Origin of the sequence: Alteripontixanthobacter muriae (assembly GCF_013336795.1) — a bacterium.
Taxonomy (GTDB): Bacteria; Pseudomonadota; Alphaproteobacteria; order Sphingomonadales; family Sphingomonadaceae; genus Pseudopontixanthobacter; species Pseudopontixanthobacter muriae.
Window position 1 is genome coordinate 1 of record NZ_JAAFZT010000003.1, and the last position, 114,511, is coordinate 114,511.

General features: G+C 60.7%; 106 protein-coding genes and 5 tRNA genes (1 of these 111 cut by a window edge). 68 read left to right on the forward strand and 43 right to left on the reverse strand.

The annotated features are described in order from the left end of the window. Window positions 1-326 precede the first annotated feature (326 nt). On the reverse strand, window positions 327-464 hold the full coding sequence (locus tag G7A66_RS13885) for a hypothetical protein (RefSeq protein ID WP_206674992.1): 138 nt from the start codon (window positions 462-464) through the stop codon (window positions 327-329). Window positions 465-1,165: 701 nt separating this feature from the next. Beyond that, window positions 1,166-1,242, reverse strand: a tRNA-Pro gene (locus tag G7A66_RS00190). A 180-nt stretch (window positions 1,243-1,422) separates the two neighbouring features. On the opposite strand from G7A66_RS00190, the gene G7A66_RS00195 reads away from it, so the two are divergent. From G7A66_RS00195 to G7A66_RS00210, 4 genes are all read left to right on the forward strand, one after another. Further along, the gene (locus G7A66_RS00195) at window positions 1,423-2,391 is read left to right on the forward strand and encodes a thymidylate synthase (protein WP_174293696.1); all 969 of its coding nucleotides are present in this window, start codon (window positions 1,423-1,425) and stop codon (window positions 2,389-2,391) included. Window positions 2,392-2,489: 98 nt separating this feature from the next. Further along, window positions 2,490-3,788 carry a 3-methyl-2-oxobutanoate dehydrogenase (2-methylpropanoyl-transferring) subunit alpha gene (locus G7A66_RS00200; protein WP_174293697.1) on the forward strand — a complete coding sequence of 433 codons (1,299 nt, stop codon included), beginning with the start codon at window positions 2,490-2,492 and terminating at the stop codon, window positions 3,786-3,788. A gap of 83 nt (window positions 3,789-3,871) precedes the next feature. Further along, entirely contained in the window at window positions 3,872-4,870 is a 999-nt protein-coding gene (locus G7A66_RS00205) for an alpha-ketoacid dehydrogenase subunit beta (RefSeq protein ID WP_232366556.1), read from the forward strand. Window positions 4,871-4,874: 4 nt separating this feature from the next. After that, window positions 4,875-6,239, forward strand: a complete 1,365-nt coding sequence (locus G7A66_RS00210) for a dihydrolipoamide acetyltransferase family protein (protein ID WP_174293699.1) — start codon at window positions 4,875-4,877, stop codon at window positions 6,237-6,239. Between the two features lie 3 nt (window positions 6,240-6,242). Here G7A66_RS00210 and G7A66_RS00215 read toward each other — a convergent pair whose 3' ends face one another. After that, entirely contained in the window at window positions 6,243-6,692 is a 450-nt protein-coding gene (locus G7A66_RS00215; RefSeq protein WP_174293700.1) for a hypothetical protein, read from the reverse strand. Between the two features lie 187 nt (window positions 6,693-6,879). Between G7A66_RS00215 and G7A66_RS00220 the strand changes: the two genes are divergently transcribed. Next, window positions 6,880-6,956: transfer RNA gene (locus G7A66_RS00220), tRNA-Asp, on the forward strand. Between the two features lie 179 nt (window positions 6,957-7,135). Here G7A66_RS00220 and G7A66_RS00225 read toward each other — a convergent pair. From G7A66_RS00225 to G7A66_RS00240, 4 genes are all read right to left on the reverse strand, one after another. Next, window positions 7,136-7,360 (reverse strand): DUF2842 domain-containing protein, encoded by a 225-nt coding sequence (locus tag G7A66_RS00225; protein ID WP_174293701.1) that lies wholly within the window; start codon window positions 7,358-7,360, stop codon window positions 7,136-7,138. Beyond that, on the reverse strand, window positions 7,360-7,932 hold the full coding sequence (locus G7A66_RS00230) for a 5-formyltetrahydrofolate cyclo-ligase (protein WP_174293702.1): 573 nt from the start codon (window positions 7,930-7,932) through the stop codon (window positions 7,360-7,362). Before G7A66_RS00230 ends, G7A66_RS00225 begins: the two co-directional genes overlap by 1 nt. Before the next feature lie 257 nt (window positions 7,933-8,189). Continuing rightward, window positions 8,190-8,747: a cell division protein ZapA gene (zapA, locus tag G7A66_RS00235; RefSeq protein ID WP_174293703.1), complete on the reverse strand. Its 558-nt coding sequence runs from the start codon at window positions 8,745-8,747 to the stop codon at window positions 8,190-8,192. Next, complete coding sequence (locus tag G7A66_RS00240) at window positions 8,744-8,974, reverse strand: hypothetical protein (RefSeq protein WP_174293704.1); 231 nt, start codon at window positions 8,972-8,974, stop codon at window positions 8,744-8,746. The genes zapA and G7A66_RS00240 overlap by 4 nt, the downstream gene beginning before the upstream one ends. A gap of 210 nt (window positions 8,975-9,184) precedes the next feature. Here G7A66_RS00240 and tkt point away from each other — a divergent pair, with 210 nt between their 5' ends. The 4 genes from tkt to G7A66_RS00260 are packed head-to-tail and all read left to right on the forward strand — an operon-like array spanning window position 9,185 to window position 14,356. Next, a complete protein-coding gene (gene tkt, locus G7A66_RS00245; protein ID WP_174293705.1) occupies window positions 9,185-11,170 on the forward strand; it encodes a transketolase in 1,986 nt (661 codons plus the stop codon). Window positions 11,171-11,192: 22 nt separating this feature from the next. Next, the gene (gap, locus tag G7A66_RS00250; RefSeq protein WP_174293706.1) at window positions 11,193-12,200 is read left to right on the forward strand and encodes a type I glyceraldehyde-3-phosphate dehydrogenase; all 1,008 of its coding nucleotides are present in this window, start codon (window positions 11,193-11,195) and stop codon (window positions 12,198-12,200) included. A gap of 5 nt (window positions 12,201-12,205) precedes the next feature. Then, window positions 12,206-13,417, forward strand: coding sequence for a phosphoglycerate kinase (locus G7A66_RS00255; protein WP_174293707.1), 1,212 nt, complete (start codon window positions 12,206-12,208; stop codon window positions 13,415-13,417). A 30-nt stretch (window positions 13,418-13,447) separates the two neighbouring features. Next, window positions 13,448-14,356 (forward strand): fructose bisphosphate aldolase, encoded by a 909-nt coding sequence (locus tag G7A66_RS00260; RefSeq protein WP_174293708.1) that lies wholly within the window; start codon window positions 13,448-13,450, stop codon window positions 14,354-14,356. 16 nt (window positions 14,357-14,372) lie between these two features. On the opposite strand, the gene G7A66_RS00265 is transcribed toward G7A66_RS00260, so the two are convergent. Further along, complete coding sequence (locus G7A66_RS00265) at window positions 14,373-14,777, reverse strand: hypothetical protein (protein ID WP_174293709.1); 405 nt, start codon at window positions 14,775-14,777, stop codon at window positions 14,373-14,375. 92 nt (window positions 14,778-14,869) lie between these two features. Between G7A66_RS00265 and thiE the strand changes: the two genes are divergently transcribed. The 10 genes from thiE to G7A66_RS00315 all read left to right on the forward strand — a co-directional run bounded on the left by thiE (window position 14,870) and on the right by G7A66_RS00315 (window position 24,395). Beyond that, complete coding sequence (gene thiE, locus G7A66_RS00270; protein WP_174293710.1) at window positions 14,870-15,526, forward strand: thiamine phosphate synthase; 657 nt, start codon at window positions 14,870-14,872, stop codon at window positions 15,524-15,526. Between the two features lie 135 nt (window positions 15,527-15,661). Next, window positions 15,662-16,381: a M23 family metallopeptidase gene (locus tag G7A66_RS00275; protein ID WP_174293824.1), complete on the forward strand. Its 720-nt coding sequence runs from the start codon at window positions 15,662-15,664 to the stop codon at window positions 16,379-16,381. 145 nt (window positions 16,382-16,526) lie between these two features. Next, window positions 16,527-17,090 carry an elongation factor P gene (efp, locus tag G7A66_RS00280; protein ID WP_174293711.1) on the forward strand — a complete coding sequence of 188 codons (564 nt, stop codon included), beginning with the start codon at window positions 16,527-16,529 and terminating at the stop codon, window positions 17,088-17,090. Between the two features lie 5 nt (window positions 17,091-17,095). Continuing rightward, complete coding sequence (locus G7A66_RS00285) at window positions 17,096-17,950, forward strand: inositol monophosphatase family protein (protein WP_174293712.1); 855 nt, start codon at window positions 17,096-17,098, stop codon at window positions 17,948-17,950. Window positions 17,951-17,992: 42 nt separating this feature from the next. Continuing rightward, window positions 17,993-18,077 (forward strand) — tRNA-Leu (locus tag G7A66_RS00290). 9 nt (window positions 18,078-18,086) lie between these two features. After that, on the forward strand, window positions 18,087-19,223 hold the full coding sequence (locus tag G7A66_RS00295) for an 8-amino-7-oxononanoate synthase (RefSeq protein WP_174293713.1): 1,137 nt from the start codon (window positions 18,087-18,089) through the stop codon (window positions 19,221-19,223). Next, entirely contained in the window at window positions 19,220-19,834 is a 615-nt protein-coding gene (gene bioD, locus G7A66_RS00300; protein WP_174293714.1) for a dethiobiotin synthase, read from the forward strand. Before G7A66_RS00295 ends, bioD begins: the two co-directional genes overlap by 4 nt. Next, complete coding sequence (locus G7A66_RS00305) at window positions 19,831-21,090, forward strand: adenosylmethionine--8-amino-7-oxononanoate transaminase (RefSeq protein ID WP_232366550.1); 1,260 nt, start codon at window positions 19,831-19,833, stop codon at window positions 21,088-21,090. Before bioD ends, G7A66_RS00305 begins: the two co-directional genes overlap by 4 nt. A gap of 87 nt (window positions 21,091-21,177) precedes the next feature. Continuing rightward, window positions 21,178-22,977, forward strand: a complete 1,800-nt coding sequence (locus tag G7A66_RS00310) for an SLC13 family permease (RefSeq protein ID WP_174293715.1) — start codon at window positions 21,178-21,180, stop codon at window positions 22,975-22,977. A gap of 80 nt (window positions 22,978-23,057) precedes the next feature. Further along, the gene (locus tag G7A66_RS00315) at window positions 23,058-24,395 is read left to right on the forward strand and encodes an amidohydrolase (RefSeq protein ID WP_174293716.1); all 1,338 of its coding nucleotides are present in this window, start codon (window positions 23,058-23,060) and stop codon (window positions 24,393-24,395) included. A gap of 9 nt (window positions 24,396-24,404) precedes the next feature. On the opposite strand, the gene G7A66_RS00320 is transcribed toward G7A66_RS00315, so the two are convergent. Both G7A66_RS00320 and G7A66_RS00325 read right to left on the reverse strand, forming a co-directional pair. Beyond that, window positions 24,405-24,920 carry a hypothetical protein gene (locus G7A66_RS00320; protein ID WP_174293717.1) on the reverse strand — a complete coding sequence of 172 codons (516 nt, stop codon included), beginning with the start codon at window positions 24,918-24,920 and terminating at the stop codon, window positions 24,405-24,407. An 86-nt stretch (window positions 24,921-25,006) separates the two neighbouring features. Further along, the gene (locus G7A66_RS00325; RefSeq protein WP_174293718.1) at window positions 25,007-25,183 is read right to left on the reverse strand and encodes a hypothetical protein; all 177 of its coding nucleotides are present in this window, start codon (window positions 25,181-25,183) and stop codon (window positions 25,007-25,009) included. Window positions 25,184-25,450: 267 nt separating this feature from the next. Here G7A66_RS00325 and G7A66_RS00330 point away from each other — a divergent pair, with 267 nt between their 5' ends. From G7A66_RS00330 to G7A66_RS00345, 4 genes are read left to right on the forward strand one after another with little or no spacing between them, the layout of a single operon-like run. Then, window positions 25,451-26,836: a TIGR03013 family XrtA/PEP-CTERM system glycosyltransferase gene (locus tag G7A66_RS00330; protein WP_174293719.1), complete on the forward strand. Its 1,386-nt coding sequence runs from the start codon at window positions 25,451-25,453 to the stop codon at window positions 26,834-26,836. Beyond that, window positions 26,837-28,993 carry an XrtA/PEP-CTERM system histidine kinase PrsK gene (prsK, locus tag G7A66_RS00335; protein ID WP_232366551.1) on the forward strand — a complete coding sequence of 719 codons (2,157 nt, stop codon included), beginning with the start codon at window positions 26,837-26,839 and terminating at the stop codon, window positions 28,991-28,993. After that, window positions 28,993-30,372, forward strand: coding sequence for a PEP-CTERM-box response regulator transcription factor (gene prsR / locus G7A66_RS00340; RefSeq protein WP_174293720.1), 1,380 nt, complete (start codon window positions 28,993-28,995; stop codon window positions 30,370-30,372). The genes prsK and prsR overlap by 1 nt, the downstream gene beginning before the upstream one ends. A gap of 31 nt (window positions 30,373-30,403) precedes the next feature. Then, on the forward strand, window positions 30,404-31,369 hold the full coding sequence (locus tag G7A66_RS00345; protein WP_174293721.1) for a bile acid:sodium symporter family protein: 966 nt from the start codon (window positions 30,404-30,406) through the stop codon (window positions 31,367-31,369). On the opposite strand, the gene G7A66_RS00350 is transcribed toward G7A66_RS00345, so the two are convergent. Next, window positions 31,326-32,426 carry a DUF475 domain-containing protein gene (locus tag G7A66_RS00350; protein WP_174293722.1) on the reverse strand — a complete coding sequence of 367 codons (1,101 nt, stop codon included), beginning with the start codon at window positions 32,424-32,426 and terminating at the stop codon, window positions 31,326-31,328. The genes G7A66_RS00345 and G7A66_RS00350 overlap by 44 nt on opposite strands. A gap of 79 nt (window positions 32,427-32,505) precedes the next feature. Continuing rightward, a complete protein-coding gene (gene panB, locus G7A66_RS00355; RefSeq protein WP_174293723.1) occupies window positions 32,506-33,375 on the reverse strand; it encodes a 3-methyl-2-oxobutanoate hydroxymethyltransferase in 870 nt (289 codons plus the stop codon). Window positions 33,376-33,498: 123 nt separating this feature from the next. Here panB and G7A66_RS00360 point away from each other — a divergent pair, with 123 nt between their 5' ends. Further along, window positions 33,499-34,938 carry a sodium-dependent transporter gene (locus G7A66_RS00360; protein ID WP_174293827.1) on the forward strand — a complete coding sequence of 480 codons (1,440 nt, stop codon included), beginning with the start codon at window positions 33,499-33,501 and terminating at the stop codon, window positions 34,936-34,938. A 108-nt stretch (window positions 34,939-35,046) separates the two neighbouring features. Next, the gene (locus G7A66_RS00365) at window positions 35,047-36,627 is read left to right on the forward strand and encodes an amino acid permease (RefSeq protein WP_174293724.1); all 1,581 of its coding nucleotides are present in this window, start codon (window positions 35,047-35,049) and stop codon (window positions 36,625-36,627) included. Between the two features lie 66 nt (window positions 36,628-36,693). Here G7A66_RS00365 and G7A66_RS00370 read toward each other — a convergent pair whose 3' ends face one another. Beyond that, a complete protein-coding gene (locus G7A66_RS00370; protein ID WP_174293725.1) occupies window positions 36,694-37,179 on the reverse strand; it encodes a pyridoxamine 5'-phosphate oxidase family protein in 486 nt (161 codons plus the stop codon). Window positions 37,180-37,368: 189 nt separating this feature from the next. On the opposite strand from G7A66_RS00370, the gene G7A66_RS00375 reads away from it, so the two are divergent. From G7A66_RS00375 to G7A66_RS00400, 6 genes are all read left to right on the forward strand, one after another. Beyond that, window positions 37,369-38,229 carry a hypothetical protein gene (locus G7A66_RS00375; protein ID WP_174293726.1) on the forward strand — a complete coding sequence of 287 codons (861 nt, stop codon included), beginning with the start codon at window positions 37,369-37,371 and terminating at the stop codon, window positions 38,227-38,229. Beyond that, window positions 38,120-39,745, forward strand: a complete 1,626-nt coding sequence (locus G7A66_RS00380; protein WP_232366558.1) for a DNA polymerase Y family protein — start codon at window positions 38,120-38,122, stop codon at window positions 39,743-39,745. Before G7A66_RS00375 ends, G7A66_RS00380 begins: the two co-directional genes overlap by 110 nt. A 93-nt stretch (window positions 39,746-39,838) precedes the next feature. Continuing rightward, window positions 39,839-41,083: a putative DNA modification/repair radical SAM protein gene (locus G7A66_RS00385; protein ID WP_174293727.1), complete on the forward strand. Its 1,245-nt coding sequence runs from the start codon at window positions 39,839-39,841 to the stop codon at window positions 41,081-41,083. Further along, on the forward strand, window positions 41,080-42,528 hold the full coding sequence (locus G7A66_RS00390; protein WP_174293728.1) for a UdgX family uracil-DNA binding protein: 1,449 nt from the start codon (window positions 41,080-41,082) through the stop codon (window positions 42,526-42,528). The genes G7A66_RS00385 and G7A66_RS00390 overlap by 4 nt, the downstream gene beginning before the upstream one ends. A gap of 15 nt (window positions 42,529-42,543) precedes the next feature. After that, the gene (locus G7A66_RS00395; RefSeq protein ID WP_174293729.1) at window positions 42,544-46,080 is read left to right on the forward strand and encodes an error-prone DNA polymerase; all 3,537 of its coding nucleotides are present in this window, start codon (window positions 42,544-42,546) and stop codon (window positions 46,078-46,080) included. Next, entirely contained in the window at window positions 46,077-46,817 is a 741-nt protein-coding gene (locus tag G7A66_RS00400; protein WP_232366552.1) for an extensin-like domain-containing protein, read from the forward strand. Before G7A66_RS00395 ends, G7A66_RS00400 begins: the two co-directional genes overlap by 4 nt. On the opposite strand, the gene phoB is transcribed toward G7A66_RS00400, so the two are convergent. From phoB to recJ, 8 genes are all read right to left on the reverse strand, one after another. Continuing rightward, window positions 46,814-47,500: a phosphate regulon transcriptional regulator PhoB gene (gene phoB / locus G7A66_RS00405; RefSeq protein WP_174293730.1), complete on the reverse strand. Its 687-nt coding sequence runs from the start codon at window positions 47,498-47,500 to the stop codon at window positions 46,814-46,816. The genes G7A66_RS00400 and phoB overlap by 4 nt on opposite strands. A 77-nt stretch (window positions 47,501-47,577) precedes the next feature. Then, a complete protein-coding gene (phoU, locus tag G7A66_RS00410) occupies window positions 47,578-48,246 on the reverse strand; it encodes a phosphate signaling complex protein PhoU (protein WP_174293731.1) in 669 nt (222 codons plus the stop codon). Beyond that, window positions 48,246-48,992, reverse strand: a complete 747-nt coding sequence (gene pstB / locus G7A66_RS00415; protein WP_216859253.1) for a phosphate ABC transporter ATP-binding protein PstB — start codon at window positions 48,990-48,992, stop codon at window positions 48,246-48,248. Before pstB ends, phoU begins: the two co-directional genes overlap by 1 nt. A 38-nt stretch (window positions 48,993-49,030) precedes the next feature. Continuing rightward, complete coding sequence (pstA, locus tag G7A66_RS00420; RefSeq protein WP_174293733.1) at window positions 49,031-50,281, reverse strand: phosphate ABC transporter permease PstA; 1,251 nt, start codon at window positions 50,279-50,281, stop codon at window positions 49,031-49,033. A gap of 4 nt (window positions 50,282-50,285) precedes the next feature. Continuing rightward, complete coding sequence (gene pstC / locus G7A66_RS00425; protein ID WP_174293734.1) at window positions 50,286-51,671, reverse strand: phosphate ABC transporter permease subunit PstC; 1,386 nt, start codon at window positions 51,669-51,671, stop codon at window positions 50,286-50,288. Window positions 51,672-51,757: 86 nt separating this feature from the next. Continuing rightward, window positions 51,758-52,960 (reverse strand): ATP-binding protein, encoded by a 1,203-nt coding sequence (locus G7A66_RS00430; RefSeq protein ID WP_174293735.1) that lies wholly within the window; start codon window positions 52,958-52,960, stop codon window positions 51,758-51,760. 139 nt (window positions 52,961-53,099) lie between these two features. Beyond that, window positions 53,100-53,174 (reverse strand) — tRNA-Glu (locus G7A66_RS00435). Window positions 53,175-53,311: 137 nt separating this feature from the next. Continuing rightward, the gene (gene recJ, locus G7A66_RS00440; protein WP_174293736.1) at window positions 53,312-55,096 is read right to left on the reverse strand and encodes a single-stranded-DNA-specific exonuclease RecJ; all 1,785 of its coding nucleotides are present in this window, start codon (window positions 55,094-55,096) and stop codon (window positions 53,312-53,314) included. Window positions 55,097-55,174: 78 nt separating this feature from the next. Between recJ and G7A66_RS00445 the strand changes: the two genes are divergently transcribed. After that, the gene (locus G7A66_RS00445; protein ID WP_174293737.1) at window positions 55,175-55,696 is read left to right on the forward strand and encodes a flavodoxin family protein; all 522 of its coding nucleotides are present in this window, start codon (window positions 55,175-55,177) and stop codon (window positions 55,694-55,696) included. 191 nt (window positions 55,697-55,887) lie between these two features. Here the strand turns inward: G7A66_RS00445 and G7A66_RS00450 are convergent, their stop codons facing one another. The 4 genes from G7A66_RS00450 to G7A66_RS00465 all read right to left on the reverse strand — a co-directional run bounded on the left by G7A66_RS00450 (window position 55,888) and on the right by G7A66_RS00465 (window position 59,613). Beyond that, window positions 55,888-56,859 carry an NAD(P)H-dependent flavin oxidoreductase gene (locus G7A66_RS00450; RefSeq protein ID WP_174293738.1) on the reverse strand — a complete coding sequence of 324 codons (972 nt, stop codon included), beginning with the start codon at window positions 56,857-56,859 and terminating at the stop codon, window positions 55,888-55,890. Window positions 56,860-56,960: 101 nt separating this feature from the next. Then, entirely contained in the window at window positions 56,961-58,022 is a 1,062-nt protein-coding gene (locus G7A66_RS00455; protein ID WP_174293739.1) for an amidohydrolase family protein, read from the reverse strand. Window positions 58,023-58,120: 98 nt separating this feature from the next. Beyond that, window positions 58,121-58,525, reverse strand: coding sequence for a GFA family protein (locus tag G7A66_RS00460; RefSeq protein WP_174293740.1), 405 nt, complete (start codon window positions 58,523-58,525; stop codon window positions 58,121-58,123). Between the two features lie 77 nt (window positions 58,526-58,602). Beyond that, complete coding sequence (locus G7A66_RS00465; protein ID WP_174293741.1) at window positions 58,603-59,613, reverse strand: 2-hydroxyacid dehydrogenase; 1,011 nt, start codon at window positions 59,611-59,613, stop codon at window positions 58,603-58,605. A 98-nt stretch (window positions 59,614-59,711) separates the two neighbouring features. Between G7A66_RS00465 and G7A66_RS00470 the strand changes: the two genes are divergently transcribed. After that, window positions 59,712-60,203 (forward strand): SH3 domain-containing protein, encoded by a 492-nt coding sequence (locus tag G7A66_RS00470; RefSeq protein WP_174293742.1) that lies wholly within the window; start codon window positions 59,712-59,714, stop codon window positions 60,201-60,203. Window positions 60,204-60,250: 47 nt separating this feature from the next. On the opposite strand, the gene G7A66_RS00475 is transcribed toward G7A66_RS00470, so the two are convergent. Beyond that, window positions 60,251-61,447, reverse strand: a complete 1,197-nt coding sequence (locus G7A66_RS00475; protein ID WP_174293743.1) for a thiolase family protein — start codon at window positions 61,445-61,447, stop codon at window positions 60,251-60,253. Between the two features lie 102 nt (window positions 61,448-61,549). Here G7A66_RS00475 and G7A66_RS00480 point away from each other — a divergent pair, with 102 nt between their 5' ends. From G7A66_RS00480 to G7A66_RS00575, 20 genes are all read left to right on the forward strand, one after another. Beyond that, complete coding sequence (locus G7A66_RS00480; protein ID WP_174293744.1) at window positions 61,550-62,959, forward strand: coniferyl aldehyde dehydrogenase; 1,410 nt, start codon at window positions 61,550-61,552, stop codon at window positions 62,957-62,959. A gap of 176 nt (window positions 62,960-63,135) precedes the next feature. Then, window positions 63,136-63,510, forward strand: coding sequence for an NADH-quinone oxidoreductase subunit A (locus G7A66_RS00485; protein ID WP_170002580.1), 375 nt, complete (start codon window positions 63,136-63,138; stop codon window positions 63,508-63,510). Further along, entirely contained in the window at window positions 63,501-64,112 is a 612-nt protein-coding gene (locus G7A66_RS00490) for a NuoB/complex I 20 kDa subunit family protein (RefSeq protein ID WP_174293745.1), read from the forward strand. Before G7A66_RS00485 ends, G7A66_RS00490 begins: the two co-directional genes overlap by 10 nt. 15 nt (window positions 64,113-64,127) lie before the next feature. After that, on the forward strand, window positions 64,128-64,997 hold the full coding sequence (locus G7A66_RS00495; RefSeq protein WP_174293746.1) for an NADH-quinone oxidoreductase subunit C: 870 nt from the start codon (window positions 64,128-64,130) through the stop codon (window positions 64,995-64,997). After that, a complete protein-coding gene (locus G7A66_RS00500) occupies window positions 64,994-66,208 on the forward strand; it encodes an NADH-quinone oxidoreductase subunit D (protein ID WP_174293747.1) in 1,215 nt (404 codons plus the stop codon). The genes G7A66_RS00495 and G7A66_RS00500 overlap by 4 nt, the downstream gene beginning before the upstream one ends. Further along, window positions 66,208-66,879: a complex I 24 kDa subunit family protein gene (locus G7A66_RS00505; RefSeq protein WP_174293748.1), complete on the forward strand. Its 672-nt coding sequence runs from the start codon at window positions 66,208-66,210 to the stop codon at window positions 66,877-66,879. Before G7A66_RS00500 ends, G7A66_RS00505 begins: the two co-directional genes overlap by 1 nt. Beyond that, the gene (locus G7A66_RS00510; RefSeq protein WP_174293749.1) at window positions 66,876-67,019 is read left to right on the forward strand and encodes a hypothetical protein; all 144 of its coding nucleotides are present in this window, start codon (window positions 66,876-66,878) and stop codon (window positions 67,017-67,019) included. Before G7A66_RS00505 ends, G7A66_RS00510 begins: the two co-directional genes overlap by 4 nt. Further along, complete coding sequence (nuoF, locus tag G7A66_RS00515; protein WP_174293750.1) at window positions 67,019-68,311, forward strand: NADH-quinone oxidoreductase subunit NuoF; 1,293 nt, start codon at window positions 67,019-67,021, stop codon at window positions 68,309-68,311. The genes G7A66_RS00510 and nuoF overlap by 1 nt, the downstream gene beginning before the upstream one ends. Window positions 68,312-68,404: 93 nt before the next feature. Then, on the forward strand, window positions 68,405-70,411 hold the full coding sequence (gene nuoG, locus G7A66_RS00520; protein WP_174293751.1) for an NADH-quinone oxidoreductase subunit NuoG: 2,007 nt from the start codon (window positions 68,405-68,407) through the stop codon (window positions 70,409-70,411). Continuing rightward, on the forward strand, window positions 70,408-71,595 hold the full coding sequence (gene nuoH / locus G7A66_RS00525) for an NADH-quinone oxidoreductase subunit NuoH (RefSeq protein ID WP_174293752.1): 1,188 nt from the start codon (window positions 70,408-70,410) through the stop codon (window positions 71,593-71,595). The genes nuoG and nuoH overlap by 4 nt, the downstream gene beginning before the upstream one ends. After that, entirely contained in the window at window positions 71,589-72,077 is a 489-nt protein-coding gene (gene nuoI / locus G7A66_RS00530) for an NADH-quinone oxidoreductase subunit NuoI (protein WP_174293830.1), read from the forward strand. Before nuoH ends, nuoI begins: the two co-directional genes overlap by 7 nt. A 39-nt stretch (window positions 72,078-72,116) precedes the next feature. Further along, window positions 72,117-72,743, forward strand: a complete 627-nt coding sequence (locus tag G7A66_RS00535) for an NADH-quinone oxidoreductase subunit J (RefSeq protein WP_174293753.1) — start codon at window positions 72,117-72,119, stop codon at window positions 72,741-72,743. Then, a complete protein-coding gene (nuoK, locus tag G7A66_RS00540; RefSeq protein WP_174293754.1) occupies window positions 72,740-73,045 on the forward strand; it encodes an NADH-quinone oxidoreductase subunit NuoK in 306 nt (101 codons plus the stop codon). Before G7A66_RS00535 ends, nuoK begins: the two co-directional genes overlap by 4 nt. A 4-nt stretch (window positions 73,046-73,049) precedes the next feature. Next, window positions 73,050-75,113: an NADH-quinone oxidoreductase subunit L gene (gene nuoL / locus G7A66_RS00545; RefSeq protein ID WP_174293755.1), complete on the forward strand. Its 2,064-nt coding sequence runs from the start codon at window positions 73,050-73,052 to the stop codon at window positions 75,111-75,113. Then, window positions 75,113-76,717, forward strand: a complete 1,605-nt coding sequence (locus G7A66_RS00550) for an NADH-quinone oxidoreductase subunit M (RefSeq protein WP_174293831.1) — start codon at window positions 75,113-75,115, stop codon at window positions 76,715-76,717. The genes nuoL and G7A66_RS00550 overlap by 1 nt, the downstream gene beginning before the upstream one ends. Further along, window positions 76,717-78,180 (forward strand): NADH-quinone oxidoreductase subunit NuoN, encoded by a 1,464-nt coding sequence (nuoN, locus tag G7A66_RS00555; RefSeq protein ID WP_174293756.1) that lies wholly within the window; start codon window positions 76,717-76,719, stop codon window positions 78,178-78,180. Before G7A66_RS00550 ends, nuoN begins: the two co-directional genes overlap by 1 nt. Window positions 78,181-78,202: 22 nt before the next feature. Then, the gene (locus G7A66_RS00560; RefSeq protein ID WP_174293757.1) at window positions 78,203-78,916 is read left to right on the forward strand and encodes a biotin--[acetyl-CoA-carboxylase] ligase; all 714 of its coding nucleotides are present in this window, start codon (window positions 78,203-78,205) and stop codon (window positions 78,914-78,916) included. An 8-nt stretch (window positions 78,917-78,924) separates the two neighbouring features. Continuing rightward, window positions 78,925-79,701: a type III pantothenate kinase gene (locus tag G7A66_RS00565; RefSeq protein ID WP_174293758.1), complete on the forward strand. Its 777-nt coding sequence runs from the start codon at window positions 78,925-78,927 to the stop codon at window positions 79,699-79,701. After that, window positions 79,698-81,344: a ribonuclease J gene (locus G7A66_RS00570; RefSeq protein WP_332310453.1), complete on the forward strand. Its 1,647-nt coding sequence runs from the start codon at window positions 79,698-79,700 to the stop codon at window positions 81,342-81,344. Before G7A66_RS00565 ends, G7A66_RS00570 begins: the two co-directional genes overlap by 4 nt. Before the next feature lie 9 nt (window positions 81,345-81,353). Continuing rightward, window positions 81,354-81,641 (forward strand): DUF1467 family protein, encoded by a 288-nt coding sequence (locus G7A66_RS00575; RefSeq protein WP_174293759.1) that lies wholly within the window; start codon window positions 81,354-81,356, stop codon window positions 81,639-81,641. Between the two features lie 5 nt (window positions 81,642-81,646). Here the strand turns inward: G7A66_RS00575 and G7A66_RS00580 are convergent, their stop codons facing one another. Continuing rightward, entirely contained in the window at window positions 81,647-84,259 is a 2,613-nt protein-coding gene (locus G7A66_RS00580; protein WP_174293760.1) for a coiled-coil domain-containing protein, read from the reverse strand. Between the two features lie 73 nt (window positions 84,260-84,332). On the opposite strand from G7A66_RS00580, the gene G7A66_RS00585 reads away from it, so the two are divergent. The 4 genes from G7A66_RS00585 to G7A66_RS00600 all read left to right on the forward strand — a co-directional run bounded on the left by G7A66_RS00585 (window position 84,333) and on the right by G7A66_RS00600 (window position 88,289). Then, window positions 84,333-84,647 carry an Hpt domain-containing protein gene (locus G7A66_RS00585; RefSeq protein ID WP_206674995.1) on the forward strand — a complete coding sequence of 105 codons (315 nt, stop codon included), beginning with the start codon at window positions 84,333-84,335 and terminating at the stop codon, window positions 84,645-84,647. A 68-nt stretch (window positions 84,648-84,715) separates the two neighbouring features. Continuing rightward, entirely contained in the window at window positions 84,716-85,909 is a 1,194-nt protein-coding gene (locus G7A66_RS00590; protein ID WP_174293762.1) for a hypothetical protein, read from the forward strand. 38 nt (window positions 85,910-85,947) lie between these two features. Beyond that, complete coding sequence (locus G7A66_RS00595; RefSeq protein WP_206674996.1) at window positions 85,948-86,895, forward strand: hypothetical protein; 948 nt, start codon at window positions 85,948-85,950, stop codon at window positions 86,893-86,895. 2 nt (window positions 86,896-86,897) lie between these two features. Next, window positions 86,898-88,289, forward strand: coding sequence for a sensor histidine kinase (locus G7A66_RS00600; RefSeq protein ID WP_174293764.1), 1,392 nt, complete (start codon window positions 86,898-86,900; stop codon window positions 88,287-88,289). A 23-nt stretch (window positions 88,290-88,312) separates the two neighbouring features. Here the strand turns inward: G7A66_RS00600 and G7A66_RS00605 are convergent, their stop codons facing one another. Genes G7A66_RS00605 through gltX form a run of 3 tightly spaced genes read right to left on the reverse strand, consistent with a single transcriptional unit; the run spans window position 88,313 to window position 91,261 of the window. Continuing rightward, the gene (locus G7A66_RS00605) at window positions 88,313-88,513 is read right to left on the reverse strand and encodes a hypothetical protein (RefSeq protein ID WP_174293765.1); all 201 of its coding nucleotides are present in this window, start codon (window positions 88,511-88,513) and stop codon (window positions 88,313-88,315) included. Between the two features lie 12 nt (window positions 88,514-88,525). Then, complete coding sequence (locus G7A66_RS00610; protein WP_174293766.1) at window positions 88,526-89,812, reverse strand: citrate synthase; 1,287 nt, start codon at window positions 89,810-89,812, stop codon at window positions 88,526-88,528. A gap of 21 nt (window positions 89,813-89,833) precedes the next feature. Beyond that, window positions 89,834-91,261, reverse strand: coding sequence for a glutamate--tRNA ligase (gltX, locus tag G7A66_RS00615; protein WP_174293767.1), 1,428 nt, complete (start codon window positions 91,259-91,261; stop codon window positions 89,834-89,836). Between the two features lie 45 nt (window positions 91,262-91,306). Between gltX and G7A66_RS00620 the strand changes: the two genes are divergently transcribed. Further along, entirely contained in the window at window positions 91,307-93,049 is a 1,743-nt protein-coding gene (locus G7A66_RS00620; protein WP_174293768.1) for a ComEC/Rec2 family competence protein, read from the forward strand. Continuing rightward, a complete protein-coding gene (locus tag G7A66_RS00625; protein WP_174293769.1) occupies window positions 93,040-93,468 on the forward strand; it encodes a hypothetical protein in 429 nt (142 codons plus the stop codon). Before G7A66_RS00620 ends, G7A66_RS00625 begins: the two co-directional genes overlap by 10 nt. A 19-nt stretch (window positions 93,469-93,487) precedes the next feature. Here the strand turns inward: G7A66_RS00625 and lexA are convergent, their stop codons facing one another. From lexA to G7A66_RS00670, 9 genes are all read right to left on the reverse strand, one after another. Further along, on the reverse strand, window positions 93,488-94,174 hold the full coding sequence (gene lexA / locus G7A66_RS00630; protein WP_174293770.1) for a transcriptional repressor LexA: 687 nt from the start codon (window positions 94,172-94,174) through the stop codon (window positions 93,488-93,490). Between the two features lie 87 nt (window positions 94,175-94,261). Then, window positions 94,262-95,449, reverse strand: a complete 1,188-nt coding sequence (locus G7A66_RS00635) for a molybdopterin molybdotransferase MoeA (RefSeq protein WP_174293771.1) — start codon at window positions 95,447-95,449, stop codon at window positions 94,262-94,264. After that, window positions 95,446-95,916, reverse strand: coding sequence for a cyclic pyranopterin monophosphate synthase MoaC (moaC, locus tag G7A66_RS00640; protein ID WP_174293772.1), 471 nt, complete (start codon window positions 95,914-95,916; stop codon window positions 95,446-95,448). Before moaC ends, G7A66_RS00635 begins: the two co-directional genes overlap by 4 nt. Next, window positions 95,913-96,701, reverse strand: coding sequence for an indole-3-glycerol phosphate synthase TrpC (gene trpC / locus G7A66_RS00645; RefSeq protein WP_174293773.1), 789 nt, complete (start codon window positions 96,699-96,701; stop codon window positions 95,913-95,915). The genes moaC and trpC overlap by 4 nt, the downstream gene beginning before the upstream one ends. Further along, window positions 96,698-97,690: an anthranilate phosphoribosyltransferase gene (trpD, locus tag G7A66_RS00650; protein ID WP_174293774.1), complete on the reverse strand. Its 993-nt coding sequence runs from the start codon at window positions 97,688-97,690 to the stop codon at window positions 96,698-96,700. Before trpD ends, trpC begins: the two co-directional genes overlap by 4 nt. Beyond that, window positions 97,687-98,271 carry an anthranilate synthase component II gene (locus G7A66_RS00655; RefSeq protein WP_174293775.1) on the reverse strand — a complete coding sequence of 195 codons (585 nt, stop codon included), beginning with the start codon at window positions 98,269-98,271 and terminating at the stop codon, window positions 97,687-97,689. Before G7A66_RS00655 ends, trpD begins: the two co-directional genes overlap by 4 nt. Then, complete coding sequence (locus G7A66_RS00660; RefSeq protein ID WP_332310454.1) at window positions 98,268-99,116, reverse strand: phosphodiester glycosidase family protein; 849 nt, start codon at window positions 99,114-99,116, stop codon at window positions 98,268-98,270. The genes G7A66_RS00655 and G7A66_RS00660 overlap by 4 nt, the downstream gene beginning before the upstream one ends. Then, window positions 99,113-100,621, reverse strand: coding sequence for an anthranilate synthase component I (trpE, locus tag G7A66_RS00665; protein WP_174293776.1), 1,509 nt, complete (start codon window positions 100,619-100,621; stop codon window positions 99,113-99,115). Before trpE ends, G7A66_RS00660 begins: the two co-directional genes overlap by 4 nt. Window positions 100,622-100,624: 3 nt before the next feature. Continuing rightward, entirely contained in the window at window positions 100,625-102,562 is a 1,938-nt protein-coding gene (locus G7A66_RS00670) for a peptidyl-prolyl cis-trans isomerase (protein WP_174293777.1), read from the reverse strand. 224 nt (window positions 102,563-102,786) lie between these two features. On the opposite strand from G7A66_RS00670, the gene tpiA reads away from it, so the two are divergent. From tpiA to G7A66_RS00705, 7 genes are all read left to right on the forward strand, one after another. Next, window positions 102,787-103,551 (forward strand): triose-phosphate isomerase, encoded by a 765-nt coding sequence (gene tpiA / locus G7A66_RS00675; RefSeq protein WP_174293778.1) that lies wholly within the window; start codon window positions 102,787-102,789, stop codon window positions 103,549-103,551. Between the two features lie 102 nt (window positions 103,552-103,653). Further along, window positions 103,654-104,034: a preprotein translocase subunit SecG gene (gene secG, locus G7A66_RS00680; protein WP_174293834.1), complete on the forward strand. Its 381-nt coding sequence runs from the start codon at window positions 103,654-103,656 to the stop codon at window positions 104,032-104,034. Window positions 104,035-104,165: 131 nt separating this feature from the next. Further along, window positions 104,166-105,797, forward strand: a complete 1,632-nt coding sequence (locus G7A66_RS00685; RefSeq protein ID WP_174293779.1) for a CTP synthase — start codon at window positions 104,166-104,168, stop codon at window positions 105,795-105,797. Window positions 105,798-106,262: 465 nt separating this feature from the next. Next, the gene (gene grxC, locus G7A66_RS00690; RefSeq protein WP_206675003.1) at window positions 106,263-106,493 is read left to right on the forward strand and encodes a glutaredoxin 3; all 231 of its coding nucleotides are present in this window, start codon (window positions 106,263-106,265) and stop codon (window positions 106,491-106,493) included. Window positions 106,494-106,501: 8 nt separating this feature from the next. Beyond that, window positions 106,502-107,317, forward strand: a complete 816-nt coding sequence (locus tag G7A66_RS00695) for a carbon-nitrogen hydrolase family protein (RefSeq protein ID WP_174293781.1) — start codon at window positions 106,502-106,504, stop codon at window positions 107,315-107,317. A gap of 6 nt (window positions 107,318-107,323) precedes the next feature. Next, on the forward strand, window positions 107,324-107,815 hold the full coding sequence (locus G7A66_RS00700) for a DUF1178 family protein (RefSeq protein WP_174293782.1): 492 nt from the start codon (window positions 107,324-107,326) through the stop codon (window positions 107,813-107,815). Window positions 107,816-107,854: 39 nt separating this feature from the next. Next, window positions 107,855-107,931 (forward strand) — tRNA-Arg (locus G7A66_RS00705). Window positions 107,932-108,344: 413 nt separating this feature from the next. On the opposite strand, the gene G7A66_RS00710 is transcribed toward G7A66_RS00705, so the two are convergent. Further along, entirely contained in the window at window positions 108,345-109,943 is a 1,599-nt protein-coding gene (locus tag G7A66_RS00710) for an isocitrate lyase (RefSeq protein WP_174293783.1), read from the reverse strand. A 151-nt stretch (window positions 109,944-110,094) separates the two neighbouring features. On the opposite strand from G7A66_RS00710, the gene G7A66_RS00715 reads away from it, so the two are divergent. Further along, window positions 110,095-111,492 (forward strand): helix-turn-helix domain-containing protein, encoded by a 1,398-nt coding sequence (locus tag G7A66_RS00715; RefSeq protein ID WP_174293784.1) that lies wholly within the window; start codon window positions 110,095-110,097, stop codon window positions 111,490-111,492. On the opposite strand, the gene G7A66_RS00720 is transcribed toward G7A66_RS00715, so the two are convergent. The 3 genes from G7A66_RS00720 to hppD form a co-directional block, all read right to left on the reverse strand. Beyond that, complete coding sequence (locus G7A66_RS00720; RefSeq protein WP_174293785.1) at window positions 111,493-112,368, reverse strand: mechanosensitive ion channel family protein; 876 nt, start codon at window positions 112,366-112,368, stop codon at window positions 111,493-111,495. Window positions 112,369-112,532: 164 nt separating this feature from the next. Further along, window positions 112,533-113,075, reverse strand: a complete 543-nt coding sequence (locus tag G7A66_RS00725) for a VOC family protein (RefSeq protein WP_174293835.1) — start codon at window positions 113,073-113,075, stop codon at window positions 112,533-112,535. Window positions 113,076-113,083: 8 nt separating this feature from the next. Beyond that, window positions 113,084-114,214, reverse strand: coding sequence for a 4-hydroxyphenylpyruvate dioxygenase (gene hppD / locus G7A66_RS00730; RefSeq protein WP_174293786.1), 1,131 nt, complete (start codon window positions 114,212-114,214; stop codon window positions 113,084-113,086). Window positions 114,215-114,386: 172 nt separating this feature from the next. On the opposite strand from hppD, the gene G7A66_RS00735 reads away from it, so the two are divergent. After that, window positions 114,387-114,511: the beginning of an FtsB family cell division protein gene (locus G7A66_RS00735; protein WP_174293787.1), read on the forward strand. The gene runs 199 nt beyond the window's last position; only the first 125 of its 324 coding nucleotides appear in the window; its start codon is at window positions 114,387-114,389; the stop codon falls past the right edge of the window.

Sequence of the window (114,511 nt, forward strand, 5' to 3'; positions counted from 1 at the left end):
GGCGGGTCGCCACCCGCTTCGACCGCAACATCAAGACCTTTATGGCCACAATCGCTATCGCAGCCATCGTCACCTGGTGGCTCTAATGAGTCCGGACCCTAGTACCTTTGTATAATAGACTAACATACAAATGTTATGACATGCCCCTAATTAAATAAACGGGTTATCTAAGGTCCGAAGTGCAACCTAAATATGACGCAGACCTGAGCCGGGGGGAGTAGCAGATAAATGGATAATCAAGATAATTCATGCGCTTATCGTTCTGTAGGTAAAGCTATTAGGCTGAACGAGCCTAAACAACACTTTCATTCCGGCGCATTAGGTCATCAGAATGACGGGAACAAACCGGCAAAGAAAACCAGCATCTTGCGTTTGGCGCGAAGAAAGATTTCAAGACGAACCTGGATGCGCCAAGTTTGGCATCCGATGTGCTGGCGTATTGGCACCCGAAGAATGTTTCTCATCGGATTGCCAGTCTCACTTCCTATTTGGGCGCTCCTGCTAATCTTGAGCCTTTTAGTCGCGGTCGTGCATGCAGCATTACGTCCGATTCGGCGCTTTTGGTCTATGTCGCCGATTAGACCAGACGCTTACGGGCGGATTTATCATTGACCGATGTAAATACAAAAGGTTTGAACAAGACTCTTGTGCGCCGTTGCTAGCTGGCGCCGCGTTGCTAAGCGCAGGACTGCTTTAGGACTAAGGACGGTGCTCCTTACGGCTCTGAAATGCTCCCACGCGCACCGTAATATTTTCTAAGCTATTGAAAGATTGTAGCATTATCGTGCAAGTCGGTGCAAACTTGCGGACTTTTAATCAGTAGGTCGCTGTTGCAGCTACAAGCTATCCAGCGCGCCACCGACCACTTTTCATAACAGCAACGACGGCTGGCAATCCGCGGGAACCCAGTGATGCTTGCGTGGTTTTTTATATCGGGCTGGCACTGCCTCACTGGCTTACCCCTGAGTCAAAGAACGTGCCGCCCGCTACTCCCAGCCCGATACGTCTTCGCCCGCCACCAGTGGACGGTGCCATGCTGCTGCGTCGGCAGCAATGTTCATTCCGGATTCGCGCATTCAGCCGTGCTTCGGACTGTATAGAAAAGTGTATAGAATGAGCGCTGGCTCTACGCTTAACCTGCTGAAATTTAAAGGAAAAGGTAATTTGGTCGGGGAGAGAGGATTCGAACCTCCGGCCCCTGCCTCCCGAAGACAGTGCTCTACCAGGCTGAGCTACTCCCCGACCGATGCCAAACCCGCATTGTAGCGGGCGCGAGGCAGACGCGGGCCTATAGGAGGGCATCCGTTCAGTGGCAAGTGAACTTTTTGCCTGATCACGACCGCTTTGCCTTGCCGGTTTGCCGCTCCGTTCTCGCTCGGAAGGGCTATGCAAGCGAAGGCTCGGAAGGCTAGAGGTTCGCGCATGGACCGGACCACTTCCCCAACCGAACCAGCTTCTGCAGATTGCGTCCGGGATCATCCCGAAATGCAGTATCTCGCCCTGATGCGCCGAATCTGGACGCAGGGCACACGGCAGGTCGACCGCACCGGCGTTGGAACCCGCTCGATATTCGGCCACTCGCTACGTTTCGATCTGGCGGGCGGCGCCATGCCGCTGCTGACGACCAAGCGCGTCTTCTGGAAAACCGCCACGCGAGAGATGCTATGGTTCCTCACGGGTGAGACAAACATCCGCCCCCTGTGCGAACAGGGAGTCCAGATCTGGACCGATTGGCCGCTGGCGCGGTTCCGCGCGGAGACCGGATCGGACATCTCGCGCGAAGCCTTCGCTCAGCGGATCGTCGAGGACGCTGATTTCGCGGTGCGATGGGGCGATCTCGGCCCGGTCTATGGCAAGCAATGGGTGGACTGGCCGACTTTCGTTCCCGCAGGCGAAGGCCTTTTTCGCCGGGGCGAAGGTATCGATCAGATTTCGCAGGTGGTGAATTCGCTGCGGGAAAACCCCACCAGTCGCCGGCACATCGTCGAAGGCTGGAACGTGGCAGAGCTCGATCAAATGGCCTTGCCGCCCTGCCACAAGACCTATCAGTTCCAGGTGGCTTACGGGCGCCTCAATTGCGCGTTGTACCAGCGCAGCTGCGACGTGGCCCTTGGGCTGCCGTTCAATCTTTGGGCGGGCGCCCTGCTGCAAAGAATGATCGCGCAGCAGACGGACCTACAGCAGGGGGAGTTCGTCTGGATGGGCGGCGATGTACATTTGTATGAAAATCAAGGGGATTTGGTCGAGGAGCAGCTGACCCGCCTGCCTCAGGGTCAACCGCGCCTTGAAATCATCCGAAAGCCGGAAAGCATTTTCGCCTACCGGATCGACGATTTCGTGGTCCACGATTACAAGCCGTTGGGCAAATTGACGGCACCGGTTGCAGTCTGAGCGAATGTGGCCGAACAGCCGCCTTGACCATCGCAAGCCGGTGAAATAAAATAACAGTTCTTTAGAAGAAAACTGCTGACGCTAATGGGAGAGCGTGAATGGCCGACCGGCCCGATCAGGCACAGCAAGGGCAGAACAAACCCACGCTGCAGTTGCATGTACCCGAACCCAGCTACCGCCCCGGCGATGCCGTCGATTTCGGGCATCTGACAATACCGGAAGCCGGGGCGCAGCCCAGGCCCGACGAAGGGTGCGAAGCTTCCGAGACGAACCCGCTGGCGACGGATCTGATTCGCGTGCTCGGCGACGATAATTTGCCGCACGGCCCTTGGGATCCGAAGCTGGACGCCGACACGCTGCGCGAGATGCTGCACCACATGGCGATGGTTCGCGCCTTCGATGAACGCATGTTCCGCGGTCAGAGGCAGGGCAAGACCAGCTTCTACATGAAATGTACCGGCGAGGAAGCGACCTCGATCTCGGCGGCCATGGCGCTGGCGTCCGATGACATGGTGTTCCCGTCCTATCGTCAGCAGGGCATCCTGATCGCGCGCGGCTATCCGCTGACGGAAATGATCAACCAGATCTATTCCAACAGCGCCGACAAGCTGAAGGGCCGGCAACTGCCCATCATGTATTCCAGTCGCGAGAAGTCGTTCTTCTCGATCAGCGGAAATCTCGCCACGCAGACGCCGCAGGCGGTGGGCTGGGCCATGGCCAGCGCGATCAAGGGCGACAGCCGGATTGCTGCAACCTGGGTCGGCGAAGGGTCGACGGCAGAGGGTGATTTCCACGCCGCCTGCACTTTCGCCGCCGTCTATAACGCGCCGGTCATCCTGAACGTCGTCAACAATCAGTGGGCAATTTCCAGCTTTTCCGGTTTCGCTGGAGGCGAGCGCACCAGTTTCGCCGCTCGGGCCGTGGGTTACGGCATCGCTGGCCTTCGGGTGGACGGAAACGATCCGCTCGCCGTTTACGCCGCAGAGCGCTGGGCTGCCAATCGTGCCCGTTCCAATGCCGGACCGACGCTGATCGAACATTTCACCTATCGCGCCGAGGGGCATTCGACATCAGACGATCCAAGCGGCTATCGCAGCGCGCAGGAGCGTGAGGAATGGCCGCTGGGCGATCCCGTCATGCGGCTGAAGGACCATCTGATCGCGCTCGGCGAATGGGACGAAGACCGGCAAAAGTCGCTGGACGAGGATTGCGCGACCGAAGTGAAGAAAGCGACCAAGGAGGCCGAAAAGAACGGCATCCTCGGTCACGGCCTTCACCACCCTTTCCGCACCATGTTCGAGGATGTGTTCGAGGAGCTGCCCTGGCACCTCAAGGAGCAGAGCGCGCAGGCCATCCGCGAAAGAGAGACGAAGTTCCCTGAAGGATTGTCGGAATGACCGTCGAAACACAGAAGACCGCCGCATCGGAGAAGGCTGCCGGCAAGAAGGGCGTCGGCGCCGACGGCGAACGCCGCCTGAACATGATCGATGCCATCAATGATGCGCTGGACATCATGCTCGACCGCGACCCGAACGTCGTGGTCATGGGCGAGGATGTCGGCTATTTTGGCGGCGTTTTCCGCTGCACGGCGGGCCTGCAGGAAAAGCATGGCAAGACGCGGGTGTTCGATACGCCGATTTCCGAATGCGGGATCATCGGCGTGGCCGTCGGGATGGGCGCATACGGACTGCGCCCGGTCCCGGAGATCCAGTTTGCCGATTACATCTATCCGGGTCTCGACCAGCTGATTTCGGAAGCGGCGCGGCTGCGGTATCGCTCGGCTGCGGAATATATCGCGCCGATGACGGTGCGCTCGCCATTCGGTGGCGGGATTTTCGGTGGGCAGACCCACAGCCAGAGCCCCGAGGCGATCTTCAGCCATGTCTCCGGCCTCAAGACGGTGATCCCCTCCAACCCGTACGATGCAAAGGGTCTGCTGATTGCATCGATCGAAGACAACGACCCGGTCATTTTCTTCGAACCCAAGCGCATCTACAACGGCCCCTTCAATGGCTATTACGACAAGCCGGTCGAACCCTGGAAGAAGCATGCACAAAGCATTGTTCCGGAGGGTCACTACCGCGTAGAATTGGGCAAGGCCCGCAAGGTTACGGAAGGGGACGAACTGACCGTCCTGGCCTATGGCACGATGGTTCATGTCGCCGAAGCGGTCTGCGCCGCGAAGGGCGTGAATGCCGAGATACTGGACCTCAGAACGATCGTTCCGCTCGATATAGAAGCGATCGAAGCGTCGGTGAAGAAGACCGGGCGCTGCCTTATCGTGCATGAAGCTACGCGGACCTCGGGCTTCGGCGCAGAACTTTCGGCTCTGGTTACAGAGCGTTGTTTCTATCATCTCGAAGCCGCGGTCGAACGCGTGACAGGCTTCGACACACCCTATCCGCACAGCCTGGAATGGGCATATTTCCCCGGTCCCGTCCGCATTGGCGAGGCGATCGACAAGATCTTGAGCGAGTAAGACAATGGCCCGTTTCACATTCAATCTTCCCGACATCGGCGAAGGTATCGCCGAAGCCGAAATCGTCGAATGGCACGTCAAGGTCGGCGACACGGTAGAAGAGGACGCGCGCCTTGCCGACGTGATGACCGACAAGGCCACCATCGACCTTGAAAGCCCGGTATCGGGCAAGGTCCTCGAAGTCGCTGGCGAAGCCGGTGACACGATCGCGATCGGGTCGATGCTGGTCGTGATCGAAGTCGAAGGGGAAGTTTCGGGTGAAGATCCGGGCGAGGGCGGTCCGGCAGAAGATGCGGATACATCTGCACAGAAAACATCGCCGACGCCCGCCCCGGCTCCGAAAGACGAAGATGTCGCGGCCCGGATCGAGGTGGAAACCTCCGATGCTTCCGATGCGGACGACGCGACTGCGCGAGGGCAGCGAAGCGACAGGGGGAAGACTGATTCTTCCAAGACAGCTGGCGACCAGGCCAGCTCTCGGAACAAGGTTCCAGGCGAGCCGATCCTCGCCAGCCCTGCTGTCCGCAGGCGTGCGAAGGATCTTGGTGTCGATCTGCAGCAAGTACGCCCGCAGGAAGACGGCCGGGTGCGGCATGCCGATCTGGACGCGTTCCTGTCCTACGGCGGGGGCGGCGGCTTCGCGGCGGCCGGCAAGGCTCGGCAGGACGAGGACATCAAGGTTATTGGACTGCGCAAGCGAATCGCGCAGAACATGGCCGCGTCCAAGCGCAACATTCCGCACTTCTCCTATGTCGAGGAAGTGGACGTCACCGAACTCGAACGCCTCCGCGCACAGCTGAATGACGGCCGGGGCGACAAGCCAAAGTTGACCATGCTGCCGCTGCTGATCACAGCGATCTGCAAGGTGCTGCCCCACTATCCGATGATTAACGCGCGTTACGACGATGAGGCCAATGTAGTCACGCGGCATGGCAGAGTGCATCTCGGCATGGCGGCCCAGACGGACAATGGTCTGATGGTGCCGGTCATCCGCGATGCTCAGGCCAAAAACCTTTGGCAGCTGGCTAACGAGGTTCTGCGCCTAGCCAATGCGGCGCGAGATGGCACGGCGAAATCGGAGGAACTGTCCGGTTCGACCCTGACGCTGACCTCACTCGGGCCGCTCGGCGGAATTGCGACGACTCCGGTGATCAACAGGCCCGAGGTCGCCATTATCGGCCCCAATCGCATCGTCGAACGGCCGATGTTCGTGCCGGATGGCATGGGCGGTGAGAAGATCGAGAAGCGCAAGCTGATGAACATCTCGATCAGCTGCGATCACCGTGTGGTCGACGGCTATGACGCTGCCAGTTTCGTGCAGGATCTGAAACGCGCGATCGAGGCTCCTGCCAACCTGCTGATGAACTGACCTCTAGCGAACGAGTGCGCGGTAGGTGATTTGTCCGCTCGCTCTATTGGGAGCGATGCGCCAGCGAAGATGGGTTATGGTGTCGGGGGAGGGGGCGCGAAACTCCTCCCTTGGAGGTCGCCCTGCATGGTCCAGTCGGCGCCAGTTGCGCCCACCATCAGTGGATATTTCTGTCGCTTCAGTGCTGCTTCTCTGGAAAGCGAGAGCGCCCGGGACCGCGCTCGCGACGGTAAAGCCCCGCTCGGCATTGCGAACCCGCCACGATATTATCAGCACGACGCTGTCACCCTGGCGGAGCATCGAAGCCGGCTCCAGAGCGAGCGAGCCATCGGCTGCGAGATTCTCGACATAGATGCCACGGCTGATCTCCACTTGCCCAGCAGCGACAGGTTGCGCCGTGAGTGCCGCTGCAGCGCCCAGCATCGTTCCGGTCGAAATTACCTTGCAAATCATGTCATCCGCCCCCCGGCTGTTGCTGCGACGGAGTGCACAGAACAGCCGAAGAATTGGTTAACGCGGGGAAGATTGTGTCACTTCGCAGGCGTATCGCAAAATCATCGTTTTTTGCTGTTTTGCTCTGTTGACAGGGTAGGCCACCTCGCCTAGTTGCGCGGCTCCCGAACGGCAATTGCCAGTTCACGCGGGTGTAGCTCAGTTGGTTAGAGCGCCGGCCTGTCACGCCGGAGGTCGCGGGTTCAAGTCCCGTCACTCGCGCCATTTCATTGTGAAATGGCGATAGAATTGTTTCCCGCTCCCTACAGCGGCGGCACCCTCAGACGCTCTCCACAGCAGCTTGCCGATCGCGGAGGTCTACGCGACTTTTCGCTCGCCTGCTGACATGCTGGTATGCGCTCCTGATATGTCGGTGAACTGAAGGGAGTGAACTCCTCGGCGTGTCAAGCTGGCGGTTCACCCCAGCGCCCTGTTTCCATCCAGATCAGGAAATTGCGCAGCGGCAGGAGCCAGATGACGCCGAGAATGAGGTAGACGATAGTCTGCACCCATACCGGCAGCAAAGATATCCAGTCGCTCGCCCAGGCAACCGCGAGAGCGTATATCAGCAGACAGGCGAGCAACGCCAGAATGCCGACCGGCAGGCGCCATGTCGGTTCTCCGCGCATCAGAAGGGGCCGTAAAGGCGGGTAGGGGTGATGATCGCGCGCATGGCCATGTCATGCGCCTCGCCGGGTATATCGTCAACGCGCTGCACGTCCCATGCAAGACCTATGGGAATTATGCCGGGATGATCAGCAAGATAGGCATCGTAGTGGCCGCCGCCCTGGCCGATCCGCTCACCGCGTTCCGTGAAACCGAGGATGGGCACGAGAAGAACGTCCGGCTGAAGAAGCTCCGCCTCCGCTGACGGTTGCATCACTCCGTAAGGTCCGGGTTCGAGATCGCTGCTGCCCAGCGGATCGGTATGGCGGGCGAACTGCATGGGCGCACCTTCCGTGTCAAAACGCGGGAGAGCAATGTCGTGACCGGCTTCCTGAAAGTACTGGGCATAGCGTGTCGCCGGAGCTTCCTCCGGAGCGGCATGGTAAAGACCGACGACGGACCCCTGCGGGACCAAATCCAGCGCTGCACCGGGCGGACGCATGAACAACAGCGCCCCGACCCGCTCGTCCTGGCTGGCTACATGCTCGCGGCGACGCCTGCGAAGGTCTCTACGTAAGTCGGCCTTGCCCTGCATTACGGGATATCGGTTCCTTGCCGCTGTTTACCTGGTGCGCGATGGGCGCGCCGGCATTGAGTTCGGATCGGGTGGAATGACGGAACCACCGTGGGTCGTTTGCCTCGAGATCCTCTGACGCGAAACGTCAGGTGGGCGCCATGTGCACCGAAGCCCCGTGTAGCCACGTTACCTCGGGCAGGGACAGCTCCCTAGGATATGGTTATAGCCTCAGGGATGTTCATTGGCTCGTACCGGGCAGTCCCGTCCATTCCTATCTAGTGTATCGCGTCCGCACTTCCAAGCCTGTCTTCCAGCCCGTCGGCGCATTTCTCGAGCATCTCGGCGAAACGCTCCAGCGCAGGCGCGAGGGCAGGGTCTTCGGGCGAGGTCGAGAGGATCCTGGCAGGAGCGTCGGCCTGATCGGCGATCTGCTGGTTCAATCTTTCCACTTCTGCGGCCAGCTTGGTGCGTTCCTCGGAATTTGCCTTCGCGATGTTTCGCAATTCGCTTAACTCACCAAGCAGGGATTCCTTCTCCGCCTCCACCTTGTTCCGGTATGCGGAAAAGCTGTTCCGCTCTTCCTCGATGCTGGCCAGGGACGAGGCGGCATCGGCGAGCCCCGCAGACTGCTCATGCAATTCGTCGGCCAGCAGAAGCGCGCAAAACAGCAGGTTCTGAGACGCTTGCGGCGCCTTGTTGGCCCCAAGCTGCGCCATCTTCTGATCGATGATGGCGGCCAATTGCTTGACGTGAGCTTCCTCGCCTGCCGCGCAAGTGACGGTATAGAGCCGTCCGCCGATGGAAAGCGTAACCTGACTGCCCGCTGTGCTCATCGCTCCAGCCTTCCGATCAGATCGTCCAGGTCGCGCAAGGTCGCCTCGACGGAGTCGCGAAGGTTTTCATGGCGGATGACGAGATTGGAGGTCGACCGCTCAACCGGTGTCTCGCCTTCGCCATTATCCTGGCCTGTGCCCGGCTGCATGGCGTCGGAAGCCACCGCTATTCGGCCAAGGGCAGCTTCTATCCGGCGGGTTACGGCTTCGATGCGCGAGTCGTCCATGTGTGCAGTCTATGACGAGAAACTTGCGCGCGGCAAAGGCTTGTCGCACTTTGTTGAAAAGTCGAGTTAAGAATCCTCCCGTCGCGGATACCGGCCAGATGTGCCCATGGAGCGTCGCGCTGCGCTTGACCTTGCACGGCCGCTCCGCGAAGGCTTCGCGCGCATCGAATCAGCGCGTTATTCGCGCTACAGCCCAGGAGCCGTCACGGCATGAGTCTCGATCCCGCCCGCCTGCAGCCCATGGCCAACGCCATCCGTGTCCTATCCATGGATGCGGTGCAGGCAGCGAATAGCGGCCATCCGGGCATGCCCATGGGCATGGCCGATGTTGCCACGGTCCTGTGGTCCAAATATCTGAAATTCGATCCTTCCACGCCAGATTGGCCGGATCGCGACCGGTTCATCCTTTCGGCCGGGCACGGGTCGATGCTGATCTACGCGTTGCTGCATCTTTCGGGTTACGCAAACCCGACGATGGACGACATCCGTAACTTCCGGAAGCTGGGGAGCCCCTGTGCGGGCCATCCCGAAAACTTCCTGCTTGATGGGGTCGAATGCACGACCGGCCCCCTTGGGCAGGGCCTCGCCATGGGCGTCGGAATGGCCATGGCGGAGCGGCATCTGAATGCGACTTTTGGGGACGATCTTGTCGATCATCGGACCTGGATGATCGCGGGCGATGGGTGCCTGATGGAAGGCATCAACCACGAGGCGATCGGCCTTGCCGGCCATTTGAAACTGGGCAAGATGATCGTGTTGTGGGACGATAACCGGATCACGATCGACGGAAGCACGGCACTGTCGACCAGCGAGAATATCGCTGCTCGCTACGAAGCCACTGGCTGGCACACGGTCTCCTGCGATGGCCACGACTTCGCCGATATCCAGCGCGCGATAGACGAGGCGATTGCCGACGAACGGCCTTCGCTGGTTGCCTGCTATACCATCATCGGCAAGGGTGCGCCGAACAAGCAGGGTACCTCTGCAACTCATGGCGCGGCGCTCGGCCATGACGAGGTCGCGGCTGTTCGCGAAACGCTGGGCTGGAATTCGGATCCGTTCGAGATTCCGGCGCCGATCCTCGCCGATTGGTCCGAGACCGGCGAGCATAGCAAGAAAGCGCGCGCAGCGTGGCACAGCCGTTTTGACAATTCGGAAACGCGCGATGAATTCATGCGGCGGATGCGCGGCGACTTGCCGGAGAATTTCTCGCTCCAGCATCACATCTCCTCGCTCATAGATGCTCCGCAGAAGGTCGCCACCCGGAAGGCGAGCGAAAATGCACTGGCGCGGATCAATGATCTGCTACCCGAAACCATCGGCGGTTCTGCCGATCTGACCGGATCCAACAACACCAAGGCTGGCGGAATCGAGCCATTCACGGCTGACGATTACAGCGGCCGCTACGTCTATTACGGCATTCGCGAGTTTGGCATGGCTGCCGCGATGAACGGCATGGCGCTGCATGGCGGGATCATCCCCTATGGCGGCACATTCCTGGTGTTCACGGATTACTGCCGGGGTGCGATCCGCTTGTCCGCGCTGCAGGAAGCGCGGGTGATCTATGTCATGACTCATGATTCCATAGGTCTTGGCGAAGACGGGCCGACTCATCAGCCGATCGAGCATCTGCAGAGCCTGCGCGCCATGCCGAATCTGCTGGTCATGCGCCCTGCCGACGCTGTCGAAACAGCGGAGTGCTGGGAAATCGCACTGCGCCAGAAGGACCGGCCCACGGTCCTTGCGCTTAGCCGTCAGGATTTGCCGCAACTGCGGACCGAGCCGAGCGAAGGCAATTGCTGCGAGCGCGGTGCTTATCGCCTGAAAGCTGCGGAGGGTGACCGGAAGGTCATCCTGATCGCCACCGGTTCCGAACTGAACCTGGCTACAGACGTCGCTGCGAAGCTGGAAGAGCAGGGCATCGGTGCGGACGTCATCTCGATGGTTTGCACCGAATTGTTCGACGCACAGCCGAAGGAATACAAGGAAGACATCCTGCCCAATGTCGATCCGGGCAGCATCCTGCGCGTCTCGATCGAAGCGGGAACGACGTTCGGCTGGGAGCGCTACACGATGCTGAACGGGCTGAACATCGGCCTCGACCGTTTCGGAGCATCTGCCCCCATCGACGACCTGATGGAGAAGTTCGGCTTCACTGTCGAAGCGATCGTCCCGCAAATTCTCGAACGAATCTAACCTTTTACCAGGAGTATTATACATGGCGACGAAAGTTGCGATCAACGGTTTCGGACGTATCGGCAGGTTGGTGGCACGCGCCATTCTGGAGCGGGACGATCACGATCTGGAACTCGTGGCCATCAACGATCTGGCTGACGCCGAAGCTAATGCCCTGCTGTTCCAGTATGATTCCACCCACGGCCGCTTCCCCGGTGAAGTGAGCACCGATGGCAAGAGCATCACGGTTAACGGCCGGAAGATCGCAGTCACTTCCGAGCGTGAGCCGGGCAAGCTGCCGCACAAGGACATGGGCATCGATTTGGTCCTGGAATGCACCGGATTTTTCCAGAGCCACGAAGCGGCCCAGCCGCATCTTGACGCGGGCGCCAAGCGGGTGTTGATCTCGGCTCCGGCCAAGAACGTCACGAAGACGATCGTCTATGGCGTTAATCACGAAACGCTGACTGCTGAAGATGTAATCGTTTCCAACGCAAGCTGCACGACCAACTGCCTCGCGCCCGTTGCCAAGGTGATGCAGGATACAGTCGGCATCGAACGCGGCTTCATGACGACGATCCACAGCTATACCAACGACCAGCGTATGCTGGACCAAATGCATTCCGACATGCGCAGGGCGCGTGGCGGGGCTCAGAACATGATCCCGACTACCACCGGTGCGGCTCGCGCGGTTGGCCTGGTCCTGCCTGAACTGAACGGCAAACTGGACGGGTCCAGCGTTCGCGTACCGACTCCGAATGTCAGCCTTATCGACCTGGTGTTCACCCCGTCGCGCGAAACGACGCGCGATGAGCTGAACGAGGCGCTGAAGGCTGCATCTCAGGGCGCGATGAAGGGTGTGCTGGACTATACCGACCAGCCGCTGGTGAGCAGCGACTTCAACCACTATCCGGCAAGCTCAACCGTGGACAGCCTTGAAACGGCGGTGCTCGAAGGCAAGTTGGCGCGGATCGTATCGTGGTACGACAATGAGTGGGGCTTCTCCAACCGGATGATCGATACTGCCGGTGTCATGGCGAGGTTGATCTGATCGCGATGAGCAGCTTCAGGACTCTCGACGATCTGGAAAGCGAACTGGGGAGCGTGGCCGGCAAGGTCGCGCTCCTCAGGGTCGATCTCAATCTGCCGATGCACGAGGGGTCGGTGACCGACGCCACGCGTATTCGCGCCAGTGCGCCGACCATTCTCGAACTCGCCGATGCAGGTGCGAAGGTCCTGTTGCTCGCTCATTTCGGCAGGCCTAAGGGGCAGCGGTCATCGACCCTGTCGGTCAGCATGACCCTCGACGCTGTGGAGGATGTGCTGGGCCGTGAAGTCATGTTCGTGCCCGAAGTCGGCGGCCCTGTCGTGGCGCAATCCGTCGGCATTCTCGGCAATGGCGACATTGCCATGCTGGAAAACACCCGCTTCTGGCCGGGCGAGGAAGCCAACGATCCCGAATTCGCCGCTTTCATAGCGGAGAATGGCGACTTCTACGTCAACGACGCGTTTTCCGCCGCTCATCGCGCTCATGCCAGCACGGAAGGGCTCGCGCATCTGCTTCCGTCTTTTGCCGGTCACGCGATGGAAAGCGAGCTGAAGGCGCTGGAAACCGCGTTGGACAGGCCGGAAAAGCCGGTCGCCGCAGTCGTGGGCGGGGCGAAGGTTTCATCCAAGCTTGCCGTGCTCGAACATCTGGTCGGCAAGGTCGACCACCTGATCATCGGCGGCGGCATGGCGAATACTTTCCTCGCCGCGCGCGGAGTCGATGTCGGTGCATCGCTCTGCGAGCATGATTTGCGGGACACGGCCAATCGCATCATGGATGTCGCCGATCATGCAGGCTGCACGGTGCACCTTCCCTATGATGTCGTCGTCGCGACGGAATTTGCCGCCAACCCGCCGAGCGTGCGCACCTGCAATGTGCATGAGGTGGCCAGGAACGAAATGATCCTCGACATTGGCGCGGCTGCTGCCGAAACATTGGGCGACGTGCTGAAAACCTGCCGCACGCTGGTCTGGAACGGCCCACTGGGTGCTTTCGAAACGGAACCGTTCGACGCTGCCACCGTGGCGCTTGCGCGCACGGCCGCCGCGTTGACGGCGGAGGGATCGCTGGTGTCGGTCGCGGGTGGCGGGGATACGGTCGCAGCGCTGAACCACGCAGGCGCCAGTGATGATTTCACATATATTTCTACAGCGGGCGGGGCCTTCCTCGAATGGATGGAGGGCAAGACCCTTCCCGGCGTGGCTGCCTTGCGCACCTGAACCGAACAACCGTACAAACAGGGTGATGAGATGACCTACGACGAAATGAAGCAGAAAATGGCCGAAGGAAACGGCTTCATCGCAGCGCTCGACCAGAGCGGCGGATCGACGCCCAAGGCTCTGCGTTCCTACGGGGTCAAGGATAAGGAATGGTCCGGCGAGGATGAGATGTACGCGCAGATCCACAAGATGCGCTGCCGCATCATCAATGCTCCAAGCTTTTCCGATGGCCGCGTCATCGGCGCGATCCTGTTCGAGAAGACGATGGAAGGTTGCAGCGAAGACGGTTCTGCAATTCCCGACCTGCTTTCTCGCCGAGGCGTTGTGCCTTTCCTCAAAGTCGACAAGGGCATGCACGATACTGAAAACGGCGTGCAACTCATGAAGCCCATTCCCACGCTCAATGAACAATGCGCGCGTGCAAAGGAACTCGGCGTGTTTGGCACGAAGATGCGAAGCGTGATCCACGAAGCCAACCAGGCGGGCATCGAAGCCATCGTCGCGCAGCAGTTCGATTTCGGCAAGCAGATCCTCGGTGCCGGGCTGATGCCGATACTTGAACCTGAAGTATCGCTGGAGAGCGACAGCCGCCCGCAGGCGGAGAACCTGTTGGTTGCTGCCATTCTGGATGAACTCAACCGCCTCCAGGACGGTCGTCAGGTCATGCTGAAGCTGACGATCCCCAGCGAAGCGAATCTTTACAAGCCTTTTGCAGATCACCCCAAGGTTCTGCGGGTCGTCGCACTTTCAGGTGGCTATTCGCGCGAGGATGCCTGCCGCGAACTGGCGAAGAACGACGGCATGATCGCCAGCTTCAGCCGCGCCTTGCTCGAAGTGCTGCAGGCCGACATGAGCGATGGCGAATTCGATGCGGCGCTTGACCGGGCTATCGAAGAAATCAGCTGCGCCAGTACGGGTCGCGAGATGAAAACTGCCTGAGTGGGGGAAATAATCCTCAGTTCCGTTCGGACAGGGCGAAGGCGAAGCGATAGTCATCTGGCTTCTCTTCGCCTTCGGTAGTCCCCTCGGGAATGACTCCCGACAGGCGGATCGCGAAACCGTCTACGACCTGCGCTTCGCCCAAATTCAAATCGACTGTCTGCTGCCAGTGCGGCCCGACGACGAGTGTCTCAACGATGAGGCGACCCGCCCAGACGCAGTTGGTCTGAAGCGGACAACGGCTATCTTCCAGCACGCGAAGAGGCGTAACCGTCAGAGCGCCAAGATTGAAGCTCTGCTGCAAGGAAACGTATTCTTCGCCCGCATTCGGCTTGTCCAGCGCGGTTTTTACGGCGGGCGCGCACGACATGAGAGCAGAAGCCGCGAGGGCCGCTAAGGTGAAGCGGCTGATATATCTCATCACACTATCCATCCCCTTCTGTAATCTGGTCAGCCGACGCAATCCTGCAGCGTGGCTCTTGGCGTTTTGCTGAGCCCGGAGTAGAGCGCGTCATGGCCGATACTCAAGACATTCCGCGCACCCCCTGTCAGTTATACCTCATCAGCCCGCTCGAAACCGGCGGCGGCTTTCCTGCCCGGCTGGAGAACGCGCTTGCCGCGAGTGGCAACACAGGCCTCGTCACCGCCTTCCAGTTCCGCGTAAAAGGCCTCGACCAGCATGAAGCCGCGCGCCTCGCCGCTCCGCTGCAGGAAATTTGCGCGGCTCATGACGTCGGCTTCATCGTCAATGATGATGTCGCGCTGGCTAAACGGCTGGGGGCCGATGGCGTCCACCTCGGTCAGCAGGACGCTGCCCCGAGGGATGCGCGGGAGGAGCTGGGGCAGGACGTGCAGATCGGCGTAACCTGTCACGACAGCCGCCATCTGGCGATGGAAGCAGGCGAGCAGGGGGCCGATTACGTGGCCTTCGGTGCCTTCTTCCCAAGCGAAACGAAGCGATCGGAACATCGCCCCGAACCCGAGATTCTCGAATGGTGGCAGGGCATGTTCGAGCTGCCATGTGTCGCGATCGGCGGGATCACGCCTGACAATTGTGCTCCGCTGGTGAAGGCCGGCGCCGATTTCCTGGCCGTTTGCGGCGCGGTCTGGTCAGGCGACGAGAAGTCGGCGATCGAGGCATTCGCCCGGGAAATGCGCGGCGCTCAATAATTCATTAGCCCGCACGGCCCTTCTACCTATAGTCTCAGCTGAAGGGACGCGCTGCCGTTTCGGACAGCCACCCGGAAAAAGGCCTCAACCAGCTTGATGACGGTTGAGGGCCAGGGGAAGCGAACGAAGATGGCATTGAACACGGCTGATCGCATATTGACCATCGTCGTCACGGCCACGCTGACATCCGCAGCCTGGATCATCGCCGGTGGCAGCCTGATCGAGAACGCGGGCAGTGAGAGCCAGCTTGCGAGCACCCGCCCGGCTGCTTCCGCCCCCAGTCCTGCCCCGCCGCTGGACACATCGTCCGATCTTCCAAGTTATGGCCTGCAGCGCAGCGGAGCGGTAGCCGCTCCGCTTGGCACGGTGGCAGCGAGTCAGCCGATGGAGATGGAGGGACGCAACCTGATGGTTCCTGTCCTCAACATCCGAAAGGCCGACCTGAGCGACACCTTCACCGATGATCGGGCGGGCGGACGACGTCTGCACGAAGCAATCGACATCATGGCGCCCCAAGGCACTTCGGTCGTGGCAGCCGCGCCCGGAACAATCGAGCGGCTTTTCGTATCGAAGCAGGGCGGCAACACGATCTACGTTCGATCTCCGGACCGCCTGACGATCCATCATTATGCACATCTTGCGGAATATGCTCCGGGGTTGAAGGAGGGGCAGCGGGTCCGCCGCGGGCAGCGCCTCGGTTCTGTCGGCAGCACCGGGAACGCATCGAATGACGCGCCGCATCTGCATTTCTCCATCCTCCGCACGACCGCGGATGCGGAATGGTGGGAACCGTCCAACGCGATCAATCCTTATCCACTGCTGATGGGCGATGCTGGAACGGGTTCCGCCAACTGAGAACGGTTTTTCGATTGCACTTGCAAGTTCCCGCACGTCTTGCCGCCGGGCGCATCCTCGGCTAAGGCCCGCGCCAATCGAAGGGGCCCCTGCCTGCACGACAGGCATCGTGGCCGCTCCATCCTCCAGCAGGCAGGCAGTCCTCATGAAAATCAGCGGCGTAGATATCCGTCCGGGCAACATTCTCGAATATGAAAAGGGCATCTGGAAGGTCGCCAAGATCCAGCATACGCAGCCGGGCAAGGGCGGGGCCTACATGCAGGTCGAGATGAAGAACCTGATCGACGGTCGGAAAACCAACGTTCGCTTCCGCAGCGCCGACACGGTCGAGAAAGTGCGCCTGGATACGAAGGATTTTCAGTATCTTTATGCCGAGGACGAAGCGCTCGTCTTCATGGACAAGGACACGTTCGAACAGATCACCCTGCCGACCGATCTGCTGGGCGATGCCGCGGCATTCCTGGAGGATGGAATGGATGTGACGCTGGAGCTTCATGACGAGAAACCGATCAGCGTGGCCCTTCCCGAGCAGGTCGAAGCGACAATCGTCGAAGCCGATGCAGTGGTGAAGGGCCAGACGGCGTCTTCGAGCTACAAGCCGGCCGTCCTCGAAAACGGCGTTCGGGTCATGGTGCCCCCGCATATCGAAAGCGGCACACGCATCGTGGTCGATGTTTACGAACGCACCTATGTCGGGAAGGTGAGCTAAGTCCCATGGTTGCGATTTCAGGCCTCATTCGCGTCATGGAACGCGCCGCCCGCAAGGCTGGCAATCGCCTGCGCCGCGATTTCGGCGAGGTTGCGCATCTGCAGGTGAGCCGGAAGGGCCCCGCGGATTTCGTATCCAAGGCCGACCAGAATTCGGAACGCACTCTTTACGACGAACTGCTCAACGCCCGGCCCGATTGGGGATTCGAGCTTGAGGAAGGTGGTCGGATCGAAGGCGCGCCGGGCATGCCGCGCTGGATTGTCGACCCGCTCGACGGAACCAGCAATTTCCTTCACGGCATCCCTCATTTCGCGATTTCGATCGCGGCACAGGAGCCGAAGCCGGACGGCAGCGGATGGGGCGATGTCTTCGCGGCCTGCGTCTATCAGCCGGTCACCGACGAAACCTTCTGGGCGGAAAAGTCGCGCGGTGCCTGGCTGCAGGATGCGCGGCTTCGCGTTTCTTCGCGCGGGCGCCTTTCGGATGCGCTGATCGCAACGGGCATGCCGTTTCAGGGGCATGGCGATTTCGACGAGTGGTCGCGGATCTTCGGTGCCATTGGTCCGCAGGTGGCGGGCATCCGGCGCTTCGGTGCGGCCTCGCTCGATCTCGCCTGGCTGGCGGCAGGTCGCTTCGACGGGTTCTGGGAAAGCGATCTGAGTGTCTGGGACACGGCGGCAGGATGCCTGCTGGTGCGCGAGGCCGGTGGTTTCGTCACCGATTATCGCGGACGGTCGCTGCCGATCTGCGATCGCCAGCTTCTCGCTGCCAACGACACCCTGCATTCCAAGCTGCACAAGTCTCTGGCAGGTGCGCTGAAAGGCACTTCGGAGAGAGCAGCGGCGAAAAAGCCCGCTTGAAGCCTGCGCGGCGGGACGCTATCGCACCCGTCGCCGCGAGATGCCCCTGTGGTGGAACTGGTAGACGCGCTCGACTCAAAATCGAGTTTCTTCGGAAGTGCCGGTTCGAGTCCGGCCAGGGGCACCATCCACTTTCATGATTCGACCAGCTAGCGATCCGCTTTCCGGCCTCCGTGACGATCTCGGCAGGCTCGATGCAATCGGACGTCGGCGCCACTTGCGACCTACCGCCGGTCTCGATTTCTCATCCAACGATTATCTGGCGCTTGCCACAGGGCCGCGCCTGCGCGAAGCTGCTCTTGCCGCGCTTAGGGATGGTGCGCCGACCGGTTCAGGCGGGTCTCGCCTTCTTCGCGGCAACCACGCGGCGCACGAGGCGCTTGAAACTGAGGCCGCAGCTTTTTTCGGCAGTGAGGCGGCCTTGTATCTTTCGAGTGGCTACGCGGCGAACATCGCCGTTTTCGCAGCCCTGCCGAAGCCCGGCGACCTGATCGTTCACGACGCCCTTGTCCATGCAAGCGCCCATGACGGAATGCGGCTTGGCAGAGCGGGCCGGGTCAGCGCCAGGCATAATGATGTGCAGGCGTTCGCAGATTGCGTAGCGGCGTATCGGCAGGCAGGGAACCTGGGAACGGTCTGGATCGCCGTGGAAAGCCTTTACAGCATGGATGGCGACCGCGCGCCGCTGGACGATCTGATGCTGCTTGCAGACAGTGCGGGCGGGGTGCTTGTCGTGGACGAAGCTCATGCGACCGGCGTTCACGGGTGCGGCGGCAGGGGGCTTGCCCATCATCTGGACGGGCGTGCCAATGTGGTCACGCTTCGCACCTTTGGAAAGGCGCTCGGCTGCGAGGGGGCGATCATATGTGGCCCACAGATCGTGAAGGATGCACTGGTCAATCGTGCACGTCCGTTTATATTTTCAACTGCGCCATCACCCTTGTCGGCGCAGATTGCAGGTGAGAGCCTCAAAATACTGGTCGAGGAACCGCACCGCAGAGCAGACCTGCACAGGCTGATTGCTCATGCGTCCGAACGGCTCGTTCCGTTGGGCGCGAAAAGCAGCGACTCGCAGATCATCCCGCTGATCATCGGCGATGATGAAGCTGCGATGAGGACGGCGGAACAGCTGCAGGAGGCGGGTTTCGATGTCCGCGGGATTCGTCCGCCCACCGTGCCCGATGGCGAGGCCCGTCTTCGTATTTCGATCACTCTCAACATTACTGCGGCAGATATAGACAGTCTTGCCGGTACGCTGGAGCAAATCGCATGAGGTCGCTGATTGTTGCGGGGACGGATACGGACGTCGGCAAGACGGTATTCGCTGCCGCCCTGGCTGCAGCAACGGATCGTTACTACTGGAAACCGGTGCAGGCAGGGAATGAAGATGGCGGAGATTCTGCCACTGTCGCTTCGCTGGGTGTGCCTTCCAGCCGTATCCTGCCCGAAGCGTACAGCTTGGAAACACCTGCGTCGCCGCATCGTGCAGCGGAGATCGATGGCGTTACAATCGCCCACCGAAATATGGAACTGCCAGAATGTTCCTGCATCGTCGAAACCGCAGGCGGGGTGCTTGTCCCTCTCACACGCGACACGCTCTATATCGACGTCATGGCGCGGTGGGGCGCGCCAGTGGTCCTGGTTGCCCGTACGGCGCTGGGCACCATCAACCATAGCCTGCTTTCACTGGAATCCTTGCGCGCGCGGGGGATTGCGGTGCTCGGCATCGCCTTCATCGGCCCTGCGAATGAGGACAGCGAGCGTACGATCTGCGAAATGGGCGCGGTGCGGCGTCTTGGCAGGCTTCCCATTCTTGACGATCTGACAGCCGACTCGCTCAGCTCTGCTTTCTCCTCAAATTTCAACCTCGATGACTTCGCATGATGGGGACATCGATCTGGCACCCGTTCACACAGCATGGACTGCGTGAACCGATTCCCGAGATCGTGCGGGCGGAAGGAGCGGCACTTTACACGAAAGAAGGTCAGCGGATCATCGATGGCATATCGTCATGGTGGGTGAATACCCATGGCCATTGCCACCCACGCATTGCCGCCGCCATTGCGCAGCAGGCAAGCCAGCTCGATCAGATGATCTTCGCGGGCTGGACGCATGGACCCGCGCAGGAACTGGCGCATGGGTTGCGGCCGATAATGCCGCCTGACCTGACGCGCGTCTTCTTTTCCGACTCCGGTTCGACCGCGGTGGAAGTGGCACTGAAGATGGCGCTTGGTTACTGGCGGTCGCGCAAAGGAGAGGCGCGCCACCGGATCGTGGTGATGGAACATTCCTACCACGGGGACACCATCGGTGCCATGTCGGTCGGCGCCCGCGGCGTGTTCAATCAGGCTTACGAACCGTTGCTTTTCAACACGATTACCATTCCCTTTCCCGCTCCCGGACGTGAGCAGGCCACGTTGGATGCACTGGAAGCTGCCAGCCACGATGCCGCCGCTTTTATCGTCGAACCGCTCATCCTCGGCGCAGGGGGCATGCTCGTCTATCCGCCTGCCGTTCTGGCGGAGATGCGTGAGATTTGCGCCCGGCACGGTGTTCTGTTCATCGCCGACGAGGTGATGACTGGTTGGGGGCGGACGGGAACGCTGCTCGCCTGCGAACAGGCGAATGTCACGCCCGACATTCTCTGCCTTTCCAAAGGGTTGACCGGCGGATCGGTTCCGCTGGCGGTGACCATGGCGATTGAACCTGTCTACCAGGCGCATTATTCCAAAGATCGGGCGGACATGTTTTTCCACTCGTCCAGCTACACGGCCAACCCGATTGCCTGCGCCGCAGCCAACGCTAATCTGGCTATCTGGGCAGAAGAACCGGTCATGCAGCGGATCGATACTCTGGCTCGGAAACAGCAGGCATTCGTCGACAGTCTTCGGTCCGTGCCGACTGTCGAGAACGCCCGTCGCTGCGGCACTATCGCGGCTTTCGACATCAAGGTGCCATTCGGTCAACGGGGCTACATGGCCGGGCTCGCTCCGGCGCTCCTGGCCTACTATCGCGAGCGCGGCTTGCTGCTGCGCCCGCTGGGCAACACGGTTTACGCGATGCCGCCTTATTGCATCGCGACGGCTGACCTTGCTGCACTGCACGAAGGATTGGTACAGTCGGTCGACGAGGCCGTGTGATTTTTTGCCCCAATTCAACGCTAGCAGCGAGCAAATGCCTGCTTCGCTACCCATTCCCGGCGGTACCGAGTCTGCTATAGTCGAACGATGATCGCGCCGCCCTCCTTCCACGCCATCGCAGCAATGCTCGTGACAATCGCCATGTTCGTGGCGTTTGCGCGGGGGCGACTATCCGTCGAGATCATCTCGCTGCTCACCATCGCGGTGATCGCCGTGGGGCTGTATTTCTTCCCTCTGCCGGGCACGCAGCAGACCGATGGCCTGCAACTCGCCTTTTCAGGCTTCGGTCATTATGCGCTGATCACGATCTGCGCCCTGATGATCATGGGGCGCGGCCTGGTGGTTACGGGTGCGCTGGAGCCCGTCGCACGTTTCCTCGAACGATTGTTCAAGTTCAACCTGCAGCTTGGCTTGCTGTTCTCGCTGCTGCTTGCTTTCTTCCTGTCCATGGGCGTCAATGATACGCCGGTGCTGGTTCTTCTGCTGCCGATCTTCGTCCAACTAGCAGCACGGGGAGCCATGCCGGCTTCCAAGACGCTCATCCCCCTCAATGCAGCAGTGCTGATCGGCGGTATGGCGACCACGATCGGAACATCCACGAACATCCTGGTCGTTTCCATCGCGCGCGACCTGGGAGCACCAGCGATGGGAGTGTTCCATTACACGCCGATAGTGATGGTCGCAGCGCTGGTGGCGCTGCCCTATCTCTGGCTCGTGATGCCTCGGCTGCTGGGTGACAATCGGGTCACTAACCCGGCAGAGAAGCGCCGCTTTCACGCACGATTGAGAGTGGGAGAGGACAGCATTCTGAACGGCCGCCAATTGGCCGAGGTCACGCCGCGTCTGCCGGACACACTCAAATTCCACGACGTGCCCGTCGGCGTCCTGAATTCGCAGAGCCAGCTGCGGGTTTCCGGCACACATGAGAATCTGGAGGATGCGCTGCGGACCCTCGACGGCGAGGTTGCGCCCGCGTGGGTTCTCGAGCGCATTCGGATGAAGGCGACTGCGCAGGCCGAGGACATTACGGTGGTCGAAATGGCCGTGACTGCCGACAGCCGGCTGATCACCCGCACACTGCCGAGTTCCGGAATCGCCGATCTGTTCGGCGTTGCGGTGCTGGGTATCCACCGGCCCGACAGGTTGATGGCGGAACACGACCGGTTCAGCGAAGGCGGTGACATCAGGATTGCCGAAGGTGACGTCCTGCTCGTCATGGGCGTGTCGGAAGATCTTGCCGAATTTGCCCGCAATGACAGCCTATTGATCCTGGACGGTGCGCGCGAACTGCCGCGCCGGTCGAAGGCCTTGCTGGCCGGTGCTATCATGGTCGGTTCCGTCGGTGCGGCTTCCATTGGCCTGCTGCCCATCGCGATCTCTGCTTTGGCCGGTGCGATCCTGATGTTCGTGACCGGCTGCGTGAAATTCGACCGGGTCGGGCGGGCGCTGTCGGCGAAGGTCATCGTTCTGGTGGCTGCGAGCATCGCCATTGGCCGGATCGTCTCGGACAGCGGGGCGGCGGATTGGTTAGGGCTGGTCCTGTCATCGGGCCTGCAATATCTCGCACCAGCGGCAGTCTTGGCCGCAATTATGCTGTTCGTGACGCTGCTTACGAATTTCGCCTCCAATGCGACTGCGGCGACAGTCGGCACGCCCATCGCGTTCAGCATCGCAGATACTCTCGGACTGCCTGCAGAACCGCTTATCCTGGCCGTCCTGTTCGGCTGCAACCTTTGTTATGCCACCCCCATCGCCTATCAGACGAACATGCTGATCATGGCGGAAGGCAGCTATGAATTCCGCGATTACATCCGCACGGGCGTACCGCTGGTTCTGCTGATGGTGACGACCTTGTCGATATTGCTGGTGGTGAATTACGGATTGTAGGGCCGGTCAAAACCCTTTTCCGATGCCCGCCAATCTGCCATCCTTCTCTACGAACTGAACGGGTAGTGGGGGGACACTGGATGGTACGCAGATTTGGAGCCATCATCGGAGCCAGCCTGATCGCGATGGCGGCAATGCCGGTTGGCGCACAGGCTGATGATTTGAGCGATGCCGTGCAGGCGGACATGCCGGGCCTGATGGAGCTTTACCGCGACCTCCATGCTCACCCGGAACTCAGTTTCGAGGAAGTAAAGACGGCGGCCAAGCTGGCGGCGCGGATGCGCGAACTCGGTTTCGAAGTGACGGAAAAGGTCGGACGCACAGGCATTGTCGCTGTCATGAAGAATGGCCCCGGCCCCGTAGTGATGCTGCGCGCAGACATGGACGGCCTCCCGGTGGTCGAGCAGACGGGATTGCCTTATGCGTCGAAGGAAACGGCGACGCCCGCTTCTGGCGTCACGACAGGCGTGATGCACGCTTGCGGGCACGATACGCATATGGCTGGCTGGGTCGGCGCAGCGCAGCAACTGGCGGCGCGCAAGGATCAATGGTCGGGCACGCTGGTCATGATCGGCCAGCCGGCCGAGGAAGTCGGGCTGGGTGCCCTGGCGATGCTGGAAGATGGGCTCTACACCCGCTTTCCTAAACCGGACTATGCGCTTTCCTTCCATGATGCAGCACAATTTCCTGCCGGCGTGATCGGTTACTCACCGGGCTTTGCGCTCGCCAATGTCGATAGCGTCGACATCACCGTTCCCGGCGTGGGCGGGCACGGCGCGTATCCGCATACTGCCAAGGATCCGATCGTTCTCGCCAGCGCCATCGTGATGAAACTTCAGACGCTGGTCAGCCGTGAGAGCAGCCCGCTCGATCCGGCGGTGGTGACGGTGGGCAGCTTCCATTCCGGCGCGAAGCACAACATCATTTCCGACGAGGCGAAGCTGCAGCTTACCGTTCGCAGCTACAGCGATGAATCGCGCAAATTGCTGCTCGACGGCATTGCGCGGATTGCCCGGGGGGAGGCGATTGCAGCCGGTATGCCGGAGGACAGAATGCCCACCGCCACTATCGAAGATCCTTACACGCCCGCGACCTATAACGATCCTGACTTCACGGACACTGTCGTTGCGGGATTCCGCGAGCGGTTCGGCGATGACCGGGTGATGCAGGTGCCATCAGTGATGGGCGGCGAAGATTTCGGTCAGTTCCGCCGGGCAGCGCCTGAGGATGTCGAGTCGTTGATCTTCTGGATCGGCGGCGTGCCGCAGGAGCGCATGGAGGCTGCAGCCAGGGGTGAAGCGGAACTCGTCTCCCTGCACAGTCCCTATTGGGCCCCCGATGCGGAAAAAGTGATCGCCACGGGTGCCGAAGCGCTGGCTGCCGCAGCCATGAGATTGATGCCCGCACGCGGCGGCTGAGCTAGAGCATTACCGGATCAGGTCGCGAGAAGCTGCGTCGTTTCCCGAACGGGCGACCGACGCGGCCAACAAACTGTCCTGCCGCCGCTTCATCATCTTGCCTATGAGCCCGATCCGCTGATCGGCGGGCAGGGCACGAAACTGCTCCAGCGTCAGCCCCAGCATCAGCAGTTCTTCTTCGGTCGGGATGAAATCCGGATCGTCACCGAAGGATGCGGAATCGGAGAGGCCGCTCCCGGCAAGCGTCCCGCTTGCCGAAGTCCGATCCATCGGTGCTCCGTATGGTGCACTATCGCTGGCCCAGCCACCGCTGCCCGCCGGCATGCTCTTGAAGAGGGGACTTACGCGGCCATTACCCAGCTTGGCCAGTTGCCTCACCTGCTTGTCCTGCGTCTGCAAAGGACGCGAAGAAGCTTCATCATCCTGCGTAAACAGCGCCAGCAAAAGCGTGACGACCAGTGTTCCCGCAGCGAAATGCCGGAACATCCTGGGATCGACCGACGATCTGCGGATTGCGCGAGCCATTTTGCAGCCCTAACCGCAAATGACTAATCATCTAGCGAACGAAGATGGTTTCGCTAAGCTTTACAGGGCAATCCGCGACAGGCGCGTCAGGAATAGGTGCCTAGCCGGTGATGCAGCGCATTTATGCGCGCAAGTTCCTCGCGGTCGTCGGTCGTTTTCGCATGGCTGGCGAGAGCGGTGCGCAGCAGCTTGAAATCGGCGGTGGAGAACAGCGCGCGGGCGCGGGCCGGTTCGCGCTTGGTGTCTTCGGTCTGTTCGGTCATGAGCGTTGCTCCTGCAATTAAATGTTGCCTTCCTTCTGACACTGCAAGCCGCCGCATGCTAGGAAAAGTTGCGTCAGGCGCGACAAGCACGGCTTCGGAGCGCCTGTCCCAGCTTCTGCGCCTGGACTATCGACGTGAAATCCGAACGGAGGTTAAGGATTTAAAACCCCAGAAAAGCGGCACTTGAGTGCTGTAAGATTTACCGACGCTTCACCTTTCTGTAATAGCGCTGGCGATCGCTGAAAGGATTGCCGCCCGGCCACCAGAATGATCCGCCTCTTCAAACATTACATACCGCACGCGGTCATTCTGCTGGGGCTGTTCGATCTGTGCCTGCTTGCCCTTTCGGGAGAGCTTTCCTGGCTGTTCCGCGCATCGCAGATCGGAATGGATCCAGGCAGCGTCGCCCACCGGATCGGCTCTCTCGTCCTGTTTGCGCTGGTCGTCTGGGTGGCGATGATCGCCGTAGGCGTCTACGGTGCTGAGGCGCTGCGCAGCATGCGTTATGCAGGAGCGCGTTTGCTCGTGGCGGTAAGCCTCGGGATCATCGCTTTGTCTTTCATCGATTTTCTGCTGCCTGGGCACACGTTCTGGCGATCGACACTGGTCTACGCCATGGTGCTGGCGGTGTTGCTGCTGATGCTGAACCGGCTGATCGTCGGCGGGCTATTGGGCACGAACGCGTTTCGCAGACGCGTGATGGTCCTGGGTGACGGGGCGAGGGCGCTGCGGCTGAAGAAGCTGGCCGAAAAGCGCGAGGCCGGTTTCGCCATCGTCTCCTACATCGGCATGAACGAAGGTTCGCCTCTGATCGAGGAGGCGATACCCCGCAGCGCGGTGAATGATCTTGGCCGTTACGTGGAGAACCTCGGAATCAGCGAGGTCGTTCTTGCCCTTCAGGAGCGGCGCAATGCGCTGCCGCTGAAGGACTTGCTGCGCATCAAGACCATGGGCGTGCACGTCAATGACTTCAGCACCTTCCTGGAAAGGGAGACCGGGCGTATCGACCTGGATTCCGTCAATCCGAGCTGGCTCATCTTCTCCGACGGGTTCTCGTCAGGGCGTATGATATCCAGCGCCGCCAAGCGGATGTTCGACATTCTGGCGAGCGGGCTGCTTCTTGCGCTCTCGCTTCCTGTCATCATCATCTTCGCCTTGCTCGTAAGGCTGGACAGCAAGGGACCGGCGTTTTTCCGCCAGACCCGTGTCGGCCTGTATGGTCAGGATTTCGAGTTGCTGAAGCTGCGGTCGATGACCCTGGACGCGGAGGAAAACGGAGCGCGGTGGGCGGATCGCGACGACCCGCGCGTAACCCGTGTCGGCCGGTTCATCCGCAAGTTCCGTATCGACGAATTGCCGCAGGTCTGGACAGTCCTGATGGGCAAGATGAGCTTCGTGGGACCCCGCCCCGAACGGCCCAACTTCGTGCACGATCTCGAAGAACATCTGCCATTCTATGCCGAACGGCACATGGTAAAGCCCGGCATCACGGGCTGGGCGCAGATCAACTATCCCTACGGTGCGTCGGTCGAAGATGCTCGCCAAAAGCTCGAGTTCGACCTTTATTACGCGAAGAACTATACGCCGTTTCTCGATCTACTGATCCTGTTGCAGACCGTCCGCGTGATCCTCTGGCCAGAGGGGGCGCGCTGAATGCAGTCCGGGCAGATCGTTTCGGAAGGTTGGCAAATGGCTGGCTTCGTCATGCATCTTGCCGGTGCGGTCGCCTGCCTGCTGGGTGCAGCATGGCTACTCCGGACGGGACCTCACAGACGCAGCGATCGCGTGCCAACGGCGATCGCTCTTTTCCTCTCGTCCCTCTGGTGCACGATGGCGCTCGCCTTCGGCCCCTTGTCGCAGGCAGCCGCCATAGCCGAAAGCCTTCGCAATCTGGGCTGGTTCGCAGTGCTGTACGCCTTGTTTGCGCTGGATGGGCGGCATCGGAGCATGGCGCAGATCCGGCCCGTTCTCATGGCATTGGCTCTGCTTGAAATACTACAGCCGCTGATGCTCGCCCTGGATGATGCGGCAGGCAGCAGCGATACGACCCGGCTGATAGTCTTTCAGACAAGCACTCTGTTCCGCGTATTGGTGGCAGTCGGGGCGTTAATGCTAATACATAATCTGTACGGAGGCGCTTCGCAGCAGTCCCGTCAGATCGTGCGCTGGGGTGCTGCCGGGCTTGCCCTGTTGTGGGCTTTCGACCTGAATTTCTACACTGTCGGCTACCTTGATGGGCGCGCATCCTATCCCCTCGGCGCGGTTCGGGGCATGGTGATGGCTTTGTGCGTCATACCTTTGATGCTCGGACTGAGGGCCGATGCCGGTTTGCTCCGACTGAAGCCCTCGAGAGTCGTGGCCTTTCAGACGCTCTCGCTGATCGCCATCGGTCTTTATCTGTTGTTCATGGTTGCGATTGCACAGGCCCTGGGCGCCATCGATGGCGGAGTGGGCCGCCTCACCCAGGTGGCGTTCGTGCTCGTGGCAATAGTCGCAGCCTTGCTGTGGCTCCCGTCGCAGCGGCTGAGAAGCTGGTCGCGCGTGCAGATCGCCAAGCACCTTTTTCAGCATCGGTACGATTACCGGGAGGAATGGCTCCGCTTCAACCGCACCGTGGGGCGAGCCAGCGCTGGCGATGATTCATCGACACAAGGGCTCGGGACCCGGATCGCCAAGGCGCTGGCGGATATTACCGACAGTCCGGGAGCCTTGCTGCTGACTCCGGAGGAAGAAAGCGAAACCTGCTTCGATGCTGCATGGAACTGGTCAGGAGCCGACATGTTGCCGTGCGACCTTCCTGCAACGCTCGTCGCGCGACTGGAGCGGGAAAATCACATTCTCGACATCGATGCAGCAAGGATAGGTGGCGAACAGTCGGGTCCTCAGTGGCCGCTACCCCTATGGCTGCTCGAAGAGGATCGCGCTTGGGCGCTGGTGCCGCTCCTGCATTTTGAGCGCCTTGTCGGCATCGTCGTGCTTGCCCGGCCGGTCATCGCCAGAAAAATGGATTGGGAGGATTTCGACCTGCTGAAAATTGCCGGTCAGCAGCTTGCCAGCTACCTTGCCGAACGCGACGGCCAGGAGGCCCTGATGCAAGCCGGGCAGTTCGACGAATTCAACCGTCGCATCGCCTTCGTCATGCATGATATCAAGAATCTCGCCAGCCAGCTATCGTTACTGGCGCGCAACGCGGAGGTGCATGTCGAAAAGCCGGAGTTCCGCGCCGATATGCTCGTGACCCTGCGTAACAGCGCCGACAAGCTGAATGGCTTGCTGGCGCGGCTGGGGCGTTATGGCAGCCAGGGACGTGATGAATGCGCGCCGGTTGATCTTGCTGTCCTGTCGCGCAGAATCGCCGGGCGCTTCAGCGAGGCCGGTCATCGCGTCGCAGTCACGCGAGCGGACACCTGCCAGGTGCTTGCCAGCCCGGAAGGACTTGAACAGGCGCTCATTCATCTGGTGCAGAATGCTGTGGATGCGGGCGGAAAGGATGATCCCGTGACGCTGGACGTAACCACCGAAGGGCTGCACGGCTGCGTCCAGATCGTCGATTCAGGAACAGGTATGAGCCCGCAATTCATTCGCAATGGCCTGTTCAAGCCGTTCATTTCGAAAAAGCAGGGCGGCTTCGGTATCGGCGCCTTCGAAGCTCGCGAACTCGTGCGGGCCATGGACGGTCGGCTCGACGTCGAATCTCGTGAAGATATGGGAACGCGCTTCTTCCTTCGCCTGCCGCTTGCCGCTGCAGCGGAGATGCTGAAGAACGACAGTGACGCCAAGGAATTCGTCGCGAAGCGGGAGACGGCGTGATGACGCAAGCAAAGAACAAGCAGACCAGGCCCAAGCTGCTGGTGATCGAGGACGATCCCGGCCTGCAAGCGCAGCTGAAATGGGCATACGAAGATTTCGACGTCATCATTGCAGGTGACCGCGCCTCAGCGCTGACAGCGTTGCGCGCTGAAGAACCTGCGGTCGTCACGCTGGATCTCGGCCTGCCGCCGGATCCGGACGGAACAAGCGAAGGATTCGCGGTGCTCGACGCAATCATCGAGCTGAAGCCCGACACCAAGGTCATCGTCGCATCCGGGCACGGCGCGCGTGAGAGTGCTCTTGCCGCGATCGAACGTGGCGCATACGATTTCTATGCCAAGCCCGTCGACATCGACGAGCTTGGACTTATCGTGCGGCGCGCCTTCGAGCTTCACAGGATCGAGACCGAGAACCTCCGCCTTTCCGAACGTACCGGCAGGGACCAGACCGTGCTGGGCGGCCTGATTACCGCGGCACCGGAAATGCTGACGGTCGCCCGAACGATCGAGCGGGTTGCGAATACGAGCGTGTCGGTCATGCTACTGGGAGCAAGCGGCACCGGCAAGGAATTGCTCGCGCGCGGCGTTCACGACGCGAGCCCACGCGTGGACGGCGAATTCGTTGCGATCAACTGCGCGGCCATTCCGGAAAATCTGCTCGAGAGCGAACTGTTCGGCCACGAAAAGGGTGCGTTCACGGGAGCGGTCAAGACCACACCTGGCAAGATCGAGCAGGCCGATGGTGGCACATTGTTCCTGGACGAAGTCGGCGATATTCCGCTGCCACTCCAGGTGAAACTTCTGAGATTCTTGCAGGAACGCACCATTGAACGGATCGGCGGCCGCAAGGCTCTGACAGTCGATACGCGCATCGTCTGCGCCACGCATCAGGATCTGGAAGCCATGATCGGCGACGGGCGCTTCCGCGAGGATCTGTTCTACCGCCTAGCAGAAATCGTCATACGCATCCCGGCATTGAAAGAACGCGCAGGCGATCCACCGCTGCTCGCCAAGGCTTTCCTGACACGTTTTGCGGCTGAAATGAACCCGCAGGTCAAAGGCTTCGCTCCGGATGCCCTGGCGGCTATCGAGGGCTGGACTTGGCCCGGCAATGTGCGTGAACTGGAAAACCGGGTGAAACGCGCCGTCATCATGGCGGACGGGCGCCTGATCACGGCTGTCGACCTCGATCTTGCTTCAGATCAGGAGGACGACGAACAACCGCTGAATTTGAAGGCTGCGCGGGAACAGGTCGATCGTCTGGTCATTCGCCGCGCACTGGCACGCAGCGATGGAAACATCTCCGGTACGGCCCGTCTTTTGGGGATCAGCCGTCCCACTCTGTACGACTTGATGAAACAGTACGATCTGACCCCTTGATGGCAGCCCCACCTGCCGCTGCGCAGCCGAAATGATTGCCGGGCTTCTCTCGCGCATCGACTGGATGGTGCGACTGTTGCTGCTTGCCATCCTGTGCGCCAGTTTCATTCCTGTGGAAGGATCTGCGCGCGATATTGCTCAGGGCATCTCGGACGGAGCAATTTTTCTGCTTTTCCTGCTGAATGGCATGCGCCTGTCACGGGCCGACGTTTTGGCGGGATTGGGCAATTGGCGGTTCCTCGGCGCATTGGTCGCATGGTGCTACGGTGCGATGGCGCTTGCCGGCCTGGCTTTGTTTCACCTCGGTGCGGGGATTCTGCCCGGAGTGGTGGCGCTCGGCTTCCTGTACCTAGGGACGTTATCGTCGACCGTGCAGTCGGCGACCGCCTACAGTTCGCTTGCGGGCGGAAATGTCGCCTATTCTGTCGTCGCCGCGGCGCTGCTCAACATCATCGGGGTATTCCTTACCGCACCGCTCTTCTCGTTGCTGGCGGGGCAGCAGGGGTTCGACCTCGGCGGCGCGGCGCTGGTGAAGATCCTGCTGATCCTCATCCTTCCTTTCGTCCTCGGCCAGATCATCCAGTCGCGAACGAAAGACTGGATGGACAGGAACAGCGGTATCGTTGGATGGATGGACCGTTTCGCAATCGCGACCGCTGTTTACGTGGCGTTTTCCGGAGCCGTGACACAGGGCCTTTGGACCCGGGTCGATCCTTCCGCTTGGGTGGTGCTACTCGGCGGCGTGGTCCTGTTCCTCGCCTTCGGTTTCTACGGCGCATGGGTTTTGAGCGCCCGATTGCAGCTTGCCAGGCCGGCCCGGATCGCCTTCCTGTTCGCCGGCGCTCACAAGAGCACCGCCATGGGCGCGCCGCTGGCGATGGTTCTCTTTCCTCCTGCGACCGCCGGATTGCTGATGGTTCCGCTGCTCGCCTATCATCTGCTGCAACTGATCATCAGCGCTCCGCTGGCAAATCGCTTGCGGAGCCGGTCGGACTGATGGCAATCGCCTCGCCTTCTCCGTAGCGGCGATTGTGCCGGATCGACCACCAGAGCGACAGGCCGATGAGAGTGGCGCCAATCAGCCCGGTGATGGTTTCCGGAATATGCCAATGTGCCGATGCGAGCATGATCGCACCGAGCGCGATGATCGCCCAGAAAGCGCCATGCTCCAGAAAGCGGTATTGCGTGAGTGTGCCCGCCTTTACGAGGTGGATCGTCATGCTGCGAACGAACATCGCACCCACGGAAAGCCCGATCGCAATGATGATCATGTTGTTGGTGAGAGCGAATGCCCCGATCACTCCGTCGAACGAGAAGCTGGCATCTAGGACTTCGAGATAGAGGAAGCCACCAAGCCCCGAGCGGGCAGCACCCTCCGCCAGATTCTTGCCGCCATATTGGTCCAGCATCGTGCCGATCCCGTCCACGATGATGTAGGTGACGAGCCCGAGTATGCCGGAGACAAGAAAGGTAAGCGCTTCTTCGTCAGAAAGCATGAGCGAGATGCCGTAAAGCGCCAGTATCAGGATAGCGATCTCGGCTGCCTTCAGATCGGATATCTTCGACAGGAACCGTTCTACCTTGCCGATCCAGTGAACTTCCTTCTCGGCGTCGAAGAAGAAGTTCAGGCCTACCATCGTCAGGAACGCGCCGCCGAACCCGGCAATCCCGACGTGAGCGCCGGATACGATCGCCTCATAAGCGACAGGGTCGTTGAGCGACAGATTAATTGCAGCCACCGGTCCAAGACCTGCTGCGACGGCGACTATTGCAAGCGGGAAGACGATGCGCATCCCGAACACGGCGATCAGGATGCCCCATGTGAGGAAGCGCCTCTGCCATTTCTCGCTCATGTCGCGCAGCACGGTCGCGTTGACCACTGCATTGTCGAAGCTCAAGGAAACTTCGAGGATCGAAAGGACGAACACAATCCACAGGATCTCTGCCGTTCGCGCAACGGAACCCGTGCTGTCGAACCCGTACCAGACCGCCAGGAGAAGGCAGGCAAAGGTGAAGCCGAGCGAAAACTTGTAGTATCGCAGGAGCGTATCCATAAGTGTCGTTTTCCGTGTTTTGCCGCGTTGTGGCGGTAAGGCGGCTTCGCGCTATTCAAAGCAGCCAAGGAACGCAAGGTCAGCGCGGCTGATAGGTCTGGCCGGCACCGGGAAAGCTTCGGCTGCGCACTTCACCGGCATATTCGCGCACGCGTTTCTCGATCAGCGCTGCGATGTCATCATATTTTTTCACGAAACGGGGCACGCGCTCGAACATGCCGAGCATGTCTTCCGTGACCAGCACCTGCCCGTCGCAGCGGGAGGAAGCGCCGATCCCGATGACCGGACAGGACAATGCTTCGGTTACCGCAACGGCGATGCGTTCGACCACTCCCTCCACCACGACCGCGAATGCGCCCGCGTCGTCGAGTGCGCGGGCGTCACCCAGGATCTTTTCCGATTCCGTGTCGCTGCGCCCGCGCGCGGCGTATCCGCCCAGTACGTTCACGGCTTGCGGCGTCAGCCCGACATGACCCATGACCGGGATGCCACGTTCGGAAAGGAAAGCCACGGTTTTCGCCATTGCCTCGCCGCCCTCCAGCTTGACGGCGGCGGCACCGCTTTCCTTGAGCAGGCGTGCCGCACTCTCGAAGGCCTGCTGGGGCGAAGATTCATAAGCGCCGAAGGGCATGTCGACGACGACCACCGAATGATAACTGCCGCGCACCACTGCGGCGGCGTGGTTCGCCATCATGTCCATCGTGACCGGCACGGTTGAAGGCAGGCCGTAGATGACCTGACCGAGCGAATCGCCGACCAGCAAAATGTCGCAATGCTCATCCAGCAATTGAGCCTGACGCGCCGTGTAGGCGGTCAGCATGACGATGGGTTCGTCCACCTTGCCATTTTGCTTGCGCGCACGGATCTTCGGCACGGTTAGCCGCTTCATCGGGCTGGGAGTCGGATTGGCTCGGCTGGTGCTCGTATCGAGCTGGAAGGTCGTGGACATGGCGGCTTTCCTAGCGGCAGGCGAACGATATGGCAAAGCCGCGCACTCGACGTGACGGTCAATCGTTGTAATAGGCGAAATAGACATGCGCGAAATGTGCAGAAGCTTGGGAGGATAATGCGGATGATCGCCACCACCGGTTCAGATGAAGCAGCCAGGCAGCCGGGCACGAATGAGGGCTGGTCGTCGCGTTCGGCTTTCATCCTTGCGGCAGTCGGCTCCGCAGTCGGCCTCGGCAACATGTGGCGGTTCCCTGCCGAAGCCGGTGCGAATGGCGGCGGCGCTTTCGTGCTGTTCTACATCCTGTGTGTCGTTCTGATCGGGCTGCCGGTCCTGCTTTCGGAAACGCTGATTGGTCGGCACGGTCAGGCATCCGCCCCGGAGAGTGTCCGGCGCATGGCTGCCGAATCCGGCAAATCTCGGCATTGGGACGCCTTGGCATCCATCGGCGTGCTTGGTGCGTTTATCGTGCTCAGCTTCTACTGCGTGGTCGGCGGATGGGTGCTGTATTATGTCGGCGCCTTCGCACAGGATCTCGTTACGACCGGGCTGACGGGCGGTGCTTTCCAGGGCCGTCCGGCCGAGGAAGTGGAGGCTCTCTTGCCCGGCCTGTTCGGCAATGGCGGGCTGATGGTGGCGTTGCAGGTCGTGTTTCTGCTCATCACCCTCTATTTCGTGGCAAGAGGCGTCTCCGGCGGCATCGAGTTCGTCGCCACTTGGCTGATGCCCGCTTTCTTCATCCTGTTCCTTGCCATCACCGTCTATGGCGCATTCACCGGCGGGTTTGCCGAGGCAGTCACCTATCTCTTTTCCTTCGAGCCTGAGCGTTTGACCGGGCCGGTGATGCTGGCAGCAGTGGGGCAGGCGTTCTTCTCGCTGTCGCTGGGGGTTGCGGGGATGATCACCTATGGCTCTTATGTCGGCCGTGACGTGAATCTCGCTGGCACTTCGACCATCATTGCTGGCGCGGATACAGCGGTTGCGCTGATCGCCGGGCTTTGCATCTTCCCCATCGTCTTTGCTGCCGGGCTGGAGCCGAATGCGGGGCCGGCGCTGATGTTCCAGTCGCTGCCGCGCGCCTTCCAGGACATGCCTGTAGGTTCGCTCATCGGGCTGCTCTTCTTCGTGATGGTGTTCTTCGCCGCTTTGACCAGCTCGGTGTCTCTGCTCGAAGCACCAACCGCCTGGGTGAAGGACAAGTTTGAAATGTCGCGCGTGGCCGCGACCATGTGCGTCTCGGCAGGCGCATTGTTGCTGGGCGCACTGGCCGCCCTGTCGTTCAACACTCTGGAAGCCTGGCACCCGCTGGACGGCATGTCGCTGTTTGCAGATATGGGCGTGTTCGACATTCTGGATACTGTCACCAGCAAGGTGCTGATGCCCATTGGTGCCATTCTCACCTCGATCTTCGTCGGCTGGATTGCTTCGAGGCGCCTGATCGATGCCGAAAACGGGTTGAACGGCGGACTTCACAAGTTCTGGCTGTTCCTCGTCCGCTGGCTTTGCCCGCTTGCGCTGACGGCAATCCTCCTTGTCGGTATCTTCCCGTCGCTGACGGATTAGAGCGCATGCACTTTTCAGCTTCCCGTCGGCGCTGAACGGGATTATCCCCCGCGCGCCGGCTGGTTGCGCGGGAATGTCCTGCGGCGGGCCTGGGGGGAAATGCATGCGGTGATATTCAATCGTGTGAAGCCGCTCGACGCCATTCTGGATGTCGCTGCGAAGAAGTCACTGGAACGCACGCTTGGCGGCTTCCAGCTCATGTTGTTTGGTATTGGTTGCGTCATCGGCACGGGTATCTTCGTGCTGACGGCCGCGGGCGCGCAAAAGGCGGGGCCGGGGCTGATGCTGGCCTTTGCCATCGCTGGCGCGATCTGCATCGTTGCAGCCCTGTGCTATGCTGAAATTGCCGCGATGATCCCCGTTTCGGGGTCCGCCTACACCTATACCTATGCCACGATGGGCGAACTGCTGGCGTGGACCGTCGGCTGGGCGCTGATCCTCGAATATGCGGTTGCTGCCAGCGCTGTTTCGGTTGGCTGGTCCGGCTATTTCGCGGGTACGATCCTGAACGAATTCCTCGGCATTCAATTGCCGGCCTGGCTATCCGCAGGGCCGCTGATCCTGGGCGGCGCGCCGGGCGGGCTTATCAATCTGCCCGCTCTCGTGATCGCCTTGCTTGTCACTTGGCTGCTGATGGTAGGCACGCGGGAAAGCGCTATCTTCAACACCATCCTGGTTGCAATCAAGGTGGCGGCGCTGACCGTGTTCCTGATCCTGACCCTGCCTTCTGTGGAATTGCAGCGCTTCAACCCGTTCCTGCCTGCTGGCCTGTTCGGCGGGTTCGGCAGCGGTGTCGGCGCGGTTGGCGCAGCGGCGACGATCTTCTTTGCCTATGTCGGCTTCGATGCGGTCTCGACGGCGGCGGAGGAAACGAAGAATCCGCAGCGCAACGTTCCCATTGGCCTTGTCGGGTCGCTGCTGTTCTGTACGGTCTTCTACATCCTCGTGGCCGCAGGTGCGATCGGCACGATCGGCGGGCAGCCCATCATGGGGCCGGGTGGTATCCCGTTCCCTGCAGGGTCCGAAGAGCTGGCACGCCAGTGCGCCCTACCGCAATATGCACAGATGCTGGTCTGCTCCGACGAAGCGCTGGCGCATGTGTTGCGCCAGATAGGCTTCTCGGAAGTGGGGAACATGCTCGGCATTGCGGCTTTCGTCGCTCTGCCGTCGGTCATCCTCGTGCTTCTGTTCGCACAGACGCGCATCTTCTTCGTCATGAGCCGCGACGGCTTGCTGCCGGAGAAGCTGAGCAAGGTGCATCCCAAGTGGAAGACGCCTTACATCGTGACCATGATCACCGGTGCGGTCGTGGCCGTGGGCGCTGCGTTCCTGCCAGTGGGCCAGCTTGCCGACATCTCGAACGGGGGCACACTGTTCGCCTTCATGATGGTGGCTATCGCAGTGATGGTGCTGCGGCGGACCGCGCCTGACGTGAAGCGCAGTTTCCGCACACCTGCTCTCTGGCTGGTAGGCCCGGCGACGATTGCCGGCTGTATCTTCCTGTTCCTCAACCTGCCGTTTCTGGCGATGCTGGTCCTGCCGATCTGGGCGATCATCGGTCTGTTCGTCTATTTCGGTTACAGCCGCAGCCATAGCTTGCTGGGCAAGGGCATCGTCGAAATTCACGAGCACGATACCGCTGCGCTCGAGCCTGACATACCGGGCCTGGCGGATCGCGGCCGGGACTGACGACCGGCGATAAAAAGGGGCCGCTTCCTGGCTGGAAGCGGCCCCTTTCATCTCGGGTTGAATGACTTAGCGCAGGGACGTCTTGGCGTGGTGTTCCGCGCCTTCTTCCCGCACGTCCATGCCAAGCATCATCTTGGTTGTGGTCAGCGCGCCAAGCTTGGTGCTCCAGATTTCCGCTTCACCCAAGTCCATGCGCAGCATGAGCAGGTTGGGATCGTCCTTGCCGCCCTTGTACCAGGCCTCGACCGTGTTGCTCCAGTGCTGTTCCAGCCTCTCGCGGCTGAGTTCCTCGGTCAGAGTGCCTTCGATCCGCGCGAAAATCTCGTGGCCCTTGCCCGCGAAGGTTGCGACGGCACGGCCCATCTTGGCGAGGTCACTGTCCTTGTGCGAGAAGAACCAGATGGAATGTTCCGCATCCCGGTCCAGCTGGGCGGTCATCACCACGGCCGCATCCGGTGCGTCATTGCGTTCGAGAAATACGAAGGGCGAATCCGCGAGTGCATGCCAGAACTTGTTCTTCAGTTCCTCGGGGTCGCCTTGTCCATACTGCATTCGATTACTCCTTTTGCGTTTGTTTATGAACGGGCGGATAGGGCGGATGTTCCGAGTGCATGGAGAGTGAGGGGCAGCCTGATTTGGTCGTTCCGGTGTTGCGGGGGTTGAAGCTGCAAAACTGTGGAAAGGCAGATTGCCAATCCGGAATGAGGGGAACATAATAGGAACAAACGAGTCGATTCCTTTATGAAAAATCCTGCCGAAACCACATCGAACCATCACGCGCTTGCCCGGCTGTGCTCCAGCCTGCCGGGCGATTTCACCCATCTGTCGGCCTTGTCGCCCGATCAAGGGACGGATGCGGACCGGGTCGCCAGACAATGGCGCCCCGGATCGGCCGGCGCCCTGCATAGCGAGATCTTTGCCTGCGGGAACGAAGCTGCAGGGGCGGGAATGGCGCTGTCGCTGGCACTGGATGCCATGCGCGCGGCTGCCCGGGACAGGAGCGGGCCTGCCGCTGCCGCTCCTTCCGATGATCAGCGCGCGATATTGTGGGTGCAGGAACGTGCTGCGGCAAAGCGCGGCGGCTATCCCTATCGCCCGGGAATGCCGCCCGATCTGCAGCGCCGGGTGATCCATGTTCTGGCCGAAAAGCCCAAGGATGCCCTGTTCGCGCTGGAAGAAGGGGTGCGATGCCGCGACCTTGCCTTCGTTGTCGGCGAGATTGTCGGCAATCCGCAGGTGCTGGACTTCACCGCTTCGCGCCGGCTCAGCCTTGCGGCGGAACATCATGGGGTTCCGCTGTGGTTGGTGCGAATCGATGCAAGTCGCGATCTCAGTTCCGCCCGGATGCGCTGGGATGCCCGTTCCGTCCCTTCGCCGCGCCCCCGCTGGAACAGGGATGCTCCCGGTACGCCCGGATGGCATGCGAACCTGTTCCGCGCCCGCACTCACCCCCCTGCAGAATGGATAATGCGCGATGACGGATATCGCCTCGATGTCGAGCCACCGGAACGGCAGCACACCGGCGCCGGAGCAGGGCAGGTCAGCGGACCAGGCTGCGGGCCGGCGGATCCTGTCGATCTGGTGCGCGCGGCTGGCGATTGATCGCTGGCGTCATGCTCAGGGCTGCGCGGAAAGGGAAGGAGCGGATGCCGACCCGCTGGTACTGATTACCGAAACCGCGCACGGCCCGCGCATCGATGCCGCCAATGGTGCAGGCCAGGCCGCCGGTGCACTTCGCGGCATGATGCTGGCCGATGCCCGCACGCTCTGCCCGCATCTGAAAGTGGCGATCAGCGATCCTGCCGGCGATCTCGACTTCCTGGAACGCCTGGCCATCTGGGCGCAGCGCTGGGGGCCGTGGAGCGCGCTCGACCCGCCTGACGGTTTGCTGGTGGATATCAGTGCGGCCAGCCATTTGTTCGGCGGGGAACGGGCCTTGCTGACGGATTTGCAGCAGCGTTTCAAAGCTCGCGGCCTGGCAGTGCGCACCGCCATTGCGCCGACCGCCGGTGCCGCCTGGGGGCTGGCGCATTACGGCCCATGCGATGGGCGGGGCGGTGCCATTCTCGCCGCACAGGACGATGCGCGCGCCATGCTGGCCGACCTTCCCATGGCGGCCCTGCGACTGGATGACGATGTGCTGACCGTCTTGCGCAGACTGGGCCTGAAGCGGCTTGGCGACATGGACGGGATCGGGCGCGACGCGATCATGCGCCGCTTCCGCAACCGGCGTTCGCCGGCCGCCAATCCGCTGATCCGCATGGACCAGCTGCTGGGCGGCGTGCCCGAACCGCTGCTTCCCGTGGTGCCGACCCACATGCCAATGGTGCAGCGCCGCCTCGTCGAACCGATCCGGCACCGCGACCTGCTGGACCAGGTGCTGCGCGACCTGTCGCAGGACATGGCCCGCACCTTGGAAGGCCGGGGCGAGGGGGCACGGCGTCTTGAACTCGGCCTTTGGCGCGTGGACGGGGAGGTGGTGGTCCGCCGCCTCGAAATGGCTGCCGCCACGCGCGAGGCCGATCATATCTGCCGCCTGTTCGCGGCACGGCTCGACGATGTCGATGCAGGGTTCGGCATCGAAACCGTGCGTCTGCGTGTCAGCTGGGCGGAAGGCCTCTCGCTGGAGCAAGGAGATCTGGACAAGGCGGCGGAGGAACACGGTACATCCCTTGCGGCCTGCATCGACCGGCTGACCGTTCGCCTGGGAACGGATGCGGTGCGGCGCCCGGTGCCCCATGCCAGCCATATTCCCGAACGGGCCCAGCGCTGGCAGCCACCCCTTGCCCCGGAATCCCCCAGCCAGGGGCAGCTCGCCTTTCACGCACGCCCGCTGAAAATGCTCGAACGGGCCGAAGCCATTGCGGTGCTCTATGCCACGCCCGACGGATTTCCCCGGCAGTTCCGCTGGCGCGGGCAGGTGCATGAGGTTTGCCGGGTAGAAGGGCCGGAGCGGATCGCGCCGGAATGGTGGCGCGAGAAATCGACGGTACGCCTACGCGATTACTACCGCATCGAGGACCAGGAGGGGCGGCGCTACTGGATTTATCGCCACGGCATTATCGGTGACGGGCGCGGGGGTGTGCCCGACTGGTATCTGCAGGGGTTATGTGCCTGACAGACAGGATAAATAATCCTTGCCTCCTCATGCGGTTGCGATGTTTTCACGAAACAGGTTGGAGAATCGTAGCGTAGAACATATATGGAACACATGGCCCAGCTTTCCGTCATAGAACGTCTCGAAATCCTCGCCGATGCCGCGAAATACGATGCGTCCTGCGCTTCATCGGGCACGGCGAAGAAGAACAGTATCGGCGGCAAGGGCATCGGTTCAACGGAAGGCATGGGCATCTGCCATGCCTATGCGCCGGATGGGCGGTGCATTTCGCTTCTGAAGATCCTGCTGACCAATCACTGCATTTTCGATTGCCATTATTGCATCAACCGCAAGAGTTCGAACGTGCGGCGCGCGAAGTTTACTCCGCAGGAAGTTGCGGATCTGACGATCAGCTTCTACCGCCGCAATTATATCGAGGGGCTGTTCCTCTCTTCGGGCATTGTCAAAAGTTCCGATCACACCATGGAACAGATGATAGAAACGGCCCGTATCCTGCGGGAAGAATACGATTTTCGCGGTTACATCCACCTCAAGACCATCCCCGAAGCGGACCCGCAGCTGACCTACCGCGCAGGGCTTTATGCCGACCGCGTATCCATTAATGTGGAATTGCCGACCGATGCCGGGCTGACCCGCCTCGCGCCCGACAAGAACTCCCGCCAGATTGAAGGCGCGATGGGCGGCGTGAAGGACAGTATCGTCGAGGCGAAGGATGCGCGGAAGCGTTTTCGCCATGCGCCTCGCTTTGCCCCGGCCGGGCAATCGACTCAGATGATTGTCGGGGCGGATGCTGCCAGCGACGCCGATATCGTCGGCAAGGCTAGCCGGCTCTACGACAGCTTTGGCCTGCGCCGGGTGTATTATTCCGCTTTCAGCCCCATTCCCGATGCCAGCGCGGTCCTGCCGCTGAAGCGTCCGCCGCTGATCCGCGAACACCGGCTTTATCAGTCCGACTGGCTGATGCGTTTCTACGGCTACAAGCCCAGCGAAGTCATGCAGGCGACGGGTGATGACGGCAATCTGCCGCTCGATATTGATCCGAAGCTCGCTTGGGCGCTGAAGTTCCGGGAAAGCTTCCCGCTCGACGTCAACCGCGCCTCGCGTGAAATGCTGCTGCGCGTGCCCGGTCTGGGTGTTCGCGCGGTGAACCAGATCATTGCCGCTCGCCGCCATCGCACCCTGCGCCTCGACGACGTCGGCAAGCTGACCGTTTCCGTGACCAAGGTCCGCCCCTTCATCATCACGGCGGATTGGCGGCCCACCACATTGACGGATCGTGCCGACCTTCGCAGCCTGCTTGCACCGAAGCAGGAGCAGCTGGAGCTGTTCGCGGCATGATACCGGCACAGCGCATCAGGGCGGATACACGCTATGTCATACAATTGCCGGAGCCTGACGATTTCGGCTTCTGGCGCGAACGCGCACGCGCGCTGGTGCAATGCGACGTGCCGCCCGACCGCATCGCCTGGGTCGAACCCGGCGGATCGGGCGATTTGTTCGGTCGTGGCGATTTACGCGTGCCGTCCCCTCCGGCAGATGCGCCGCAGATCCGCGTAAGCCGCCGTTTCCTGCAACTGGCGAAGAATGCGGCACTGCATTCCGACCCCGAACGCTTTGCGCTGCTCTACCGGCTGCTGTGGCGACACCAGGCCAATGGCCGGGTCATGGAAGACAAGGCCGACAATGATGTCCGGCGATTGGAAGATCTCGACCGCAGCGTTCGCCGCGACAGCCACAAGATGCATGCCTTCGTCCGCTTCCGGGTGGTGGAGGATGAAGGCGTCGAAGGCTCGGGCGATGAACATTACGTCGCCTGGTTCGAACCCGATCACCACATAGTCAGGGCTAATGCCGGTTTCTTCGTCAGGCGCTTTGCCAATATGAAATGGTCGATCCTGACGCCGCGGCTCAGCCTGCATTGGGATGGCGAGACCATGCGGGAAGGACCGGCGGCAGAGCGCGGCGATGCGCCTTCGGGCGATCCTGCCGAAGATCTGTGGCGCAAATATTATGCGTCCATCTTCAACCCGGCGCGTTTGAAGGTCGGGGCGATGCTGAAGGAAATGCCCCGCAAATATTGGAAGAACATGCCCGAAGCCGCCCTGATACCGGAACTGGTGGCAGGGGCGCAGCAACGGGAAAGCACGATGGTGGATGCAGGAACGCTGGAATTCGAGGAACGACCTGAAACGCTGGCCGCGATAGACAAGGCGATCCACGCCTGCCGGAAATGTCCGATCGGCGAACTCGACAATCATGCCGTCATGGGGGAAGGGCCACAGGATGCTGCCCTGATGATCGTCGGCGAACAGCCGGGCGACCAGGAAGACCAGAGCGGGCGGCCCTTCATCGGGCCGGCCGGACAATTGCTCGATGTGCATCTCGAACGTGCGGGGATTGACCGCGGCAAGGCCTATGTCACCAACACCGTCAAGCATTTCAAATATGTCCAGCGCGGCAAACGCCGGTTGCACCAGTCGCCCAATGCCAAGGAGATCGATACCTGCCGCTGGTGGGTGGAAAGCGAACGCGCGATCGTGCAGCCGAAGCTGCTGCTTGCCATGGGGGCCAGCGCCGCGCGCGGCATGCTGGGCAAGACCGTCAGCATTACCAAAGCACGCGGAACGCCGCAGATGCTGGAAGACGGAAGCGAATTGTGGATTACGGCGCATCCTTCCTATCTTCTGCGCCTTGATGGAGAAGCGCGGGAGAAGCAGGAACGCCTGTTCGATGCCGATCTGGCGGCAGTGGCACAGCGGCTTGCCGAAATGGCCGATAGCTGATCCTGTGAAACGACCATGCCTGACGCTCCGCTCACACCCGGAAAGCGCCGGATCGATTGCGATCCGTCTGGCGTAGAACCACCCCTTCGCGCGCCATTCGTCGAATTGGGGCTGCTGAGCTGTTTCAGTTTCCTGCGCGGGGCATCGGATGCTGTCGATCTGGTCCTGACCGCCCGATCGCTTGGGTATGACGCCATCGGGATTGCCGATGCGAACTCCATGGCGGGCGTGGTTCGCATTCACACGGAGGCAAAAACCCTTAAGCTTAAACCACTTATCGGAAGCAGAATAGAAACTGTCGAAGGTTTTGCGTTCCTGGCTTATCCCAGCGACCGGGCAGCCTATGGGCGTTTATGTACCCTGATCTCAGCAGGCCGAATGCGTACGCTGGAGGGGGAATGGCAGGCGAAAGGCGAATGCGCCATTTCCCTCACCATGCTGGCGGACCATTCCGAAGGTGTGCAATTGATCGCCCTGCCGCCGCCCGATCTGGAGCAGCGTTTCACCATGCCGGCTTGGGCTGGCAATGTAGTGGCACTGGATGGCAGGGCCATCGACCATGACGTCAGCGGTCGGTTCACCGACCTGCTGCCGCATCTTGCCGCTGGCCTGCCGACATTGCGCCATCTTGCCGCCAGCTATCTGTATCAGGCTGACGACATTGCGCGGATCGACCGCCTTGATGCTCTTGCGCGGGCGAACGGCCTTGGTTTGCTGGCGACGAATGACGTGCATTACCACGCCCCTGACCGCCGGCCGCTTCAGGACGTGATGACGGCGATCCGCCACAAGACTACGGTCGCCCGGGCAGGCCATTTGCTGCACGCCAATGCCGAACGGCACCTGAAAAGCCCAGCTGACATGGCGGCGATGTTTGCCCGCTGGCCTCATGCGATCACGGCATCGCGGGCCATCGCCGATGCCTGCATCTTCAGCCTGGACGAATTGCGCTACGAATATCCCGAGGCGATCTATCCCGACAGCATGACGCCCCAGCAATATCTGGTCGAGCAATCATGGGAAGGCGCAAAGTGGCGCTATCCCAATGGCTTGCCGGACAACGTTCGGCAGACGATCGAAAGGGAACTTGCCCTGATCGGCAAGCTCGACCTCGCTTGTTACTTCCTGACCATCAAGGACATCGTCGATTTCGCACGCGGAGTTGACCCCCCGATATTATGCCAGGGGCGAGGAAGCGCCGCCAATTCGGCGGTGTGCTATTGCCTCGGCATCACCTCGGTCGATCCGGCGAAACATGCCCTGCTGTTCGACCGCTTCATATCGGAGGAGCGCAAGGAACCGCCCGATATCGATGTCGATTTCGAACATGAGCGCCGCGAAGAGGTCATCCAGCATATCTATGCGAAATACGGGCGGCACCGGGCAGGGCTGTGCGCCACCGTCATTCATTACCGTCCCCGCATGGCCATTCGCGAGGTGGGCAAGGCCATGGGCCTTTCCGATGACGTCACATCGGCACTGGCGCGTACCGTATGGGGTGGCCACGGGCGCGAGATTGGCGAAAAACATGTCGAGGAAACCGGCCTCGACATCATGGACCCGCATCTAAGGCGGGTTCTCATATTGACCGAACAAATGATTGGAATGCCTCGGCATTTATCCCAGCATGTCGGCGGTTTCATCCTGACGGAAAGCCGTCTTACCGAAACGGTGCCCATCGGCAATGGCGCCATGCCGGATCGCAGTTTCATCGAGTGGGACAAGGACGATATCGAGGCCTTGGGCATCTTGAAGGTCGATGTTCTGGCGCTTGGCATGCTGACCTGCATCCGCAAGTGCCTCGATCTGCTGGAGGAACATCACGACCGGCACCTGGAGCTCGCTACCGTGCCGAGGGAGGATCCGGAAGTCTATGCCATGCTGCGCAAGGGCGACTCGCTCGGTGTGTTCCAGGTGGAGAGCCGGGCGCAGATGAACATGCTGCCGCGCCTGCGCCCGCGTGAATTCTACGATCTGGTGGTTCAGGTGGCCATCGTGCGCCCGGGTCCGATCCAGGGCGACATGGTCCACCCTTACCTCAAACGTCGCCGGGGCGAGGAGAACGTGATTATCCCGGCGCCCAGTCCCGAGCATGGGCCGCCGGATGAGCTGTCCTCGATCCTTGAGCGCACCCTCGGCGTGCCCATTTTCCAGGAACAGGCGATGAAGATCGCTCTGGATGCGGCGAAGTTCAGCAGTCTTGAAGCCAACCGGCTGCGCAAGGCGATGGCCACTTTCCGCAGCCGGGGAATGGTCGATGAATTGCAGGACATGATGGTGGAACGCATGGTGGGTCGCGGCTACGACCGTGAATTCGCGCAGCGCTGCTTCAACCAGATCCGCGGTTTCGGCGAATATGGATTTCCGGAAAGCCATGCCGCCAGTTTTGCGCATCTTGTCTATGTCTCCAGCTGGCTGAAATGCCATTTCCCGGCCGCCTTTTGCTGCGCCCTGCTGAACTCGCAGCCTATGGGCTTCTATGCCCCGGCGCAGATCGTGCGCGATGCGGTGGAGCATGACGTCGCGATCCTGCCGGTGGATGTGAACCGGTCCGAGTGGGATTGCACCCTGGAGCAACGCAGCGTCCCTTCCGGGCCAGGCGGCGAAAATCGGGGGAAGCGGAACGTCGCCGTGCGATTGGGGCTGAGGCAAATCGACGGCTTGCCCGAACATGTGGCCGCGCAGCTGGTGACGGTTCGCGCGGAAACTGGGGTCTATCGCGATGTCGCCGCTTTGCGTGACCGGGCACGGATCAGCCCTGCGCATATCGAGCGTCTGGCATCTGCCGATTGCTTCGGTTCGCTCGACCTGCCGCGGCGCCAGGCGCTGTGGGATGCGCGCAGCCTGCACGGCGGGGTCGATCTGCCCCTGTTCCAATTCGCGGAATCGCGGGACGAGGGGGCGGAGGCATCGCGCACCGCATTGCCCCACATGCCCTTGTCGGAAGAGGTCGTGGCCGATTACCAGACCCAGCGCCTCAGCCTCAAGGCGCATCCCATGGCATTCCTGCGGGCCGGACTGGCCGAGCGAGGCTTCGTGCGCGCGTGCGATTTGCGGGACCGGAAGTTCCGGTCCATGGTACAGGTTGCAGGTGTCGTGCTGATCCGCCAGCGGCCAGGGTCGGCCAAGGGCGTATGCTTCATCACGCTGGAGGATGAGACAGGAGTCATCAATCTCGTGGTGTGGCCCGACCTCAAGGAAAAACAGCGCAAGGTGGTCATGGGGGCGCGGCTGATGGAAGTGCGCGGGCGGGTCGAATATGATGATGAGGTCATTCACGTCATTGCCCAGCACATGACCGACGCGACAGTGCGCCTGCATGAATTGTCGGACGATCTGCTGAACGCTCCCGTTGCCCGGGCCGATCATTGCAACAGCCCGCTATCGGCCAAGCTCAACCCGAGGGACGATCTGCGGTCCGGCAGCGACGATCCCTATCCGGCACCGGCCCCGGAGCCTTTCCAGCCCCCGGCGAACAATCGCGAATGCGGTTTTCATGGCGGGCACCCGCGCGATGCCTGTATCATTCCCAAATCCCGTGATTTTCATTGAAGCCTCGCCACACCATCTCGTGGCGGATCGGGCGATTTGCAGCGGACCGCCGGTTGCTGGCCCTGCTGATCTTCATCGCCATTCTGCTCGCGGCCATGGCGTGGTTGCGCGACAATCCGCAGCATGACCCGTGGGCACCGCTCGACCTCAGGGATCCGGATGGGTTCGCGACCGCCGCTAAATGGAGCAGTCTGAGAGAAGATGTGCAGATATGTCAGCAGGTTCTGGAAAGAAGTGCGATTGAATTCAAAGTTCTGGAGCCTAGCGGCGTGGGGGCTTGCACGCGGCCCGACCGAGTAACTCTCGAGGACTCACCCTTGACGCCTTCCGCGCCCGTTGCCACCTGCGCGGTCAATGCCGCCATGACATCCTGGCTGCAGAAAACGGTCGAGCCGGCAGCGCTGGACATCATGAACTCACCGCTTGCGTCGGTACGTCATCTGGGCACCTATAGCTGCCGAAGGCTGTACGGCCGCAGCGAGGGCCGATGGAGTCAGCACGCCACCGGTAACGCCATTGATATTGCGGGCTTCGTTCTGGAAGACGGAACCGAGATCAGCATCGTATCGGACTGGGCGGAAGAGGCATCGACAGACCGCAAGGCGCGCTTTCTGCGCCGCGTGGGAAGCGGGGCCTGCGATGTATTCGGCACGGTCCTCTCACCCGATTACAACGAGGCCCATCGCGATCATTTCCATCTGGATCAGGCGCGCGGCAATCGGGGCGTCTGCCGCTAGGCTTCCAGCGAATATCCGGCAGAGCGCACGGTTCGAACCGGGTCGGGCGCGCCCTCTACCTCGATCGCCTTGCGGAGCCGCCTGATGTGCACATCGACCGTGCGCAACTCGATATCGCTGCCCGTACCCCAAACGCCATCAAGCAGCTGACCGCGGCTGAACACCCGGCCCGGGCTTTCCATCAGGAACTTGAGCAGGCGGTATTCCGTTGGGCCGAGTTGCACGACGCTGCCCCTGCGCTCCACGCGATGCGCCACCGGGTCCAACTTGATCTCGCCTACCGTAATCGCTTCGCCGGCCAGAACTGGCCGTATCCGGCGCATTACGGCAGCGACCCGCGCCAGCAACTCTCGCGGAGAGAACGGTTTGGTCAGATAATCGTCGGCGCCGGTGTCCAGCCCGCGTATCCGGTCGTCCTCCGCTTCTCGCGCGGTGAGCATGATGATTGGTACATGGGCGGTGGCCGCATCGCGGCGCAGGCGGCGGCATACTTCGATGCCGCTGGTTCCTTCGATCATCCAGTCCAGAATGACGAGGTCAGGCACATCTTCCGCTGCCAGGATAAGCGCTTCGTCGCCATCCGCTGTCGAACGGACGACGTAGCCTTCATTGCGGAACCGGAATTCGAGCAGGTCGCATAGGGAGGGATCGTCTTCGACCAGGAGCAGCTTGGCGGTGGGCAATGTCGGTCCCTCTTGTTTCCGTAGATGACCAGGCCGCTATATGGCTCGATTGCGACAACCGCGTGTCAAACCGCGCCTCAATTATCCTCGTCCGGCGGATAATCGCCGGTTGCCGCAAAATGGACCATTTCAGCGACATTGGTGGCATGATCCCCGATACGCTCGATGTTCTTGGCAACGAACAGAAGTTGAGCAGCGCTGCTGATGGTGGCGGGGTTTTCCACCATATGGCTCACCAGATTGCGGAAGATCGAATTGTAAAAGGCATCGACCTTGGCATCGGCCCTGATCACCTCCAACGCGAGTTCGGGGTCGCGGGAGGCATAGGCTGTCAGGACATCATGCACCATTTCAGCAGCGAGATCGCCCATGGCAGGAAGCAGAGTCAGCGGTTCGAAACGCTTGCGGCCCTCGATCTCGCCGACACGGCGCGCGATATTCTTCGCGTAATCGCCGATACGTTCGATCACGCCGGCAATCTTGAGGGCGGCGATGACTTCGCGCAAATCGTCTGCCATTGGCGCGCGCAGGGCGATGATCCTGACCGCCAGCTTGTCCACGTCAGTTTCGATAGCGTCTATCTTGCGGTCGCGCTTCACGACCTTTTCGGCAAGGCTCTCGTTCCCCTGCACCATCGCATCGAGCGACTCCTGAATCGACACTTCGGCCAGTCCGCCCATTTCGGCGATCAGGCCGCGCAGGCGAGTGATGTCCTCATCGAAAGCCTTGACTGTATGTTCGGGCATTAACCGTATCGTCCTGTGATGTAGTCCTGGGTACGCTTTTCCAGCGGATTGGTGAAGATGTCGGAAGTGCGGCCGTATTCCACCATCTTGCCGAGGTGGAAGAAAGCCGTCCGCTGCGACACACGCGCCGCCTGCTGCATGGAGTGGGTGACGATAACGATGGCATAGCGGCCATTCAGCTCGCCGATCAGCTCCTCGATCTTCGCCGTGGCGATGGGGTCAAGTGCAGAGCAGGGCTCGTCCATCAGGATGACTTCGGGGTCTACTGCAATGGCGCGGGCAATGCAAAGCCGCTGCTGCTGGCCACCGGACAAGGCGGTGCCGCTGTCATTCAGGCGGTCCTTCACCTCGTTCCAGAGCCCGGCGCGCTTGAGGGACTTCTCGACAATGGCATCCAGCTCGTCCTTGCCATCGGCAGTGCCGTGGATCTTCGGACCGTAGGCGATGTTGTCGTAGATCGATTTCGGGAACGGATTGGGCTTCTGGAACACCATGCCGACACGGGCGCGCAATTGCACTACGTCCATGCGCGAGCGGTAGATGTCCTCGCCATCAAGCTCGATCTCGCCCTCGACCCGCGCAGAGGCGATAGTGTCGTTCATACGATTGAGAGTGCGCAGGAAAGTCGATTTCCCGCACCCGGATGGGCCGATGAAGGCCGTCACATATTCGGTCGGTATATCGATCGAAACGTCGTCGATCGCTTTCTTGTCGCCGTAAAAGACGCTGACGTTCCGCGCGCTCATCTTCGCTTCGGTCGTCTGCAGATTTTGATGGATTACAGTCACCAGCTCTTCTCGAATCGGTTGCGCAGATAAATGGCGAGGCCGTTCATCAGCAGGAGGAACAGCAGTAGCACGATAATGGCCGCACTCGTGCGTTCTACAAAGCTGCGGTCGATCTCGTCCGACCACAAAAAGATTTGTACCGGCAGCACCGTCGCGGGCGAGGTGAAGCCTTCGGGGGGCGTTGCCACGAAGGCCCGCATGCCAATCATCAGCAGCGGCGCGGTTTCGCCGAGAGCGCGGGCCATGCCGATAATGGTACCGGTCAGAATGCCCGGCAAGGCAAGTGGCAGCACGTGGTGAAACACCACCTGCACCGGACTGGCCCCGATTGCGAGCGCCCCGTCGCGGATCGACGGCGGAACGGCCTTGATGGCGTTTCGGCCAGAGATGACGATGACCGGCATCGTCATCAGGGCCAGGGTCATGCCCCCGATCAGCGGAGCGGATCGCAGATTGGGGAAGATCCACAGGAAAACGGCAAGGCCCAGCAGACCGAAGATGATCGATGGGACTGCGGCAAGATTGTTGATCGAAACTTCGATTATGTCGGTCCAGCGGTTACGCGGCGCATATTCCTCGAGGTACAGCGCGGCGAGTACGCCGATAGGGAATGCAAGTGCCAGCGTGACCAGCATTGTCAGGATCGAACCCTTCAACGCGCCCCAGATACCGACCATCTGCGGGTTGGTCGCATCCGCGCGGGCAAGGAAGCCGAGGTCCAGGCGATTGTCGAGGATACCCTGCGCTTCAAGTCGGTCGGCCAGCGCGCGGAGTTCAGGCGATCCCTCCCCGGCCAATCCGCTGGCCAGGCCGGCGCTGGCGGGCAGCCACATGGTCTGGCTTGTCTGGAGGATAGAGGGATCGCCGACAATCTCCTGCCCCACGACCCGCCATGCTTCGGCATTGAGAGCCTCGTCAGCGAAATCGCCCAGCGCCTGTTCCGCGCTGAATTCGACCAGTTCAGGCAATCCCTGCATCTCGAGCGACTGCACGGCGTTAGGCTGCGCCATGGCGACCGGATCGGCGCTGATGCCAGCTTGAGTAAAGTCGATCTGCACGCGCAATTCGGCGCGCTGAAACCCGCCAATTCCATTGATTGTCATGGTGACCAGGAGAATCGCCAGCACCAGCATGGAAAAGACCACGGCAGCGAGGCCGGCACGCTTGAACCATCTTTCGGTCGCGTAACGCTTCTTCAGCCGCGCTTCGAAGGCGGAGGAGCGGGTAGGGTCGATAGTCCTGCTCATGATCTCACTCATAGGCCTCGCGGAAGCGCTTCACGACGCGCAGCGCGAAGAAGTTCAGCGCCAGCGTCACGAGAAACAAGACGAAGCCGAGTGCAAAGGCGCTCAGCGTCGCGGGATGGTCGAAGCTGCCTTCGCCTGTCAGCATGGCGACGATCTGGAAGGTAACCGTCGTCATGGCCTCCAGCGGATTGGCAGTGAGGTTTGCGGCAGCACCCGCAGCCATCACCACGATCATCGTTTCACCGATGGCGCGGCTGATGGCCAGCATCACGCCGGCAACGATGCCGGGGAGTGCAGCCGGCACCAGAACCTTGCGGATAGTCTCCGACGTGGTGGCACCCATCGCAAGGCTGCCGTCGCGCATGGCGCTGGGAACAGCGGCAATCGAATCGTCCGCCATGGAAGAGACGAAGGGAATGATCATCACGCCCATCACCAGTCCTGCGGCCAGCGCACTCTCGCTCGACGCATTGCTGATGCCCACGGACAAGGCGACGTCGCGAATGGCCGGCGCGACCGTCAGTGCCGCGAAATAGCCGTAGACCACGGTAGGTACGCCCGCGAGGATCTCGAGCATGGGCTTGAGCCAGCGGCGCCAGCTGGGCCGCGCATATTGGGTGAGATAGATCGCACTCATCAGGCCGAGCGGAATGGCGACGATCATGGCGATGATAGCGCCAATGTAGATGGTCCCCCAGAACAGCGGAATGGCGCCATAACGTGAAGGATCGGGAGATTCGGCGCTGCTCATGGGGTCGGGGCCCCATTGCGTTCCGAACAGGAAATCGATGGGATTGACCATCCCGAAGAAGCGCACAGTTTCGAAAACGAGGCTGACGATAATTCCAAGCGTCGTCAGAATCGCGACGAGCGATGCAAGTAGCAGCACCGCCATGACGATCTTTTCGACCCGGTTGCGGGCGGCGAAATCAGGCTTGAGGCGGAGGAAGGCGAAGGCCCCTGCCAGAAAGGCGATGACCAGAGTGACGATGAGGCCGATCGTGCCGTAGTACGACATCGCGTCGCGATAAGGCTCGATGAAGGCGCGCGCTTCGGGGTTGAACACGCCCTGCGCGGCTCCGGTCGCCACTGCCCGGGCATCGCTGAGAATGGCCTGCCGCTTGAACCCGAAGGGCGGCAGTTCGCTGGCGGCAGGTGTCGCAAGGACCGATTGCGTCACCAGCTGCGGCGACAGGGCGCCCCAGACTGCGATGAACAGCGTGACGGGAATCACGATCCATAATGCGACGTACCAGGCATGGTAGGTGGGCCGGGAAGCGATCCGTCCATCGGCGCTGCTGCGCTGGAAGCTCCAGGCCCGGGCACGCGCGGCGAGCCAGCCAGCGAGGCCAAGCGCAAGTGCGAGCAGGAGAAGAATAATGGGGGACATAAATTAGCGCATCATGCCTGAAAGGAGGGCTGTTCCGATTGGTGCGTTTGCCATTGCCGGGGCGTTGTTGGGCTTACATGACAGTATCATGACAGTTTGACGACATCATCGGCCACAGCTTTGGACGGGATACGCACGGTTACCGTCGTTCCCTCACCCCGAACGCTCTCGATATCGAGCCTTCCGCGGTGGCGTTCGACGATGTGTTTGACGATTGCGAGGCCCAGTCCGGTGCCTCCTGACGCCCGGCTGCGGCCCGGATCCGTGCGGTAGAACCGGCGAGTCAGGTGAGGCAGGTGCTCCGCCGCGATTCCTTCGCCGCGATCCTTCACGGTAAGGGTCGCTTCACCCTTGCCGGACGTATCCACCGTTACGCTGACCGTTTTGTCGTCATCGCCATATTTCAGCGCATTATCGACCAGGTTTCGAACGAGTTGCTCCACCTGCTGACTGTCGCCGGCGATCAGGACCGGCGAATCGCATTGAAGTTCCAACCGATCCGATCGCTCGCTGCCGGCTGCGTCACGGGCGGCGCGTTCCACCAGGTTTGCGAAGCCGATTTCCTCGTCTGGCTGGTCGTGCTTCTCCGCTTCCACTCGTGACAGGGACATCAGATCCTCGACCAGATGTTGCAGGCGGCGAGCTTCGCGAGCAATCGTCGCGAGGAACTTGTTCGATGTTTCGCTGTCGAGCGAGCCGGGTGATTCCAGCAGCGTTTCCACATAGCCGATGATCGACGCCAACGGCGTGCGCAATTCATGGCTGGCATTGGCAACGAAATCGGTATGGGCCCGGCTGATGTCAGCTTCGGATGTGCGGTTCACGAGTTCGATCACTGCGAAACCGTCACCGATCGGCTGACGGTTCATGCTCCAGATGTCCCGCCGCCGTTCCAACCCGCGAATAATGGCACTCCCCGCAGCGTCGCGGCCGAGCAGGGCGATGGCTTCGGGATGCCTGAAGGCGACGCGCGCGTCCTGATCGACGAGATGACTGCCGAGCAGCCTGCGTGCCGACAAATTGGCAGTCGTGACCCTGCTGCCCTGCGTCAACAGCATGGGCGTTGCCGAATGTTCGATAAGATCGCCGACGCTCGCGCGGGTGAACACGCCATCGCCGTCGCTGCGTTCCGGCTGCGGCGGCTTGGGTGAGCCGAGCCAGAGAGTGCCTATCCAGATCGCGAATACGATGAGTGCGATGTAAAAACTGACGCCCGCCAGAACCATGCCGATTGCACTGACCAGGGCAAGCGCCAAGGCGGGCCGGGACAAGGTGGGGCGCTGCTTCATGCTGGATAGCGCCTTAGCCATCAATTTCGACGAGGGCCAGAGGAGCGGCGCAACATGTGAATAAGTCGGCAGAATGCACACCATGAAAATGGTGGAGCAGGGCCGATTGCGCGCTAAATCTGGAGAAATGCGCAACCGGTGGTGACCCCTACGGGAATCGAACCCGTGTTTCAGCCGTGAAAGGGCCGCGTCCTAACCGCTAGACGAAGGGGCCATGCCAGTGTTTGAACCGGTGGCGTGGCGGCGCAATTAGGTCGGTGTGGCTCTGGGGTCAAGCCCGTGCGAACAGGAAAAGGGGCTGGGGGCGAAAAAAGATTGGTCGAGGGCCGCTGATCTTGCGCAACTGCTGCCTCAATCTGCCCATGCCGCGTCTTCCAGGTGCAGTTCCGCCTGTGTGCGATTGCCCCAGTCGTCTATCTTTGCACGGCCTGCCAGCCACAGCTTCCGGCCGCGTGAGGCATGAAGCAGGGTTTGGCCCATCTCGGATTCCGCGGCTCGGAAAGCGATGGCCTTGAACGAGGCTCCATCATTCCCGCTTGCGACAAGGCGCACGTGATCGTTCCCCACCATGTCGGCCTTCACGAGGTGAACGGGGCCGACCGCAACACGAGGGCCGGGCCAACCGACGCCGTAAGGTCCAGCGCTTTCCAGAGTCTCGACAAGCTGCGGTGTCAGGCCGGATGGGGCGATGGAAAGGTCCAGTTTCATGACTGCCGAGGCGCTGGCGCGCGAGACTGCGGCTGACAGTCGTTCGTCCAGCCAGTCGGCCAGCGCATCGATACTGTCGCCCATCACGGTCAGTCCCGCCGCCATGGCATGACCGCCGCCGGCGACCAGCAGCCCGTGTTCGCGGGCAGCAATGATCGCCGCGCCCAGGTCCACGCCGGCGATCGACCGGCCGGATCCCTTGCCTTCAGCCGAGCTTGCATCCCTGGCGATGACCAATACCGGCTTGCCGGTCTTCTCCTTCAGGCGGCCAGCGACGATGCCGATCACTCCGGGGTGCCAGCCGTCTCCGCTCACCACGATAACCGACCGGTTATGCTGCTTTTCCGCCAATGCTTCTGCAGCTTGCTGAACTTCCGCCTCGATCGTGCGGCGATCTTCGTTCAGTTCCGAAAGCTGTGCCGCGATGGCGCGTGCCTCGTCAGGATCGTCGGTTACCAGCAGCCGCACACCCAGAGTGGATTCGCCGACCCGCCCGCCCGCGTTGATGCGGGGGCCGAGTGCAAATCCGAGATCGCTGCAGACTGGCGCGCGTTTCAGTCGGCTCGCATCGATAAGCGCCGCCATGCCGATATTATCGCGGTGGGCCATGACCTTGAGGCCCTGCGCCACGAGCGCACGGTTCAACCCGTGGAGTGCCGCCACGTCGGCAACCGTGCCCAGTGCCACCAGATCGAGCAGTGCCATCAGATTGGGCTCTGCCTTGCCTGCGAAGTAGCCGCGCTGCCGCAACGTCCGGCAAACCGCGATCGCGAGCAGGAATGCGACGCCCACGGCAGCGAGGTGCCCGTGGCTTGCGCCGATTTCGCTCTCGTCCAGCCGGTTTGGGTTCACCATTGCCACCGTGCGCGGCAGTTCCGCAGAGCATTTGTGATGATCGACCACGATCACGTCCACGCCGGCGTCATGCGCTTTTTGCAGTGCCGAATGGGCCATCGCCCCGCAATCGACCGTCACGATCAGGCTCGAACCCTGTTCAGCGAGCTTGACCAGCGCCGCTCCGCTCGGGCCGTATCCTTCCAGCAGACGATCGGGAATGTAATATCCCGCTTCGTGCCCCAGCATTCTGAACAGCCGGATCAGCAATGCCGAACTGGTGGCACCGTCCACGTCGTAATCGCCGTAGATCGTGACGATTTCGCGAGTCAGTACCGCCTGAGCAATCCGATCGGCAGCGCTCTCCATGTCCTGAAACTGCGACGGATCGGGCAGGAAATTGCGCAGCGTCGGATTGCGATGCATGTCGAGTTCTTCGCGCGCCACACCGCGCGAGAAGAGCAGCTGCGTCACAATGTCGCCGTCACCATATTGCCCGCCAGACAGGGCCATGTTGCCGCCGCGCCATTGCCATGCGCGGCCGGATAGGGATTTGTCGACGCCGAATACGGAAGAATATGCGCTGGATGCCATGGCGCCTCTCTACAGGAACAGACTGCGTATCGAAAGCGCGCCATTGACAAGATTGCAAGAGGATCGAAGGCTGCAAGAATGGAGCGCGCGCCCGATCCGAAAAGCGAACCTCACGTTCTGATCGCCTGGCATAGCCGGACGGGCGCCAGCGAAGCGATGGCTCTTGCCGCGATCGAGGGTGCCGACCGGGCAGAGGGGCATGACCCGGCAAGGTTGCTTCCGGCTTCTCAGGTCACGCCTGCGGACATTCTGGCTGCGTCGGCGTACATCTTCGTATGCCCTGAAAATCTCGCCAGCATAAGCGGCATGATGAAGGAGATGTTCGACCGCTGCTATTACGATGTTCTTGGCAGGATCGAGGGCCGGGCATTCTGCACCATCATCGCTGCAGGGTCGGATGGGGAAGGGGCGCAGGCGCAGATCGACCGCATCGCGAAGGGTTGGCGGTTGAAGCGCGTGGCCGACCCCCTGATCATCAACATGTCGGCCCAGACGAAAGAAGATATCCTCGCACCCAAGGTGGTGCCGGAAGAGGACCTGGCGCAGTGCCGCGACCTGGGCCATGCGATGGCCGAAGGTGTGGCGCTTGGAATGTTCTGAAGGGATCGGTCGCAGCAAATTCGAGGCGCAGAGGAACATCGGCAGTATCCGCCTGAACGGACGAGCCTACCCGCATGCCGCTGTCAGTCTCACTGTCACGCCGCCGCGCCTGCAAGCGCACAGCTGGCGCTTGCGATTCCTGCCTGGCACCTCACGGCAGCGAACGAGTGCCCGCCCTATCTGATCGCCAGTCAGCTTTTAATCTTCGCCATCAGGTCGGCTCGCGCCGCTTCGTACTCCCGCTCAAGCCGGTCGACGCGGTCTGCCACGCTGTCCACTGCGTCGACCATGCCCACACCCTGACCCGATCCCCAGATGTCCTTCCAGGCCTTGGCCTTGCTGTTGCCGCCGGACCCGAAATTCATTGCGCTCGGATCGCTTTGCGGCAGATTGTCCGGGTCAAGTCCTGCACTCTCGATCGAGGAGCGGAGATAGTTGCCGTGCACGCCGGTGAACAGATTGGTGTAGACGATATCGCCTGCCTTGCTGTCGACGACCGACTGCTTGTAGGCATCATCCGCATTGGCTTCCTTGGTCGCAATCCATGGACTGCCGATATAGGCGAAATCCGCCCCCATCGCCTGCGCCGCCAGCACCGAACGCCCATGCGCAATCGAGCCGGACAGGGCTACCGGCCCGTCGAACCAACTGCGGATTTCCTGCATCAGCGCGAAAGGCGACTGCGTCCCCGCGTGGCCGCCTGCACCCGCAGCCACGGGGATGAGGCCGGTCGCCCCCTTTTCTATCGCCTTTCGCGAGAATTTGTCGTTGATCACGTCATGCATCGTTATCCCGCCCCAGTTCCTGACGGCTGAGAACACTTCCTCGCGCGCGCCGAGCGAACTGATGACCATTGGCACCTGCCATTTTTCGCAGACCTGCATGTCCTCTTCCAGCCGGTTGTTGCTCTTGTGCACGATCTGGTTGACGGCATAAGGCGCGGCGGGGCGGTCCGGGTTATCGCGGTTATGCGCCGCCAGCTCTTCGGTGATCCGGTGCAGCCATTCGTCCAGCATTCCTGATGGACGTGCATTCAGCGCCGGAAATGCCCCGACGATCCCCGCCTTGCACTGCGCGATGACCAATTCCGGTACCGATACGATGAACAGCGGTGAACCGATAATCGGGAGGCGCAATTTGTCGAAGGGTGCGGGAAGGGCCATGAAGAACTCCGTTGCGGGATGAAACCTGCCAATGTGTCTATGCCGGGCGGCATTGCTTGTCGAGTGAAGTGCGGGCCTATGGCGAAGACCCGTCGCCGCGCTCAATCCGGCGGCAGCAGGGATGCGATGCCGTATGTTTCCGCCGCCGTAGCGGCGAACAGCGAACGTTTCTCACTATCGGACGAGCCTTGTGACAAGCGCTTGAAGGCATTCCACAGCGTGTCGTAATCCGCGCCCCAGCGATCGACGGGGTAGTTGCTTTCGAACATCGCCCGGTCGGCACCGAATGCTTCGATGCAGGTGTCGATATAGGGCTTCCACATGGCAGCGAGCATTTCAGACCCGCAGCCTTTGGCCGGACCTTCTTCGGGCATGCCGCAGAACGCCATGGCGAGGCCCCCCAGTTTCACGCTGACATTCTCGCAAGTGCCGAGATCGCGTATATTTTTCTGCCAGCGTTCGAAATATTCGGGCAGGGTACCGCGATAGGACGCGATGTTGAGCGGCGTTCCGCAATGGTCGAGGATGATCGGCTGATCGGGGAAGGCGCGAGCCAGGGCGATCACATCTGGCAATTGCGGCTCCAGCACCCATGCATCGAAGGTCAGCCCCATCTGCCCGAGGTGACGAAACCCTTTGCGAAACGCATCGCTTTCATACAGGCCCTCCGGCGCATGGAAGGGCGGCCCGAGCACGTCCGCATTGGCGTCCCAGGCTGCGGCGTGACGGATCCCCTTGAACCGCTCCGGTGCTGCCTGTTGCAGGCGCTCCAGCGTTGATCTGGCGGCGTCGCCACGCGCCAGATCGGCATGGCCGATGATGGTGGCGCAAGGGCGATAGGTGCCGTATAATCCGCTGGCCCCTTGCGCGGCCACGCCGTTCACGAATTCTACCTCGCCGACGACCTTGTCGGCATCGCCGTAGGCGGGATTATAGAATGCGCCACACTCCATGAAGACTGTGCCGATTATGTTATGGCCTTCGGCGGAACCGCCTTTCGTATCGGCCTGCAAGGCATCGAAGGTGTAATAGGCCGCGCCGGAGATCGCCTCCAGAAAATCGTGCCGCGGTTCGGGGAAGGCCGGGATTATGGGCCGCAGATCCCATAGGTGGTGATGCGGATCGATGATCGGCAATTCGGGTTCGATGATCTCTTCGGGCATTCCTGCGGTCCTCTCCTTGCCTCTTTGTTCTAGTTGCAAATTATGTGGCACAGGTCAGGCAAGCAGGCCAACCCTGGCGAGTTGGCGCGAAAGTCGGATCAGTCCATGCCCGGGTAGGTCTGGAATTCCGGCAGTTCTGTCATGGCCTGAACCCATTCGACACGCTCCTTGACCATGATCTGAGCAGTAGGAGCATGGGCCGCCATGTCGTCCAGTGTACCGGATTGAATATCGACGATGCCGGGCAACATCTCTGCATTGCGATAAAACAGTCCGGTTCCGCAGTTTCCGCAGAACTCGCGCATCCCGTGTTCGCTTGACCGATAGGTAGCCGGAGAGCCCTCGATCGAGAGGTCGGCCTCCTGGAAGGCTATCCAGCCGACCACAGGAGCGCCGGCCCAATGGCGGCAGTCGCTGCAGTGGCAAAGTGCGTGATGCTCAGCCGGTCCACTGGCCGAGTAGCTGATGGCGCCGCAGAGGCACCTTCCCGTTGTTGCTGTCATCGCTCCACCCTTTCCTGATTACATATGCGAACCGAAAACTTGAAAATTGCAACTCCACTGGGGCGGACTGAGCTTCTTCAGACAAGCCCCTCCAGCACCTGATCCGGTGGGCGATGACCATCCATCCAGAAGCGGATATTGGCGATGATCTTCTCGCCCGAGGCTTCGCGCCCTTCGAGGGTGGCGCTGCCGATGTGGGGCAGGGTCATGACGTTGGGATGCGCGATCAGCCGAGCATCGACCTTCGGTTCATGCGGGTAGACATCCAGGCCTGCGCCGATCAGCGCACCGCTTTCTAGCGCCTCGATCAGCGCCTCCTGATCGAGCAGGTCGCTGCGCGCGGTGTTGATCAGTGCAGCGCCAGGCTTCATCAGACCTATGCGCCGCGCGTCCAGCAACCCCGTCGTGCTTGGCGTCGAGGGGCAATGCAGCGTGACGATGTCTGACTGCCTCAGCAGATCGTCGAGGTTCTCGACGAACTCGGCGCCGAAGACGTTCTCGATCGCCGGCGGCAGGCGGTGGCGGTTGTGATAGGCGATCCGCAATCCGAAGGCGCGGGCGCGGTGGGCCACGGCCTGGCCGATGCGCCCCATGCCGACGATGCCCAAAACCTTGCCACCCAATTGCCGCCCGAGCAGGGCCGAAGGTGCCCAGCCGCTCCATTCGCCGCGCCGCACCAGCGCGATGCCTTCGCGCACGCGGCGAGGGACGCCGATGATCATCTCCATCGCCAGATCGGCGGTGTCGTCGGTGAAAACGCCGGGCGTATTGGTGACGATGATCTTGCGGCTTCTCGCCGCGGCAAGGTCGATGTGATCGGTGCCCGCGCCGAAGCTGGCGATCAGGCCAAGTTGCGGACCGGCCTGCAGGATCAGTTCGGCGTCGATGGTATCGGTCACCGTCGGCACCAGCACATCTGCCTCCTGCATTGCGGCGGCGATCTCGCTTCGGGTCATCGGCGTGTCACCCGTGTTCAGGCGAGTGTCGAAGAGCTCGCTTAGCCTGCCCTCGATCTCCGGCAGCAAATGCCGGGTTACGACGACCCGAGGCGGCTTGGTACGGCGAGGGGATGGAATGCTGTCGGCCATGCTGTTTTGCTAGGCCCCGCCGTGCGTCCCGGTCAAGGGACAGCATCTGCATCAACCCGGCTTGCTGCGGCGGGCATTACGATTGTATGGAACGCACCATGCGCAATCCTGTTGAAAAACCCTCGCTAGTTGCCGCCGCGGCCATTTGCATTGCGGTTCTCTTCTCGTCCGCTCCGGCCCGCGCCCAGGACCGTGACGTTCCCTATTGGGCGACGATCCGAAGCGACAAATTAAATATGCGCGTTGGGCCGAGCCGGGAGTACCCGGTCGAGTGGGTCTACAGCCGGCCGGGCTTGCCGATCAAGGTCGTACGCGTGGTCGAAGGCTGGCGCATGATCGAAGATCCCGATGGCGAGCAGGGCTGGGTGGTCGCTCGCTTGCTCGACCCCGAACGCGGTGCGATCGTGATTGGCGACGAGGTCACGCCGATGCGGGACGGCCCTTCCGACGCGGCGGCGCTGAAATGGAATCTGGAGCCAGGAGTTATCGGAACGCTCGGGCCTTGCGACGAGGGCTGGTGCCGGCTGGATGTGGAAGGGCACCGCGGTTTCGTGCGGCAAGCCAGGCTGTGGGGCGCTGGCGAACCATAGGACCGGCGGGCAGGATAAGGTCCGACCCGCCGATTCTGCAGTTCAGATCAAAGCATCTCCACCGCGACTGCAGTCGCTTCGCCGCCGCCGATGCAGAGGCTGGCCACGCCCTTGGTCTTGCCCTGCTCCTTCAATGCGTTGAGCAAGGTGACGATGATGCGCGTGCCGCTCGCACCGATGGGGTGACCCAGCGCGGTGCCGCCGCCATTGACGTTGATCTTGTCATGCGGGATGCCGATGTCGCGCATCGCGAACATGGCCACGCAGGCGAAAGCTTCGTTCACTTCCCACAGATCGACCTCGTCAGCGCTCCATCCAGCGGACTTCAGAACTTTCTCGATCGCACCGATTGGCGCGACGGTGAACTGCGCCGGTTCCTGCGCGTGAGCGGCCATGGCGACGATCTTTGCCACCGGGGACTTGCCAGCGCCTTTCGCAACGCTCTCCCGCGACAGCACGACAGCCGCAGCACCGTCGGAGATCGAACTTGAGGTTGCAGCGGTAATGGTGCCGTCCTTCGCAAAGGCGGGGCGAAGGGTCGGGATCTTGTCGGGCTTGCCGCGGCCGGGCTGCTCGTCATGTTCGACCGTCTGTTCGCCCTTGCGGGTCGTGAAAGTCACCGGGACGACTTCGCCGGCGAAGGCTCCGATATCGATAGCGGCATTGGCGCGGCGGAGGCTCTCGATGGAATATTCGTCCATCGCCTCGCGAGTCAGCTGGTATTCGTTGGCGGTGTCCTGAGCAAAGGTGCCCATGGCGCGGCCTTCCTCATAGGCATCTTCAAGCCCGTCGAGGAACATGTGGTCATAGGTGGTGTCATGGCCGAGCCGCGCGCCTGAACGGTGCTTCTTGAGCAGATAAGGCGCGTTGGTCATGCTCTCCATCCCGCCTGCAACGACGGTGTCGACAGTGCCTGAAGCCAGCGCCTCTGCTCCCATGATGACGGTCTGCATGCCGCTGCCGCAGACCTTGTTCACAGTGGTCGCCTGCACCGATTTCGGCAGGCCCGCCTTGATCGCGGCCTGCCGCGCCGGTGCCTGACCCAGCCCGGCCGGCAGCACGCAACCCATGTAGACGCGGTCGATATCGCCGCCTTCCACTCCGGCGCGCTCGACCGCTGCCTTAACCGCGGTCGCGCCGAGTTCGGTCGCCGACACGTCGGCCAGTGCGCCCTGCATGCCGCCCATCGGCGTGCGCGCATAGGACATGATGACGACGGGATCTGATGAATTGAACTGGGCCATGTCAGTTGCCTTTATATCGCGTGGATTAATGTTATGCTGGACGCCACATAAGGATGCGGTTCGAACATGCAAAGCCGCGAACCACTGGACGGAGAGCGAAAAATGGCCGACAATCGACAGGACGATCTCGAGCATATCCTGAAGGTGCAGCGCGCCGCCTTCACCTCGGCCCGCCCGGAACGGCTGGAGATGCGGCGTGATCGCATCAAACGGGCCATGCAGCTCCTGGAAGAAAATGCAGTCGATCTCTGCGCCGCGATGAGCTCCGATTTCGGCAATCGCAGCCCCTATCAGTCGATGATGACGGATATCACCGGCACCGTGAACTTCGGCAAATATTGCCTGAAGAACCTCGATGACTGGGCGAAACCCAATAAACGGAAGGTGCAGTTTCCGCTCGGCCTCTTGGGTGCCCGCGCAGAGGTTCGCTACGAACCCAAGGGTGTCATCGGTATCATGAGCCCGTGGAACTTTCCGGTGAACCTTTCCTTCGGTCCGCTGATGCAGGTGCTGGCCGCTGGCAACCGCGCCATGCTGAAGCCAAGCGAGTTCACCGAAAAGACCAGCGCTCTCACAGCGGAACTGGTTGAGAAATATTTCCGGCCAGAAGAAGTAGCGGTCATCAACGGCGGGCCTGAGGTGGCGCATGCTTTTTCGGCATTGCCCTTCGATCACCTTGTATTCACCGGCTCGACCGGAACCGGGCGCAAGGTGATGCAGGCCGCTGCCGCCAATCTGGTGCCGGTAACGCTGGAACTCGGCGGCAAGTCGCCCGTGGTCCTCGGCCAGAGCGCGGATGTCGCCCGGGCGGGAGAGCGCATCGCGTTGGGCAAGATGATGAATGCCGGGCAGATCTGCCTCGCGCCGGATTATCTGATGGTTCCCGAGGACAAGGAGATCGACACGATCGCCGCAATCGAATCGGCTGCGTCCTCCATGTATCCAACCATCCTCGACAATGACGATTACGCTTCCGTCGTGACCGACAAGCACTTCCAGCGGCTGCAGGACATGGTGGAGGATGCCCGCGGCAAGGGCGCCGATGTCATCGAGATCAATCCGGCCAACGAGGATTTCTCCAGCACCAACAGCCGCAAGATGCCGCTGACGCTGCTGCGCAATGTGACGGACGACATGCAGGCGATGAAGGAAGAAATCTTCGGACCCGTCCTGCCGATCCGCACATATTCGCGCATCGACGATGCCATAGGCTACATCAACGATCACGATCGTCCGCTTGGCCTCTATTACTTCGGTGAGGACACTTCCGAGCGGGAGCATGTGCTTAATCGCACCATCTCGGGCGGGGTCACCGTTAACGACGTCGTCTTCCACGTTTCGATGGAGGATCTGCCGTTCGGCGGAGTCGGTCCTTCCGGTATCGGTTCCTATCACGGGCCGGAGGGTTTCCGTGAATTCAGCCATGCACGTGCGATCTATCGTCAGCCGCGCACGGATGTGGCCAAGCTCGCCAAGATGAAGCCGCCTTACGCTGGCGGCGCCGCCAGCTAGGCTATACAACGGGCGACCTGCCGCTCGACTCGAAGAATCACCGCTTCGTGGCAGAAATACGCCACGAAGCGGTCCTAAGTCTTGGAATTGGACCGAGTCCCGCCCTTGCGCGATAGCGGGCGTGCCTCTAGATGCGGGGTCGGCAATTCCGCCAACCAGCCGGATATGCGAACCTCGTGGTCGATCTCAGTCAATATCTACCTATTCTCATCTTCCTGGGGATCGCGCTCGCGCTGTCGTGCCTGTTCGTGTTCCTGCCGATGGGCGTGTCGCGCCTGACGGGCAGTCACAACCCGACGGCGGAAAAACTCAGCGAATATGAATGCGGCTTTCCCGCTTTCGAGGATCCGCGCAGCCAGTTCGACGTGAACTTCTATCTGATCGCGATCCTGTTCATCATCTTCGATCTTGAGGCGGCTTTCCTGTTTCCATGGGCTGTCAGTCTGGATCTCACCGGCTGGCCGGGCTGGATCACCATGATGATCTTCCTGTTCGAGCTCATCGTCGGCTTCGCCTACGCCTGGAAGAAAGGAGCACTGGAATGGGAATGACCGACAACAAGGCGTCGCCCTATCCGCCCGCCGGCGGCGTAATCGCGCCCGACCACAACCAGATGCTGCATGCCCCGACCGCCAAGGGCGGCGACGTGCTCAACCCCGATGCGGAATATTTCCGCGCCATGCAGACCGAGGTGAACGACAAGGGGTTCCTCGTCACCACGACGGAAGACCTCTTCCAGTGGGCGCGTACCGGCAGCCTGTGGTGGATGACGTTCGGTCTCGCCTGCTGCGCGGTCGAAATGATCCATGTGAACATGCCGCGCTACGATATGGAACGCTTCGGCGTGGCACCGCGCGCATCACCGCGTCAGTCCGACGTGATGATTGTTGCCGGCACGCTATGCAACAAGATGGCGCCAGCCCTGCGCCGTGTCTATGACCAGATGTCCGATCCAAAATATGTGATCAGCATGGGCAGCTGCGCCAATGGCGGCGGCTATTATCATTACAGCTATTCCGTGGTGCGCGGCTGCGACCGGATCGTTCCGGTCGACATTTATGTGCCCGGCTGCCCGCCCACGGCCGAGGCGCTGCTTTATGGAGTCATGCAGTTGCAGCGCAAGATCCGCCGCAGCGGTACGATCGAACGCTAGAGGATAGTGCCACACATGGCCGTCATTCATTCCGCCCCCCGCTACGCCAGCAATGCCGGCATGCTGGACAGTTTGTCCGCCGCAATCGGCGCGCATCTGGTTTCCGCGCATGAAGAGCATGGAGAACTGATGTTCACCGTGCAGCGCGGCGCGATAGAGGATGTCCTGCGCCTGCTTCGGGACGAGCATGAATATCAGCAGTTGATGGAAATCGCCGGTGTCGATTTCCCGGGCCGGGCTGAACGGTTCGAATGTGTCTACATGCTGCTCAGCCTGACGAAGAACCACCGGATCATGGTCAAGCTGTCGGCCGCTGAAGATACGCCGGTGCCGACCGTAACTACCCTGTGGCCCAATGCGGGCTGGCTTGAACGTGAAGTTTTCGACATGTTCGGCGTGATTTTCGACGGCAATACGGATCTGCGGCGCATTCTCACCGATTACGGTTTCGAAGGGCATCCATTCCGCAAGGATTTTCCGCTCACCGGCTATAATGAACTGCGCTATTCGGAAGAAGAGCGACGTGTCGTGTACGAACCGGTCGAACTGGCACAGGAACTGCGTCAGTTCGACTTCCTCAGCCCTTGGGAAGGTGCCGACTACGTGCTTCCGGGTGACGAGAAAGCCGACATGCCGCCTGTCGAGGAGGCGAAGGTCACCGACTCTCCCAAGGACACGGGCGCGGGCGAAAAGACCGATGCGAAGGCGGCTGAAAGGGTCAGTGCCGGTGCGCCCGCGGAAGAAGACAGCGGCCTCGACGAGCCAGTATCTCCGGAACCGACTGAGGACCGCGCTGCCCGGCCCGCGCGCGAGGGCAAGGCGGTCGATACGGCGGATTCGACCCGGATAGTTGAAGATGATGCCGCAAAGGATGGTGAAGCATGAGCGGATTGGTCAGCGAAACTTCGCCCACCACTCAGGGCGAGGAAATCAGCAACTATACGATCAATTTCGGTCCGCAGCATCCTGCGGCACACGGCGTGCTGCGCATGGTGATGGAGCTTGACGGCGAGGTGATCGAACGGATCGACCCGCACGTAGGCCTGCTGCACCGCGGCACCGAAAAGCTGATCGAGCACAAGACCTATCTGCAGGCGCTGCCTTACTTCGATAGGCTGGATTACTGCTCGCCCATGTGCATGGAGCACAGCTATGTTCTCGCCGTCGAGAAACTTCTGAATGTCGAGGTTCCGATCCGGGCGCAATATCTGCGGGTGCTGTTTGCTGAACTGACGCGTATCAAGAACCACCTGCTCAACATCGGCGCGCATGTCATGGATGTCGGCGCGATGACGCCGAATTTGTGGGTGTTTGAACTTCGCGAAGATTGCATGAATTTCTACGAGCGCGCTTCGGGTGCGCGGATGCACGCAGCCTGGTTCCGCCCCGGCGGTGTTCACCAGGATGTGCCGCTCAAACTGCTCACCGACATCGGCGATTGGGTCGACACGCGCCTGCCTGAATTATTCGGCGACGCGATGAGCCTCGTGACCGACAATCGCATTTTCAAGCAACGCAATGTCGACATCGCGGTTGTCAGCAAGGAAGACGCGATCGCCTGGGGCTTTTCGGGCCCGATGATCCGCGCGGCCGGTCTGCCCTGGGATTTGCGCAAGTCGCAGCCCTACGATGTTTACGACCGGATGGATTTCGAAATTCCGGTCGGGACCAATTCCGATTGTTATGACCGCTTCATGGTGCGGGTTGAGGAAGTCTACCAATCCGCCCGCATCATCAAGCAATGCCTTGCGGAAATGCCGGAAGGTCCGATCGCATCCGATGATCGCAAGGTTGCTCCACCGAAGCGCGGCGAAATGAAGCAATCGATGGAGGCGCTGATCCACCACTTCAAACTTTACACGGAAGGCTTCCATGTGCCCGCGGGTGAGGTCTATGTGGCGACCGAAAGCCCGAAGGGTGAATTCGGCGTGTATCTGGTGAGCGATGGCAGCAACAAGCCTTATCGCTGCAAGATCCGCCCGACCGCTTTCAGCCACCTTCAGGCAATGGATTTCATGGCGAAAGGACATATGCTGCCCGACGCGACCGCCATCCTTGGTGCTATCGACGTCGTGTTCGGAGAGTGTGACAGATAATGGCCGAACGTAACATCGCTCCCGATACGCCGGAACTGCGCGCCCGATGGGGTGAATTCGCCTGGACGCAGGAAAACGCCGCATTGGCGAAGAACATCGTCGCGCGCTATCCGGAAGGACGGCAGAAATCCGCCGTCATGCCGTTCCTTGATCTCGCCCAGCGGCAGGTCGGGGCAGAAACACAGACGCAGGGCTGGTTGCCGCTTCCCGTGATAGAATTCGTCGCCCGCGAACTCGATCTTCCGATTATTCGCGTGCTGGAGGTCGCCACCTTCTACACCATGTATAATCTGGTGCCGGTTGGCCGGTTCCATGTGCAAGTCTGCGGAACGACTCCCTGCATGCTCCGCGGGTCGGATGCCATTCTCGAAGGTTGCTATGAGCGCGGCATGCGCAAGGGGCACACCACCGATGACGGCATGTGGACGCTGACCGAGGTCGAGTGCATGGGCAATTGCGCCACGGCGCCGATGGCGCAGATCAACGATGGCAATTACGAAGACCTTACCCCGGAACGGCTCGACGCCGTACTCGATGCGCTCGCAAGGGGCGAACATCCGAAGGAAGGCACGCAACTGCCGGGCCGCCATACCAGCGAGCCTGCAGACGGGCCGACCACCCTGGTGGCGATGAAAACCGAAAATCACGATTACAGGGGCGAATGGGCATGAACCTGTCAATCGTCACAATCATTGTCGCTCTGCTAGCTATCGTGCTCGCGTGGAAGCTGTTGAAAGGCGCCGTGAAGACGGTAGCTCTTCTGGCTATTCTGGTCGTAGCGGCACTGTTCATATTCGGAGGAGGGCTCTGATGCTCGCTGATCGGGACCGGATCTTTACCAATCTTTACGGCTTTCAGCCGTGGAATCTGGAAGCCGCGCAGAAGCGCGGCGATTGGGACGATACGAAGGCGCTGATCGGGCGCGGACATGACGCGATCATCGACGAGATGAAGGCCAGCGGTTTGCGCGGCCGCGGCGGTGCAGGATTCCCCACGGGGCTGAAATGGTCCTTCATGCCAAAGGAATCGAAGGACGGCCGTCCCAGTTTCCTGGTCATCAACGCAGATGAATCGGAACCCGGATCCTGCAAGGACCGCGAGATCATCCGCCACGATCCGCACAAGCTGATCGAAGGCGCACTGGTCGCCGGCTATGCCATGCGCGCGCGAGCGGCCTATATCTACATTCGCGGGGAATATATCCGCGAGGCGGAGACCTTGTTTTCCGCCGTGGCTGAAGCCTATGACGCAGGGCTGCTTGGCAAGAACGCCGCCGGATCTGGTTACGATTTTGACGTGTTCGTTCACCGTGGCGCCGGGGCATACATCTGCGGTGAAGAAACCGCGATGATCGAAAGCCTGGAGGGCAAGAAGGGCCAGCCGCGCCTCAAGCCGCCGTTTCCCGCAGGTGCTGGGCTCTATGGCTGCCCGACCACTGTGAACAATGTGGAAAGCATCGCGGTGGTCCCGACCATCCTGCGGCGGGGTGCCAGCTGGTTCAGCGGCCTAGGGCGTGAGGGCAATGCCGGAACCAAGCTGTTCCAGATCAGCGGCCATGTCGAAAAGCCCTGCGTGGTCGAGGAAGAGATGGGCATATCCTTCCGCGAACTGATCGAGACGCATTGCGGCGGTATCACTGGTGGCTGGGACAATCTTCTCGCCGTCATTCCGGGGGGTTCCTCCGTCCCGCTGGTCCCTGCAGCGGAAATCATGGACGCGCCCATGGATTTTGACGGTCTGAAGGCGCTTGGCAGCGGCTTGGGTACCGCGGCCGTGATCGTCATGGACAAGAGCACGGATATCGTGCGAGCGATCAGCCGGATCAGCTATTTTTACAAGCATGAAAGCTGCGGACAATGCACCCCCTGCCGCGAAGGTACGGGCTGGATGTGGCGCGTAATGGAACGGCTGCGCGAAGGCGATGCCGATGTCGCCGAGATCGATATGCTGTTACAAGTAACCAAGCAGGTGGAAGGCCATACGATCTGCGCCTTGGGTGATGCAGCGGCGTGGCCGATCCAGGGATTGATCCGTCACTTCCGTCCCGAACTTGAGCGCCGGATCGCCGAGTATCAGGCAAACTTCGCGGTGGCAGCGGAATGATGCCGCAATATCGTACTCCAAAGCCTGCCGCGATCAGCGATGTAGGACGGCAGATTATCCAAATTCGACTAAGTGAGATGAACGGAAACGACGATGCCTAAGGTCAGTGTAGACGGCCAGGAACTCGAAGTTCCCGATGGCGCGACAGTGCTGCAGGCGTGCGAGCTTGCCGGCAAGGAAATTCCGCGCTTCTGCTATCACGAGCGGCTGAGCATCGCCGGCAACTGCCGGATGTGTCTGGTCGAAGTGAAACCCGGTCCGCCCAAGCCGCAGGCAAGCTGCGCATTGCCAGCCACTGACGGCCAGGAAATCCGCACCGACAGTGAGATGGTGAAGACCGCGCGCGAAGGCGTGATGGAGTTCCTGCTGATCAACCACCCGCTCGATTGCCCGATTTGCGATCAGGGCGGCGAGTGCGACCTGCAGGATCAGGCCATGGCGTATGGCCGGGGCGGGTCGCGCTACGATCTCAACAAGCGGGCCGTGACAGACAAATACATGGGCCCGCTCATCAAGACGCAGATGACGCGCTGCATCCATTGCACCCGCTGCGTTCGTTTCAGCGAGGAAGTGGCCGGGGTCGACGAGATCGGCGCGCTCTATCGCGGCGAGAACATGCAGATCACCACCTATCTGGAGCAGGCCGCCAGCCACGAATTGTCCGCCAATGTGATCGACCTGTGTCCGGTCGGCGCGCTGACCAGCCGCCCCTATGCCTATGAAGCGCGGCCCTGGGAGCTGAAGAAAACCCTGAGCATTGACGTTTCCGACGCGGTCGGTGCGAACATCCGCCTTGACAGTAGAGGCCGTGAAATCCTGCGGGCGCTGCCGCGAGTGAATGACGAAGTGAATGAGGAGTGGCTGTCGGACAAGGGGCGGTATCAGGTGGATGGACTGGTTCGTCGCCGCCTTGACAAGGTCTGGATCCGCCGTGACGGCAAATTGCAAGCGGCGGATTGGAACACGGCTTTTCAGGCGATTGCGGATGCAAATCCGCAGGGCAGCATCGCGGCTATCGCCGGTGATCTCGTCGATTGCGAAACCATGTTTGCGGCGAAGACGCTGCTTGCAGGCCTCGGTTCCGATCTGCTCGAAGGGCGGCAGACCGGCATGGATTACGACGTGTCGAATCTGGCGGCGGTCAATTTCAACTCCGGCTTTTCGGGCATCGAGAACGCCGACGCCATCCTGATCATCGGCAGCCACGTCCGCAGTGAAGCGGCTCTGGTTCATGTCCGACTTCGCAAGGCGGTGAAGCGCGGCGCGCGTGTTTTCGTCGTGGGGCCGGAATGGGATACGACCTTCCCGACCACCTTCCTCGGGCCCGATGCAGGCGTTCTTCACGATTTGCCGGCTGAAGTCGGCGAAGTTTTCAGCAAGGCCGAGCGACCCGCGATCATTCTGGGGGCCGCCGGTCTTGCCAGTGGAGCGCTCGATCGTTCTCTGCGTCTCGCGCAGGACTGGAAGCTTGTGCGCGATGGCTGGAACGGCTTCAATGTCCTGCACCTGGCGGCGAGCCGGATGGGCGGCTTGATGCTCGGCTATGGCCGCAAGGGCGGCATTCGCGATCTTGCCGCTGCTGCGCCCAACGTGCTGCTGTCGCTCGGCGCCGACGAGGTAGACTATTCCGCCTTTCCGAACAGCCTCAAGGTCTATATCGGCCACCACGGCGACCGCGGTGCCCATGCCGCTGACATCATCCTTCCCGCAGCATCCTATGCCGAGAAGGACGGTACCTACGTCAACACAGAGGGTCGCGTGCAATATGCAGAAAAAGCGGTCTACGCGCCGGGCGACGCCCGCGAAGACTGGACGATCCTGCGCGCCATGGCCGATGTGCTCGGCGTATCGGTGGGGTTCGACAGCCTGGCGGAATTGCAGGCATCGATGGTGGCGGCCGTGCCTGCTCTCGGGGTAGAAGGTCTTGCCGATCTTGGCGACTTGCCCGCATCTTCGGGGGGTGGCAGGGCGTCTGGCGTGATGAAATATCCTGTTGAAGATTTCTATCTGACCAACCCAATCGCGCGGGCCAGCGTCGTGATGCAACGCTGTTCGGCAGAACTGCTGCATGGCGAAGGTTTGGCGGAGGCCGCGGAATGACCGAGACATTCCAGGACTGGGGCATGACCTACGAATGGGCGTGGGGACTGGCGACGCTTGCCGGCGTGCTGCTGATCGCCCTGCCGTTGATGCTGGCGGTTGCCATGATCATCTACATGGACCGCAAGGTCTGGGCTGCCATAGCCCTGCGTCGCGGTCCGAATGTGGTCGGCCCGTTTGGTCTGGCGCAAAGTTTTGCCGACGGGCTGAAGGTCTTCCTGCAGGAAACCATCATCCCCAGCGCGGCCAACAAGGGCCTGTTCCTGCTGGCGCCGATCCTTACCTTCACAGTGGCGCTTGCTGCCTGGGCCGTGATCCCGTTCAATTCCGGCGCGGTGCTGGCGGATATCAATGTCGGCCTGCTCTACATCTTCGCGATCAGTTCGCTCGGCGTTTACGGAGTTGTTATCTCGGGTTGGGCTTCGAACTCGAAATATCCCTTCTTTTCGGCGATGCGCGCCGCCGCGCAGATGATCTCCTACGAAGTGTCGATCGGCTTCGTCATCATCTGCGTGGTGCTGTATGCCGGCACCTTCAACATGAATGGCATCATCGTCGGGCAGATCGGGCACGGGCTTGGAGTCTTCAACGGCTATGCCTTCAACCTGCTGCTGTTCCCGATGTGGGTGGTCTTTCTGATTTCCAGCCTTGCCGAAACGGCGCGTGCGCCGTTCGATCTAACCGAAGCCGAAAGCGAACTCGTCGCAGGGTATCAGACGGAATACAGCTCGATGAGCTTCGCGCTGTTCTGGCTGGGCGAATACGCCAACGTGCTGCTGATGTGCGCGCTCAACGCGATCCTGTTCTTCGGCGGATGGCTTCCGCCGATCAATTGGGAACCGCTGTACGCAGTCCCGGGGTTCATCTGGCTGTTCGCAAAGATCTTCCTGTTCTTCTTCATATTCAGCTGGATCAAGGCGACAGTACCCCGCTTCCGTTACGATCAACTCATGCGATTGGGCTGGAAGGTTTTCCTTCCGATGAGCCTTCTGTTCGTCGTGCTGATCAGTGGTTGGCTGATGCTCACCCGCTATGACTGTGGCGATGCGGGCCGCGTATACGTGTCGACCGTGCCCGTCACCGAAGCGGGCGTGCTTTACCGGGACGGACAATCCGCCGCTAATTTGTGGGACGGTCGCTGTGTCGACGATCTGCCGGCCGTTGAAAGAGAATTCGTATCATGAGCGTGAGCCATCTGATCAAGTCCTTTACCCTTTGGGAATTTCTGAAGGCCCATGCACTGACGCTGAAGTATTTCTTCAAGCCCAAGGTCACGATCAACTATCCTTTTGAAAAGAACCCGGTGTCCCCTCGTTTTCGCGGTGAGCATGCCCTGCGGCGTTATCCGAATGGCGAGGAGCGCTGCATCGCCTGCAAGCTGTGCGAGGCAGTCTGCCCTGCCTGGGCGATCACCATCGACGCCGAACCGCGCGATGACGGCAGCCGCCGCACGACGCGCTACGATATCGACATGACGAAATGCATCTATTGTGGTTTCTGCCAGGAAGCCTGCCCTGTAGATGCCATCGTCGAAGGGCCGAACCTGGAATATGCGACGGAAACGCGTGAGGAACTGCTTTATGACAAGGCAAAACTGCTCGCTAACGGGGACAAGTGGGAGCGGGCTCTTGCCGCGAACCTTGAAGCCGACGCTCCCTACCGCTAACTCGCGGCCACCTTACCCGACGGGACCGATTCAGACCCCATGCTCCAGACCATAGCCTTTTACCTGTTCGCGACCCTTGTCGTCGCCAGCGCGGTGATGGTGATCATGTCGCGAAATCCGGTCCATTCGGTGCTGTGGCTGATCCTGTCCTTCTTCAATGCCGCCGGCCTGATGGTGCTGGTCGGCGCCGAGTTCATTGCGATGCTGCTGGTGATTGTCTATGTCGGCGCGGTCGCGGTGCTGTTTCTGTTCGTCGTGATGATGCTGGACATCGATTTCGCGTCTATGCGAGCAGGTTTCGTCCGGAATGCTCCGCTCGGCATTGCGATTGCCCTGGTCCTGCTCGCTGAACTGGTTTTGGGTATTGGCGCATACAGGGCAGGGGCGCTCATTCTCGGCACACCCGATGGTACTGCCGCTCCGCTGCTGTTCGAAAGCAACATCGAGAGCATTGGCGCGCTGCTCTACAGCCGGTACCTGTTCCTGTTCGAAAGCGCGGGTATTATCCTGCTGGTCGCGATGATCGGAGCAATCGTTCTGACGCATCGTGAACGTCCGGCTGCGCATCGCCGCGCGCATCAGGATATCGGCAAGCAGGTGCGGCGAAATCCCAAGGAAGCGACGTTCAATGCGTCACCCGAGATTGGCAAGGGGATCGACCTGTGATCGGCATCGAACATTTCATCGTGGTCAGCGCGATCCTGTTTGTCCTGGGTGTGCTCGGCATATTCCTCAACCGGAAGAACATCATCGTTATCCTCATGGCGATCGAACTCATCCTGCTGGCGGTTAACATCAATCTCGTTGCGTTCAGTGCGTTTCTTGGCGATCTGACCGGCCAGATTTTTGCCATGTTCGTCCTGACCGTGGCAGCGGGCGAAGCGGCCATCGGGCTCGCTATACTCGTGATTTATTTCCGCAGCCGCGGCACCATCGCGGTGCAAGACGCCAACCGGATGAAGGGTTGAGATCTTGTCCACCAGCATCCTGATCATCGTTTTCCTGCCGCTATTGGCAGCCATCGTGGGCGGCCTTGGCAACCGTTCACTTGGCAATGTTGCGGTGAAAGCCATCACCACCGGTACGCTGTTCGTCTCCTGCGCGCTCAGCTGGCCAATATTCCTAGGCTTTTTGTCTGGTGATTATTCCGCAATGGTCGTTCCGGTTCTCGACTGGGTACGCTCAGGCGACATGGATTTTGACTGGGCACTTCGGGTGGATACGCTGACGGCCGTGATGCTTGTCGTGATCACGACGGTTTCCGCGCTCGTTCACCTCTACAGCTGGGGCTACATGGACGAGGACCCGGACCAACCGCGCTTCTTCGCCTATCTCAGCCTGTTTACCTTCGCCATGCTCATGCTGGTGACCGCAGATAATCTGGTGCAGATGTTCTTCGGTTGGGAAGGGGTGGGGCTCGCGTCCTATCTGTTGATCGGCTTCTGGTTCCGCAAGCCGAGCGCCAACGCTGCCGCCATGAAGGCCTTCATCGTTAACAGGGTAGGCGACCTTGGCTTCATGCTCGGCATATTCGGGACTTTCCTCGTTTTCGGTACCACCTCGATCAGCGCCATTCTCCAGGCAGCGCCGGCCATGTCGGGCGCTAGCGTCGGGTTTCTCGGCAGCAGGGTCATGGTCATGGATGTCTTGTGCATCCTCCTTTTCATAGGCGCGATGGGCAAGTCGGCTCAGCTTGGCCTGCACACCTGGCTGCCGGATGCCATGGAGGGCCCGACGCCCGTCTCCGCCCTTATCCATGCAGCCACGATGGTGACCGCAGGCGTTTTCATGGTCTGCCGCCTCTCGCCGATGTTTGAAACGGCGCCGGTCGCTCTTGCGTTCGTTACCTTCATCGGGGCTGCAACATGCCTGTTTGCGGCAACCGTGGGAACGGTACAGTGGGATATCAAGCGGGTGATCGCCTATTCGACCTGCTCACAGCTCGGCTACATGTTCTTCGCTGCAGGCGTGGGCGCATATGGCGCCGCGATGTTCCACCTGTTCACACATGCCTTCTTCAAGGCGCTGCTGTTCCTTGGCGCGGGATCGGTGATCCACGCCATGCATCACGAACAGGACATGCGTTATTACGGCGCGCTTCGGAAAAAGATCCCGCTGACCTTCTGGGCCATGATGGCCGGCACTCTCGCGATCACTGGCGTGGGCATCTATTGGCTGCATGCCGGGTTTGCCGGGTTTCATTCGAAAGACGCGATCCTCGAGGCGGCGTTCGGTCGCGGCACTGAACTCGGTCAGTTCGCATTCTGGCTTGGCGCTTTTTCGGCGCTGCTGACGAGCTTCTACAGCTGGCGCCTCATGTTCCTGACCTTCTGGGGCAAACCGCGCTGGGCACAGAGCGAGCACATTCAGCACGCCGTTCACCACGGCCATGACGGGCCCGACGAAGCCAACCCTGCGTGGCAGGAAGATGCGGGTCATGCGGTAACGCACGACGTCCCGGCGCCAGGCGACATGGAGGGAACTGCCGGTTACCATCCACATGAGAGCCCAGTTTCCATGCTGATTCCGCTGGCGGTGCTTTCGCTAGGCGCTATCTTTGCCGGGTGGCTGTTCAGCGAAGCTTTCCTCGACAGCGCCGAGTTCTGGGACGGATCGATCTACTACAATGAGGGGTTGATCCATGCGATGCACGGCACGCCTCTGTGGGTGAAACTGACCGCTACAATCGTCATGCTTGTCGGGCTGCTCATTGCGTGGTTCGCCTACATCCGCGACACTTCGGTGCCGGGCAAGTTCGTGGAGCAGTTCCGCCTTCTCCACGCCTTTCTCTTCAACAAGTGGTACTTCGATGAATTGTACGACCGGATCTTCGTGCGGCCAGCGTTCTGGTTCGGTCGCAAGTTCTGGAAGGTCGGCGATGAAGGCGGTATCGACCGGTTCGGACCCGACGGCGCAGCGTGGCTTGTGTCGCGAGGCAGCGTAGGTGCCCGCAAGTTCCAATCCGGTTATCTCTATAGCTATGCACTCATCATGCTGCTCGGCGTCGTCGCGGCGATCACATGGGTTCTGATGTGATGGGGGGCTTTCCCATTCTTTCCTTGATGTTGCTCGTGCCGTTGGTCGGCGCGATCGTCTGCCTGTTCACAACGGCTCATGCCGCGCGCATCATCGCCTTGGCCACGACGCTCGCCAATCTCGTGTTGGGGATCATTCTCTGGGCATCGTACGACATAGGCGGCGCGCAGTGGCAGTTCGTCGAAAGCCAGCCGCTGTTTGCAGGCTTCAGCTATGCGCTCGGCATCGACGGTATCGCTCTGATGCTGATCGTGCTGTCGGTGTTCCTGATGCCAATCTGCATCCTGGCGAGCTGGGACGGGATCCGCGATCGCGTCGGCGTCTACATGTCCGCCTTCCTGTTCATGGAATTGCTGATCATCGGCGTCTTCGCGGCTCAGGATCTGTTCCTTTTCTATATCTTCTTCGAAGCCGGCTTGATCCCGATGTATCTCATCATCGGCATCTGGGGCGGGGACAACCGCATCTACGCCAGCTACAAGTTCTTCCTGTACACCCTGCTCGGCTCGGTACTCATGCTCATCGCCATGCTGTGGATGGTGAACGAAGCAGGCACCTCGTACATTCCGATCCTCATGCAATACGACTTCGCATCCGGAGCGCAAAACTGGCTGTGGTTTGGATTCTTCGCCAGTTTCGCTGTGAAGATGCCGATGTGGCCGGTGCACACCTGGTTGCCGGATGCGCACGTTCAGGCACCGACGGCCGGCTCGGTAATCCTGGCGGGTGTGCTGCTGAAACTGGGCGGATATGGATTCATCCGCTTTTCACTGCCGATGTTCCCCGATGCCTCTGCCCAGTTCGCTTGGCTGATTTTCGCCTTGTCGATGATAGCGGTCATCTACACTTCGCTTGTCGCGCTGGTGCAATCCGACATGAAGAAGCTGATCGCCTACAGCTCGGTCGCCCACATGGCGATCGTCACGGTAGGTCTGTTCGCCTTCAATGTGCAGGGCCTGGAAGGCGCCATGATCGTCATGCTGAGCCACGGTCTGGTCTCGGGCGCATTGTTTCTCTGCGTGGGCGTCATCTATGATCGCCTGCACACGCGGGAGATCGCACGGTACGGCGGCTTGGCCATCAACATGCCTCAGTACGCAATATTCTTTCTGCTGTTCACCATGGCCAGCATCGGTCTACCGGGAACGAGCGGCTTCGTCGGGGAATTCCTTTCGCTGGCAGGTATTTACCAGGTTTCAAGCTTCGTGACGATCATCTGCACCACGGGCATCATCCTTGGTGCTGCCTACATGCTTTATCTCTACAGAAGAGTCGTGTTCGGTCTGCAGAGAAATGAAGATGCAGCCGCAATGTCCGATCTGAATGGCCGCGAATGGCTGATGCTGGCGCCGATTGCGGCGGCAACACTGTGGATGGGTGTTTATCCGGAAAGTTTTCTGGCACCCATGCGGCAGGACATCGCCGTGCTCGATGCGCGACTGTCCAGGGTCGCACCGGAATATGACAGCGCGATCGTTATTGGGACACCTCGTCCGAATGCGGCGAACCAGATGAATGATGAACACGGCGCGGCCGAGGCTGGCGAAGCTCACGGTGCCGCAGCCGTTGCCGATGGCGGCATTGCGGGCGAAGGGGCCCATTGATGGATTTCGGAAACTACCTTGCACTGATCGCGCCCGAACTGCTGATCAGCATTTCAGGGCTGGTACTGCTGCTCGTCGCTGCCTGGGTCGGTGACAGCGCCGCGCGACCGATCAGTATTCTTGCGGCGTTGGTGCTTGGCGTCGCCTGCTTCATGGTCGGCCCTGCTTTGTTCGATGGTGCTTCGGGGCCGGATACCAATGCGTTTGCCGGTCAATTCCGGGCGGACGGTTTTGCCGCTTTTGCGAAAATGCTGATCTATCTTTCTGGCATCGCATGCTTGATGATCGCTCCGGCTTTCTTCGAAAGATTGGGCGCCATGCGCGCCGAATATCCGATTCTGATCCTGTTCTCCGTCCTCGGCACGGGGATCATGGTGTCGTCCGGTAATCTCATCACCCTCTACATTGGCCTCGAACTGAACTCACTTGCTGCCTATGTGTTGGCATCATTCCTTCGCAATGACGGGCGTTCTGCCGAGGCTGGCCTGAAATATTTCATTCTTGGCGCTCTGGCGAGCGGTATCCTGCTTTACGGCATGAGCTTGGTGTATGGCTTTACGGGAACGACCGACTTCACCCTGATCCGCGCCGCGATGACCCTGGAATTGTCGACCGGAGCCCTGTTCGGCTTGATCTTCGTACTGGCGGGATTGGCTTTCAAGATCGCGGCGGTTCCGTTCCACATGTGGACTCCGGACGTGTATGAGGGTGCGCCTACCCCGGTCACGACCTTCTTTGCCTCCGCACCCAAGGTTGCCGCCGTTGCACTCACTGTCAGGGTTTCGCTCGACGCCTTCGGGCTGCAGGCCGATGCCTGGCGGCAAATCGTCATTTTCGCCGCACTGGCGTCGATCGTTCTCGGTGCGCTAGGAGCGATCGGGCAGGATAATCTGAAGCGGCTGCTAGCCTATTCATCGATCAACAATGTCGGCTTCATCCTGATCGGTCTCGCCGCGGGCACCCCACAGGGCGCCAGCGCCGTGCTGGTCTATCTCGCGATCTATGTCGTGATGACGATCGGCAGCTTCGTTGCCATTCTGATGCTGCGAGATGCCGACGGCAATTACGTCGAAAACATCCGCGATATCGCCGGCTTGTCGCGTGCCAAGCCCTTGATCGCCCTCATACTTGCCGGAATGATGCTGAGCCTTGCAGGCTTGCCGCCAATGTTCGGATTCTGGGGTAAGTTCGTCGTGTTTCAGGCAGCGGTTCAGGCTGACCTGATCCTGCTGGCAGCGCTTGGCATAGCGGCCAGCGTAATTGGTGCTTTCTACTACCTCAAGGTGGTCAAGGTCATGTTCTTCGACGAACCTGCCGGCGTGGTTCAGGGACGCAGCGAAACCGGTCACTGGGTCTTGCTCATCGGCACGGCGATCATTGTTTCGCCACTTGGCTATCTACTCACGATTCCTCTGGGACTGCTGGCAGATCGCGCGGCCGTGTCGCTTTCCCTGCTGCCATGATCTGCCGCTGCCCGCCAATGCCTTGCTAGAATTCGTATCCGAAACAGGTTCGACCAATGCAGATCTTCTCCAGCGCCTCGGGCGAGGGGAAGGGATTGCGGAAGGCCACTGGCTGATCGCCGATCGGCAAACGGGCGGACGCGGCAGGCAGGGACGGAAGTGGTCGGATGGTGCCGGCAATTTCATGGGGTCGGCGATTGTCCATGTCGGCTTCAACTCCCCTTCGGCTGCTTCGGTTGCGCTCGTGGCAGGTCTGGCGGTACGTTCAGCTGTCGAGCCCTACATTTCCCAAGGCAAAGATCTCATTCTCAAGTGGCCGAACGACGTTCTGGTCGGCGGCGCCAAGATGTCCGGTATCCTGCTCGAGCGAACAGGGTACAGCGTCGTCGTCGGAGTGGGTGTCAATCTGGTTAGTGCGCCCTCTCTTCCCGATCGGCAAACCTGCAGCGTCGCGGACGTAGGCCGTCCGCCGGACCGTGACAGCTTCGCAATCGCACTTGCAACGGGATTTCGGGAGGAACTCGGGCGATGGCGGCAATATGGGCTTGAGGTACTGCTGCGCCGCTGGGTAGCCGCCGCACACCCGACAGGAACCAGGCTCACTGTGCATGAGGCCGGAGGGCACGAAGTGAGCGGTGAATTCGCAGGCCTCGACCCGGCCGGATCGCTCCTGCTGCGGTTGGCTGATGGGACGATGCGTGCCATTCATGCCGGTGACATTACTCTGACCCGTTAGGAACTTCGATGCTGCTCGTCGCTGATGTCGGCAATACCAATGTGGTTTTCGCCCTGTATGACAATGGCTCGTTTCGCGCCCGCTGGCGGATCGCTTCGGATGCGCGGCGAACAGGCGACGAGTATGCTGTCTGGCTGCTTCAGTTGATGCAGATCGAAGGCGTCTCGCGAGACCAGATCTCGCGCATCATCGTCGGTTCCGTTGTTCCCCGCGCAGTTCACAATCTCCAGGTGCTTTCCGAAAAGTATTTCTGCATCGCGCCGATGATTGCGGGCGAGGGCGAAGCCGCGTGGCCGCTCACCCTGGATGTGGACGAGCCGCGATCCCTGGGCGCGGATCGGGCCTTGAATGCAATTGCGGCGCACACCAAATATGATGGCGACCTGATTATCATCGACTTCGGTACTGCCACAACGTTTGACGTTGTGGATTTTGCCGGAACCTACAAGGGCGGGATAATCGCGCCCGGGATTAACCTATCGCTCGATGCATTGGTGAATGCGACGGCAAAGCTGCCCAGGGTGGCGATTGCCGCACCTCGCAACACCAGCGTCATCGGGCGCAACACCGAGGATCAGATGGTCATCGGGGTCTTCTGGGGTTACGTGGCGATGATGGAAGGGCTGATCGCCCGAATGCGGAATGAGATCGGGCGGCCTACCCGCGTGATCGCGACCGGCGGGCTCGCCATATTGTTCGACGAACACACAGAGATATTTGACGCGGTCGACGACGACCTAACGTTGGAGGGCCTGGCCCTCCTTGCAGAAAAGGCTTTTAAGTGAAAAAGGATTACACACCCGAACAGGAACTGCTGTTTCTGGCTTTGGGCGGTTCGGGCGAGATCGGCATGAACGTCAACCTGTACGGGTGTGACGGTAAATGGCTGATGGTCGATTTGGGCATGACATTTTCGGGCAACGAATACCCTGGCGTTGATCTTGTTTTCGCCGACCTTGAGTTCATCGAGGATCGGGCGGAGGATCTGATCGGCATCGTCCTTACACACGCGCATGAGGATCACATCGGTGCGGTTCCCTATTTTGCGCAGGAACTTGGCGTGCCACTTTACGCCACGCCTTTCACCGCAGAACTGGTCAGGCGCAAGCTTCAGGAAGCTGGGTTGGTCGATGAAGTCGAACTCAACATCATTGAGGGCGCCGACGATTTTGCGTTGGGTCCTTTCGACATCTCTTACGTGCCGCTTGCTCATTCCATAGCTGAAGGGCATGCGCTTCTGATCGACACGCCTCATGGCCGGATCTTTCACACCGGCGACTGGAAGCTGGATGAGGAACCGATCATCGGCGAGCCTGCCACCGAGGAGGAACTGACCTCGCTCGGCGACGAGGGCATCCTTGCCATGGTCTGCGATTCCACCAACGTCTTCAATCCCGAGCCGAGCGGGTCGGAGGGAGCAGTTTACAAGGGGCTCCTGGAAGAGGTGCGGAAGCACGAAGGCCGGCGCGTCATGGTCACGACCTTCGCGTCGAATATCGCCCGTCTGCACACCCTGGGCGAGGTGGCGAAGGCGACCGGCCGCAGACTTTGCGTGGCGGGACGTTCGCTCGATCGCATGATCGAGGTGTCGCAGGACAATGATTATCTTCAGGACCTGCCGGACATCGTCGATTTCGACACGGCCATGCAATTGCCGCGCGGTGAACTGCTGATCATCGCAACCGGCGGGCAGGGCGAACCGCGCGCGGCGCTATCGCGCATTGCGGAAAGCAATCACCCTCTCAACCTGGTCGAAGGCGATGTGGTGCTGTTTTCCAGTCGCCAGATACCGGGCAACGAGATTGCGATCGGCAAGGTGCAGAATCGCCTGGCAGAACGCGGTATCGTCATGGTTACCGACCGGCAGAGCATGATCCACGTCTCGGGCCACCCGGGACGGCCTGAACTTGAAGCGCTTTACAAGTGGCTCCGACCGGAGATTCTGGTGCCGGTTCACGGCGAAATTCGCCACATGCAGGAACAGGCGCGATTGGGCTTGGAAAGCGGCATACCGCATGCCGTGTTTCAGAAGAACGGCGATATTGTTCGGCTTGCCCCGGGTAAGCCCGAGCGTCTGGCCCAGGTCCGCTCAGGCCGTCTGATCCTGGACGGCGATATCATTGCTCCGGCCGATGGCGAGTCGATGACGATGCGCCGTCGTCTCTCTCGCGAAGGCGTTGTCGTCACGATCCTCGATGCGAAGAACCGGCCGACGGTCGAAGGGATCGGTCTGCCGCTTGACGAAGACTACGACGCTTTTGTGGAAGAGTGTCAGGGCGACGTGACTCAGGCAATCGGGCGATTGAAGGGGCGTGACCGGAAAGACGATCGCGCCATTCAGGAAGCGGCCAGACTGGCGACCCGGCGAGCCGCAACGCGCTGGAGCGGGAAGCGCCCGCAGGTCAAAGTCATACAACTGGCAAGCTGAGGCGGAAAGATGGCCTGGACTTCCATCATCGCGATCTATGCCCTGTTCTGGGTCATAGTTGCCTTCGTCCTGCTGCCGTTCGGCATCAAGACCCATGATGAGGCGGGTCTGGAAAAGGTGGCGGGGCAGGCAGACAGCGCGCCTGCCAATTTCCGCCCTCTGCGGCTCGTCATACGGGCCACTGTTCTGGCGGGGGTAGTTACGGCACTTTATGTGGCCAATTTCGTCAGTGGCTGGATCGGAGTCGAGGACATCGACTTCTTCCCCAAACCTCCCGAGGTAACCTACGCCGAATAGGGGCGCTAGTTTCGCAGGCGCTCGATGGATTGGGCGAGAGCCACGTAGAGCTTGCCCATGTCGGAACTGAGCAGCGTCACGCCAAGCGCGTGACCATCGCGCGTGGACAGCATCGTACGCAGCATGGCCTCGAAATCGTGGATGTAACGGCTGACATGCTCGCGGAAATCGGGGTCTTCTTCATAGATTTCCGCGACTTCGCGTGATTGGCCGTTGTCGAGCAAGCGAACGGCCCTGCGGGTGAATATCCCTCTGTCTCCGCGCAGGTAGGAGTTCCAGGCAGTGTCAGTCACTTCGGTCGACAAAGCTTTTGCAATGTCGATCGCGTTGGAATTGAGGCTTTCGGTAATCAGGGCCACTCTGCGCGAGAAATCATTGTCCACCTGCTCCTCGGCTAGTTCGCGAGCACGATTTACCCGCGATTCCAAATTGGCAGCGAGTTCGTTCACCTTGCTGAGCTGATCACGCATCTGGATTGCCGCCTCACGCCCGGTAGCCGCTGCCTGGCTGGCGGCCTGTTCCAGCGCGGAGATCGAGTCAGCAGCATGCCCGGTGAGCGCGCTGTCGATAATTTTGGCGGCTTCGTCTGCGACACGTTCGGCGAAGGCGTTGACCTTGTCCGCATTCCTGACCTCGAGATTGCCCAAGGCATCCCGCGATGCGCCTTCCACCGCGAGAATGGCTTCACGCAATTCTCCACGCGTCTTTTCTGCGAGGGCATCGCCCTGCCTGTCGAGGTCCGCCAACTTGCCTTGCAATTCGCCGATCAGGTGAAGGTTGTGCTCCTGCTTCGCCTGTACATCGTCCTGCAAGGTGCGAATTTCCGCGATGGCACGCTTCCCGGATTTCTCCGTCTCGCCAAGCTGGCCCGCAGTCAATTCCACCGAAACGCCTGCAGTTTCGAGTGTGTCTTTCAGGCTACGAGATTCGCCGAGCACTTTCTGAAGGCGGGTTTCGACTTCCGCGAGTGAGGCCGGCAGATCATCCCGGCCCTGCTCAGAAGCGGCTTGCAGCAGTTCGAGCAAGCGAACGCTCGATTCGGTAAGCTGGGCAACCATCCCGTCGGTTCCGTTCAAGGCCGATCTGGACGCCTCCAGGGTTCCCGTAAGTTCGGCGACACTCTGGCCGACGCGTTCCCGGGTGTCCTGTCCATGTTTCCCAATACGCGTGAGGCTGACTTCCAGGGCATCGATCCTGCTTGCCAGTGCCTCCGCATTCTCGGCCAGCATGTGGGTTTGCGCGATCTGATCCTGCCGCCGTTCGGCCAGTTCCGAGTCGAAGGCGGCGAGGCTGGCAGCCAGTGCCTCGGCAGCATCCGCTTCCTGCTCGGCCAGTGCATCGCGTCGGGCCTTGATCTTATCGACAAACGCGGCATGGCTAGTGGCGAGATTGCCGTTCAGTTCATCGGCATGGCCCGAGATTTCGCGCAGCAGTTCGGCCGCGCTTGCTCGCGTGCCTTCATCGAGAGCGCCGATCTTTTCGGCCATATCTGACAAACGCGACTGAACCGCTTCGATCCGCTCGTTCCAGCTTGCGACTGCTCGCGTTTCCGTTTCGCCGAGGGAGCGGTTCACCGTGCCGGCACCCTCCCGAATCGAATTGACGCGCGCTTGCAGCGAGACAAGCGCCTCGGCCTCGTGTTCTTCCAATGCTTCGCCGGCCTCGATGATCTCGGCACGCAAGCGATCGGCACGGTGGCGCATGGCGGCCAAGGCGTCGACTTCGTGACTGTCCAGATCGGCCCGGTGCGCCTCGCTCTTTTCGGCAAGAGCAGCGAAACGGCGGTTCATGAAATCGTCCAATTGGATAGCCTGCGCTTCGAATGCCGCGATTGCCGCATCGACACGGCTGCGCAAGGTGCCCACCTGTCGCTCGCTTGCGGCGCCGAATTCATTGAGCCGTTCGAAGCCGGAGATCATCTGGCTCAACTGGTCGCTGGCCGTACGACCCGCATTGCCGATCTGGTTGGAGACGTCGCGGGCGGAATTGGCGATAACGGGGAGGTCGTTTCTCAGCCGCCCCATGTTTTCCATCGCGCTTGCGCTGACTGTGGCGATGGCGTCCACCTGTGCGCCGTTGTGATGAATGAGGGCCTGGAGCGCGTCGGCGTGTTCCGAAATGCGTTCGGAAGCGATCCTGCCGAGGCTGTCGAGTTCGCGCGACTCGGCTGCCAGAAACTCACGCGCAACGCTGAGTTCGCGATTGATCACGATCAACCGTTCTTCCAGCCGCTGTGCCTCTGCCGACAAGACCGACGCTGCATCGCCGAAGCGCGCCGCTTCACGCGTGCTGCTGCGCATGGCCAGCAGCCAGCAGGCAATGACCAGCAATACGGGAATGCACCAATTCGTGAGCAATTCCGCAGCTTCGGACAGGGCGACGCCATCGGCGATCGACATCCAGTTCGATGCCGCAAGCAGCACCGTCCAGGCAAGGATAATGGCCAGGGCTACGGCCGGCACCAGCCAGCCCCTGGCTGTGGAGCCGAGCGGCTCATCCAGCCACTCCGGCTCTTCATACATGGCCTGCTCGCCTTCAAAGACGGGTTCGACGCCGGTATGCTCTGTTGTTTCCCCGCCGTCCTGTCCGACAGCCCTGATGTGTGATCCCGCGCTCATAGGCAGAAAGTTACCACGTTTGCGGGAAGGTGAAACCCCGTCTTAACCTTGTTCCACATATGCTGCCCGAGTGATGTATGAAAGGTCCTCCTTCGAAGCGACACTGGCTGCAGCGGCAGGTGACGATGCCAGTCTGCTGGCGGAATTGAAGCAATCTTTCGGGCAGAGCCTCGCGTATCACGTCGACCTGCTTTCCCGCGCGCGATGCGATGGCAACTGGTTCGTGGCCGCACAGCGGATCCGCGGCCTGGCCGCATCCTTTCATGCTACTGAACTGATGCAAATGGCCGACACGGCACTGCGATCTGCTCCCGGCGACCCTGTGATTCTTCGAGAATTACACGGCTTCATCGAAAAATCCGGTTTCGGTAGAGCGCGCCGGGCCTAGCTGCCTTGGAAATCGCCGCATGAAAGCCTAAACAGCAGCCTTTCACCGCTCACCGCGAAAGGCCAGATTTGCTCGCTGCGCTCGTCTCGACTGCTGTTGCCCGGGATGAACACGGACGGTTGCTGATCGTCGGTAATCGGACCGTCGTCGGCCACCAGATTGCGGCCGCTCTTGCACTGGGATGTGAACACATACTGTGCCTGGTCGACGGGGCAGAAGTGCAAGGAAACAGCGTGGAGGTGAATGCGCTCCGCCAGCAGGCGACCAAAGGCGGTGCGGCGTTTCACCTCGCGTCAGACATCTTTGGCGTATCTGCCAAGGTGACCGCTCATGATGCCCTGATCGTCTTCGCTGCCGGATTGCTGCCGCAGCATGAAGTTTGCCGAAAAGTGGCTGCTGGGCGCTTCGGTGTCGCGGCATACAGTTCACCCGGAGGTGAATCGGCGCCACTCGAGAGGATCGATTCCGATTACGTCTGGGGCGGTATATTTCGGGCGCCAGGCGATATAGTGGAACGGTTCGCCTCCGTTGCGCCTGACGGAGATCCCATCTCGGGGCTGCTGCGCACTGCCTTGCAAAGCGGGTTGCGCATGGTCGAACTGGCTGATGGCGAGGCGCCGATCGTGATCCGGACATCGCAACAGGCAAGGGCAGAAAGCGAACGCTGGCGGCGGCAAAGCCTGGGCAAGCCCGACTGGCGCATTCCCGGTGAGGCGATTGCGGTCAACCTTGCACTCCGGCACGGCGATGCGACTGAATTGCACGACCGGACATCAGCACTCTCTCTCGCTCCTTTTCTGCTCGTTGGAATAGGCATAGTACTGGCTTGGGCTGGCTGGGCGACCCTGGCCTTTCTCGCACTTGGAGCAGGTTTCGTTGTGCGCCTTCTGCCTCGCCAACTGGCGCGGGGATCAGCGGAGTTCGGGCAGGAAACACCAGCGACCGATTACTCGATCTTGCTGTTCGATGCCGCGGTCTTGACGGTGAGTTATTTTGCGTTGCAAACTGCTGCAGATCCAATCCCGCAACCCGATCTGGATGGCTTCGCGATAATAGCCGCCATCCTCGTCTTGCCATGGCTGGCAATTCGGTACAGCATTCCGTTGTGGCAGGCAGCAGCACGAGACCGCCTCGCCCTCTGTATCGGCCTCGCTATTTGCGCCGTGTCGGGATCTTTCGCCATCTCCGCCGGTATCCTGCTGATTATCATCCTTGCAGCGATGCTGATGTTTCCCAGAAGCCCACAGCTAACCCGGTCTTAACCACAGGCTGGTAACGGCACTGTATGTTCGAGGCAGCCATGACCCCTACACCCCAACTACCCATCGAGGAGGTTCTCCAGCACGAACTCGTCAGCGGAGATATCGTGCTGGGCACGCTGGGACCGATTATCGGCCATCTCCTGGCAAATCACGATAATTCCCTGTTTAGCGACGAGATTGTCGCAAGGGTCCGCGGCATGGTGAGCCACCTCGCCAGCCAGATGCTGGACGAGCTTGGCACGACTCTGGAACTTGCCGACCCGGGGGTTCTGGCGGAAGGGCAGGGGCGCGAACTGGCTGCCGAACTTGCAACTTCACAGGCATTGCTCACCCACTGCCATGCTCTCGCGCTGGAATGGCAATTGGCCGAGCGATTGGAGAAAAGGTGTGCTATCGATCCGGTGCTCACGCCGCTTCTCCAGGCCCTTATCGCTTCGGACCATGACGAGACTGCCGGCACGGCCATGGCCCTTCTGGCCAGTCAGGTACGCTTCGTTCAGGCGCAACGACGGATGGAGTTGCCACTGACCGAACTGCCGGGCGACCTGTTTCACCACGCCTTGCTGACTTGGCAGACCTTCTGCGATGGCAGGGACGAAGAAACATTGCGAGCGGCCGACCGATCGATGCGGGACCGCTTCGACGAAAGCACAAGCCGTCTGGGCCTCCTCAACCGCCTCGTGGGAGGGATGGGCAACGGGGCGCGTGCTGCCCTCTCCATTGCTCATGCTGGAGTTGCGATCTTCTGCACGGCCATGGCAAACCAGTCGAACCAGGACCGCGATCTGGCGGTGGTATCTACCAACGACCGTCAACTCGCACGTCTGGCGCTGGCCTTGCGCAGTGCAGGGCTGCGCCCGAAGGAGGTCGAGAAGCAGTTCCTCACCATCCATCCCGAGACGACCTTGCCAGAAGGTTTCGAACTGCTGCGAGCCGACCGCGCTGGCGAGATGCTTTCGGCTTCAGGCGGTTGGTCCCCGGGCTGAACATGTCGTCCGAAGGTCCGATCACAGCGAGCGCCATCAGCGATGCCGAAGACCGGCTGGTGGAAGTGCAGGAGCCGCTTGCGGGCCTTCACCAGGCATGTGGGGGCGTGCTGCCGGGCCGCATAGCTATTCCGGAACTGCTGCAGCTGGTCCGCCGATCGCGCGAATATCAACTGCGTCTCGCCAGGACGGTTCAGGCATTCGACGGGGACGAAATCATCAAGTTCTGGGCCGCAGTGGAGCCGCTGGAAGAAGCAGGTGGCTGCCGACTGGAAATGAGTAATTGGCAAACGATCAGTCAGCCGGTCGAACGGGAAGCTGACGTTCAGGGACGCAGAGACGCGTTAACCCGGCAGATGGCCCTGCTGTCGGCCAGGCTGGATCAGTATCAGAATGTTCTGACGGTCGAATCGCATTCCATCGTTTTGCGCGATCTTGCGCGTGAAATGCGCTCGCGAATGGGACAGCGCTGGACGGATATGGTCGAGTTGCGGGAACTGCCGGACAGGGACGACATTCACTGGCGATTGCTGGACGGTGCCAGACTGATGGCGCCTGGCATGGAAGCAGGGTTGCAGGCTCGCCTCATCCCGGCTGGTGAGAAGGACAGGGGCAGCGCCGGTTTCGAATTGTACTTCCTGCCTGACGAACAAGCCGAAGTGAACCTTCGCCGGGCCCGGTCCGAAAACAGTACGCCGTCCTTGGGCAAGGCCCTGGGTCGGGAATTGTCACCGGTTCTGCGACGGCCGGTACCCCGCATCATCGCCAATGCGGAAACGATCAGATCACGACTGGCAGGGCCCCTGGCCGAAGAATACTCCAACTATGCCGCAGACATCGCAACCGCCGGGCAGCACCTCCTGTCGCTGATCGACGACCTGGCCGATTTGGAAGTGGTCGAAGATGCCAACTTCTCGGTCTCGCCTGACCAGATTGACCTTGCCGAGGTAGCCCGCCAGGCGGCCGGCATCCTAGGTGTCAGGGCGCGCGAAAAAAATATCGGCATAACCGGGCCGGGCGATGGTGAAGTCAGACCTGCAATTGGAGAATTCCGACGCGTGCTGCAAATCCTGCTGAATCTGCTTGGCAACGCAATCCATTATGCGCCGGAGGGTTCATCCATCAAGCTGCTTGCAGGCGGATCGGATGATACGGCTTCGCTGGAAGTCGCCGATCAGGGGCCGGGCCTCACCCCCGATCAGCAGAAGGTGGTATTCAATAAATTCGAGCGTCTTGGTCGTAGCGGCGATGGTGGTTCGGGCTTGGGCCTGTACATCTCACGGCGCCTGGCGCGTGCCATGCGGGGAGAGCTCGCGGTCGCAAGTGAACCGGGGCAGGGCGCACGGTTTACGCTGACACTGCCTACAGTCGAAACGAATGAAGCGGCTGCCTGATCGGCACGTCAGGCCGGGCGAGCTCAGTCTCGCAGGCGCCGCCTTGCGAGGAGAAGAAGCAGCAATCCGACAAAGACGGCAATAGCGCCGTTGCCTGCCCAGTTCGACTGCCCGAGCATGAAGCTGTCTTCCGGCCACATTAACAGACCCAATCCCTGGAAAACCCACAGAAGGCCGGTCAGCACCAGGGCAAAACCGGCGATCTGCAGGATGATCCGGAGCATGCCTGCCGCCTCTTAGCGCTTATCTACCGGCACGTAATCACGCTGGGTCGGCCCGGTGTACAGCTGACGCGGGCGACCGATCTTCTGATTGGGATCGGAGATCATCTCGTTCCATTGCGCCACCCAGCCAACGGTCCGGGCAAGGGCGAACAGGGCGGTGAACATGGTTGTCGGGAAGCCAATCGCCGAAAGGATAACGCCCGAATAGAAGTCGACGTTCGGGAAGAGCTTCTTCTCGATGAAATAGTCGTCGCTCAGCGCCATTTCCTCAAGGCGCAGGGCTGTCTCGAAAACGGGATCGGTGACGTTCAACGCTTCGAAGACTTCACGAACGGTCTTTTGCATGACTGTCGCGCGCGGATCGTAATTCTTGTAGACGCGATGCCCGAAGCCCATCAGGCGGAACGGATCGTTCTTGTCCTTTGCACGCTCGATGTAATGCGGGATCTTGTCGGGAGTGCCGATCTCGCGGAGCATGTTGAGCGCTGCCTCATTCGCACCGCCATGAGCCGGACCCCACAGGCAGGCGATACCCGCCGCGGTGCAGGCAAACGGGTTTGCGCCCGAAGATCCGGCAAGGCGAACCGTGGATGTGGAAGCGTTCTGTTCATGATCGGCATGCAGGATGAAGATGCGGTCCATTGCCTTTTCGACGGCGGGGATCACTTCATATTCTTCAGCTGGCACGCCGAAGGTCATGCGCAGGAAATTGCCGGTGTAGCTCAGCGAATTGTCCGGCTGCAGGAAGGGCTGGCCGATGGAGTATTTATACGCCCAGGCTGCAATCGTCGGCATCTTGGCGATCAGGCGATGGCTGCTGATCTTGCGGTGTTCGGGGTCGGAGATGTCGGTGCTGTCGTGATAGAATGCCGATAATGCACCGACGACGCCGCACATGATTGCCATGGGATGCGCGTCGCGGCGGAATCCCTGGTAGAACTGCCGCAGCTGGTCATGCAGCATCGTGTGCCGGGTGATGGTATAGGTGAACTCGTCTAGTTCGTCCTTGCTCGGCAATTCGCCATTCAGCAGCAGGTGCGACACTTCCATGAAGCTGGAATGTTCGGCCAATTGCCCGATGGGATAGCCGCGGTGCAGCAAGACACCTTCCTCGCCATCGATAAACGTCAGCGCACTTTCGCAGCTCGCCGTAGAGGTAAACCCCGGGTCGAAAGTGAAGTTGCCGGTCTGAGCGTACAGCTTGCGGATGTCGAAAACGTCAGGGCCGCAACTGCCCTGCAAGATAGGGAAATCGTAGGATTCACCGCCGGTTGCCAATGTCGCTTGCTTGTCAGCCAAGTTTCGTCTCCTTGATTTGTATTACGCCGGTCCGTCGTGGGCGAGCCGGGCGTGAATACGCGCCAGGCTTTCTGCGCGCCCCAACAGGATCAGCACATCGAAAATTCCGGGCGAGGTGGTCGTGCCCGTCAACGCTGCTCGCAAAGGCTGCGCCAGCTTGCCGAGGCCCAGTTCGAGTTCCTCCGCCATCTCCTTCAGACTGGCTTCCAGGGCAGGAATTGTCCAGTCATTTTCCCCTTCCAGACGGGCATGAACCGCGGCGAGCCGCTGCTTGCCAGTCTCGTCAAGCAGCTTTTCCGCCTTGTCCGTAAGATCGAATGGTAGCTTCTTGAACAGGAATTCCGCACCTTCCGCCAATTCGTCGAGGTCCTTGGCCCGCGTCTTAAGCTCCGGCATCGCGCGTTGCAGCAGATCCTTGTCCACTGGCAGGCCGATCCGCGGAGCGACGAGCTTGGCGAGACGCTGATCGTCGGCCTCCCGGATATAGTGACCGTTCAGGTTCATCAATTTCTTGAGGTCGAACCTCGATGGGCTTTTCCCCACGCCATCAAGGCTGAAAAGCGCGATCGCCTCATCCCGGCCAATCTCTTCCCGGTCGCCATGTGCCCAGCCGAGGCGGAGCAGGTAGTTCACCAGAGCCTCGGGCAATATGCCCAGTTCATCGCGGTAGCTATCGACACCTACTGCGCCATGCCTTTTCGAGAGCTTTGCGCCATCGGCTCCGTGGATCAGCGGTACATGGGCATAGACGGGATCGGGCCAGCCTCCCTCAATCCGGTCCATCGCGCGAATGATCGGCAACTGACGGAAAGCGTTGTTGAGGTGATCGTCACCGCGAATGATATGGGTGCAACCCATGTCGTGATCGTCGACAACCACAGCCAGCATGTACGTCGGCGTTCCATCCGCGCGCAGCAGGATGTAATCGTCGATTTCTGAATTGGCTACGGTCACGCGTCCCTGGACCGCGTCTTCGATGACGGTTTCGCCAGTGTCCGGCGTCTTCAGGCGAACGGTGTAGGGCTTGCCTTCTTCTTCGGCCTCGGCCGCGCGGTCACGCCAGCGCCCACCATAGCGCAGCGGCTGCTTCGCGGCCCTCTGCTCGGCTCGCATAACCTCGAGTTCTTCCGCAGTGGCGTAGCACTTGTAGGCATCACCGGACTCCAGAAGCTTGCGTGCCACTTCGGCATGGCGATCGGCACGTGCGGTCTGAAACACCGGTTCTTCATCGAAGGTAATGCCAAGCCAATCGAGGCCGTCGAGGATGGCGTCGATAGCTTCCTGAGTCGACCGCTTGATGTCAGTGTCTTCGATGCGCAGCAGGACCTTGCCGCCATGATGACGCGCGAACAACCAGTTGAAAAGCGCCGTTCGGGCGCCGCCCAGATGCAGGAAGCCCGTGGGTGAGGGGGCGAAGCGCGTGACCACCGTACCGCTATTGCTTGCCATAGAAACCCAATCCCCTATCCCGTCTGCGCATGAGGACCTTCTTCCGTGTCTGAGATACCGCTCGGCGACAGGTCCGGCGAAGGCGATGTTGCATTGCAGCGTCAATGGCTGAACGCTCGCCCGTTGTCCAGCATGGCAGACAGGGCGGACAGGTTTCTCGCGACTGCCGGCTTTGATCGCGCACCCTGGCTAGCCGTCAGTCTGGCGGCAGGCATCGCGGCCTGGTTCGCGCTGCCATCAGCCCCGTACTGGATCGTCGCGATCTTGGTTGCCGCAGCCTTGGCAACGGGCGCGCTGCGGGCGCTGCGTCTCCGCGATGATATGCAGGACCTTCTGGTCGCTGTAGCGGCAATGGCGATCATGTTTGCTGCAGGGGTCGGCGTGGTCTGGACCCGTTCGGAGATCGTGGGAGCGCCGGCAGTCGCCTATCCCATGGTGCAACCGATCACGGCAAGAGTGCTCGACCGCGAAGAACAGCCGGCGCGCGATCGCATCCGGCTCACGCTGGCGATGCGTGACGGGTTGGGTATGCCCCGCAAGGTCCGTGTCAATATCACTCCGGAACAGGATGCAGAGGGCATCGACAAGGGTGCAGTCATCGCCATGCGGACGCGCTTGTTGCCGCCGGCATCGCCGATGTTGCCGGGCGCGTATGATTTTGCGCGGGACGCCTGGTTTTCGGGTCTGGCAGCGACGGGGTCGGTCATCGGGCCGATCCGCATCCTGGAACCGGCCGTTCCTGATGTATCGTCCCTTGCAGCTCTGCGTGAGAAACTGTCCGCACATGTGCGGCGCAAGGTCGATGGAGGTGCGGGGACGATCGCCGCTGCCTTCGCCAGTGGAGATCGCGGCGCAATCTCCGACGCCAAAGCTGAAGCCTTGCGCGATAGCGGCCTCACTCATCTTCTCTCGATCAGTGGCTTGCATGTGAGTGCCGTCGTTGCCGCGGCCTATTTTCTTGCGCTGCGTATATTGGCGCTTTGGCAAGGCCTGGCGCTCAGGATCAGGTTGCCGATCGCTGCAGCCCTGCTGGCTGCGAGCGCGGGCATTTTCTACACCCTGCTGACGGGGGCGGAGGTGCCGACCGTGCGCAGTTGCATAGGAGCAGTCCTCGTTTTGGGCGCCCTGATGCTGGGACGGCAGGCCTTGTCGATGCGGATGGTGGCCGTGGCGGCAATAGCGATCCTGCTCATCTGGCCGGAGAGCGTAGTCGGGCCGAGCTATCAGATGAGCTTCGCCGCAGTGGTGGCGATAGTCGCGTTACATGATAGCAACCTAGTCAAAGCCTTTGGGAAGCGGAACCAGGAAAACGGAATCAGGCGCATCGGGCGTAATTTGCTGCTTCTGTTCCTTACCGGGCTGGTGATCGAACTGGCACTGATGCCCATCGTTCTAAATCATTTTCACCGCGCCGGGATCTATGGCGCGGTGGCCAATCTGGTCGCCATCCCCCTGGTGACGATGATTTCCATGCCCCTGATCGCACTCGCACTCGCACTGGATCTCTTTGATCTGGGGGCACCAGCGTGGTGGCTGGTCGGAGGATCGCTGGACGCGCTGTTGGCGATCGCTCACTTTACCGCAGCCCGGCCGGGATCCGTCACCTTGGTCCCGAGCACTGGCTCAGGCGCAGTGATCAACTTCGCTGCAGGAATGCTTTGGCTGGCGTTGTGGCAGGGTCGCATCCGCTTCTGGGGCTGTTGCCCGCTGCACTGTCAGGTTTCTGGCTCTTGTCAGCCTCCAGTCCGGACCTGCTGGTCTCGAGCGACGGGCGGCAGGTGGCGATAATCGACGGTGAAAAGCGCTTGTATTCACTGCGGAGTTCCGGCGGCAGCTATGCCGGTGACAATCTGCAGCAAACCGCGGGAACATCGGCCGGGGTGCTGCCGCTGGAAGATCACAAGGGAAGCGCATGCAATGCGAACTTCTGTTCGACCATCATCGATCTTCAGGGTGCGAGCTATGGGCTGCTGATCGCCAGGAATGCCGATGCACTTCCCGATGACGTTCTCAGACGGTCCTGCGCCACGGCAGACATCGTGGTTTCAGAAAGAGTTCTCGGCCCTTCCTGCAATCCACGCTGGCTGAAGCTTGACCGTTACAAGCTCAACGCGACTGGCGGGCTATCCATCTATCTGGACGAAAAAAAATTATTTCGGTCGCGCAGGGGCAGGGCAATCATGGCTGGTGGCGGGGCACCTGAATGATGGGCTACCCCGCCGCTGATCAATGATAACGCCGCAGCAGACCTGCAAGCTTTCCCTGAACCTGCACCTGCGCCGAACTGTAGGTCTGCGGCTCATAGGCGGCATTGGCCGGATCAAGGCAGATCATGCCGCCATCGCGGCGCAGATACTTTAGCGTAGCTTCCTCATCATTGACGAGCGCGACTACGATCTCGCCATCGCGGGCTGTGTCGGTCCGACGCACAAGCGCAAAGTCGCCATCGAAGATTCCGGCCTCGATCATGGAGTCGCCGGATACCTCCAGGGCGTAATGCTCACCCGGCCCGAGGAGGGCCGCAGGAACCGGCAAGGATGTCTGACCCTCAAGCGCTTCGATAGGGGCGCCTGCCGCGATCCGACCATGCAAGGGTATGTTGATGACATCGTTGGCTGCCTGCGGAACCGTGACTGTACTGGACGCGAGAGGCGCGGCATCATTGGCCGCAATGCGAGGCCGTGTACCCGTGGCCACATCATCAGGCTGGCGGATGATTTCCAGAGCGCGCGCACGGTTGGGCAAACGGCGAATGAAGCCGCGTTCTTCCAGAGCGGAAATCAGGCGATGAACGCCGGACTTGCTCTTGAGATCGAGCGCGTCTTTCATCTCTTCGAACGAAGGTGAGATGCCCGTTTCCTCAAGGCGGCTCTGGATGAACTGAATCAACTCGTGCTGTTTCGCAGTCAGCATGGTGCTTGCTCCTTGTCCGCCCGATTTGCTTTCAGCAGACGATAGCGTGAACGAATAAGGAACAATTTAGCAACCAATCTGGTGAAGTCAAGCAATTGCGCCGTTCTTGACAGGATAGAACGGCACCCTCGCCCCTGCTTCCAATTCTTCGCATCCTTCGGGCCGTTCGATTAGCCCATCTGCCTGGGACAGGCTCAGCAATGCGCTGCTATCCTGCTCTGTCAGAGGTTCGACCCTATCCGCATTGAGCCGCGCCCTGATGAATTCGCGTCTGCTACCGGTCGCCGGCAGACCGCTGGCGGTTTCCAGCATAACGGCGCGGGGCAGGGGCGATGCCGAGCCGAGCATCGCGCGGATGACGGGCAGGGCGAAAAGGAATGCGGTCACGAAGCTGGAGACCGGGTTTCCCGGCAATCCGATGATCACGCATTCGTCCCTCGTAGCGGCCATCAGCGGCTTTCCCGGCTTGATGGCAACCCGCCAGAACTCCGTGGTCGCGCCCCAGGCCTGCAGCGCCGGGCCGATCAGATCGTAATCGCCCACGGAAGCGCCACCGCTCGTCACCAGCAGATCGCATCCGTCTGCCTCGTCCAGCGCTTGGGAGAGGCTGCCAAGGTCGTCGCGTACCGGTCCGATGCGGCGGATCTCACAGGGATACTGTGCAAACAGTGCGGCCAACATCAGCCCGTTGCTCGATGGAATTTGATGCGGGCCGCAGCTCTCGGGATCGGAGGAAAGCTCGTTGCCGGATTCGAGGATCGCGATGACCGGCGGGCGGCGAACCGGAAGCCGGGAATGTCCCGCCATAGCCGCCAGTGCAATCGCAGCCGGTGTGATCGCCACGCCGGCACGAAGCACGACGTCCCCAGCCGCGAAGTCGAAACCAGCGACCCTTACGTGACGCCCTTGCGCCGGCGCGTCCCGCAGAACGGAAAGATTCTCTCCGTTGAGTTCAGCGTCCTCCTTGATCAGGATCCTGTCCGGACCCTTCGGAAGTGCCGCACCCGTCGAGATCCTGATTGCCTCACCACGAGCGAGAGTACCTGCAAACGGAGCGCCTGCCCTGCTGGCACCAACGACCTCCCAAGGCCCGCTGCCCTGAATGGCAAAACCGTCCATTGCCGAAATGTCGATCGCAGGTTGTGACCGCCGTGCAAGTATATCGGCTGCAAGGTAGTGGCCCAAACATTCGAAAATGGGCTTTTCGCTAGCAGGCAGAGGAGCGACGAGATCCAGCAGCCGCGACTGCGCGTCCTGCAACGGGAGCAGGGTCATCCTGCTTTCCAATCGCCAGACTTGCCGCCCGACTTTTCAAGGAGCCGGATGTTCTGAATGACCATGCTCTTATCAAGCGCTTTGCCCATGTCGTAGATTGTCAACAAGGCTACGGAAGCTGCTGTAATCGCTTCCATTTCGACACCGGTCTTTCCGATGAGACTCGCCGTTGCGACCACTTGGATTGATGATTCCTGCTGGGAGAATTCCACTTCCACCGACGACAGTGCCAAGGGGTGACAAAGCGGGATCAATTCCGAGGTCTTCTTCGCCGCCATGATCCCGGCTATCCGCGCCGTTCCCAAGACATCGCCCTTCGGTGCGTTGCCTTGCCTGATCGCGCTCGCTGCTTCTGCATTCATGTGAATTTCACCACAAGCCCGCGCAGAACGACGGGTGTCCGGCTTGCAAGCCACATCGACCATCCGCGCTTCGCCGGCCTCGTTGATATGGGTCAGCTTAGTCATCGCAAATGCAGCAGACTGCGCGTCGCTTTCTCGACATCGTCATGACGCATCAAACTTTCCCCGACGAGAAAAGAACGGATGCCAGCGTCGGCGAGCCGAGCAATATCGACGCTGTTGGTAATCCCGCTCTCGGCGATGACAAGGCTGCCGTTCGGTACAAGCGGGGCCAGCTTCAACGTCGTGGCAAGATCTGTCTGGAAGGTCTTGAGATTGCGATTATTGATACCGATCAAACGACTCCGCAATCGTGTGGCGCGCTCCAGTTCCGCTTCGTCATGGACCTCGATCAGAACGTCCATGGCAAGGTCGATCGCGGCTTGCTCGATGTCGACCATCTGCTGATCGTTCAATGCGGCGACGATCAGCAGAACAGCATCCGCACCCATCGCGCGGGCTTCCAGAACCTGCCACGGATCGATCATGAAATCCTTTCGCAGGACCGGAAGCGTGCAGGCATTCCGCGCCGCGACAAGGAAGTCACGGTGACCCTGAAAATACTTCTCGTCTGTCAGAACGGAAAGACAGGCCGCACCTCCCGCCTGATATGCACGGGCGTGATCGGCGGGTGCAAAATCCTCGCGGATCAATCCCTTCGATGGAGAAGCTTTCTTGATTTCGGCAATCAGGCCCAGGCGAGTCCTTGAGGCGCTCTGCAAGGCGTTCTCGAAGCCGCGCGGGGGACTCTGCAGAGCAATCTGGCGTAGCAGTTCCGCTTCCGAAATGCGCTGCTTCGCTTCGCGCACCTCGCCTTCCTTGGTGGCGCAGATCTCTTGCAGTTTGTTCATCGGGCGAGGGCGATCCATTGCGTGAGTTTAGCCAGCGCCGCACCGCTGTCGAGCGCTTCGGCAGCCACCGCCGCGCAATCTGCATAATTGTCACCCCGGCCGGCAACCATGAGCGCGGCCGAGGCATTCAGCAGGACCGCATCGCGGTAAGCACCGCCTGCACCTTCCAGCAAGGCTTTGAGCGCGCGTGCATTAAAGGCGGCGTCCTCACCGCGGATTGCCTCCATCGGAGCTGTGGGTAGCCCCGCATCGCCAGGATGTGCCCGCTGCATGATGAAGCTGTCGCCGCGCACTTCGGCAACTTCGCTGCCGCCGGCCAGGGATAGTTCGTCCAAGCCTTCGTCGCCGGAGACGATCTTCGAGTAATCGGTGCCGAGCCTCGCCATGGCACCGGCGTAAATCGGCACATAGGCAGGCCTTGCAATGCCGATCAGCTGGTTTCGAACGCGCGCCGGGTTCGAGAGCGGTCCCATCAGGTTGAAGATGGTGCGCCGGCCCAGGCGCTGCCTGATCGGTTGAATTCGCCGCATGGCCGGGTGGTGATTGGCCGCGAACAGGAAGCAGATACCGATCTCGTTCAGCGTCCGCTCCGCCGTGCGCCCTGCGGCATCCATGTCGAGCCCGATCTGTTCGAGAGTGTCAGCCGCGCCAGCCTTCGACGAGGCAGCGCGATTGCCATGCTTGGCAACCGGCACACCGCATGCTGCCACGACAAGGCTGACTGCGGTGGATACGTTTAACGTATGGTGCCCGTCGCCGCCGGTCCCGCAGACATCGATGGCGTTCTCGGGGGCGTCGATCGGCAACAGCCTGGCCCGCAAAGCGCGGGCAGCCCCTGCGATTTCGGCCGAAGTCTCTCCACGATCGGAGAGGTCGGTCAGGAAGCTTGCGATGGCTTCGTCCGAAATTGCCCCGTCGAGGATCGCACCGAAGACCTGCTCGGCCTGTATCTCGTCCAGCGGCAGAGCAGCGGAGGGAAGGCGCTTCAAGGCAGTTCCTCCGGCTCGATACCGCAGATGCGGAGAAAATTGGCCAGAAGAGCATGACCATGATCGGTCGCTATGCTTTCAGGGTGGAACTGCACGCCATGAATGGGAAGGGTTTCATGCCGCAGCCCCATGACCAGCGCATCGTCAGCCGTCGCGTTGATCGTGAGGCTTCCCGGCAGATCGCGGACGACGAGGCTGTGATACCGTGTCGCCGTAAAAGGCGCCGGAAGCCCGGCGAATACTCCGCTGCCATCATGTTCGACGGAGGACGTCTTGCCATGCATCAGCCCGCCGCGCTCGACCTTCCCGCCAAAATGCTGGCCAATCGCCTGATGGCCCAGGCAGACGCCCAGAAGCGGACGTTCGGCATAGGCGCATGCAGCCACCAGATCGAGGCTGATGCCGGCGTCATCCGGCGTGCAGGGGCCGGGGGAGATGAGGATTCCCTTTGCATCGCTGGCGATGGCTTCGGATGCGGTAATTGCATCATTTCGCTCCACCCGCACCTCTGCGCCAAGTTCCATGAGATAATGGACCAGGTTGAAGGTAAAGCTGTCGTAATTGTCGATGACGAGTATCACGGCGTGGCCTTTGCCCGTTTTGTGACAACGATCAAGGGGCCGAGCGGAGCAAGACCGTCCATGCGTCCGGCAGCAGGATCCCACAATGCGGAAACGCTGCCGTCCAGGTAAAGTGCATTCTGCACCTTGAGCCCGTCACGGTAATAGCGCGCGAGCTTGCCGAAACTTAGCGGCGCGCGCGACATCACGAAATGTGCCCGTCCTTCGGCATCCACCCCGACCGCGTTGCGAATGTGTCGGGAAGGACCATCTTGCGAAATTTCGGGATGCAGTTCGCCGCCGACTACCAGCATCGGACCGGATTGCGTGCCGAAATCCGGACGATCGCTTACATTGCTGTAGAAATCATCGGCAGTCCGGACGCTCCACTTGCCGTCGCTGCCGTAGAATACACCGTTAGGGAGGAGGTGGAAATTGCCGCCACCCTGCGCCCGGTTGAGTTCGACCAATCGTTCGGAACTTTCAACGTAATAGCCGATGGGCTGGCCTTCTTCGTCGAACATGCCGCCGTTGAATGCGAACGCTACATCATCGCTACCCCCGAGCGCCTTCTCCAGCGCTGCAAAGCTGCGGTAAGGCTTGATTCCGTTGTCGCTTTCGGCGCCTAGAACCATCTCGACACGATGATCGGCAGGATCGGCGATGCAGTGAACCAGCGCGATGTCCTCGAACGTAGCATCCTTGCAGTCCGCGCTTTCATTCACGTCCGCTGCTGCCGCGACGGGAGTGGGCTCCTCTGCTACGCCGCTGCCGATCTCGGTCCGCAATACGGGCTGCCCTTCAGGAGCAGCGTCGCAGGCGGTCAGCACCAGCAGACAGGTGCAGGCTACGAGCGACCGTTTCACGAAGTTCCCCCGGCCAAACGCGCCGCTTCACGCGCGGCCGCGAACAATGCTCCGGCCTTGGCTTCGCATTCCCGCTGTTCACAGGCCGCATCGCTGTCGGCGACGATGCCCGCGCCGGCCTGCACATGCATGACTCCGTCCTTCACCACTGCCGTTCGTAAAACGATGCAGCTGTCCACCGACCCGTCCGGCGCGAAATAGCCGACCCCGCCCGCATAGGGACCGCGCGCTTCCGGCTCCAGTTCGGCAATGATCTGGCACGCCCGCACTTTGGGTGCACCGCTTACCGTGCCCGCAGGAAATCCGGCGAACAGGGCGTCGATGGCATCGTAGCCCTTGGCAAGCTGCCCGACCACGTTGCTGACGATGTGCATCACATGACTGTAGCGTTCTATGCCGAAGCTGCTGGTTACGCGCACGCTTCCCCGGGTGGTTACCCGGCCCACATCGTTGCGACCGAGGTCCAGCAGCATCAGATGTTCGGCCCGTTCCTTGGCATCAGCGAGCAGTTCCTGTTCCGCTGCCTGGTCCAGAGCCTCATCCGCCCCCCGCGGCCGGGTGCCTGCGATCGGCCGTATCGTCACTTCGCCATCACGAACCCTGACGAGGATTTCCGGGCTCGACCCGACTACTGCAAAGCCGGGTAGGTCGAGGAAGTAAAGGAACGGCGAGGGGTTCACCCGGCGAAGCGCACGATATAGATCGAGCGGCGGCAGCGGGAAGGGGCAGGTAAAACGCTGCGCCAGAACCACCTGGAAGACATCGCCCGCTTCGATATAATCTTTCGCCTTGCAGACCATGCTGGCGTAATCCGTTGCCGCTATCGTGCGCTGCGCGGACATATCCGGCAGTGCCGCCAGTTTCATTCTGGGCGGCTCGGCAGCGGTGAGCCTTTGCAGCGCATCGTCGATCCGTCCGGCGGCGTCGGTCAGCCGTGCAGCTATCGGCGCAGCGTCCGGCCAGAGCGGCGCAATGCAGAACAGTTCATCGGTGAGGCCGTCGAAGATGAGGATGAGAGTCGGCCTGACGAACAGCATATCCGGCAGGTCCAGCGGCCCGGCAGGTGCGCGTTCCAGCTTCTCCACCAAACCAATTGTCTCATAGCCGAAATAGCCGACAAGGCATGCAAGGGCCGGGGGTAGCCCTTCAGGCACTTCCAGGCGGCATTCGGCTGCAAGCATGCGCAGGCTGGCCAGCGAATCTTTCTCCGCCGGCTGAAATGCATCCCGTTTCGTGCGCCAGGCGCGGTTTATCTCAGCCTGCTGTCCGGTCGCGCGAAAGACGAGATCAGGATCGAGACCGAGCAGGCTGTATCGGCCGCGGATCTCCCCGCCTTCGACCGATTCAAGCAGGAAATCGCCGCGACCTTCCTTGATCAGCTTGCATGCAGCGCCCACGGGCGTCTGCGTGTCGCAGATAACCCGGCGCCACACCAGCGCTGGCGCGCCCTTGGCAAGCGCATCATGCGCAGCGGCAGCGCCTTCGATCTCCGGTCCGTGATCCATCGATCAATTCGTATTGCCGACCAGTTGACGACGCACGGCCTCGATTGCCTCGGCATTGCGCTCGACGCCGAGTTCACCGCGCATCGATGCAATCAGTTGCTGGGCATATTCCTCGCCGGTCCGCTGAGCGAGCTGCTGGCGCGCGCTGGCGATGAACGGGTCGTCGGCCGCAACTTCGTCGGGGACGATATCGGCGAGGTTGACCACGAACCAGCCGATGCTGCCCGGACCTTCCAGCTTCTTGGTCGTTCCTTCCGCCATGCTGAACATCAGGGCGAGGGGCGCCGGTACCTGCTGCTGTCTTGCGGCGAGTTCCTGGCGCGAAAGGTCGATGTTTTCGGGTGCGGGAAGGCTTGCGTCCTCCGCCCGCATCGCCTCGGCAAGTGTTGCACCGCCGCGCACCCGCGCCAGAATGCGATCCGCAGCTTTGCGCGCTGCGGCAAGGCCCTGTGCCATACGCCATTCCGCAACGACCTCGTCCCGGATTTCACCGAGCGGTGCAGCTGCGGAACCTGTGATCCGCGCCACATCGAAGAGCACGAAGGTCTCACCGGGAGTGACTTCGGCAACTTGCGGTTCGCCTTCTTCCATCTGGAATGCGGTGGGCAGGACCGAGCCGAGGATTTCCGGGGCAGTCTCACCCTGCTGGCCATAGACCTGCCCGGCAGCCGTGAGGGGCCGGGTGGTCTGGATCTGCAAGCCGAGTTCACGCGCGACGTCGGCAAGCGCCTCGCCGTCATCGAGGCTGTCCTGCGCGTCGACCGCCAGATCCGCTAGCGCGTTCCGGCGCTTCTCGAGCCGCAGTTCCTCGGCAATTTCTCCGCGCACCTGCGCCAGGCTCCGCGCCGGAGTGCGGTCGATGCTGTCCACACGCGTGACATACCAGCCAAGCGAGCCGCGCTGCGGAACCGCGACGGAACCACGCTCGGCGGTGAATACCGCCTCGGCGACTGCCGGGCTTGTCGACGATGCCAGCTGCTGGCGGCTGCGCGGTTCGACTTCGGCTACACTCAGGCCTGCTTCCCGTGCTGCCTCCTCCAGCGAACCGCCAGCCTGTACCCGCTGGCGAATGGCCTGCGCGGCCTGCTGGGTCGGCACGATCAGCTGGCTGAAGCCGCGCGTTTCGCTGGCGGCATATTGCGCCTGATTTTCACGGTAGCGCGCTGCGATCTCCGCATCGGTGGGGTTCGCCCTGTTGCCAAGGCTCTCGGCATCCAGAGTGGCGTAGCGGATCGTGCGCCGTTCGGGGCGGATGTAATCGCCGCGATTGGCCGTGTAGTAGGATTGCAGCTGCGCTGTGGTGGGTGCGGTATCCGGCGCGAAGGCCGCACTGGGTATGAAGCCGATCGTACCTTCCCGGCTTTCCCGCTGCAGCGATGCGTAGCGTGCTACCAGCTTGTTCGGCAGCGTCGCACCAAATGTCGCAGGAATCAGGATCTGCTGAGCCAGAATATCGGATGCGAGGTCGTTGCGGACCGTTGCTTCGTTGAGGCCGCGCTGGGCCAGAAACCCGCGGAACGCGTCTTCGCTGAAATTCCCGTCCGGCCCGCGAAAAGCAGAGATGCCCAGAATTTCGCTGTTCACCAGGTTTTCGCCGGCCCGCAGGCCATATTCGCGAGCATATCCGGCAATGGCGGCACGGTCGATCATCTGCGACAGCACACGGTCAAGTCCGCCTTGTTCGACAAACGCCTGCATCGACAGAGTGGGATCGTCCTGCCGCAGACCGTCTACCGCATTGTTGGCGTCACGAACCAGATCGGCCGTACCGATTTTCTCATCGCCGACCACGGCAACCCTGTTTCCGCCCGAAACACCGCCGAACGTCGCGCTCGACGAAACGTCCATGCTTGCAAAGGCCAGTGCGATCAGGGCCAGAAAGGCCATGGTCACCACGATGCCGATCTTCGACTGGAAGAACCTGCGGAATGTCGTAAGCATAGAAGAAGCTGACCTGTTTCGGTTTTTTTCAGGGAATCAGTTGGCCAAGCAGGCCGAGTAAGGCTTGCCCCGCGCTGGAATTGTCCGCCGCTTTATCCCGCATGCGTCGCTGCCGCAACAGGTGGACAAGTGTTTTGACCCAAAGACAAAGGTGGGCTAGCGGAGCCCGCCAGACAGCCCATATGGGCCGGCAACAGATTCATCGTAATAGCAGGACAAGACACATGGCCGCACGGCCCTATATCGTTGGCAATTGGAAGATGAACGGAACGCGTGCGATGCTTTCCGAAGCGCGCGCGATCGACCGTGCATCACAGCGGCTGATGAAGGTGGAGGTGGCTATCGCGCCGCCTTATACTTTGATTCACGCCGTCCACCGCGAGGCGCAGCAGATCGGCGTCGGTGCGCAGGATTGTCATGCGGCGGAAGAAGGCGCGAATACAGGCGACATTTCAGCCGCTATGATCGCCGATGCGGGCGCGAAATTCGTGATCCTAGGCCATAGCGAACGCCGCCTCGATCATGGCGAAAACGACGCGCTGGTGAAGCGCAAGGCGGAAGCTGCAATGGCGACACAGTTGAAGATCATTCTCTGCTGCGGCGAGACGGAAGACGTGCGCAATGCCGGAAATGCGGTCGATCATGTGCTCGCACAGCTTTCTGCATCACTTCCTGATATCATCGAAGAACCCGGGGAGCGACTGAACATCGCCTATGAACCGGTCTGGGCCATTGGCACTGGACGGACACCTTCGACAGACGAAATTGCCGAGATGCACGGTGCCATCCGCAAGCTGCTGATCGATCGCTTCGGTGCGGAAGAAGGGCCGGCGGTGCGAATCCTTTATGGCGGATCGGTCAAGCCGGAGAATGCGCGCGAGCTGCTTGCGGTGAATGAGGTGGGCGGCGCTCTTGTCGGCGGGGCCAGCCTGACGGCAGAGACATTCCTCGGCATCGTCATCGCCGCAAACGAGGTGCAGGAACAGTAATCGTGCTGTTGCCGGAGCCGAGGGAGGCCAGCCTTGCTCTCTTCGCTCCGGCGCACTAGATGCCGCACGCAAGCCTAGCGAGAGTTTACCTAAGTCATGTCAATCTTCTTCTTTCTCACCGTGGTGCAGGCCATCGTCGCAGCAGCGCTTGTCGGCGTGATCCTGATGCAGCGTTCAGAAGGCGGGGGCCTCGGCATCGGGGGTAGCCCCAGCGGCATGATGAGCGCGCGAGGCGCAGCGGATTTCCTGACGAAGACGACAAAGATCCTCGCTATCCTGTTCGTCGTTCTCTCGATCGTTCTCGCAGCAGTTGCGGTCGAAACCAGCAGCACCAGCACGATCGAATCGACAATCGATCGAAACGTGACGCCGGTGCAGAACGATCCGCTCGCACCCTTGGCAGGCGATGGCCTCGACGGTGACCCGCCGGTCAGCCCGGTTCCGGAAACGAATGACGATCCGCTGTCGGGCGCAACGCGCTGACAATTTTGGCAGCCTGCGGTCGCTGACCGCCCGCAGGCGCTTTCTTTCACTTTCGCAGTCTTCATCGACGGGCAAAACCCGGAAGACGGCGCTTGCACCGACTCCACTTACGAGCTTAAGGCCCAACTCCCATGGCGCGGTATATTTTCATCACCGGCGGCGTGGTCTCCTCGCTCGGCAAAGGTCTCATGGCAGCGAGCCTCGCGGCTCTGTTGCAGGCTCGTGGTTTCAAGGTACGGATTCGCAAATTCGATCCCTATCTGAACGTCGACCCCGGCACGATGAGTCCCTATCAGCATGGTGAGGTCTACGTTACCGACGACGGGGCCGAAACCGACCTTGATCTCGGGCATTACGAACGCTTCACGGGTGTTTCAGCACGGCAGAGCGACAACATAACGTCCGGCCGTGTCTATCAGGACATTATCGCCAAGGAACGCCGAGGCGATTATCTCGGCGCAACCGTGCAGGTGATCCCGCACGTCACTGACGAGATCAAGAATTTCGCGCTCGACGATGACGAAGGCCACGATTTTATTCTCTGCGAGATCGGCGGGACCGTCGGCGACATCGAAGGCTTGCCATTCATCGAGGCCATCCGCCAGATTCGCAACGATCTTGGGCGGGAGCGAACTGCACTCGTCCATGTCACGCTCGTTCCGTATATATCCGCTGCGGGTGAGCTGAAGACCAAGCCGACGCAGCATTCCGTTCGCGAACTGACCAGCCTTGGCGTGCAGCCCGATATGCTGCTCTGCCGCTGCGAACAGCCGCTCCCGGAAACCGAACGCGCCAAGATCGCGCTGTTCTGTAACGTCCGCAAGGAGGCTGTCATCCCGGCGCTGGATGCGAAGAGCATCTATTCCGTGCCGTTGCAGTATCATCGCGAAGGCCTGGACGCCGAAATCCTTCGCCACTTCCAGATGGATGCACCGGCGCCCGATCTATCCCGCTGGGAAGATATCGAAGATCGTCACGATAATCCTGAAGGGGAAGTGACCATCGGCGTGGTGGGCAAGTACATCGGCCTGCAGGATGCCTATAAATCGCTGAACGAAGCGCTGATTCACGGCGGAATGGCGAACAGGGTAAAGGTTCGCGTCCGCTGGCTGGACGCCGAATTGTTTGAGGCTAACGACGACGAACTTGTCGCGCGGCTCGAACCCCTTCACGGCATTCTGGTGCCGGGCGGCTTCGGCGAGCGCGGATCGGAAGGCAAGATCGCTTCGGTTCGCTTCGCCAAGGAGCGGGGCGTACCTTTTTTCGGCATCTGCCTCGGCATGCAGATGGCCTGCGTCGAGGCAGCAAGAAGTGCAGGTCATGGCACGGCATCCTCGTCCGAATTCGGCCGCGGCGGAGAGCCGGTCGTGGGCATCATCACCGAATGGATGAGCGCCGAAGGTTTGCAGAAACGTGAGGCCGGCGGCGATCTTGGCGGCACGATGCGGCTCGGGTCATACGATGCCACCCTAGCAAAAGGCAGCAAGATCTCAGCGATCTATGGCGGGTCGGAAGTCATTTCGGAACGTCATCGCCATCGCTACGAGGTGAATGCCAAATATAGCGAGGCGATGGCCAGGGCCGGCCTCGTGTTCTCGGGCATGTCGCCCGATGGCCTTCTTCCGGAAATCGTCGAACGGCCGGATCATCCCTGGTTCGTCGGCGTGCAGTTCCACCCCGAATACAAGAGCAAGCCATTTGAACCGCACCCGCTGTTCGCCGGGTTTGTGGCTGCAGCCTTGCGCCAGTCCCGATTGGTCTGACCTGTAGCGATTGCGATGATTGCGTGGAAATGCAGATCAACGCATTGACTCGATCAAAACTGACGCGTTGAAAATAATGTAATAGCGATCTTTATCTTTTGCTAAATTCGCGTTATTGTGGCTGCTGGGATAAAGATGGGGGGCAGCGATCGACAATGGATCGCGAACCTACCCTGCAGTTTCGGATGTGATCGTCTTCTGCGACCCGGACGATCATATCTGGATAAGCGGCGCCTTGCGTCGTGGGGGTGGACCTGGTCTGCCCCCGAATCATTTGCAGTCCTGACCTCTTTCTGACTGTTCACGCGGCTGATTGCTAAGCTCTCATTGCCGATCGTCGGCCAACTTCATGCCTGTGCCGAAACGATTTATGCGCTGGATAATTGATCAGTTGAAGCGAAGGTGCCGGTGTGTGCCGCAAGGGAGTTTACAATAGTGCCGAAAAAGATAGATATCTACACGAAGATGGGCTGCGGCTACTGTGCTAGGGCCAGGCGCCTGCTCGACGGCAAAGGCGTCGATTACAATGAATTCGATATCACGATGGGCGGCCCAGAGCGCGAGGAGATGACGAGCCGCGCTCCGAACGCCCGTACGGTACCGCAGATCTTCATTGGTGATAAACATGTCGGCGGCTCTGACGATCTGATGGCGCTGGAGCGGGAAGGCAAGCTCGACGCGATGCTTCAGGGCTGACGAAGCGGATGGCGCGTGTTGCTCTTCTGCAGATGACCAGCGGGATCAATCCAAACCGCAACGCCGATACGATCGCTTCCGCTGTCGCAACTGCGGCTACCGGCGGGGCACAAATGCTTTTCACGCCTGAAATGTCTGGACTGCTCGATCAGGATCGCAAGCGCGCCGATCAGTCGATTGCTTCACAACAGGAAGACGCGGTTCTTCGAGATACTCGTGAAGCCGCACGGAATTACGGCATTTGGGTTGCGTTGGGGTCGCTCGCTGTTGCTGTCGGGGAGGGCAGGCGCGCCAACCGTGCCTTCGTCATCAACCCCGAAGGCGAAGTCGTCTGCACCTACGACAAGATGCATATGTTCGATGTGACGTTGGGCGAGGGTGACGATTGGCTCGAATCCGCAGCTTACGCGCCGGGCGACAGGGTCGCTGCGATAGAAACGCCGGTCGGACTTCTCGGCCTGAGCATCTGCTACGACATCCGTTTTCCGGCGCTCTATGACGTCCTCGGCCGTGCGGGATGTGAAGCAATCACAATACCTGCAGCCTTTACCGTACCGACTGGCCGCGCGCATTGGCATGTTCTGCAACGCGCCCGGGCGATCGAGAGCAGTGCTTTCGTCATTTCTGCAGCGCAGGTTGGCGAGCATGAGGACGGACGAAGAACATATGGCCATTCGCTGGTAATCGACCCTTGGGGGCGAGTGTTGCTTGATATGGGCGGCACAGAAACCGGCGTAGGTTTTGCGGAGGTTGATCTCACGATTGTGGAAGAAACCCGGCGCAAGTTGCCAAGCCTTGCAAATCGGCGCGATCTCGCCAACTGATTGCCGATGATCGTTTTCGACCTGATCTGCGCAGCGGGCCACACATTCGAAGGGTGGTTCGGCTCTTCCGCTCGGTTTGAGCAGCAATGCGAAGAAGGGCTGGTCGCCTGTCCGCATTGCGGCGCGACCGAAATCATCAAGGCACCCATGACGCCTGCCGTTGGTGCGAAGGGAAACAGGGGTTTGCCTGTCACCAGGCGGCACTCCGAAGGCCCGCAACGAAAGCCGATGGTCGGAGGGCAGGAAGCTCCTGAGGTCATCAAGGCCATGCAGGCGTTAGCCAAGGCCCAGGCGAAAGCACTCGAAGGCAGCACCTGGGTAGGTGATGCCTTTGCCGAAAAGTCTCGCGCGAGGCATTACGGCGAAACGGCGGAGGCCTCTGATGAAAAGCCCATTCACGGCCGCGCGACTGCAGAAGATGCCAAGGCGCTGCTGGACGAAGGTATCGCCATAGCGCCACTTCCATTCCCCGTCGCACCGCCAGACGAACTCAATTGATTGCCAGAACAGTTCTAAGTTCGTAAGCGAATTTGCGGAGCGCCCGTAGCTCAGTCGGATAGAGCACCAGATTCCTAATCTGGGGGCCACAGGTTCAAATCCTGTCGGGCGCACCAATTTTCACACCGTTGGCTGTGCAGAGCGCAGGTGCGGCTACCCGGCTTTGATGGTCACCAGGCTTCACTCCGGCAACTCAAGCGCTCGTGCGATCCGACAGGTAAATATCCCTATGACGCGTCTGGCACTTTGGTAGCACGGGCCGACTAGAGGAAATCATCTCCTCCTGTCCCTGGGGATTTCTTCGTTAGCATCGGCCGCTTGACTGTATCGCTCCTACCCCGACCCGGTTCAGTTAAGCGGCGCTCCCCCACAGCAGCGGTCACCCAGACAAGGGATCGATCCTGATAATGTATGTGGCCCAAAGATTATCCGGCCCGTCACGCTGTCGCGGGACGGGCCGGTTCTCCTCCCCAGGAGATCTGGTGGTGCCTGTCAGAGCCAGACCAAAGCGGCCTAGCGACAGGATCGTTCACTCGGCGGCGAACTGATTCATCGTGTTATGCTTGCCGCCCGCCTTCAACGCAGCTTCGCCGGCGAAATATTCCTTGTGGTCATCACCGAGGTCCGAGCCGGCCATATTCTGGTGCTTCACGCAAGCGATGCCCTGCCGGATCTCTTCACGTTGCACGTTCTTCACATAGCCGAGCATTGCCTGATCCCCAAAATATTCCTTGGCCAGATTGTCGGTGCTCAGCGCTGCCGTGTGATAGGTCGGCAAAGTGATGAGGTGATGAAAAATGCCTGCACGCTCTGCTGCATCTGCCTGGAAGGTGCGGATTCGCTCGTCGGCTTCCTTAGCAAGGTCAGTGCCGTCGTAATCGACGCTCATCAAGCGATCGCGATCGGATTTGGAAAGGTCCTTTCCTTCCTTCTCCCAGGCATCGTAAACCTGCTGGCGGAAGTTGAGCGTCCAGTTGAAGCTGGGCGAATTGTTGTAGACCAGCTTTGCGTTCGGCACCGTTTCGCGGATACGATCGACCATCGCGGCAATCTGTTCGACATGCGGCTTTTCGGTTTCGATCCACAGCAGGTCTGCGCCATTCTGCAAGGCGACGATGCAGTCGAGAACACAGCGGTCCTCGCCGGTGCCGGGGCGGAACTGGAACAGGTTGGAAGGCAGACGCTTCGGCTTCATCAGCTTGCCGTCGCGCGTGATGAGCACTTCGCCATGATCAAGGCTGGCAGGATCAACTTCCTCGCAATCGAGGAAGCTGTTGTACTGGTCGCCTATATCGCCCTTTTCATGCGTGACGGCGATCTGCTTCGTCAGCCCCGCGCCAAGAGAGTCGGTGCGTGCAACAATGACGCCGTCATCCACGCCGAGTTCCATGAAGGCGTAGCGAACGGCGCGAATTTTCGCGAGGAAATCCTCGTGCGGCACGGTAACCTTACCGTCCTGATGGCCGCACTGCTTTTCGTCCGAAACCTGATTTTCGATCTGAATGCAGCAGGCGCCTGCCTCGATCATTTTCTTGGACAAAAGATATGTCGCCTCGGCATTACCGAAACCGGCGTCGATGTCAGCGATGATCGGTACGACATGCGTCTGATGATTGTCGATGGCCTTGCGAATTTCCTGAGCCTTGACGTCATTGCCAGCTTCGGTCGCGTCGTCGAGTTCACGAAACAGCCCGCCCAGCTCGCGCGCGTCGGCTTGGCGCAGGAAGGTGTAGAGTTCCTCGATAAGGCCAGGAACGGTCGTCTTCTCATGCATCGACTGGTCGGGTAGCGGACCGAAATCGCTGCGCAGTGCGGCAACCATCCAGCCCGACAGATAGAGATAGCGACCCTTTGTGTCGCCGAAATGCTTCTTGATCGAAATCATTTTCTGCTGGCCGATGAAGCCATGCCAGCAGCCGAGCGATTGCGTATAATGTGACGTGTCGGCATCATAGGCGGCCATGTCGTCCCGCATGATCTTGGCCGTATAGCGCGCAATATCAAGGCCGGTCTGGAAGCGGTTCTGCAGCCGCATACGCGCGACATTTTCGGGTTCGATCCCGTCGAGGGTCAGACCCGATTGTTCAAAGGTCTTCCGCGCCTGTTCGATAGTCTGTTGATAGCTCATTTGTATTTCCCGTGTGGTCCGCACTCGGCGGAATGAGTTGCTGCCCTGTGTATGCGGCGCGAAGTCCGATCTGACGAGGGTTCGCGATGTGCCCTTGTCCAAATTGACAGAAACTCCTTGTCGAATTGTCGAATTGTGACAAGGTGACGGGATGGCTCAGTCAAATCCGCTTTATCTTGGTCCTCGCATACGCAGGATCCGCCGCGAAATTGGTCTTACGCAGTTGGAAATGGCGACAGACCTCGGTGTGTCCAGCAGCTATGTCGCCCTGCTGGAGCGCAACCAGCGCCCGGTGACCGCAGACATGTTGCTGAAACTGGCGAGGACCTACCGCCTCGACGTGACGGAACTTGGGGCGGAGGACAGCGCAGCCTATGCGGACCGCGTGGGGGAGGCGCTACGCGATCCGATCTTTGCGGACATTGATGTTCCGTCGCTCGAAGTCGCAGACCTCGCGACCAGTTTTCCTTCCGTTAGCGAAGCTTTTCTGCGCCTTCACAGCGCCTATACCCGGGAACAGCGCAGCCTTGCAGAACAGCGCCTTGCGCCCGGCAGCGGCATCGACGACGATCCGGTGGAGGCTACCCGCCGCTTTCTAGCTGCCAGCGGCAATTACTTTCCTGCTCTGGAGGCGAAAGCCTCGGTCCTCGCTGAAACCATCGGGAAGAAGGGCGGAGCGGCGGAATGGTTGCGGGCCGAGGCAGGTGTGCGTGTTCGCTTTCTGCCGGCAGATGTGATGATGGGCACAGTCCGCCGTTACGACCGGCATAATGAGCAATTGCTGATCGAAGATACGCTTGATGCAGCCGGGCGGCAGTTTCAGATCGCCATGCATATCGCTTACACATCCATGCGGCGTGAACTCGACGCTATCACGCAAGACGTCGATGCCAGTGATGAGACGACACTTGACCTGATCCGGCGAGCGCTGGCGTCATATGCGGCGGCTGCGCTGGTGATGCCTTATGTTGCATTTGTTGGGGCGGCCGAGAGGCGTGCCTACGACATTCTTGCGCTGAGCCGCGAATTTCGCTCCAGTTTCGAACAGGTCGCCCACCGTCTGACGACGCTGAACCGGCCAGACCAATCACGTATTCCTTTCTTCTTTGTCAGGCTGGATGAGGCAGGCAATGTATCGAAACGACTGGACGGTGTTAGCTTTCCCTTTGCAGCCTATGGGGGCGGCTGTCCCCTCTGGACCGTGCACACCGTTTTTCGCACGCCGCAAACGATAGTGACGCAGTGGCTACGGATGCCCGACGGTCAGGAATTCTTCTCAATTGCGCGGACCGTTAGATCGGGCGGAGGGCGCTTCGGCGAAGTGCCGATCTCGCGTGCGGTGGCTCTTGTCTGTTCGGCCGAAGATGCGGCGAGGACCGTGTATGGGGAAGCTGCACAGGCAAGCAGACCGCAGCCGACGCCCGTCGGCATTGCCTGCCGCCTGTGCAATCGCGAAGCCTGCCGGGCGAGGGCGGCACCGCCGCTTGGCCGCAAGATAATGGGCGACGATTATCGCCGGGGGGCTGCGCCCTTCACATTCGCAGACTGATCAATCCTCGGCCCGGCTCTTGATCGGCCCTTTGATCGGCAGGGCTTCCTTGAAGGTGTGGGTCACATAGGGGAACGGGATCTCGATCCCGGCATCATCCAGCGCTCGCTTGATCGCTCTCACGACAGCATCGCGGCTTTCGTGCATGTTGCGCGGGGTCGAACCTGCCCACCAGCGGACGTTGAAGTCGACCGAGCTTGAATTGAACTCCATCGCGAACACATCGATAGCCAGATCCTTGTCGACCTGTTCGACGCTCTCGACCGCCTTGCGGATGACGGCAGCGGCCTGATCCAGATCGGTGTCGTAGGAGACGCCGGCTATGACTTCGTGACGTCGTTTCGCATCATCGGTGAAGATCTCGACCGGGTTCTTGAACAGGATCGAATTGGGCACGATAGTCAGTTCGCCCGACAATTTGCGGACGTGCGTCTCGCGCAGGGTGATGTGCTCCACCTTTCCGGTGATGCCTTCACATTCGATCACATCACCGATCCGCATCTTCTCGCGCACCATAATGAGGACGCCGGCCAGGAAATTCTCAAAAATGTCCTGAAATGCGAACCCGATGGCTACAGCGCCAATGCCCAGGCCCGCGACGAGGCTGGCGGGCGTCAATCCTGGCATCAGGATCGTCAACGCGATCATCAGACCGAACAGCCAGATCGCCAGCTTGACCATAGTGTCGACCAGATTGCGCAGGCTCGGCCGCAGCCTGGTGCGCCCGATGAGCAGATTTGCTATGCGCAGCGCGAACTTGGCGGCGATCCAGGTGACGAGCAATACGGCGAATGCGATCGCGAGGTTTGGCAGCAGGGCAACCGCGCCCCGAGCCATCTCCTGAACTTCGTTTCGCAGCGTGCCGATGTAATTCATGCGCAATAGTCCTGATGATCGCTTCTATCCGCCCGTCTATGGCCCGCAGGCGCGGATGGCAAACCGGCAGGCGGGTGCCGACTGCGTCGAAATGTCATGGCTCAAGAAAAAGGCCACTGCTTCGAATACGAAGCAGTGGCCTGTTCTGGTATTTAAGACGGCGTTTACTGATTTGCCTTGTGCAACCAGTCGGCGTGGCGCGGTGCCTTCTTGGTCTGGCTCCATTCTTCCAGCATCGGCATCGCGACCCGCTTCAGTTCGGCATATTGTTCATCCGTTCCAATGTCGGCGGCGAGTTCCACCCGGTGCCCGTTGGGATCGAAAAAATAGATCGACTTGAAGATGCCGTGATGCGTCGGGCCGAGCACTTCGATCCCTTCATCCTCGACATGTGCCTTGGCTGCGAGAAGCGCCTCTTCCGATTCGACCTTGAAGGCGAGGTGCTGAACCCATTTCGGTGTATTCTCGTCCCGGCCCATGTCTTTCTGGGTAGGGAGCTCGAAGAAGGCCAGGATGTTGCCGTTACCGGCGTCCAGGAATACATGCATGTACGGATCGTGTTCGCCGGTCGACGGCACCTTATCTTCCGAGAATGCGGAGGTATATTCCATACCCAGCACGCGCTGATACCACTCGACCGTCTCTTTCGCATCCTTGCACCGATAGGCTGCATGATGAACGCCGCCGAGCTTGATGGGGTGGGTCATTTCAGGGTTCATGAAGCATCTCCCTTCACGATCTCGGCCTGCTTTTCGCCGGCATCGGTTTTCAGCGCTCCGCGCTTCATCTGATCGGCTTCGATGGACTTGAACAAGGCCGTGAAGTTGCCTTCGCCGAACCCTTCGTCCTTCTTGCGCTGAATGAATTCAAAGAAGACAGGCCCGATAACCGTCTGGCCGAAGATCTGCAGCAGCAATCGCGGGTCGCCGTCCTCTGTCGAACCATCGACCAGAATGCCGCGCGATTTCAGTTCCTCGACCGGTTCGCCATGGCCGGGCAAACGATCGTCGAGCATCTCGTAATAGGTCGCAGGCGGGCTGGACGCGAAGGGCGTGCCTGCTTCCTTCAGCCTGTCCCAGCTGCGGTACAGATCGTCACTTGCAAGCGCGATGTGCTGGATGCCTTCACCATTGTATTCGCGCAGATATTCCTCGATCTGGCCGCCGCCGCCCGAACCTTCCTCGTTCAGCGGGATGCGGATCTTGCCGTCAGGCGCCGTCATCGCCTTGCTGGTCAGACCCGTATATTCACCCTTGATGTCGAAATAGCGGATCTCGCGGAAATTGAAGATGCGCTCGTAGAAATCGGCCCAATGCGCCATGCGCCCGCCATAGACATTGTGCGTGAGGTGATCGATCACCTTCATGCCTGCGCCCGCAGGCCAGCGCTCGACACCGTCTTCATACTGGAAGTCGATGTCGTAAATGGAAAGGCCTTCGCCGCCTTCGTCTGCGTAGCGGTCGATCAGGTAAATGAGCGAATGCCCGATGCCGCGAATGGCAGGAATGTTCAGTTCCATCGGGCCGGTTTCCGTGTGTACCGGTTCGGCACCGCGCTTCTGCGCCTCGGCATAGGCGGCGGCGGCGTCCTTGACGCGAAAACCCATCCCGCAGGCGGACGGACCGTGCTCGGCAGCGAAATAGGCTGCGGGGCTGCGCGGTTCGTAATTGGCGATCAGATTGATGCCGCCCTGACGCCACAATTGGACGTCCTTGGACCTGTGTCGGGCGACCATCGTGAAGCCCATCTTTTCAAACACTGGCTCCAGCACGCCCTTCTTCGGCGCGGAGAATTCGACGAATTCGAAGCCGTCGAGCCCCAGAGGATTTTCGAAGAGATCTGCCATGAACTGCCCACCTGTAACTGGTTACTATTGCAACCAATATGGGGAAATGCGCCGGAAATGCAAGGTGATCGGTCGCAAGGCTCTGGCGCTTCATCGTCCTGGCGCTCTATGATCAGGACGTCGATCCCACAAATTGCTTGCCAGTATGGCTGCTTTGTGATTCACCTGAATTGTGAAACGCCGCAGCCACAAAATCAGCCTGCCGAAGGAGCAATGGACGCAAGGCCTCGCGCTTTTTGTCCTGCTGGTGCTGGGTGGATTGGCGATTGCCGGGCCGAGTGGACTTCTTGCGTGGAG

Excerpts from the sequence above, each read along its gene's own strand:
- G7A66_RS13885 (WP_206674992.1), bottom strand. The coding sequence starts at position 464 with ATGAGAAACATTCTTCGGGTGCCAATACGCCAGCACATCGGATGCCAA.
- G7A66_RS00195 (WP_174293696.1), top strand. The coding sequence starts at position 1,423 with ATGGACCGGACCACTTCCCCAACCGAACCAGCTTCTGCAGATTGCGTC.
- G7A66_RS00200 (WP_174293697.1), top strand. The coding sequence starts at position 2,490 with ATGGCCGACCGGCCCGATCAGGCACAGCAAGGGCAGAACAAACCCACG.
- G7A66_RS00205 (WP_232366556.1), top strand. The coding sequence starts at position 3,872 with ATGATCGATGCCATCAATGATGCGCTGGACATCATGCTCGACCGCGAC.
- G7A66_RS00210 (WP_174293699.1), top strand. The coding sequence starts at position 4,875 with ATGGCCCGTTTCACATTCAATCTTCCCGACATCGGCGAAGGTATCGCC.
- G7A66_RS00215 (WP_174293700.1), bottom strand. The coding sequence starts at position 6,692 with ATGATTTGCAAGGTAATTTCGACCGGAACGATGCTGGGCGCTGCAGCG.
- G7A66_RS00225 (WP_174293701.1), bottom strand. The coding sequence starts at position 7,360 with ATGCGCGGAGAACCGACATGGCGCCTGCCGGTCGGCATTCTGGCGTTG.
- G7A66_RS00230 (WP_174293702.1), bottom strand. The coding sequence starts at position 7,932 with ATGCAGGGCAAGGCCGACTTACGTAGAGACCTTCGCAGGCGTCGCCGC.
- zapA (WP_174293703.1), bottom strand. The coding sequence starts at position 8,747 with ATGAGCACAGCGGGCAGTCAGGTTACGCTTTCCATCGGCGGACGGCTC.
- G7A66_RS00240 (WP_174293704.1), bottom strand. The coding sequence starts at position 8,974 with ATGGACGACTCGCGCATCGAAGCCGTAACCCGCCGGATAGAAGCTGCC.
- tkt (WP_174293705.1), top strand. The coding sequence starts at position 9,185 with ATGAGTCTCGATCCCGCCCGCCTGCAGCCCATGGCCAACGCCATCCGT.
- gap (WP_174293706.1), top strand. The coding sequence starts at position 11,193 with ATGGCGACGAAAGTTGCGATCAACGGTTTCGGACGTATCGGCAGGTTG.
- G7A66_RS00255 (WP_174293707.1), top strand. The coding sequence starts at position 12,206 with ATGAGCAGCTTCAGGACTCTCGACGATCTGGAAAGCGAACTGGGGAGC.
- G7A66_RS00260 (WP_174293708.1), top strand. The coding sequence starts at position 13,448 with ATGACCTACGACGAAATGAAGCAGAAAATGGCCGAAGGAAACGGCTTC.
- G7A66_RS00265 (WP_174293709.1), bottom strand. The coding sequence starts at position 14,777 with ATGAGATATATCAGCCGCTTCACCTTAGCGGCCCTCGCGGCTTCTGCT.
- thiE (WP_174293710.1), top strand. The coding sequence starts at position 14,870 with ATGGCCGATACTCAAGACATTCCGCGCACCCCCTGTCAGTTATACCTC.
- efp (WP_174293711.1), top strand. The coding sequence starts at position 16,527 with ATGAAAATCAGCGGCGTAGATATCCGTCCGGGCAACATTCTCGAATAT.
- G7A66_RS00285 (WP_174293712.1), top strand. The coding sequence starts at position 17,096 with ATGGTTGCGATTTCAGGCCTCATTCGCGTCATGGAACGCGCCGCCCGC.
- G7A66_RS00295 (WP_174293713.1), top strand. The coding sequence starts at position 18,087 with ATGATTCGACCAGCTAGCGATCCGCTTTCCGGCCTCCGTGACGATCTC.
- bioD (WP_174293714.1), top strand. The coding sequence starts at position 19,220 with ATGAGGTCGCTGATTGTTGCGGGGACGGATACGGACGTCGGCAAGACG.
- G7A66_RS00305 (WP_232366550.1), top strand. The coding sequence starts at position 19,831 with ATGATGGGGACATCGATCTGGCACCCGTTCACACAGCATGGACTGCGT.
- G7A66_RS00310 (WP_174293715.1), top strand. The coding sequence starts at position 21,178 with ATGATCGCGCCGCCCTCCTTCCACGCCATCGCAGCAATGCTCGTGACA.
- G7A66_RS00315 (WP_174293716.1), top strand. The coding sequence starts at position 23,058 with ATGGTACGCAGATTTGGAGCCATCATCGGAGCCAGCCTGATCGCGATG.
- G7A66_RS00320 (WP_174293717.1), bottom strand. The coding sequence starts at position 24,920 with ATGGCTCGCGCAATCCGCAGATCGTCGGTCGATCCCAGGATGTTCCGG.
- G7A66_RS00325 (WP_174293718.1), bottom strand. The coding sequence starts at position 25,183 with ATGACCGAACAGACCGAAGACACCAAGCGCGAACCGGCCCGCGCCCGC.
- G7A66_RS00330 (WP_174293719.1), top strand. The coding sequence starts at position 25,451 with ATGATCCGCCTCTTCAAACATTACATACCGCACGCGGTCATTCTGCTG.
- prsK (WP_232366551.1), top strand. The coding sequence starts at position 26,837 with ATGCAGTCCGGGCAGATCGTTTCGGAAGGTTGGCAAATGGCTGGCTTC.
- prsR (WP_174293720.1), top strand. The coding sequence starts at position 28,993 with ATGACGCAAGCAAAGAACAAGCAGACCAGGCCCAAGCTGCTGGTGATC.
- G7A66_RS00345 (WP_174293721.1), top strand. The coding sequence starts at position 30,404 with ATGATTGCCGGGCTTCTCTCGCGCATCGACTGGATGGTGCGACTGTTG.
- G7A66_RS00350 (WP_174293722.1), bottom strand. The coding sequence starts at position 32,426 with ATGGATACGCTCCTGCGATACTACAAGTTTTCGCTCGGCTTCACCTTT.
- panB (WP_174293723.1), bottom strand. The coding sequence starts at position 33,375 with ATGTCCACGACCTTCCAGCTCGATACGAGCACCAGCCGAGCCAATCCG.
- G7A66_RS00360 (WP_174293827.1), top strand. The coding sequence starts at position 33,499 with ATGATCGCCACCACCGGTTCAGATGAAGCAGCCAGGCAGCCGGGCACG.
- G7A66_RS00370 (WP_174293725.1), bottom strand. The coding sequence starts at position 37,179 with ATGCAGTATGGACAAGGCGACCCCGAGGAACTGAAGAACAAGTTCTGG.
- G7A66_RS00375 (WP_174293726.1), top strand. The coding sequence starts at position 37,369 with ATGAAAAATCCTGCCGAAACCACATCGAACCATCACGCGCTTGCCCGG.
- G7A66_RS00380 (WP_232366558.1), top strand. The coding sequence starts at position 38,120 with ATGTCGAGCCACCGGAACGGCAGCACACCGGCGCCGGAGCAGGGCAGG.
- G7A66_RS00385 (WP_174293727.1), top strand. The coding sequence starts at position 39,839 with ATGGCCCAGCTTTCCGTCATAGAACGTCTCGAAATCCTCGCCGATGCC.
- G7A66_RS00390 (WP_174293728.1), top strand. The coding sequence starts at position 41,080 with ATGATACCGGCACAGCGCATCAGGGCGGATACACGCTATGTCATACAA.
- G7A66_RS00395 (WP_174293729.1), top strand. The coding sequence starts at position 42,544 with ATGCCTGACGCTCCGCTCACACCCGGAAAGCGCCGGATCGATTGCGAT.
- phoU (WP_174293731.1), bottom strand. The coding sequence starts at position 48,246 with ATGCCCGAACATACAGTCAAGGCTTTCGATGAGGACATCACTCGCCTG.
- pstB (WP_216859253.1), bottom strand. The coding sequence starts at position 48,992 with ATGAGCGCGCGGAACGTCAGCGTCTTTTACGGCGACAAGAAAGCGATC.
- pstA (WP_174293733.1), bottom strand. The coding sequence starts at position 50,281 with ATGAGCAGGACTATCGACCCTACCCGCTCCTCCGCCTTCGAAGCGCGG.
- pstC (WP_174293734.1), bottom strand. The coding sequence starts at position 51,671 with ATGTCCCCCATTATTCTTCTCCTGCTCGCACTTGCGCTTGGCCTCGCT.
- G7A66_RS00430 (WP_174293735.1), bottom strand. The coding sequence starts at position 52,960 with ATGAAGCAGCGCCCCACCTTGTCCCGGCCCGCCTTGGCGCTTGCCCTG.
- recJ (WP_174293736.1), bottom strand. The coding sequence starts at position 55,096 with ATGGCATCCAGCGCATATTCTTCCGTATTCGGCGTCGACAAATCCCTA.
- G7A66_RS00445 (WP_174293737.1), top strand. The coding sequence starts at position 55,175 with ATGGAGCGCGCGCCCGATCCGAAAAGCGAACCTCACGTTCTGATCGCC.
- G7A66_RS00450 (WP_174293738.1), bottom strand. The coding sequence starts at position 56,859 with ATGGCCCTTCCCGCACCCTTCGACAAATTGCGCCTCCCGATTATCGGT.
- G7A66_RS00455 (WP_174293739.1), bottom strand. The coding sequence starts at position 58,022 with ATGCCCGAAGAGATCATCGAACCCGAATTGCCGATCATCGATCCGCAT.
- G7A66_RS00460 (WP_174293740.1), bottom strand. The coding sequence starts at position 58,525 with ATGACAGCAACAACGGGAAGGTGCCTCTGCGGCGCCATCAGCTACTCG.
- G7A66_RS00465 (WP_174293741.1), bottom strand. The coding sequence starts at position 59,613 with ATGGCCGACAGCATTCCATCCCCTCGCCGTACCAAGCCGCCTCGGGTC.
- G7A66_RS00470 (WP_174293742.1), top strand. The coding sequence starts at position 59,712 with ATGCGCAATCCTGTTGAAAAACCCTCGCTAGTTGCCGCCGCGGCCATT.
- G7A66_RS00475 (WP_174293743.1), bottom strand. The coding sequence starts at position 61,447 with ATGGCCCAGTTCAATTCATCAGATCCCGTCGTCATCATGTCCTATGCG.
- G7A66_RS00480 (WP_174293744.1), top strand. The coding sequence starts at position 61,550 with ATGGCCGACAATCGACAGGACGATCTCGAGCATATCCTGAAGGTGCAG.
- G7A66_RS00490 (WP_174293745.1), top strand. The coding sequence starts at position 63,501 with ATGGGAATGACCGACAACAAGGCGTCGCCCTATCCGCCCGCCGGCGGC.
- G7A66_RS00495 (WP_174293746.1), top strand. The coding sequence starts at position 64,128 with ATGGCCGTCATTCATTCCGCCCCCCGCTACGCCAGCAATGCCGGCATG.
- G7A66_RS00500 (WP_174293747.1), top strand. The coding sequence starts at position 64,994 with ATGAGCGGATTGGTCAGCGAAACTTCGCCCACCACTCAGGGCGAGGAA.
- G7A66_RS00505 (WP_174293748.1), top strand. The coding sequence starts at position 66,208 with ATGGCCGAACGTAACATCGCTCCCGATACGCCGGAACTGCGCGCCCGA.
- G7A66_RS00510 (WP_174293749.1), top strand. The coding sequence starts at position 66,876 with ATGAACCTGTCAATCGTCACAATCATTGTCGCTCTGCTAGCTATCGTG.
- nuoF (WP_174293750.1), top strand. The coding sequence starts at position 67,019 with ATGCTCGCTGATCGGGACCGGATCTTTACCAATCTTTACGGCTTTCAG.
- nuoG (WP_174293751.1), top strand. The coding sequence starts at position 68,405 with ATGCCTAAGGTCAGTGTAGACGGCCAGGAACTCGAAGTTCCCGATGGC.
- nuoH (WP_174293752.1), top strand. The coding sequence starts at position 70,408 with ATGACCGAGACATTCCAGGACTGGGGCATGACCTACGAATGGGCGTGG.
- G7A66_RS00535 (WP_174293753.1), top strand. The coding sequence starts at position 72,117 with ATGCTCCAGACCATAGCCTTTTACCTGTTCGCGACCCTTGTCGTCGCC.
- G7A66_RS00550 (WP_174293831.1), top strand. The coding sequence starts at position 75,113 with ATGGGGGGCTTTCCCATTCTTTCCTTGATGTTGCTCGTGCCGTTGGTC.
- nuoN (WP_174293756.1), top strand. The coding sequence starts at position 76,717 with ATGGATTTCGGAAACTACCTTGCACTGATCGCGCCCGAACTGCTGATC.
- G7A66_RS00565 (WP_174293758.1), top strand. The coding sequence starts at position 78,925 with ATGCTGCTCGTCGCTGATGTCGGCAATACCAATGTGGTTTTCGCCCTG.
- G7A66_RS00575 (WP_174293759.1), top strand. The coding sequence starts at position 81,354 with ATGGCCTGGACTTCCATCATCGCGATCTATGCCCTGTTCTGGGTCATA.
- G7A66_RS00580 (WP_174293760.1), bottom strand. The coding sequence starts at position 84,259 with ATGAGCGCGGGATCACACATCAGGGCTGTCGGACAGGACGGCGGGGAA.
- G7A66_RS00585 (WP_206674995.1), top strand. The coding sequence starts at position 84,333 with ATGTATGAAAGGTCCTCCTTCGAAGCGACACTGGCTGCAGCGGCAGGT.
- G7A66_RS00595 (WP_206674996.1), top strand. The coding sequence starts at position 85,948 with ATGACCCCTACACCCCAACTACCCATCGAGGAGGTTCTCCAGCACGAA.
- G7A66_RS00600 (WP_174293764.1), top strand. The coding sequence starts at position 86,898 with ATGTCGTCCGAAGGTCCGATCACAGCGAGCGCCATCAGCGATGCCGAA.
- G7A66_RS00605 (WP_174293765.1), bottom strand. The coding sequence starts at position 88,513 with ATGCTCCGGATCATCCTGCAGATCGCCGGTTTTGCCCTGGTGCTGACC.
- gltX (WP_174293767.1), bottom strand. The coding sequence starts at position 91,261 with ATGGCAAGCAATAGCGGTACGGTGGTCACGCGCTTCGCCCCCTCACCC.
- lexA (WP_174293770.1), bottom strand. The coding sequence starts at position 94,174 with ATGCTGACTGCGAAACAGCACGAGTTGATTCAGTTCATCCAGAGCCGC.
- G7A66_RS00635 (WP_174293771.1), bottom strand. The coding sequence starts at position 95,449 with ATGACCCTGCTCCCGTTGCAGGACGCGCAGTCGCGGCTGCTGGATCTC.
- moaC (WP_174293772.1), bottom strand. The coding sequence starts at position 95,916 with ATGACTAAGCTGACCCATATCAACGAGGCCGGCGAAGCGCGGATGGTC.
- trpC (WP_174293773.1), bottom strand. The coding sequence starts at position 96,701 with ATGAACAAACTGCAAGAGATCTGCGCCACCAAGGAAGGCGAGGTGCGC.
- trpE (WP_174293776.1), bottom strand. The coding sequence starts at position 100,621 with ATGGATCACGGACCGGAGATCGAAGGCGCTGCCGCTGCGCATGATGCG.
- G7A66_RS00670 (WP_174293777.1), bottom strand. The coding sequence starts at position 102,562 with ATGCTTACGACATTCCGCAGGTTCTTCCAGTCGAAGATCGGCATCGTG.
- tpiA (WP_174293778.1), top strand. The coding sequence starts at position 102,787 with ATGGCCGCACGGCCCTATATCGTTGGCAATTGGAAGATGAACGGAACG.
- G7A66_RS00685 (WP_174293779.1), top strand. The coding sequence starts at position 104,166 with ATGGCGCGGTATATTTTCATCACCGGCGGCGTGGTCTCCTCGCTCGGC.
- grxC (WP_206675003.1), top strand. The coding sequence starts at position 106,263 with ATGGGCTGCGGCTACTGTGCTAGGGCCAGGCGCCTGCTCGACGGCAAA.
- G7A66_RS00695 (WP_174293781.1), top strand. The coding sequence starts at position 106,502 with ATGGCGCGTGTTGCTCTTCTGCAGATGACCAGCGGGATCAATCCAAAC.
- G7A66_RS00700 (WP_174293782.1), top strand. The coding sequence starts at position 107,324 with ATGATCGTTTTCGACCTGATCTGCGCAGCGGGCCACACATTCGAAGGG.
- G7A66_RS00710 (WP_174293783.1), bottom strand. The coding sequence starts at position 109,943 with ATGAGCTATCAACAGACTATCGAACAGGCGCGGAAGACCTTTGAACAA.
- G7A66_RS00715 (WP_174293784.1), top strand. The coding sequence starts at position 110,095 with ATGGCTCAGTCAAATCCGCTTTATCTTGGTCCTCGCATACGCAGGATC.
- G7A66_RS00720 (WP_174293785.1), bottom strand. The coding sequence starts at position 112,368 with ATGAATTACATCGGCACGCTGCGAAACGAAGTTCAGGAGATGGCTCGG.
- G7A66_RS00725 (WP_174293835.1), bottom strand. The coding sequence starts at position 113,075 with ATGACCCACCCCATCAAGCTCGGCGGCGTTCATCATGCAGCCTATCGG.
- hppD (WP_174293786.1), bottom strand. The coding sequence starts at position 114,214 with ATGGCAGATCTCTTCGAAAATCCTCTGGGGCTCGACGGCTTCGAATTC.